We start from the raw sequence: 98,840 nt of genomic DNA on the forward strand, positions 1-98,840 counted from the left end.
ACCTAAGGATAAAGGTTACTAAAAATGATTTTAGAATTAAGGTAGTAAAGGTAATGGCCCTAGCACACGATGGATCTATTGCGGAGCAAGCAGAGATTGTAAAGGATTTTCAATGCTGGAATTACAGGTTTCTGGTGCAGAAGGATTCCATTAGCAAGATTGTTGTTGTGGTGCAGGATGAGGTGGGAAATGTGTTGATGCAGGAGGCGGGGTTGTGATAGGCATAGGGTAGAAATGGAACTTTGCCTTGCTTTTTTACACTGCAGGATGGTTTTAGGTGGATAAGTGTCACCCGGCGAAGCCGAGTGACTAAGAAGCGATTGAAGGAGGATTTTTATTGGTGCACATACGTGCGTGGATGGAACTGTTTCCAACTATGCCAAAATTCCTGGTAGCTTTTTATAAGCTTTACCTGAGAACCATCTTTACTTCTACCTGCAAAATCGATTCTTCTTGACATGCTAACAAGGGAATCGTTTCTTATTGTGAATTCTTCGTTGTGGTTACGTTCAAGGGCGATGAAAGTCTGGTTGTCGGAAGCAAGCGCTACTGAAATGGGTGTGTGATCAATATTGTCGTGGATAACGCGCTTTGCTTTCAGTTCATTCCAATCATATGCTTTAGAGAGATCGTTAAGCTGAATGCCAACTACCCATGATTTGTCATTCCAGGAGGATGTATCAGTACGCGTTAGGTTGCTTTTACTTTTTCCTTTCTCAAAGCGTCCCAACGTATCGTAATTTTCTTTTGATCTGGCTTCTGCCTGCATCACTTTTCCAAAAGGGTAAAGCAGGAAAAACTTGCCCAAGGTATATTGGGATGATTCTATTTCTGTTAGGAATTTTCCTTTACGTGGTCCGGCAATTGCTTCACCTGTTGCCTGACGCCACCAGCTCTTTGTTGTTTCATCTTCAAACATAGCGTTGAAGTGATCCATACCAACAAGCCTGAAATTTTCTATTCTTTCTTCAATTACCGGCTCGAAAACTCTGCCTGTGCGACACACGTTGCAGTAGGTTACCATTATGGCCTTTCCTGCAATGGTATCTCTAACCTGATGGTGGTATTGAATATAACGAATAGGATACGCCTTTGCTTCAAGGAGATTAGAAACAACAACGACAACACTACTGTCTGACAATGTGTTCTCACCTCTTGATTTAAACAACAACTGCTCCGGCGGAAGGAACATGCGATCGGCAGTCATTTTAAAGTTGAACATGTATACGATTATTGCTACTGGCATTGCAGCAATCAGCGGCAGCCATGGTCTTCGGCTTGTGAGAACGGGATATAGACCTAGCAGAATAAGGATGCCGAAGATGCCACGAAATATCCATCGATAAGAATAGAGGAAGTACGCGAGATCAATTGAGTTTATCTGTTGACTTCTTGGCATGGGCATAATGAAGTAGACATTCACTATTTCGAACAACGCTAGAAGCAAGATGCCTATATAAAATGCTTTTTTCATCGTAGGTGTTAATTGTAGGGGTTGTAATTAGCGTAGCCTTCTTCAGCTCTGGTTTTAGCACGATTTATATAAAAGGTACGATCCTGCGGTGCCCAAGTTCCTAAGCCATCTACATATCGATTGAACATACAAAACGCTGCGGCAATTAATACGGTATCATGTATTTCCAAATCAGTGGCGCCTAGCCTTTTTGCTTTTTCAACCTGCTCAGAAGTAACTTGTTTTCCACCTTTTTGTACACTAGCGGCAATGGAGAGGAGTGCTTTGAGCTTTCAGAAATGGGTGTAGCTTCAGGATTGATTTTCATTTTATCCATTTGTTCAATATCGCACCCTAAATAGTGTTGGGCTAGTGCGCCGTGAGCATTCTGGCAAAAGAAACAATCGTTAAGGTAAGATACATAGGTTGCAATTAACTCACGTTCACCGCGTGTTAGGGTGTTGTTACTACGCAACAATACTTCAGCGAGTTCATTAAGAGGTTTTGAAGTTTCAAGTCTCAGCGCCATAGGACCCCGAATTCCGGGTAGGCCTTCTGGTAAGTTGATGTGTGCCATATTAGAATTCTATTTTCATGTTTTTAGATGCATAATTTTCTGAGATACATAATGGATCATTGACAGACCAGACAAATGTTTTTAAGGGTACGTTTTGAATTAACTCGCTTCCTTCAGTGATTCTGATGAACTGGTTAATCGGGACATTCCTGAAGCGCTGCGTGATGCCACTTCCATGCCAATGGATTTCAAGATCATCGATAATATTTGCTCTTCCGACACCGATCTCCCTGCGTAATGGTGATGCACCAAAGCTCCCCCCTGAGTTTACGTCTCGGTAGACAGAGCGTTGTACTCCGTTTTCTGTAAAGGATATTTTTATCCTTGTGCCTATTGCATCTGTATTTGATTTCGTTCCCCTGAGGTCAATAGTTATCCAATTGTTATTTCCTTGTCCTGGGTTTACGAAAAAAGCATTTTGATAAGCATCCCCTGGGTAAGCACCGCCCATGTCTATGTAAATATCCTGGTCACCATCGTTGTCCATATCAGCAAATGCTACTCCGTGTCCTTTTTGGAGGTGGCCTACTTTTGCAGCGGAAGTAACATCTGCAAATTTTTCGCCCTTGATGTTTTTAAACATTTTATTAGGAACAATTGATTGATAAGGAGGATTGCCGGTACCCAGGTACATATCCAGGAAGCCATCATTATCTATGTCTCCAAAATTCGAGCCCATTGCAAAAATCACTTTGTTCAATCCTACTTCACTTGCAACATTGGTAAAGGTGCCGTTTTTGTTATTATGATATAGCATCGCTTTATCCGGATTACCTGCAGGGATACTCAGTTTTTCTGCAGCAGCGTAGTAGGCTAATGTGCGTTGGAAGGTATAATCACAAACGAAGATATCGAGCCAGCCATCATTGTTATAGTCCCAGAACCAGGTAGGGAAAGAGTTTCCTTTTTCTTTTGCTAATCCCGCTTTCGCTGTTACGTCCTGAAAAGCAATCTCTTGTTTAGAGATGCCGAGGTTTTTTAACAATAACCTTTGTCCGCTGGTAGTTGAAATAAAGATATCTTTCCATCCATCGTTGTCATAATCACCAGAAGTGACGCCTTTTACGTAGAGCGTATAGTCACAGTTAGCAGAAAATGCAATGTTTCTGAAGGTGCCATCAGTGTTGTTGATATATAGTTCGCAGGGATGGCGATTATCCGGAGTGGATTCATTGCCAATGAATACATCCAGCCAACCATCATTGTTAAAATCATTCCAGGTGGCAGTCTGAGTAGGGTGGTAGGAGAGCATGCCACTTATTAAAGTTACGTCACGAAAGGTACCGTTACCCTGGTTTTGCAATAGGGAGTTGGGCTCGTTGCCAAATTTTTCTTTCCATGCTCCGCGTAATACGAGGATGTCTTTGTCACCATCGTTGTCGTAGTCTGCCTGCACCATGTTTAATCCGCCGTGGAAGTTAGCAAGACCAGACTTCACGGACATGTCAGTAAATGTGCCATCAGCATTGTTTTTGAAGAAGTGCATAGGTTCTTCGAGGTCCATGCTGGAGTTTACAAGATCGAGGTAACCATCGTTGTCGAAGTCATCTACGATTGTGCCACCGGCCATGTTGTTGACCGCAATTCCGAGGCTGCCTGCAATATCCTGAAAGGCATTTATTCTGACAGTAGTATCTTCGTCAAAAGCTGGTAAAAAATATTTATCCGGAACTTCTGCAGGATATTTACCCAAGGTCATAAATGCGATATTCAAGAGCCATTTTGATTCAAGATCTGCTGGGTTTTTGTCGAGCATTTGCATATAATGTTCAATTGCTTTTACTGATCCTACTGTATCGCGGTGTAAACCTAACCCGCGAATGGGTATGAGACATGACTCAGCAGCGTGGTCGGAAATACAATTTGATCGTTCTCCTTTTCGCAGGTAGGCAATAGCAAGCTCTCTGTTGATTAAATCTTTTTGTAAAGGATTTGCCAGTTGCAGGACCTCTTCATATAACTCTATAGCGTCATCTTCTCTGCCCAACTCCATCAATATCTGCGCTTTCAGATACTTGCAGTAGGAGATCTGGCTGGAAGTATTGTGAGGCAAACTAAGCAGAGAGTCCATATATACCAGTTTGGAGGAAGGATTAAACATATTCCCCGGATCGGTGCCTGCTTTCTTTGCTTTAGCGAGCAATTCAAGCATTTGCTGATGATTGTCGTATCTTGAACAGGTGTTAAGAACCAGCACAATACCGGCGAGAGCAAGGAATGTTATAAACTTAGTTTTCAATTTTGGGCATTAAGTAACCTAATTGAGTCATTCGTTTTCCCATACTTAAATACTCGGCGGGATCTGTGGGTGTTGTGCTTGCAAGGCCGTCGACGTATCGATTAAACATTGAAAATGTGGCTGCGATAAGCACAGGGTCGTGAATATCCCGATCGATTGCGCCATGCTTTCGTGCTTCGGCCACGTCTTCTTCTGTTACTAGCTTACCGCTTATCTGAACTTTGCCAGCAATGTTTAACAATGCTTTCATTTTTTCTGACAACAACGGAGTGTGCGTGTTGTTAATCACGCAATCTACGACATCACGATTGACGCCAAATAGTTCACGCGCTGCAGCAGCGTGGCTGTTCATGCAAAACATGCAATTGTTTCTAGCAGAACATAGGTTGCAATAAGTTCCCTTTCCGCAGGACTGAGAGGAGAGGGAGCCCTCAGTAATACCTGCGCAAGGTCATATAGATGTTTACCGGTTTCGGGGCGAAACATGACAAGGCTTCTTATACCTGGAATACCTTCTGGTACGTTGATATGTGCCATTTCTAAATTCTTTTATCTTTTGAAAACAATATTGTAATAAATCCGATAATGAAAATCGCGGCGAAGGCGAGTAGCGTATTACTATAACCATTGAAAAAACTTACCATTACACCAACAAAAAAGATTGCAACGGACGTAACGATTCTACCGATGTTAAAGCAAATGCCCGTAAACGTTCCTCTGATATGAACAGGAAATAGTTGAGGGATATAGATTGAAAGCAGGCCCTGGCTTATTCCAAAGAAGAAAGAGAAAAAAGTAAGCTCTATGTAAATGATGTTTGCAAAAGACTTGTTGAGGCCGAAAAGCAAGATTGCAAGAGTTATACAGCCACCAAAACAAAGCATCATTGCTCTTCGTACTCCCAGCACATTGGACACCCATCCTGAAGCAAAGCCACCACAAAGACCGCCGGCACCAAGCAGCATCATTGCTACGCCTCGTTCGTTCTGTCCATCAGACGTACCGAGCAGGCTTTGCACCCATGTGGGGATCCATGAGAACATACCCCACAAGCCGATAAGCATTGATCCGAAAATAATGGAACCCTTTACTAAGTTACTTTTATCAACACTTGATGTTTTTTCAGCTCTTTCTATTCGTGTGCTATTCTTCCAGTACTCTGATTCTTTTAATGTTAGTATGGCAAGGATTGCCAGCATTAAGGGTAATAGTCCGATTGTAAACGCACTGCGCCAGTTACTTAGAAGAACTGTTACTAATCCTGAAGAGAAAATTCCAACAGGGAAGCCTATAGAATCAATGCCGATTATTACCGCTCGTGAAGCCGGCGGCCATATTTCAGATAGCAATGTAGGTGTGATAACCAAAATCCCACCTACAGCAAGACCGGACAATAATCGCAGGAGTACAACGTATTCCCATGAAGGAACAATAGAAATTACCCAAGTAAAAATCCCCAATAGGCATACCGATATGGAAAGCACTTTTACTCTTCCTATTTTATCACTTATGAAACCCCAGAAGAAACCTCCTGCTGCCCATCCTGCGATATAGAGTGATTGAATGTATGCGCTGATTGTGCTTAACTCTTCCTGGTTTGTTTTTCCCGTAAGGTCTTTTACAACAGGAGGCAGATACACTGACATTAACGTTGAGATGAGACCCGCGCTCATATTGCACAGGAAACAGATGAAGAAAGATATCCAAAGTAGCACTCCGACTTTGTTGGCATTCTCTTCTTCTGAAGCAAATACGTCGGTTGTTATCATCGTAGTAATTGATCAAAGGTTAGACTTATGTAGTAAATCGCGCCGATGGAAGGAGAACCGTATGCCTGGTAAACCTGTTTGTTGAATAAGTTATTTGCCCCTACCTTAAACATTGATTTAACAGGGAGCAGTTTGTAGTTTATTTGAGCATCTACTATGGAGAAGGCTTCAATACGACCAGGTCTCATCTGGTTAAATGTACCGTACCAGTCATAAGCGTCCTGCCATCGCCATGCAATATTGAAGCCCATTGTTTTCGTTACCTTACTATTGCCGAAGGTTAAAGCCGTCTTATACTTTGGTGTATTAAATCCGGGAACATTATTGGGATTGGCATCACGAATGTCAAATGTTGCCAAGGTAGCATTGGCGCTTAAAAGGAAATTTTTAGGTAGTGCATATGTTACACCCAATGTTGCACCTTGGGCAGTAACTTGATCTGCAGCATTTGTATAGAGCTGGTACAAATGACTATCACCATTTAATAGATCCATAGCGGCTCCTGCGTTGACCGCACCATCCGGTGTGAGCACGGGGTTTTGAGGTTCCATAACAACCTGGTTCAGGAGAAAGTCGGTATAGCTTGAAAAGTAGTAGTTAGCATCAATAAGGAGGTTACTGTTAAACAATCCCTTATACCCGATTTCAAATGCCTTAATGCGTTCAGGTTTTATGTAATCGACATTAGATTTTACTAAAAGGTCTTTAGCCTGCATCAAAGCATCTTGGGGAGTGGCACCTTGTTGCATCGCTTGTTGAAAGGCGCCAAAGAATGGCCCAAGCGAAGCTGAGGTAAATGAGTTTTGATAGACTGTCATTCCCTTGCTATTGTCAGGAACACCGCCGAGGATGGTGATTGGTCCGGCATTCAATTTAATATATTGGTCACCCGGAGTTGGGTTTCGAAAGCCCGTTTGGTATGATAATCTGATGTGGTGGTTTCCTGAAACGGTGTAGACCGCAGATGCTCTTGGTGTAAATCTTCCATCGAAGTTTTGATTTTTGTCGTACCGTAATGAGGCCCCCAGTTTTAATTTCTCATTCAAAAGTTTTTTTCCAAGTTGAACAAATGCTCCTCCTTCATCAATAACAATGCTACCATTTTTGTCGTCGAACAATGTTCCATTTGTAAACATGTCATACCGCCTGAAATTTCCACCAACCTGGAGATCGAGTAGTTTAATCTTTTTTGAAAAATCATATTGCCCTTCTACATGATACAACTTGCTTTGGCTAAGGATTCCGGCACCGCTTAAGCCTTGTGTAGCGACCAGCCTTTCTTTTTGAGCAATAAATTCAGCGCTACCAGGGAGGAACCGTCCCTGGTCAGCAAATGTTCTTGCAGCATCGTGGTTTCCAGGATTAATCCCTGCAATGTTTCCGAGAAAAGCCTCCTCATATCTTGTAAACCACATATCATCTGCCTGATTTTCGGGTACTATATTTCCATTAAGATCACGTACCCAGGTTTTATTAATGAGTTGTCCTAGTCCTTTTGCGTTGTAAGAATCGTGAGAGTCTTCAGCCGTTGAATATGCACGAACAAAATAATTAGCACCTTTTAACTCCAGCTTGTGTTGTTGCAGTGTAAAGTTGTTAATGGAAAATCTGTTACTACCTGTGTAGTTTGCGGTGCCTTGCCCGAAATTGTATTGATAACTCATTATCATGTTTTCGGAAATTCGATAATGAAGTGCTCCATTGAGCTTGAGGCTGTAAACGTCGTAGTCTGTAAGGTGCCGCTCTTCATAACCTGTTCTGGACACGCGCCCAATGCCTTCGATTGTACGAGCCTCGTCATCCCCATATATATTCAAAGCATTTCTTGCAGGATTGTTATCGCCTCGTTGCTCAGGTGGTGTTGACGAATCTACATCTGTATAATTAACAGCATAAAAATCGAGTCCGGAGAAATAAGAAGCATTTAACTTGAAAGCGAATTTGTTATTAAATGCTTTGGCATAACGTATTGCATAGTCATTTATGATATGAGGATCTGCGTAATCTTCGTTAATATGATTAACACCTACCTTTGTTTGAGCACTTAAGCCTTGGTATTGGAAAGGATCTTTTGTTTTCATCATGAGTACCCCATTGAATGCAATAGGCCCGTACAATGCAGAGGCAGCGCCGGGTATGAGCTCTGCGCTTTCCATGTCGAGGTCAGAGGAGCCGAACATATTACCGACAGAAAAGCCTAATCCGGGAGTCTGGTTGTCTGCACCGTCAACTAATTGTAAAAAACGAGAGTTACCAGTATGGTTAAATCCTCGTGTGTTAATCTGTTTAAATGTAAGACCACTTGTAACCATCTCAACACCTTTTAGATTTTCAAGTGCGTCATAGAAGGAGATTGACGGTGTCTGCATGATATCCCGTAGATCCATTTTTTCTATGCTTATGGGAGATTGTAAGATGTTTTCTTCTACACGGGAAGCGGAAACAACAACTTCGTCCATTACTTCATTTAACTCGACAAGTGTTACAGAGAGTGCTACAGGCACAGTTGCTATTACAAGCTCTTGTTTTTGAAATCCCACCATTGATACGATAATTGTAAACGGTGGTGTCTGCGTAGTATTAAATTCAAATTTACCTTTGACATCAGTGGCCGTTCCTGTTACTTTTCCTTTTAATAATATGTTGGCGCCTACTATGGGATTATTAAGTTCATCAGTAACGGTTCCTGTAATTTTTGTGGTCTGGCAGTAGGTATGGTTGAGAGAAAATAAGAATAAGATTAGTATAATTATTTTCATGAGGGATTGGTTTTTAGTTCGTTAGGGTTTCTTTAAATGATCATATCCTTGAGGTAAGCGGTTGTATCCATTTGTTACAAGTCTTTCAGCAAGGTTTTGATAGTATTCGTTTGAATCAGGTAGTCTTGTTGACATCCCATCTACATAACGATTGTATAGGCAGAATAAGGCAGCGATAAGGACAGTGTCATGTATTTCGATATCCGTTGCACCTGCATTTTTTGCGCGCTTAATAGATGACGATGTAACCATCTTGCCACTTTGTTGAACTTGCTTTGCGATAATGAGAAGTGCTTTTATTTTGTCATTTACAGGAGCAAGTTCGATATCATTTTTAATGGCTTGAGTAGTCTGGCCTTCTCCCAATAGTTTATCTGCCGCAGCTGTATGCGCAGTAGTACAGAATGTACATTCGTTACTATGTGAGACAATTGTAGCAATGAGTTCCCTTTCTGCTTCCGAAAGGGCTGATGGTCCTCTTAAAAGTATTTGTGTAAGCTCCCTTATAGGGTGAGCGCTATCTTGACGGTACTCTAGTAGCCCCGTAATTCCAGGTAAGTGATCTTCTAAAGGTATATAAGGCATGGGTATTTTTTTAGGACAGTACGCCAGTAACCCAAACCAATAGGAACTGACGTAACTGTCACATGAGTGTGTGCTAACCTATCAATTTCAAAAGTTTGCATTAGTGATGGGAGGCACAAGATTTCGCAAATAACCCAAACCAAAAGGAAATAGCGGAATGGTAGTAGCCACCCATGCACTTAATGATTGTACTAATAGTGATGCATCTCTGTAGAATATCCTGGAGGCTTCCCTGATAACCCAAACCAAAAGGAATCAGTGAAACTTCCATTTAATAAAAATGGATGCTGATAAAGTCAGTGCACACGTGAATAATAATCAAAGAGAAATTGATGCTTCGGTAGGTGTCCTAGTAATGTTCTTGCTGTAATATCAGCACTGAAATTATTGACTGACCATGCTACCAAGCATTCCATCTTAAGCTTGTTCGGGAGGATGAATGATTGATGCTGCAAAAGTTGGAATAAGATTTTGCTGACCTACGTTATGGATCACGCGACTAGCCCAACCATGAGTATCAGATTTTATTGAAAAGGAAATGGGAAGATAATCCTTTAAAAAGCTAATGGCGATTTTAGAAGACGACTTATTATCTGTGGTTTTATCGGTAAAAGTTTTAACGTAGTCAGCAAGAACGAGGTCTATTTTTTTACGTTCTGTGTCTTTAACGCAAACCACAGTTAAAGTATCTTTTGCATACTTCTGTTTAACCATCCAATACAATTCTCCATTGTGTTCGAATTGTCCACTTACTCTTTCGAAATCAGTTTGATCTGGCATGTATGGAATTGAAACAGCAACTTTTAAAGTAATACTGTTAGACTCATCATAAACATCCGCATTGAGGGCTGTTGACATTGCCAGGTTATTTTGATAATGCAGGCCTAAAAAAACGCCGTAGTAGCCCATTGTATTGAGCAAAAGGATAAGTACAAGCGCTATGGCAATGGTTCTTTTCACCTGTAAAGGCAATATGTATGACCAAAGTAATAAAAAAATTAAGGATTCAAAAAAATGTATTGAAAAGATGAAGTTTCTATTGGTTTAAAGAGGTATTATTTATTAATAGGTCGACAAGTAAAGGCAAGGCATGTTCTCGCTATCAGAAATAAGATAGTATTAATGCCTCGCTATAGAATTTATGATTTTCAAAGTTATAAAGAGCTCTTTAATCGCGGTAACTCCAGGTGAAATTTGATTGCCAGTATGCGTATCAGAATAATCAATCCGGAGGAAATAGGAATATTGATATTTCTGGGCACAGCAAAACTATATAATATGAGATACAGTACAGCGCCGGCAAGGCAAGCTGTTGCATAGATTTCTTTATCAAAGATTATAGGAGTTTTATTCGTTAAGGTATCTCGTATTACGCCACCCATTACTGCGGTGAAGACACCCATTATGGCGGCGATCTCAGGCTGAACACCGAGACGCAGCGCCTTTTCTACGCCAACAATTGTAAACAAGGCAATGCCTACCATATCAAATAACAGCATCGTTTTTTTAGCTGCGCCAAGCGGTGGAAGAAGGTAAACGCGAAGATTGCCCCAGCAATGGTTGCATAGAGGAAATTAATATCGCCGAACCAAACAAGTGGGTAGCTGCCCAATAGCATATCCCTCAAACTTCCGCCACCTATTGCCGTTACGAACCCCGTGAAAGCAACGCCAAACCAATTGCGGTCTTTATCTTCTGTTGCCAGAACCCCCGAAACAGCAAAGGAAAAGGTGCCAGCAATCTCTGAGGCATATTGAATAGTCATGATTTGCAGTTTGTTTGAAATCAAAAATAGCTAAAGCATTCGTGATAATCGATGGGATTTAATTCGAATTGAATCACCAGATATTGAAGAAGATCTTTTATAAATCAGGCATTCATTTTATTAAATATTCAATTGAAATATTAAAATATTTATATGAAACAAAAGGTGTGGTTTATCACGGGCACTTCACGTGGTTTTGGAAATGAATGGGCAAAGGCAGCTTTACAGCGCGGGGATAAAGTTGTAGCTACTGCCCGTAATATCGAAAGTATAGAGGCGTTGCGAACAGAATTCGGGGATGCTGTTTTATTAATCCAACTTGATGTTACTGATCGTAAGGCTTGCTTTGCGGCAATTGATAAAGCTTATCAGCAATATGGTAGAATAGATGTTGTAATCAACAATGCAGGTTATGGACTGTTTGGTATGGTAGAGGAAATAAGTGAAGCTGAGGCAAGGGCTCAGATGGAGACAAATTTTTTTGGCGCGTTATGGGTAACGCAAGCAGTTCTGCCGATCATGCGTAAACAGCAAAGCGGTCATATCATGCAGGTTTCAAGTATAGGCGGGATTATCGCTAATATTAGCCTGGGGATGTACCACGCATCTAAATGGGCATTGGAGGCTGTGTCTGAATCCTTAAGCAAAGAAGTTGCCCCTATGGGAATACATATTACACTTATTGAGCCAGGTGGATATAGTACTGATTGGAGCGGCAGTTCCGCGATTCGTGCTGCTCCTAATGCTGCATACGATAAGTTAAGGGAAGAACGGGCCAAGTTAAGAGGCACCTTTAAATCAGGAGATCCAAAGGCAACATCAGATGTTATCTTACAAGTTGTGGATATGGACGAACCGCCATTAAGAATTTTTCTGGGCGAACAACCTATTCAGTGGGCTAAGGGTGAGTATCAAAAAAGAATAGAGAACTGGGAAAAGTGGCAACCTTTGTCTATGAAAGCACAGGGTAGCTAAATCACTTGTTGTAAAGTTATTAGAGCTGGTTTTACCTTCTTCTAAAGTTAGTAGGGGTGATACCTAGATGTTTTCTGAATTGTTTACAGAAGTGGCTTTCGTCTGTGTAGCCAAACTCATCAGCAATCTGAGACAGGCTTGCCTGACTATAGAGGAGCCTTGATTCAATCAGCTTGAGCTTATACTTTGAAATGTATTGTTTGAGTGATTCACCTGTATGCCTCTTAAAATAAATGCTTAAGTAAGTTGGAGCATAATTGAATTGCTCAGCAAGTTGGTGAACCTTCAGATTCTCAGGTTTATAAATATTCTGACGAATGTAGAGTAGTATATCTTCTATTGACGATGTGTTTGTTTTTGCGCGTAAGGTTGACTGTCTTGAGATGTTACGTGCCATGATTGTCATCATCGTTCTCATCAGGCTATCACGAATAACTTCAAAATAAGCATCTGTCCGGTTTTCATATTCTGCCTGGAGTACGGCAAGCAAACTTCGAAGTTTAAGTTTCTCGCTCTCGGATTGAACCATTGATCCTTTACTTTGATAGGAGGTGTGAAGCAACAACTTTACTACATGTTGCCAGTTCTTATCCCTATCCAGGGCGTTGTATTTGCTAAACGATTCATTGAAACGTATGTAGCAGAACTCTGTCAGCGATGCAATTTTAAATTCGTGGTAGTCTTCAGGCCCAAGAAGAAAAACGTCTCCTGCAGTGTATTTAAATTTATTTCCATTGATGTTATGAATGCCCTTTCCTTTGATAATAAAAATTACTTCGAAGTATGTATGATTATGAAGAGGATGTTGCCATTGCTCCGCTTCGAAGTGATAGATATTAAAGGGCTCGTGAAGGACATATCTTTTCATTGAGAGATAAATCTACCAATAATTAATGGATTTTTACAATGTATTGATGGTGTAGCGCATTTACTTTTAGATCGAAGAAATTTTATAAAAGTAAATTATATGAGACCTATTGTACTGGCCTTCATTGCAATTCTCACCCTGGATTCATTTAAAGAACGGGAAGAATGGACAAACTTATTGGATAAGGATTTGACACATTGGGAAAATTACCTGAGCTATAAGCACAAGGTGGGTTATAATGGAAATGTACCGGTAGATGAATCTGGTATGGCTCTTGAACCGATAGGATACAATAAGGATAAAGGGCAGGTGTTTTCTGTCATTGAAGATAAAGGGGAGCTTGTTCTTAAAATCAGCGGCGAAATTTACGGCTGTGTTTTCACCAAGAAAGAATACGAGAACTACCACGTGAAGCTAAAAGTAAGATGGGGTAATCAGAAGTACGACCCGCGCAAAAACAAACTCAAGGATTCAGGAATACTTTATCATTCCATTGGTGAGGCGGGAGCTGAGTATTGGAGAACCTGGATGCTTTCACAGGAGTTTCAAATCATGGAAGGACACATGGGCGATTACTGGCAGCAGTCAACATCTGCAGCTGATATTCGGGCCTACTTACCTGAAGGAAAGATGAATAGTATTGCGAGTACAAAGCAACCTTTTCTTTCTTTTGGATCAGGAACAACGGAGGGATACTGTATGAGAAGTGAGAATCATGAAAGCCCCGACAACAGTTGGACAACTTTGGAGCTCATATGCTTTGAAGACAAGAGTTTGCATATTGTAAACGGGCATGTAGTAATGGTATTAAAGAATTCTCACTATAAGAAAGATGCTAAAGAGATTCCATTAACAAAAGGAAGGATTCAACTACAGAGTGAGGCGGCAGAAGTATTCTTTAAAGACATACGAATAAGGTCGATTGAGGCGCTTCCGGAGGCTTACGTTTCCTTATTTAAGTGACAGGTTGTGTAGAGGTGATATTATAATACCCCAGTTTTGGCAAGTTGATGGGATATAACAGATGTTCCTCAAAAGAGATGAGGAACATCCTAAAAATTCTAATAGATCAGATCTATAGAATTGCCTGATTGTTTAGTGCGTAGACTATGAGGAAGTGTAATCCTCGATGTAAATTTGTCAAGGTCACCGAAGCTCGCAACGGTGATGCTTTCTACTTTTTTAGTCTCGATGTTCTTATATATTTCAATCAATAAAGTGTCAAAAGCATATAAGAATATCCGGTGATCGTAAAACTCTATTGAACAAAGTTCAATACCGATATCTTCAATCAATAAAACTTTATCTTGAATACTTAGATTATTAAAACTTGTTTGTCCCATAATAACTCCTTTACCTTTCAATCAAAACCATTTTTATTATAGTATAACGTTATACCAATTAACGAAAACCATTGCAAATTGATTCTGACATTGTTTTTGGTGGTTTCAGATAGATGGGGCTGATAACAAACCCATACTTTATAGGGCATATAGATTTTAATAACGCCGACCCTAATTCGGACCTTATTTTTGCTAAGAGACGGTCCTTAGGAATAATAAGGGGTGTAAATTGAAGCAAATTGCCTTTCTTAATTTTTTTTAAAAATTCTTTGCTCAAGAAATAAACTAATGGATGTTGCCAGGCATATATTTTTATAATAGGAGGATGATTTTCAGGAACTAATGGATTTACGACCGCGGCAAGCTTTAACTGAACAAGAAGTAAACAGAGGATTAAAATTGGTGATTGGAGACGGACTAGCCGCGGAGGCTATGACCACTTTTACCGGAGGAGCGTTTCTTGTTGCCATGGCACTGCTTATGGGCGCATCTAATTTTCAAATTGGATTGTTGGCGGCCATGCCTACGTTTACTAACTTATTTCAGCTTATTTCTATTTGGTTGGTAAGGCGTTTTAACAACAGGAGGATAGTAGCGGTGTTTTGTTCGTTGTTTGCTAGAGTACCTCTTATTGTTATTGGTGTGCTTGCGTTATTAACACCTTCTACTAATTCTATCAATCTTCTGATATTCTTTCTGTTCTTTTATTACCTGTTTGGTTCTATTGCAGGTCCGAGCTGGAATTCGTGGATGAAGGATCTGGTGCCGGAGAAAAACTTAGGAACATATTTTGCAAAGAGGAGCAGTTATACGCAGACATTAAATGTCGTTCTTAGTCTTCTTCTTGCTTTTACAGTAGACTTCGTTAAGTCAAACTATGCACATCTTGAATTAAGAACATACGCTACCATGTTTATAACCGGTGGTTCAATAGGAATCATTGGAGCCTTGGTGCTTGGAAATGTAAAAGAACCTCGCACGGAGATGACGAAAGAAAACATTTTTAAGCTGTTTATGAGACCACTCAGAGATGGTAACTTTCAACGTCTCCTCTTTTTTAATTCCGGATGGAACTTAGCCCTTAGTATCGCTACCCCTTTTTTTACCGTCTTTATGATGAAGAGCCTCGGCTTGTCTCTTTCATTTATAATTGCACTTAGTATTTTAAGCCAGTTGTCAAGCATATTTACCATAAGAATGTGGGGTAAGTTTGCTGATCGTTATAGTAACAAAACCATTATTGCAATAGGAGCGCCACTTTACATCCTTTGTATTATAGCATGGTGTTTCGTGGGTTTGTATAAAGCATTCTATGCCAATATGATTTTATTGGCCTGCATTCATATTTTCACAGGAATTTCTACTGCAGGGATTAACTTGTCTATTACCAACCTTGGATTAAAATTAGCGCCTAAGGAAAACGCCATCGTTTACTTATCGGCGAGGAACATGATACTCTCATTATTTGGTTCTGTAGGGCCTTTAATAGGGGGTAGGCTGGCAGATTATTTTATGAACAGATCGTTAACCTTAAATGTTGAATGGGAGAGTCCATCAACGCAGAAGGTTTTTCATTTGATCTCACTTCACGAATGGAACTTCCTTTTTTTAATAGGGGCGTTGCTCGCATTAATTGCGCTTGAGTTGTTGGTGCATGTAAAAGAAGTAGGTGAAGTTGAAAAAGAACTGGTTGTCAGAATTATGAGAAGTAGCATTAAAAGCAACCTTAAAGACTTTTTTGTGATTGGAACCTTGATAAGCTGGCATGAACAGTTATGGGAAGTTATCAAAAGAAGGTTGTCTTTCAGATAAGGTGGTTAATTAGTAAACGGTAAAAAAAACAAGGCTTGTTAAAAATATTCACTTTAATTCACTTATTTCGGGCCGACAATTTTGAGTACTAGTAATACATGAAGAAACAGTTTTGATTACAAAGCATACTTCACCTAACCGCTTTATTCTTTCTAAGATTATATGACAATACTTTACGTTGAGGATGATCCGGATGATTGTGATTTGTTTATTGAAGCAATAAACAAAGTAGCAGAATCTAGAAATATTAATTGTCTGCTGGCTTCCGATGGAGAGGAAGCACTGGCGAAATTGATTGATTTTCCACAGAATCCGCAGATTATCTTTCTTGATATAAATATGCCACGGATGGATGGAAAAGAACTTGTTGCTGAAGTAAAGAAAAGGGAGAAGCTTAAAAATATTCCTATTGTTATTTATTCAACAACAGTAACTACATCTGATATGCAATTTTTTAACAGGCATGGAATATTTCATTTCTTTAACAAGCCCTCTGACTTTGATCAGCTATGTGACAGCCTGAGATACATCTTTAATTTAAATCTGGAGAAGATAGTGTCTTAAGTGAACTTAGTTTTGTTTCAATCACTCTTAAAAGTTTATAACGAATCAAGGCATTACTTTGCGATTGATTTAACAATAGCCATTACCAAGCTAGCAGAATTGTTTGCTGCAACCTGATAAAAACTCCGGATATCGTGTGATGCCTTGGTATTGGCATTATCGCTAATACTTCTAATTACAATAAAAGGCTGTTTCTGTTGATAACACACCTGGGCTACCGCAGCGCCTTCCATTTCAGTAGCCTCCGCATTCATCCTGGTTCTAAGATGCTCTGTAGTTTTTTCTGAGGAAACAAACACATCGCCTGTAACAATAATGCCTTTAATAACTTTAGGTATACGAGCATCGTGGTTTATGGTAATCTGTTCTAGTTTTATACTTTTACCAGCTTCTTCGGACAGAAGAATTAACATACTGTCGCACTTGAAGTATACAGGATTTTCAAGCATGGTGGATGGGTTCCGTGTAGGCCTTACGATCATACTATCTGGTGTGACAGTACCATAATCATGGTGTGCTACTTTTGATCCTATGACCAGATCTCCGGGAGAGAGTTCCGGATTAATACCTCCTGCAATGCCTGTAAAAATAATCTGCTGTGGTGAGAAGTGTTCCACCATCAAGGTTGTTGTGATTGCTGCATTTACTTTTCCTATTCCTGTCTGTGCAATTACTACCCGTCTATTGTTAAGTATCCCTTCTATAAAAAGGATATTTTGAATTGAACGTTCTTTTTTTTGTTTTACCTGTGTAAGCAGAAGGTTAATTTCATCAGGAAATGCACCGAGAATTCCGGTGATGTCATTGTAATTTCTTTTTACAACACTTTTGTTGGAAGAGTTCAATGGAACCTGAGAAACAGAGACATTGCAATAGAAAGCAGTAAGGATGAAGAAAAAGAGAATTTTAATCATGATACCAAATATTGTTATTCAATAATTAAAGCGATAATAGAAAATGCATTTATAATCCACATTGCTGGAGATATTTCGTTACTCTTTCCTGATATCGATTTAAGCAATGTCCAGCTGAGAAAACCCCAGATAATACCCTGGGTAATAGAATAGGTGAAAGGGATTAGCACCATAGCAAGAAAAGCAGGGATTGCCTCGTCCCACTGCGTCCAATTTACTTTAACAATGGGAGCTATCATAAATGCGCCAACAAGTACTAAAGCAGGAGCGGTTGCTATAGCAGGGATGGCTGCAAGTAGCGGAGACAAGAATAAAAATGGAAGAAATAGTACGGCGCCGATAATTGCAGTAAGTCCTGTTTTACCTCCAGCTTCTATACCCACCGCCGACTCGATATAGGCAGTACCAGGACTTGTGCCTAATAAACCGGCGATTGTGGTAGAAACAGCATCAGTTACCAAGGCACGTTTGATGTTTTGAGGTTCACCGTTTTTATCAAGTAGGTTTGCCGCTTCTGACAGTCCCACTAAGGTTGAGAGACTGTCAAACATATCAGTAAAGACAAAAGAGAAGATTACTGGCACTAACGACCATTGGAGAGCGTCAATAAAATTCAATCTGAAAAGTAAACTGAAATCGGGGGACGCTGCTACGCCTTGCCAGTTTACTATAGTGGAATCTCCCCAAAGCCTTCCCAGCGGGTATGCGGCAATAGTCGTGCAAAGTATTCCTAACAACACGGCGCCCTTTACACGTTTTGTTATTAAAATAGCAGTAAGGGCTAGTCCCACCAGAAAAGTTATTAATACAGGATTTAGTTTACTCGCGCCTACAACTGTAGCAGGGTTTGATGTAATGAAGCCTGCGTTGATGAACCCAATGAGTGTGATGAAGAGTCCAATGCCTGCAGCAATTGCATGCCGCAGCGGTTTAGGAATAGCTCGCACTATCTGTGTTCTGATATTGAACACAGATAGTACCAGGAAGACGATACCAGACCAGAAGACAGCGCCTAAGGCAGTCTCCCAAGGTACTTTCATACCTATAACAACCGTGAAAGTAAAGAAGGCATTCAGCCCCATACCTGGAGCAACGAGAACGGGATTGCCCGCATAGAGTCCCATCATTAAGCTACTAAAGAAGGCCAAGAGCACCGTGGCAGTTAGTACAGCAGAAAAGGACATTCCTGCTTGACTAAGAATAGAAGGATTTACAACAATGATATAGGATGTGGCCAGGAAAGCTGAACATCCGGCAATAACTTCGGTCCATGAATTTTTATTCAGCATGACTGAGACTAAAAGAAAGTATTAAAGTGCATTTTATTTAAGAAAGAAAAAAGCCTGGATACATGAGATCATTCAGTTCGGCCTTTAACTATTATTGCATATTGCAGAACTTTAACAGAATGGTTATTTAATTGGAAACATGATGGAGCCTACAGAAGAAGACTACAAATATATTCAGTTGGCAGTTGAACTTGCACAACAAGGTGTTTTGAATAATGTGGGAGGTCCATTTGGAGCAGTGGTAGTAAAAGATGGAGAAGTAATTGGACAGGGAAGTAACAAAGTTACATCTACCAACGACCCTACGGCGCATGCAGAGGTTGTAGCTATCAGGGAAGCCTGCCACTTCCTTCAGAGTTATGAGCTTTCAGGATGTACGATTTATGCTTCCTGTGAGCCATGTCCTATGTGTCTCGGAGCCATTTATTGGTCAAGACCGGATCGCATTGTTTATGCCTGTAATCGCAGAGATGCCGCATCAATTGGTTTTGATGATGATTTCATTTATACAGAGATAGGAGTTTCTCCTGATCAAAGGAGCATACGTGCCACCGAATGCGGTCGTGCCCTTGGACTTAAAGTATTTGAGCTTTGGATGAACAAGCGCGATAAGATTGAATATTAGCCTACATAATCCTGGAATTATTCAAAGAGAACCAGTGACTTATTGTACTTCTGCTTAAGGAATTGATGTAGGTCCTTTACTGACTTACTTCCTTCTGATCCAAAAGCAAGAATACAAACTGTACCACCACTGCCTCCACCGGTGATCTTAGCTCCATAAATTCCCTGGCTGAATTTAGTTCGCGCAAGTTCAACGATCTCATCTGTTTTTTCAGAGCCTAGCCCGCATTGCGAATAGCTGTGATGTGCCTGATACATTAATGTGCCTAGTTTTCTTAAGATATCCTCAGTTACATTATCATCAGTGCGTATAGTGAGAAGAAGATCATGGAAATGGTTAACCCTTTCGTTTTCATAAACCGGGTGGCGCGTGCAGTTCAGCACGTGATATGTTTTATCGGGGTCTACCTGAGTAACATGATCAATTGTGCTTTTATATTTTTGAAGAAAGTCACCGCCATTTAGTTCTTTAGGCAACAAGCTCTCGAACTGTTGTTGAAAATCACTTTGTTTGATGTTGCACAAATATCCGTGAAAAGGAAGCCCGTGACGTTCTCCTGATTCTCTTGCATTTATCAGCGCTTCAGGTTTAGTACCCAATTGATGAGCAATTATGGAGTAACCCATAAATGCAGCACAACGTACGTCCGTATAAGATGATCCGCCCACGGCGTGGCGAACGCCACTATCAATGCCGAAGAAATTAATACCTTCAGGAATGCTGATGGGTGCTTCTGTTTTATCGGGTTGGCAGAGAATAGGCAAAAGCTTGTCTGCCGATCCAAAGTAAGAGGCAAGCTGGTCCATAAGACCGCATGGAGCTCCTACAATTAAGTTCTCTACTTTTTGTGCTAAGACCGGTAATTCAGTGCCATGAAAGGAAACAGAAAAAGCTTCAGCAAGTGCTTTCATGGTAGCAACTTCCAGTGAAGCTGATGAAGAAACTCCCTTCCCTAAGGGAACAGAAGAATGGATAAAAAAGTCGCCGCCTTTGAAAATGATATTTTTCTCCTTTTGAAGTATCAGCGCGCATCCGATGATATAGGCGATCCATGAATCAGCAGCAGAGGCATTTAATTTGATCCTTGCGTATTCGTAATCTACCTTTCCATCTTTTAGTAAAGATGCGTAGTCAAGAGAAGCTTTTAATACATCGCCCGAAGACGTTTGGCTGGTGAAGTTACATTGATAATCTGATCTAACAGAAAGAGACACTTCCGATTTCTCGCCAATACATTTTTGCAACACCAACGATCCTGAATAGTCAGCTATTCCACCCATAACATCCAATCGGCCGGGGGCAATACCTCGAAATACTTTTGATTGCATTAGAGTAAATTGTACTTCTTCATTAATGATTGAACAATGGGAAAGACTTCGTTGTAGATATGTCGGTTGGCAAAACCCATCCAATCTACTTCCGTAGACAAATTTAAGGGTACATCCAACGTTTTTCCTTCTCCGTCCGTAATTATGATGCCTGCTTCTGCACCGATAAGGTGGGCGCATACATCGTAAGGATGACAAACATGTCCGCCTTCTTTACCTTGGCTCTTCAGTAACTTATAAAGCAGTCCGCGGACATCGGCAATGAAACGGTCATGTCCATTTAACAATTCAAAGAGTTGTCCTCCACTTGAGATATATTGATCTTCGAAAACCAATGCCTTTCCTCCTGGATTATTTGGCTTAATTGTCTGGATCAGTTCATCTTCAATTTTAGATAAGATGTCTCTACCCGGGGGGAAGAACCTAGCAAACTGAGCAAAGCCACCAATAATTGTTTTTGCGGAAGAGGGCTTCAGCTTTTTTTCTTTAGATTCTCCATTGATCAAATTATGCGTTTGGGCAAAGGCACCCTTACCTTTGACGGCCCATAGTACATCTGCAAGGTACTGTTTTGTTGTGGGCAGTTCTACCATCGCTGCTACTTCAACATCTTGCAGCGAAGTGCTTTCTCCTTTATTAGGGGCAATGCCGGCAAGAAAAAAAGCAGATCTTTTGTTGTACATAATCCCCCGAGTGCCATCAATGGGGTCAATAATAACTTTGTATTTTGCTTTTTCGCGATCTGAACCTAAAGGAAGGACAATGCCATTACTATCTTCACCAATGCCTTCTGCCAAAACGATAAATCCTTCTGCTGCTGATGCATACTTTTCCAGTATGGGAATCAGGATATCTTCTACCTCACGATCGATATGGTAAATGGTATCTTCCTCTTTCTCGGCATGAACAGCGCTAAGGACTTCAACATCTGTTGACTTTAATGACTCATAAACTTTGGAGCGCACGGCGCTGCCGGCTTCCAGTAACATTTCAGTTAGCTTTTGGTAAGTCATTGTTCTTCTGTATAATTAGCTAAATCTATTTTATTTAGTTCTGCAGCTTTTTCCTCGGGCATTGTATCGGCCATAAAATTGCCGCCGCCGATTTCCGGCCCAGCCAGATACTTTACTAAACCGGGCTGCCTGTAAGGAGGTTGAAGCCAAATATGCATCCTGAAATTATTGTATTCTTGTCCGTCAACCGGTGCCTGCATGAGAGACATAACGTACGGAAAGTTCATGTTATAATTCATATCGAGCTTACGCACCACCTCGTGAAAGACCTGAGCAAGATCACGCAACTCTTCATCTGTGAGGGAAATGAGTGAGGCATGTTGTGCTTTCGGGAAGATCATAACTTCGTATGCATATCTGGCAAAGAAAGGGATGAAGGCAATCGCGTTCTTATTTTCTGCAATAATCCGAACTTTATCTTTTTGTTCGCAGGTGATGATATCCTCAAATATATTCCTCCCTGTTTTTCCCTTATGCTTCGTGGCAATGGCAATCTGTTGTTCCACATACTTAAAAACAAAGTCAGTGGCATAAATCTGGCAATGGGGGTGGGGGTTACTTACGCCCACAGCTTCCCCCTTGTTTTCAAAGATGAGTACGAATTTTATTGCTTGGTCACTTAAAAAGTCTTGCATCTGACTTCTGAAAGCTTTGAACACAGTAAAGACACCTTCCAATTTCATCTGCGAAAGCGTAACATTATGCCTTGGATCATAGCAAACAACACGGGCTTTGCCCTTGGCCGATTCCTTTTTGTATAAATCATTTTCGATGCCGTCTACGGAAGGCGCAGTCATTCCAACAACAGGATGATCATTATCAAAAATAAAGACGTCTTTATAAGGTGGATTGTTCTTACCACTAACGCGGGCGTTACCAGGGCAGAGATAGCATTTTGGATCATACTCAGGTGCCGGTTTTGGTTTGATCAGATCAGCACCCTGCCATGGGCGAGCGTTTCTATGAGCTGAATATACGACCCATTCTTCTCTTAAGGGATGCCATCGCTTTTCCCATTTTCCTGCAAAAGGACCTTCCATTTTATAATGATTAGTAATTATTGATGCTACAAAGTATAAATTTTAAATAATAAAAATAGGTGTATGCTAAAGTGTGCATTTTTTTGTCCTCCGTCAAACCTAAATTTCTTGGTTCGCTTTTCCGCATATCTTTATTCCTGCAATTAGATGTCAGTTACAGATAATATCCTAAATATTCTTATTAATAGGGTACCAGCGTTTAAAAGAAATATCAACATTAAAGTAAAGTTATCCTCCTGGTATTCGTTTAACAAGCCCGGTTACTATCCGTGAAATATAGCAGTATTGTTTGACGTAAAGTGAGTAAGGGATGATGGCGAATATCGCAGTTAAATGCAAGAATGAATGTTCTAATTTCTGAACCATAGGTACTGATGAACAATAGGCTAAAATGCACAAATAGTATGAAGCAAGCTAAACTAGAATAGCAATTATTCGACGAGAGTATTTGTAATATATCTCTACGGTGCAAATATTTTCAATAATCTTCTTTATGGTATTTATAACTTCAAATCTACTTTTTTTCCCAGTCTAACGGCTTGATATATTGCATCAATAATTTTAAGGTCCTTTAAACCTTCTTCTCCATCTACTGGTACCACTGGTTTTTTATTCTGAAGAATGATGGCTGCCATTTCATCCATCTGAACCGTTTGATGTGTAATATGAGGTTGATTTAATTCACCCACATGTGTGCGGCCTTTAATTGGTCCATAACCTGTAGCAGGCTGCAGTTCTGCAAATCCCTTTTCTCCGTTGAGGAAAAAGCGGTCAAGGTTACTCATGGCGTATGTAGAGAGACAAGAAGCCACTGCCCCGGAAGGGAAGCCAAGCTGAAACTGTATAGTTTCATCAACACCTTCTTTAAATTTCTTAGGGTCGGTTTTTGTTTCCTGTGCAGTAACCCAAACAGGTTCTTCCCCAACCATATACCTTGCACCATTGACTGCATATATACCAATATCCATCATTGCGCCACCACCTGCAAGTTTCTTGTCCAAGCGCCATTGGTTTGGATCACCTATTCTAAAACCTGCAAGTCCCTGGAAAAATAACACCTTTCCAAGCTCACCATCGCTGCGCATGCGGATGATCTCTAACGTCTTTGGCTCAAAATGCATTCTGTATCCTATCAGTAATTTTACGTTGGCCTTTTTACAGGCATCTACCATTTCCTGACCTTGTATCGCATTAATTGCCATCGGTTTTTCGCAGATCACATGTTTGCCAGCTTTAGCAACCCGTATTACCTGATCGTGATGAAGTGCATTCGGAGTTATAACATAAACTGCATCAATGTCGGGGTTATTTTTGATGTTATCGAAATTCTCATAGTTATAGCAGTTCTTTTCCGGGATGCCGAACTTGCTTTGCCAGTCTTTTATTTTGGCAGGGGTGCCGCTGATAATCCCTGTTAATTTTGCCATCTTACTTTCCCTCATAGCTTCGGCAACACGTGTACCGTAACTTCCGAGGCCCATGATAGCCACACGAAGGACTGGTCCCTGATAGTCAGTTATATTTATTGCTTCAGTAGGTTGGACAGTTGACATCAGGGGAAGTGTGATCCCTGACATCGCTATTTTATTAAGAAAATCTCTGCGTGTGCTCATGGTATGTGGTGTAATTATGCAGGGATAATATTGGAAAAATGTACGTTTTGAACAAGTGGTTATCGTAGGTCTTAATAATTCTTTTGGTTATGCATATTCATTATTCCTGTACTGTCGGTTATATAGGATTAAAATACATATAATTTAAATGGTTAAAACCAATATATTATAGTGGGGTACGTATCTTTTTTGTGATGCCTCTGATGTCCAGGGCTATGGAATAAATAACAGAGGCAGTAGATACCGGAGGATATGTTTTTGCGGGACTTCGCGTTGCGGAAGAAGGAATAGCATTCAGGTTGTCGATGGCCTCTTTAGTTACCGTAATAATCTCATTCTTAAAATCATCTCGCTGAAGTACATTTATATCTTTCTCTGTTAATGCGGAGATGCTGCTTGTAAGTGTGTGTGTAGCAATAACAAACTGGTGGACAAGACTTGTTTCTTTTGCATTAAAAGGTTCAGTGAGCATCTGCTGAAACGAATCAGATAGGTTTGTAAGCGTAACAATGGCTTCCCTACGGGCTTCATCGTAAGTGATTGTATTTGCTTTCTTTTCACCAAGAAACATCCATGTTTCGTTGAGGTACGCAATATTGCTTTCGAGAACATCCTGCATTAGTGTTTTGATGTTTTTTCTTTGCCATACGGGGAATACAAAACGCGAGGCAAGGCCGGCGATGATAGAGCCAATTACTGTGTCTACTAACCTGACACCAATAAGTTCTCGGAAAACCTGGGGGTTAAGAAAGTGAAATGTTATGATCACGTACACTGTTAAACAGGTAACAAAAGCGAGGTAATAGATGCGAAGGAAGCTGTAGGCAAGAAGCATGCTCAGCACCATTAAAATAAATAAGACAGTATTGTTGGAGGTGATTAACAGCAGACCTGCAGCGATTAGAACACCGGCTAATGTCCCCACTACGCGTTTGATATTACGCTTTCTGGAAAGATTATAGCCTGGCTTAAGGATGGTGATTATTGTTAACAGCACCCAGTATGTATGACTTAAAGAGAGAAGAGAGGATACCAGGTACCCGACAAGCATCGCTATGGTTATTCTCAAGGCAAACTTGAACTGGTTTGACTTGAATGAAAGGTTCTCCTTTAGCAAAGACAAATTAAAATTAATAGAAGAGCCTGCTGATATTTCAGGTACTTCTTTTGCATCTACCTGTGTCTGAGTTCTAGTATAAAGTGCAATTTTAACAAGACGATTGAGAATTGTTTCAATATTGTTGGCCGTTTGTTCTATCGCGGAAAGTGCATTGTGTTGCTCTTCACCTATCAGCTTCTTTTTCTTTTCATTAATCTTCTGCCTGAGCAGGTCGAGATCTACTTTACTAACTGAAAGTTTTTTCACTTCGTTACCCGCCTGAACCATCAACCCCAGGTATTCTATCTCAGCTACGGTTTCAAGAATTACCTTATAAAACGCATGGAGGATATCCGTATCATCAAGATGTTGACGCAGTAGTTTATAATCCTGGTAAGCATACATTGTTTCTTCAAACATGTCGGTTGCCTCTACGTAAATCATCATCATGCTTCGGCTTTTCGGACTGGGATCACCAACAAATTGTCTTGTTTTGAAAAGAAGCTCCCTGATATGATTTTGAATGTTCAAAACATTCACCTGCTCGTGCATTACTCGATTAAAAGATTCTTCAAGATCAACGGAAGTTTTATAAAAGCCAGCACGTGCGCGCAGGTAATCTGCAATTGACAGAAGATATTCACCAAGCCCCTGTTCAACAAGTCGGTAGGGTTGAAGACGATAGAGAAGCATGCTGAAGGATGTATACCACAAGCCACCAGTTGCAGTAAGAAGCACACCTGATACCAAGCTGGTCTGATGCGTCTGAGGGGACATATTCAGAAGCATGATAACCAAAGCCAACGTGCCAACGGAGCCTGCACGAGCACCATAAATACCGATGAGTGTAAAAATAAATGAGAAGAGTACTACTTCTCCTAATAAGAGAACCGTATAGTCATGAGAAAGAATGGTTAAGGCAACTACAGCTGTGTTAAGGGTAGTAGCCACTAGCATACCATTCCTTCTGTGATGAATCGGTCCCGGAGTATCGGTAAGACTCACGAACAGCGATCCTAGCAGAAAGGGTATACCTACGGGAAGCCAATTGTTAAAGGCAATAACGAGCATAGGAATTAGCACACCTGTGGTAATGCGAACGCCCGAGTTCCAATACTGACTGGTAACAAATTTTTGTATTTCTTTTAAATAATCCTTCCCGCTTAACATGGCAGCGAAAATAACTGATTTGAACTATCATCAAAGGTCCGATTATCAAGAAGTATTTCCTTGAGTACTGCTGGTTCGACATTTTTTAATTTAAATGGCATCGATACGATGCAAGAGGGGCAAAATTTCAGTGACTGAAAGCAGGCAATAACTAGCACCATTCGTGCTAATCGTTAGTCGTTCCACTTTTTAAAAGATAATCTAATATATAATCCATTCACACCGTTAGCAACTTTTATATGGCAATATACGTGTAAGACATCCAGATGCTCTCGTTTTTAAATATAAACCCCAATAGATAGTACTTAACCCCCTATGTCTACTATTATTTCAAAATTGAGAATCTCACTTCTCTTGTTATTCTTACTTCATTTCGTCAATATCAGTTATGGACAGCATAAGTTGGATAGTCTTAAAGCTGCAGCTATTCACTACATTACCCAAGATACGTTACGCGTAAACACCCTTATAGAGTTGTCGGAGCAATACTATTGGGCTGGCAGTTACGAGCAAGCACTGGAGGCAAGCAAGTCAGCACAAACGTTGGCACACAGAATTAAATTTGAAAAAGGAGAAGGAGAAGCTTGGTTGACTTCAGGCCATGCTTATTTGAGAAAAGGTGAATACGATAGTGCGCTTAATGATCTTGATAAAGCAGAAGCAATTTTTCTTAAAGTAAAAGAGCATCTAAAATTAGCAAACACCTATTTATACAAAGGACAGGTGAATGACCTCCTTGCTTCCTATTCACAAGCACTGAACTATTATAAACTTGCCAAAGACGTTGTTGATCAGCATCCTAATGAACAGATGCTGGTAAAGATTTTAAACAGCTATGGAATAACTAATTATAACAAAGGAAGCTACGAGACAGCGCTTGACTATTATCTACAAACGCTTAAAAAAAGTGAGCATTTCTCCGATAAGATGTATTATGCTTCAACATTAAATAACATTGGTGTTGTACATGTCACCCTGAACCAATATGATGAAGCTTTAAAATATTTTTTGAAGTATCTTGAAACAATGCGAACGTTGGGCCGGAAGCAGAATATAGCGGTAGCGTTACTCAATGTAGGTGAGGCCTATATTAATCTTGATAACAATAGGCAGGGCATACATTATCTTGACAGTGCATTATTTATATACAAGGAAATAAATGATAAAAGAGGCATTTCATTAGCCAACAGTAACCTGGGCGATGGTTACAAAAATCTAAAGGAATATGCTATTGCAGAAAAGCATTACAAAGAGGCGATAGCAATAGCGACGTCTATTAAAAGCGAAGAGTCGCTTGTTAAAGCCCTCATAGGTGCCTCTGAACTTTACCTTAGTACTGGAGACAAGCAAAAAATGACAGGTGTGCTTGAACACGCTACCAATACTGCGAAACGTATTGGCTCTGTATTATGGCTTGAGAAAGCATATTTATTAAGGTCTAAATTGGATTCAGCAAACGGTGACTACAAAGACGCTTATTTGGCATATAAGCAATACGCTTCCCTTTCTGATAGTTTGTTTAATGAACGAAAGAGCCAGCAGGTAGCTCAAATGCGCGAGCTATTTGAAAGTGAGAAAAAGGACAAAGAGATACTTTTATTGCAGGAGGCAAAGAAACTTGAAGAAGTAAAAGCTTCCGGCAATCAAAGAATATTAGCTCTATCTGTTGCCTTCCTCGTGCTTATCATTGCATGCATTTTATACTGGGTTTATCATAAGTTTCGTCACACGCTTATCCTTGAACGGAAGAACCAAAAGATTTTGTATGCCTATAAAGAACTGAAGATACTGATGGATAGGGTTGAGTTGCAGAACAAGATGCTGGCGGCGAAAAATGAAACATTAGAAGATCTTCACCGTGAGAAAGACGGACTAATAGGAATTGTAGCTCATGATTTACGAAGTCCCCTTAATAAGATAGCTGGCCTTGCTGAGATATTAAAGGAAAACCAGCGATTAAACTCTGAAGATGGAGAAATAGTAAAGATCATACAGAAAGTATGCAAAGACGGAAATGGACTGATCAGAGACCTTCTCGACATCAATCAGTTTGAACATTGCGAAGAGCTTAATGTTTCCTCTGTAGACATTAAAGAGTACACTCAAAATCTTGTAAATCACTATTCTCATCAACTGAAGCGCAAAGCATTAAACCTTACGTTGAATTGTAAGACCGATCTAAACCTTGTAACCGATATTGGATACCTTACACGCATTCTCGACAACATTCTGACCAATGCTATTAAATTCTCACCATTACATCGCAATATCTACTTCACCATCTCTTCTGAACATGAAGGTATGGTAAAAATGATCATTCGCGACGAAGGCCAGGGATTTCATTCAAAAGACCTTCCGTATCTTTTTAGAAAATTTAAGAAGTTATCGGCTAAGCCAACAGCAGGTGAAAGTTCTACAGGATTAGGATTATCTATTGTAAAGTCCTTAACCGAAAAAATAAAAGGTACAATACGCGTAGAAAGTGAATGGGGGAAAGGTGCGACATTCATCCTTGAGTTTCCCCGAGAAATTTCGCTTGGTATGTCGTCTACCCATGAAACTGTAGCCCTAAGTGCCGAAAGGTAGCGGGGAAGGCAATTAGCTGGTCTAATGCGTTAATTTCATGCTCTTTTATGTGTTTTAATACACTCACAATACACTGTCCATACTTCAGGTATACTTAGAGCATACACTCAGCATACATCAAGAATACTTCATTCGGCAGAACAATTTCTGAAAATAAAAGATAATTGGGCTTAGAAGAGGCATTGCTGGCTGACTAGTACTAACTATAAGGGATACTCCCTAGAAGGATATAACTACCTATTTTTCATGGTCTCACCCTTCAAAGTAAGGATTTTGATAAGATAAAATACAATGAAAGGTAAAACATTGTTTGGGGGTTGAAATTAATCTCATACATTTATGGCAGTACGGTTTTTAGAGAGGGTCTTTATCCGTACCAAAGTTATATCATTAACTTTCAAGAGCAGTAGTACCAGATGGGTATTACTGCTTTTCTCTTATTAATAATAAGGCATTGGTTAAATTAAGCAGGGCGCATCCTGTCATCATCAGATATAGAAGGCATCATTCAAGGTTATTTCCGTCGCAGGATCAGTTCGAATATGGAAAAGGAGGGAGGGTACTTCAAATGATTCTGGATTCCGAATACAAATCATATACAGCAATTAATCGTTCACGACTGGATGACAATTTGTATTGTCCGATTTCATCGCGGCGCTCTGCGTATACCGGTTGATATGATGATTCAAATTCGTCCCAGACAATAAATAAGTAATTATATCCGATTTTGCTCAATCTGCCATTTTCTAACCAAAGGTTAAAAACTTCTTCATCAAGAGCTTTAGGAAAGTCAGGGCCATCAAACATGGATCAAAAGTAAAAAAATTGAGTAAGTTTTTTTGGTTCGCGGAGTTTAAGCCATTACTTTCTTAAGATTAACATTGTATTCTTTTTTATACCTTGCTACTGCCTTTTCCTTAGCTTTTGCTTCAAGTACTACGTCAACATCGACGTTATATCGCTGCATATACTGATAAATGTAGTCTGCATGGGCTACGTTTGCCGCGTTTTTATCTTCATATTTTCTTTTAGAACTTGAGTAATGGACAATCGGTGTAATGTATTTAGGCCAAGTATTTACAGCAGCTTTAAGTGCTTCCTCTTCTGCTAAGCCTCCAGTACAGAACTGATGGTGAAAGTAATCAAACACTATGGGTATGCCGATACGTTCATGGATAGCAAGCAAATCTTTTATAGAGTACATGTTCACTTTGTCATCATTCTCAACTGTGAGTCTTGTTTTTACGCTTTCTGGGAGTTTGAGATAATTGTTGCAAAACCGATCAATTGCATCTTGTTTGTTGCTTACGGCACTTCCAACATGGATGTTGATTTTTGCGAAGGGTGTACGCGGCAAATTCATCAAGTCCATGATTTCCCCATGTTGCCGCAGGTCTTTAATCGTATTGTTTAGAACACGATCACTATTTGTTGCTAAGACATCAAATTGGCCCGGATGGAAAGTCAGCCGAAGGCCATATTCACGAGCTTTTTCACCAGAACGTGCAAGAATCTTTGCTATTGCCTCGAAATCGGGTAGATCGCGCAGTTCGTATTCGCTCATCCAAGGAAACATATCACTACTTAGTCTATAAAGCAAAACGCCGTTTTCAATGTTCCAATCTATTATTTTAGCCAGATCAGAAACATTTTTTAAAGCTAAAGCGGAAGCATAACTAGGTCCCTTTGACTCAAAGGTTCGCTTAACCATACTTCGATTGACTTGAATACTCTTTTCCGAAAGACTAATATTGATACAGGCATAACCAATTCGCATATTCTTTTTAACTCTAAAACCTCCAAAGTCCTTAATTGGTTTAGCTGCTTAAAAGCTCAAAGGATAGTTGTATTCCCAGTTTAATTTCGTATCTTACTAGACTTTCTATAATGTCATTCTAGCTCAAAAGGTCCGCTAATCCCTTTAACCAAGGGCAGATCATGAATTTTATAAACCTTACGTATAATTTATATTATGTTAAATAGCTTTATTTGCTCCTTGCTTTACAACCCACCCATCTTTAAAATCTTCTTATATTCCTTTTCTTTAACGGTTCCTACCGATAATCTAGAGAGTCGAACAAGATCCATGTCTTTTAAGGTTGGATCAGCTTTAATTTCGGCCAGCGTTACGGGCTTGGGCATTGCTTTAACAGGTTTGAGATCAGCCACCACCCAATTGGTGTCTATGGTTGTCGGATCCTGATAAGCCTCTTTTATCACTTCTGCTATGCCTACGACGGCAAGGCCTTCGTTGCTATGGTAAAAAAGCACATGATCTCCTTTTTTCATTGCTCTCAAATTGTTACGGGCACCATAGTTTCGCACTCCGTCCCAAAAAGTTTTACCATCCTTAACAAATTGATCCCAGCTATACTTAAACGGTTCTGATTTTACGAGCCAGTAATTCATTGTGCATTTTCAATTAGCGCGGCGAAGATAAAAAATACCGGCATTTCACGCATCTGATACAGGCCTTCAGGTTTTATAAATTACGCATTTTTGATCCCTCTAACATTAATGAATGGCTATCTTGGCACTATGGTACACAGGCTAGAAACAAGCTGGCAAATATCACATTAAACGGAATTAAAGCCAGCATATACACAGTAGCATTTAAAAAGAAAGTTCTTTGGTTATTTAGTCTGCTGCTGGTATCTATTCTCTCACCATAGTTAATGCACAATGTCATTAATAGATTCTTTTTCTGAGTTTCTCTCGTAAACCCTTCTATCAGTTCACTTTTAAACAACACTTCGGGTGGTGAGTATCGCTTTTGCAGATGATCATAGGAATTAATGCCCTTAAAAAGTAGTATGGCTACTGTTAATATACACAATGGTATAGACATGCAAGCAGCAAGATAAAGGGCTGATATCTTCTCGGAGCACACCGTGGCGTATACCAATAACCCTAATAAAGCTGCTAGTGCTATTCCTAATGTTGTATATGCTCTTTTAGTAAGGTTTTCTCCCCTTTCTGCTATTTCACTCAGAAACTTGTCACTTTGCTCCATCGTCAACTGAAGAAAACTTGTATCCAGTTTTTCAATGTTCTGAGTAAAGTATTCTGGTAACAACCATGTCTTACTTGTCATAATTCAACTATTGTAGTTAACTACAGGCAAAATTTCCCGTACTCTCACGTGTTAATATATAACAAAATAAAAACGCTCCTTTATATGGAGCGTTTTTTAAATGTTGTATCAAATATCAAAAAAATTAGTAGTAAGATAAGGCTTCCTGACTTTCGGCCTCATAAGCACGATAGACCTTTTCATACTTTGAATGAAAGGCACAGGCACTTTTTATATCGCTTAATCTTAAGCTATTTGTATTAAGGTGCAAGCCGGTTACATCGTAAGGTTTTAATTGAACTGTTACCTCATAATTAAGAGAGATGTTTTCTACGGCAGTAATAAATATTCCTGCTCCCAACGCAGGACTACAAATTCCTACTACGTTCCCAAATTCTTTGCTGTGAATAAGAAGTCTTAAAATTTCTTCGGATGCACTGGTAAATGAAAGTTCAGGTTTGTTCTGTTCCATGGTAAGTAGTAATTAAATCAGGTAAATCTTGAAGTGCCAATCGCACTAACGCATTATTAGCAAAAAAATTATGCCTGCTAATATGATAACAGCCCTGCTAACCAAGACCCGGGAAATAATCGCTACTTATTAATCAGGTAGGGTAAAATAAAAGGTAGCACCTTTATTCACTTCCGCTTCTGCCCATATTTTTCCACCATGTCTGTCTATAATTCGTTTCACCAGAGCAAGCCCTACACCTGTCCCTTCAAATTCCTCCTTTTTATGAAGGCGCTGAAAGACACCGAATAGTTTTTCAACGTAATTCATATCAAAGCCTACACCATTATCTTTAACCTTGTACATCACTTCCTCCCCTCTTTGTTCGCTTGTTATTGAAATAAACGTTTCTGCTGTTTTACGGGAATACTTTAACGCATTTGAAACAAGATTAATCCAAATTTGACGTAGCATATTAATATCTCCTTTACAGGGAATGAGGGATTGAATGTCAATTTCTATTTTTCTGTTTTGTTCCTGCGACAGCAGTTCGGAACAGATTCTTCGTACTTCTTCATCTGTATTAAACCTTGTCTTTGTCACCGGCACTTTAGATGTCCTTGAAAACTCAAGAAGATCATCAATCAGTTGGCCCATGTATTTTGCATTCTTTGTTATCACCTGTATAAGGCGCTTGCCATTGGCGTCCAACCGCGGATTATAATCCTCCTCAAGTATTCTTGTATACCCGTCAATAGCACGTAACGGTGCTCGTAAGTCATGAGAAACTGAATAGGTAAACGCCTCCATCTCATGGTTACTGGCGTTTAATTGTTCTGTTCTCTCTTCTACTTTTCTTTCAAGTTCCAGATTAAGCTGTCTTACTTTTTCTTCGCTTTTCAAAAAATCTCTTTCACGAAGGATGAGCTCTTTATTCATTTCTTCTACACCTTTAGTCTTTTCTTCAAGTTCTGAATATAACTGCTTAAGCTTTTGTTCCGCACGCTTCTTCTGCCCTATTTCATCCTGTAGTCTCGCGTTAAGTGCTCTCAGTTCTGCTGTTCTTCCTTCTACCATTTTTTCAAACTCCCTTGCGCTTTTAAATTCCATTATCTGTGGTATAACTTTAAGTAACGCCACAGCCGCAATGAGTGATACAATGGCCGTTGCTATTGTAATGATTATCCAGGTTTGATGAGAGGGGTTAAGGGAGCTGGATGATTGCAACAGAAATATAAGACCAACCATCAGGAATAAGATCACAAAAAGCAGTAATGAAAACCTGAGAAACGCAGACTCAACTTTGTGCTTTAAAATAAAATAGAGGATGGTAACGGATATGATAAAGAATGACAACGCTATCGCCAGATATAAAGCACTACCCGATGAAACTGATGTAATGGACTTAGCGATGTCGTTTGTAAGTATAGTTGCTGTTACAACTTTAAAGGGACCTAATGCAACATCAGGTTGATGTTGCCACATCATTTCCGCTGTCAGTAAGTACCCTATATTATTTTTTAATCCACCTGTAAGAATATTGCCGTAAAGAATTGTAATTATTAATACTGGTAGTAAAGAAAAACCGGCTCTGATCATCGTCTTAGCATTTCAAAGGATTACAAGATCCTGAATTGAAATTAATAAAAACAATGACTATTCTGCAATGTATTTTCAGTAAGTCAACCTCCTTTGAGCTATTGTTGTATCTAAGCCGCAAGCTTCATTGACAAGTGTTTGAATAATTTTGAGAAGTATTTCACTGCGCGCCTGTGAAAGCAAGTTGTTTGTGTTTTCAATCTGCTCGAGCAACATCAGGTAGCGGTAAAGTTGCTCCCGAAGCGTACCTCTTACCTGGTCGTTGTTCAGGTTACTAAATACCCTGTTGGTACTGTTTAAACTATTTAAATTGATGTAAGCACAAAGATCTTCTTTAATGTGGGGAGATAAGAAAGCAACCTGGCTCTCCAGAGTACAGAAGTGCACATCCTTCCCTTCGTCCAATTGCTGTAATGCAGTCAGCATGAATTCATTTACATCGTTAATAAAAGCAAATGTTTCAATAAAACGTTGATTGGGGCACTGTTCATTAGTCAATTCATTAAATTCATCACACCAACTGTCCATGATAGCATAAAGACTAATTAGGCGAGACGTTATATCAGATATCGTTATATTTAAATTCATAGAGAAGGTTCAGTTAATAAAAAAGCCCGGGTTTTGCCCGGGCTTTTTATATGGTTAGGTTTATATCTTTCATAGTATTACCTCACACCAAATCCCGGACATAATAGTTGATGTCAAAGCGTTCGCTTTGTTTCATCAAAATATTCTTGGATTTAATTGTGATCATCATGTAACAAAGGTAGCGTAAAATTCAGAATAACATACGTTCTCTCATATGAAATTTTTGCTGCTAATGCATTACTTATTTAACTGTTTGTTAATCCACAACTTGGAAATGAGGTGAAGCATAACCTCCTCAAGCAACTACTACAGGTCAGATGGCATAATTGTTTGAACGAAGAAGATGCACTTAAAATGAAAATGTTTATGAAAGTAATTCCAACAAGAGTTCATGGGGTATTAGACTACCTCGTGGGCATTTTCCTGATAGCCGCTCCGTGGCTTTTAGGTTTTGCAGGGAATGGCGCTGAAACATGGGTACCAGTAATATTAGGTATAGGTGCTATCCTGTACAGCCTTATGACCAATTATGAATTAGGTGCATCGAAGATGCTTTCAATGCGTACGCATTTGAATATGGATCTTCTCTCTGGTGCTTTTCTTGCAATATCTCCTTGGTTGTTTGGTTTCAATGAGTATGTTTATCTACCTCATTTGTTGCTGGGTATTATGGAGATCGGCGTAGCTTTATTAACTGATCCTGTTCCGGCACATGCAACCAATAATAGTGTGCTTACAGACAGGCAACACAGGCACGCTCACTAAAGACAAGTTTATCAAAAACAACGAAGCCGGGATTTAGTCCCCGGCTTTTTTTGCTTTACGCCGCATTGAGGTATTTACAAATACGCTATTTTTGTAAAAAAAGTAAGCGTATGATCAATGCTGCTCATGTTGAAGAAGCACCAGTTAAGGTAAAACCGAAAATTGATATTGATACATTAACAGCAATAGCTCCCGAAACACTCGAAGATTCTTTTGTATACGTTCACTGCCATTTCCAAAATACCGCTCATGATATGTTAATCAGGATCTGGAGGTCTACCTATTTGGTAGATAAAGGAAGTGGGTCTCGTTCCAAGCTTATACATGCTGAAAACATCAGCTTCGCCCCTGTTTGGACAAAAATACCAGACGGCGTCAATTACTCCTTTCTCCTGATTTTTGAAGGCCTTCCCAAAAGCTGTAAACAATTTGACTTGGTTGAAGAAATTCCGCAGCCCGGAGGCTTTGAGGTGCGAAACATCTCCCGTAACGAAAAAGACGTTTACCATATCAACATTTAGTCACGTAGCTGTTTATCTTTTATAACCAAGCAGTAAGTACTCTAGTATTCCTGCCCTCTCCTAATCATTTTAGAACTGGCAGGAATACATCCAATACGTTTGTTTTATTCACTTCTTAAAGAAGTTACAGGATTGGCTATAGAAGCTTTAATTGCCTGGTACCCGATTGTTGCAGAAACTACTAAAAGCACAATAGCAAAGCTGACAATGTAAGAAATGGCATCTACTGTTGTGTGGTAAGTAAAGTTCTCCATCCACCTGTTTATAAGGTAATAAGATATTGGAATGGCTAGAACAAAACCAAGCAGAACCAACCATGCAAAATCTTTAAAAATAAGCCTTAAGATATTTATTATGGTGGCTCCTAACACTTTCCTAACGCCTATCTCTCTCACTTTCCGCTGTACAATAAAGAGCACCAATCCATAGACGCCCAAACAGGAGATAATTATAGCGATAAAGGTGAAAGCTTGTATTATCGAACCAAAATTCTGATAGTTCTCGTATTGTTGATTGATCTGTTCATCCAGGAACGTAAACTCAAAAGTTTTTTCAGGAAACATCTTACTCCATTCTTCTCTCAGCTTATCTATAGTTTGCTGAACATTACCATTGTCAAATTTTACAGATAACATGTTGAATTGATTGGGTTCTATATCAAGAACCATTGAAGAAACTGGCGTAGTGAGTGCTGTGAAGTTAAAATCTTTAATCACACCAATTACCTTCCCTTTTTTTCCTTCGAGATTTATTGTTTTGCCTAATGCCTTCTCAGGAGTTTCCCACTTAAACTCATTTACTGCGGTTTCATTTACAATAAAGGCTTCATCGATATCGGATTTGTTTTCACGGCTAAATCCTCTTCCTGCTACCAATTCCATCCCGTACGACTGAAGGAATCCGTGATCAACAGCCAGGTTTGCAATGAATAGTCTATCCTCTTGGGTAAATCCTTCCGGAACAGTACCGCGGAAAACTGCGCCCAAGCCTGGAGCGTTTGATGACAACGTGGTTTGTTTTATCCCCGCCTGGGCTTCAATAACATCACGATAGGACTGTAACCGTACCCAAAATGTTGAGTCATTCTGTCTGAAAATCCCGTTAAGGTTATTGCTAAAAAGCGGAACATTAATTACTTGCTCCTTCTGGAAACCAAGCGGCCTTGAAGAAAGGAAATTTAATTGTTTAACAATCAAGAGCGATCCTGATAACAACATACACGCAACACAAAGTTGGAATACAACAAGCGCTCGTCGTAAGGTTTGACTTCCCATGTTGTTGGCTCCTCCTTTGATAGAATTAACAGAGTTAAATTTCGTAACAAAATATGCCGGGTATCCACCAGCAAGCAATGTCATCACGAGTAACAGAATAAGTGATGCTACGATCATGGTTGCATCTACAGCTTCTCCATATACCAGGTTTTTATTAGTGAGTTCATTGAGCAGGGGAAGCGTTGCGTAAAGAATAAAATAACTGACTGCTATTGCTCCCGTACAGAATAGAAAACTTTCTGAGAGAAATTGCCCAATAAGCTGTGACTTTAAAGAACCTAATATTTTTCTGATGCCTATTTCTTTTATTCTTGAAAATGATTGCGCAGTGCTTAAATTGATATAATTGATACATGCAATGAGCAGGGTAAGTATACCTACACCAATAAAGATGTACAGGTTAGTCATAGAATTTGTTGCTGAAGGTTCAGCAAGCAATGTACTATGAAGGTGAATATCCGTGAGTGGCATAAGCGTAAATACCTGTCCTACCTGAAGCTGAGGCTTTGCATACTTCTTAACAAAATCACCCATCTTGTTGTCTATGTTCTTTGGGTCGGCGCCCGGTGTAAGTAATACGTAGGTATAAGAGTGGCTGATGACAAAGTTCACGGCAAGGTTATTTTTCAAAGCAGCTGCAGCCTCTGGAGACTCTAGGTCGTACATATTTTCATAAGGTACAAGCATATTGAAACGGATATGAGAGCTCTCCGGAAATGACTTAACTACACCGGCAATCTTAAAAGAAACCTTACCGCCGAATAACAGCGATTCTCCCATAGGATCTTTGTTGCCAAAGTATTTCTTCGCCATTTCTTCCGTTATAATTACTGTAAACTTTTCGCGTAATGCCTTTGATGCATTACCATCTACAAAGGAAAAACTGAACATGTTCATAATGGCGGAGTCTGCGAAAAAGATATTCTCTTCCTCAAATGACTCTTCTCCATTTTGTTTGGAGACTGAAACATTTCTGCCATACAAACGCGCAGCCTCTTCAACTCCCGGAAAGAATTCCTTCATTAAGGGTGCAATGGGTGGCGGTGTGCTCGCAAGTTCTAATCCATTTGGTGCTGTATACTTTATGCGATAGAGTTGTTCAGCTTTTTCATGGAATTGATCATAGCTTAATTCAGATCGAACATAACTCATGATGAGTAAGGCCAATGAGAGACCACATGTAAGACCAATAAAGTTGATAAATGCATAGGCTTTATTTTTCTGGATTGATCGGATGGCGGTTTTGAAGAAGTTTTTAAGCATAGGTTGGGCGTTAAAGCATTATACCAGTTTACTGAAAACTTAGTCCAAAAGTTATGCAATTCTAAATAACCGGAAAAAACAAGGGTGTGAGTGGCTGATAGTTTTTTAAACTACTGAAATCTGGGGGATTAGGACTTATTGAGTTGCAGCATAATTAGCCTGAACTGCTTCAAACTTTCCGGATTACGGAATGTCCTTCTTTCCGATGCAACATTTAAAGCAGAAAGCATACAATTTAATGTATGCTTTCTGCAAAAGTTAATTAGTTTCACTAACACTGAATTCTATCAGTGTAATCTCATTACTTTTTCTTAAAAGTATAAGTGCCGTGTATATCCATAACACTGGTACTTCCCTGCTGTGACAAGCTATGAGTAAAATCGTATTCCATTTTCAAGGTAGTACTAGTTAATTCAATAATCGTAGCTTTTTGAATACCACCAGGACCGTTAACTATTAGTGTCTTGCCATCTTGAAGCCAGGTACCATCTGCAAGAAACCCTTCGAAGTAAGTATCTAGTTCAAAACTTTGGCCTTGCAAGCTGTAGGTTAACTCGATTGTATAGTCTCCCTCACTTTTATATGTAGCCGGGCCTTCGTTAAATGTAACTAACAGATCCATGTCTTTTCCCCTTCCTGTAAAGTTCATTTCCATCTCAACACCCTGCGTTACAGTTGTACTGGTTCCTTCATAGTTAATCGCAGTTACTTCCCAAGATCCCACCAATTGTTGCCCCGTAATTTTAGGTTCGTCATCATCCTCTTTACAAGCAAAGAGAATAGTAACAAGAGCAATTAACAAAAGTTTAGAAATTTTCATAATATAAATTGTATTTAGTTAGTGTGGCTTAAAAAAAATAGTCTCATTTAGTGTTCAATTTCTAATACAAAATTCTCAAAAGAACACTCTTGGTCTAAGCAATTACTCCTGACTATTCGCGTAAAACTGGTACCCGATAAAGCTGTATAATAGAAGATTAAATATGTCCCACGCCAAATTAGGTAAAACAAACGCCATAAGAATTAGTACTCCACAGCCAATGCCGAAGATGGTACCAAGTGTTTTAAGCCTGCGCTTACTTTTTTCAAGGGTACGTGTAGCAATCGAGCTTACTACAACGGTTAATGCGATTCCTGAACATAAAACATAAAACCCTAAATTTTTCCATTGTACATCAGGATCAACATCGAAAGAATAAAATAGCACTGCCCCAAGAACTGCCATCAATAGCAAAGCTGCACAACGGTTAGCAACATCAATTTCCTCTTCTGTGAGCACATACTTCCCGAAAGCGTGAAATCGAAGGAAAATATTTGACACGGGGCCGATGATCCAGGTTGATATTGCAAAGGTAGTGTACACGATCACAACAGCTTGGGCTATCGGGGCAAAGGTGCCAAGAGCATTGGAAACACTATCAAGCCCCCTGATCATTACATAACCAAGAATTATTACAGCCCACCTTACTTGGGGTGTTAATCCTTGCATCCAGAAAGCATATTTTAGGAAGAGTCGATAATAAAGGTTCGTTGCCCTAATAGACTCTAACATTCCCTGTCTGGCGTATTCGTTTGTAGGGTCAATTCTTAATGCCTCGCGAAAATGATCTTTGGCTTTGTCATATTCACCTTTTTGTAATGCCCCAAATCCCACTGATGCGTGGGTAAGGGGATTCATCGGGTTGCTTTTCAAAGCCTGTTGGTCAGCCTGTACATGGTCTTCCTTCCTGTCAAGCCGAAGTAGTGCCATGCTTCTATGATTAAGACAAATCTCGTTTTGCGGATCAATACGTAAACCGTTATCTGCAGCCTCGAGCGCTTTCTCAAATTCCGCATCAAGAAAATAGATTGCGGCCTTTAACCCATGGGCCTCCGCCATCATAGGGTCAAATGCCAAAGCACTATCCAAAAATTTTAACGCGCTTTTCCTCTTACCTGTTTGAGTTTGTGTAAGCCCTTTGAGATAGAGAATATTTGCATCAGACGGATCTAATTTTATAAGTTGATCAGCAACTTCATCTGCTTTTTCATTTTTATCCAAACCCAGATAAATTTGAATAAGTATAATAAGAGCCGGAATGCTTTCAGGATCTGAGGCGAGGTATGTATTTACTTCTTTGTGTGCTTCAGCATAACGTTTTTGTTTGAGCAGGTAGTCTGCCTTATAGAGGGCTTTTTCCAGTTCCATTATTTGTAAAAGAGCGGTTTATTTCAATTTCAGATAAGTCAGTATTTCATCGTAAATACCAGAATCGTTGGCATACATCGCGTAGTTCTTAGCAGTTTGAAACCACTCCTTCGTACTCGGTTTTACTTTCTTTATAGCATTCGTCAAATCCTTCATTTGCAATGCAGTCGGTATTCCATTCTTAATTGCCTCTTGAAGTTTATCTTCAACGGCTACATCAATACAACCATTAATATCAGCTCCAGAAAAACCATCTGTTAATTTCCCCAGTGTCGGGTAATCTATTTTTTCAATAGGCTTACCTGATAAAGCCAGTTTAAAGATTTCAACCCTGCTTTCAAGCACAGGTGGTTGTACAAATATCAACCTGTCGAAACGGCCTGGTCTTCGAAAAGCCGAATCTAAATGCCATGGTGCATTTGTAGCACCAACAACAAGAATGCCTTCATTGTTACTACCCACCCCATCCAGTTCTGCAAGAAACTGGTTGATTAAATTTCGTCCGGCACTGCTGCGTAAATCATTCCGGTTAGCTCCCAACGCATCTATCTCGTCAAAGAAAAGTACGCAGGGCGACATAGCTCTGGCTTTTTCAAAGATCAGGTTGAGCTTCTTTTCGCTCTGTCCGATATACATATCCAGGATCTCATCAATGCCTACGGATATAAATTGAGAATCAATTTCTCCTGCTGTAGCTTTTGCCAGAAAAGTTTTTCCGCAACCAGGTGGGCCATAGAATAGAATTCCACCGCCAATTTTTTTGCCGTATGACTTATACAAGTCCGCATGCTTCAGAGGGTGAATAATCTTCAGGCTGATCTGCTCCTTTTCATAGTCCATTCCACCCACATCTTTAAACGTAACTTGTTCTTTCTTTCCAAACATTTCGGATTCGATTCTGTCAGAAAAAGAAGTATCATCCAACCGCTCTGGTTGTTTAGATTGCTGGGTTAAAAGCTTAACGTCAAGTGCTGGGTCAACATAATCTGGTTTTAACTGCTTAATCTTTTTATAAGTTTCTACTGCCTCGTGTGTGTTATTTTCTTCCATACTAACACGACACATTAAAATAAGCGCATTAATGTTGTTGAGATCCTGATTGAGCAGCTCCTCCAACACCACTGCTGCGGTACTAAAGTTCTTTTTCCCGAAGTAACTCTGCGCTAGTCCCAGCTTAGCTTTATTATTTTGTGGCTCCTTAGCTATTAGATTTAAACACTCTGCCTGCAGCTCATCCCATTGCGCACTTTTAATCAGGGCATCAATTATCAGTTGTTGTAAATATTGATTATCAGGAGAAACGCTGAGGGCTTCCTTTAGTTTTCTGATTTCTTCGTTCATCGCCAAAAGAGGATTTTATTATGCTATGCTTATTTGCAATTCTTTGTTTAATCAGTAAGAGTAACCAATTGATAATTCGAAAACTCCTCTCTGAAAACTTCGTCTAAAAATAGTGAAAGAAATAAACATGACCATTGCTTCAACAGCAAACGAAGCAAAGAATAGGCGTGCGATGTAAGGATATTTGTATTTAAGTTATTTTTCTTTATGCTCTTTCCATTAAAACATAAGGAGCAAGAGAGTTACTGGTCAACACAAAGTCGTTATTTGCTGAATCTACATCATCAAAACTTACGCAGTTTACTTCCTCTCTCACCCTTAATACATCGTATTACTCTGCCGAGAAATAATTTACTAGACCTTTAATAAATTGGATGCCTCCAAATAGAATGGCTCCCCAGAAAATAAAACCAATATTGGCAAGTGTGGCAATGGTACCTCCGGCACACCACAATGCACCGTAAAGAATATCTTTTTGTGCAGCGTCTTTCTTAGCCTTAATAATTTCATCTTCAAGCTTAGATACAATTGTATACGCTGCATCAGTACTTAGTCCTTTATCAATTAAGGCTTTTTGAACTTCGTCAACTGATTTGCTCTGATTAACCATTAGGTCTGCTGCATAAGAATAGAGTTCATTAAGCGCTTCTACGGCGGTGGTTTGATTTTCCATGGGGTTTACTTTTGTTTAATTATTTCTTTTAATGAAGTCTATTGAACATTGAATAGGCATCAGCGTTAATAGAAGACATTAAATAAAAATAAGGAAAGTATGCTGATTTAGGTAAGCACGATCGTCTATACATTATGATTCAAACCCCATTCCTTCTGCTAAAGACGATTAAATTTAAGAATTACGATGTGATTCATTGAAAATTCAGATACCAATCATACAGCCGAAGACGTACTCATAAAGTAGTAGATAAAACACATGTATGTTAAATTAACCCAAGCACTATTTTGTAGATACACAAATATTTTCACCTAGGCATTTATTCATTCATGTTAACATTTAATCCATTAACTAATCCAAAAAGATAGCTTTCCAACTTGTAAACATTCTGTTTCTGTCCCTCATCTGCTTTGTGGGCTTTAACTACAATGTCACGCATTTCTGCTGTGTCAAACAGCAACGACCAGTCAACCTGTGTCTCCTCGCCTTTTGATTCAAAAATAACAGTGGTAATAAAATGCGGATTGAAGTGTTCAAATACTATTTTCTTAAGTGAAGTAATTTCCTTGAATATACTCCGGTTTGGATAATTTGTTCCACCAGGACCCTGTAAGGTCATTCTCCATTCGCCGCCTTCCGTTAAGTCCATTTTTTCGATAGTACTTGTAAAGCCATTAGGTCCCCACCAATGTACAAGGTGCTCTGGTCTCGTCCATACCTCCCACATCAAGCTAATAGGAGCCTTAAATGTGTGAGTAATCCGCACTTTTCTGCTTTCTGCTTCCTCCATCATTTTTAGTTTTTGAATTCTATCTCCGGTAGTTATTGCTATTGCTAAATACCATTAAATCGCCTTTCATAACAAATTATGATGTTGGTATTTGACGATTAAAACAGTTGCAACCCTGTCTTCATCTTGTCTTGATCGCCCCTGAGCCTGTCTTAACAGATTTTAAGCCTATAAGCCTATCCGTACGTTTATAAGCTCTTTTAACCTGGCCATTTTCGGCCTTTACCTACTCGTTTTAGCCCTTTTAAAACGCTTTTCCCCTGCCCTTTAATCCTTCTTTTAATAATATCAAACCCCAGGTTCCACCGAGGATGCTTCGACTATGCTTCGACCATGCTTCGAGTATGCCTCGACTATGCTTCGACTTTACGGTATGTTTCAGCATCAAATAAGGAATTGATCCTAGCGTACTTTTTTTGCTTGGAGTTATTGCTTAAAATTCAGTGAAATAGCGGCCAAGGTGCCTTTGAAGAAGCGGAAACTCAGAAGGGGAAAAGGTAGCTTTTAAGGAAAGACAATACTTGTTCCATTAGGAACAGTCATCGCATGAAACCGCTACTAAAGGGTTCAGCTAAACTGGTTTCACTATTGATTATCAGGCCCTTAATTGTGATTATCGAGGCTGAGGAGTGCCTCAAGCAATGGTTTAAGTTTATCGTTAGGGACTTCGTCGTCAAAAGAATGCTGCCAGGTTTTGCCCTTGTCGTCAGTAATAATAAGGGTTGAATGACGGGCTCCATCATAAGCTCTTTTACTTGTTGGAGATAACAGGGCAGGGATTTCATCCAGCTCAACTCCTTCAAGCTTTTGCCTGAGTGTCTTCCATTCAGAGTCTGTAATACGATGTTCTATCCTGCCGTTCACGTCTCCACGACCTTCCGTAATAGAAACAACACTATCAGGTGTAATGCGTACCTGCTTTTGAAATCCGCGGGTAAGGGTGGTGTATTCGATCCTGGTAATGGAGTCTGTAGACTGGCATCGCACTGTAGTCCATATAAAAAGTAACAGGAGGCAATAGTTGAAAAGCTTCTTCATAAACATTCACCATTAGCAGGTAAATGCAAAAGTATGCCTTTCTACTATTAACTTCCTGTTCTTAAATTATTTAATTGTTTCTATGGCAGACTCCAGCTTATCCTTAATAAATTTCAAGTGATAGGTTGTCATCGGATCCTTCGTGCGCGATAATGCCTTCGAAATGTTGTTATCGATCTCTCTTAGCTTCACCTTCAGTATAGGCCCCACATCTCTGTAATCGGCTCCTGTTTTCGCCGCTAAGGCTACAAGCTTGTCAATATAAGAACGTTGCAGGTTTCTTCTGTAAATATCAACAGGCGACGAAGTCTTTAACTCGGTCCAGATTGCATTATCGATGTCAGTGAAATATGCATACAATGGATATGCCTTATCGCCATACATTGCTTCATTTACTACCATTTTAGACAATGTTGCCGGGCTTAATAAATGATTGAGCACCATGCCCTGCGTTTTACTAATTGTCTGTGTTGGCGACTCACCTATTCTACTAAGGATTGCTGTATCCAGTAACCAATGCGGTGTTGTAAAAACGTGTTTCTTCAGGAAGTCCATGGCTTCCATCTGCCGGGTAAGTGGAACCATGGCGAATACGGGCCCTTGCTGGTCAGTTGTCTTAGGTGTCTCATATATGCCACCAATGTTAGACAGCACATGGCCTACATAATAATCAAACTGGCCAGTAACGCCGTCATAAAGTTGCGATAGGTTTGTATAACCTTCATTAGGCTTGTAGGTCCAGTTCATAAGGTTAGCCATTACACGCTGCAGGTTCTTAATTCCATACATCCCTGACTTCATCGCATTATCGCCGAGATCTTCGGTTTGTGTTCTCGGATCATCGCTTGTAAATTCGGATCCAAACCACAGTGCCCTGTTTTCCATTTTCTCAACAATCCACTTATTAAGAATCGGTGCTTCCTCATCGGGAGTTTTAGCTTCAGGATACCAGCGGTAGCCCCATTCAATGGCCCAGACATCATACGCTCCTATTCGTGAGATCAGTCCGCTTTCAGTAACACTATCTTCCGGCTGCGCTACATAATTGAATCGTGCATAGTCCATAATAGATGGCGTCAGGCCATTTTGCTCAAGCCATACACGATCTCTTAATTTTTCTACAGGCACTGTAGAGCTGGCCCCATAATTATGAGTAAGTCCTAACGTATGCCCTACTTCATGCGATGCTACGGATCTGATCAGTTGCCCCATGAGCGCATCGTCAAATGTGAGCTTTCTGGCTCTTGGATCAGTTGGACCACATTGAATCATATACCAGTCTCTTAAAATAGACATCAGGTTGTGATACCAGTTGATATGACTTTCAAGAATCTCTCCGCTACGTGGATCTGTCACTACAGGACCAGCCGCATTTGCCTGCGTTGATGGTTTGTAAACAATAGCCGAATGGCGGGAGTCTTCAAGACTCCATTGCGGATTTTCAGCGGAGGTTGGTGCTTCCTGCGCGATAATGGCATTCTTAAACCCCGCCTTCTCAAAAGCTTTCTGCCAGTCTTCAACTCCCTGCTTTAAATAAGGAATCCATTTCTTTGGGGTGGCCGGATCAATGTAGTAGACAATAGGTTTTACGGGCTCAACAAGTTCTCCGTTCTTATACTTTTCTATGTCTTCAGGTTTAGGCTCAAGTCTCCATCTTTTGATATACGTAACTTCTTTAATGCCCTGTGGATTGGCATCATAATCCGTATATCGTTCAGAAAAATAACCTACGCGTTTGTCCGCATAGCGCTTCCGCATTGGCTCTTTAGGAAGTAATACAATGGAGGTATTTAATTCGAGTGTAAATGTTTTATCAGCGCGAGACTCGTTATACGTTTTGATAGTACGGATCTCAAGATTAACCGGGTAAGAGTTTACATCTTTAATGTAACACATGTTTCTGAGGATGCTGCCAACATTCATCTTGCTTCGCGCGCCATCATCAAAGAAAAGAATGTTATTATCTCCGTTAAGGTAATCTGTGACTTCTATAACACGACCTTTCCCGTTAGGGCTATACGCTCCAATACCAAAGGCTGCAACCAAAGGCTGAAGATTAGAACGAACAACTGCGTTGTACATAGAGTTTGTACTATCACCTGCTCTTTCTTCGTACGTAATACGTCTTAAAAATATCTTGTGTCCCGGACCTTTTTCAAAACGTATAATACGGCTTCCTATTTGGTCTCCTGCATAACCTGTAAAACCCGGACGCAATCCTGCCGCACCTTGTGCAATTCTGCTTACTACCAGAAGATCTCTTCCCATAATACTATCGGGAATCTCAAAGTAGTAATTGTCATTTACTTTGTGAACTGTAAATAAGCCTTTAAGAGTGATTGATTTATTCCTCAGTAAATTATAATAGTTGCGAGGTGCCGACAGCTGATCATTGCCCGCAGGTACTGACGCCGCCATTTCGCGCTTGGTTGTATCTCGCTTAGTAGTATCTGCCCGCAGTAAAGAGAGCGACTCTAGTGTTTGTGAATGTGAATAAAACGAAAAGAAAAGAAAGAGAAAAAATACAATTGAACTCCTGATCATCAATGGAAATTTAATTACTACTGTCAACCTTATAACTGTAGAATGATTCTACAAATTTCTTAACGCCATAACGAAAGTGATGCAGCGTTAGTGCGAAATTTTAGAACAATCATTCAGCAAAAAGTACATTTACTTTCATTCTCTTATGCTTATTCTGCTTCTAACAGTAGTTTATAACATTAAAGTTTCCGAATGCTTATTTCATCAATTTTCTAACCGACTTAAGCGGGCATACGTTTTGAATTGCCTTGTCAGAGAAGGTCTTTCGCGACGAAGCAGTTTAGATTCTTCTTTATGGAGTTAAAGTATTTATCAGAGAAAGAAATAAAATACAGCATATGAAGGAAGTATATTACAAAGGACAGCCGTATCAATACCAGGTCTTAGAGCTCACAGGAAAGCGTCTGTTTCAATTATTTCAGGATGGGAAGCCGGTTCACACAATCGAACAATCAGAGTTGGATATCAAATCAATAGTAAGTCTGATATTAGACTCATACTACAGAACAATACCAGCTACACCAAAGGTGAGTGTAATTAACTAAGCGGGCTGTAGAAAACACTCTACGGCTACATTGTTTCGCAGTAATTGATTCCGGACGACTAAATTGAAATAAGATTTCTGAGAAGCCGCTTTTCTAAACTTCCTTCCCGGTACAAATCTTTTCTAAGTTAACTCGCGAGCCTTTTGGTTCATTACATAAAAGACAGTAGTTATGGGTAAGGGAAAAGGAAAGAAAAAGAATAAGTCCTTTTACAAAAGGAATGTAGAGCCGGTTATTCCTGATAATAAAATACTTTTGGCAGCGCTTGGTGGTGTAGCCGCAGGTATTACTTTAGCTGGAATTTTTGGAACCGACAAGGCAAAACAGATTGTTCAAAGTGTTGAAGACTCTGTGAAGGAGATCAGTGACAGGATAAAAGGTGGATTGAATGGCAGTGATGCTGAAGCAGACTATAAGTTTAAAAGAAAAAATAGTCTTGAGAAAGTTTGATAATCCTAGTACAGCCGTTAGTATTTTAGCAGGATGAAACACATCCTGCTTTTTATTTTGTTGCTTCCCTTCTGCCTTCATGCGCAGCAAATAGCTTTAACATTTGACGACGCCCCTACTCCTGATGGACTGTTATACCAGGGAGAAGTTCGAACAGCTCGTATCATTGATCATTTAAGAAAACACAACGTTAAAGAGGTAGCGTTTTTCGTCATTACCAGTAACATAAACGCTTCAGGCCAGGAAAGACTGAGAAAATATACCGATGAAGGTTTTCTTCTCGCCAATCACACACACACGCATCAACCCATAAAAAGCCTCGGAACACCTAAGTATATAGAAGATATAATTAAGGCAGACAGTATCCTCAGACCTGTGAAAGGCTTTGCTCCCTGGTTTCGCTACCCGTTTCTGGATGAAGGAAGATCAAGACCTGCGCGAGATTCGATAAGAGATGCATTAAAGAAACTAGAGTTACAAAACGGATACGTGACTATTGATAATTACGATTGGTTTCTGAATGCACTTCTGCAGGAAGCAATCCAGAAGAAACAACGCATTGATACTGTTAAATTGAGAGAAGTTTATATAGACCATATCTGGCAGAGTATCGTGTTTTACGACAACATTGCAAAAAAGCAATTAACAAGATCACCCAAACATGTCCTCCTTCTCCATGAAAATGACCTTTCTGCCTTATTTCTCGGAGACCTGATAACTCACCTGAAAAAGAAGCGCTGGAAGATTATATCTCCAACAGATGCATATAAGGATCCCTTAGCCTCACATGTTCCTGATGTGTTGTTCAATGGCCAGGGAAGAGTTGGTGCCATTGCCTACGAAAAGAAAGTCCCAGCAAAAGACCTTGTTCAGGAGTCAGAAGACGAAGATTATCTAAGAAAACTGGTAGAGGAAAAAGGAGTTTTTAAGCAGCCTTAATAAAGTCTGTGTTACTTTCTGCGTCGAGTTCCATCATCACACCTTTGCGGGTAGCTTTGATAAAGGAAAGTTTCTGAATGAATTCCCACGCTGTTTTTATTCCGAAGTACTCAAGAACAAATAAAAATATTATGGCAAGGTCAAAAGTTACAGGTTGAGACATTGCATAGGTAAGCCAACAATTGATCAACTCTTCTGCAAGAGTTTTAAGATCGATCATATGTAACATACCTTTTATCATACTACTGTTAATATGATAAATCGTGCCAGTTTCTTTTTACCTTATTTTATTACAAAATTCCTTCAAACCTGTAGGATATTTACACAATGTGGATTTAAAATGTGTAGATGAGATGATCACGTTGGCATCGGATTTTTTCTTATAAAGCTAAAGCTTTTAACAAACCGAAATCAATTATATGAAAGTAACATCTACGCTGGGAGGACTTGCAGGTGCAGCCGCCCTTACACTAATGAACGAAGGGGTAAAAAAGGTAAGTAAAGATGCACCAAGACTGGATCTTTTGGGGCAGAATGCAGTTGCAAAATTCATGAAGGGCAACAACATGATTAGTAAAACTACGCAACAATTCTTTCCTCTTGCGGGAGATCTTATTACCAATTCCCTTTTCTACGGAATGGCTAGAGGCACAAACCCTAAAAACACCATGATCAGAGGTGCTTTATTAGGATTAGGTGCAGGCATTGGTGCCGTGGTACTTCCCGGACAAATGGGCCTCCCGGAAAAACCAACCAATAAAACAAACCAAACTAAGTTGATGACGGTAGCGTGGTACCTCCTGGGTGGTCTGGTGGCTGCGGCTGTGATTAATGCTATAGACAGTTATAAAGATGCTGACATTGATGAGTTAAAAACCACTGCAGTAAATACTGGCAAGAACCTGGCTAAAAATGTTGTGAAACAGGTTGCTCAGACAGTTTAACCGTTTGATATGATCAAAGGACTTGCATTTGTTTTAACCATATTCGGAATAGCAGGATTACTATTGGGCGTTACTGGAATCTTCGGTAAAAACTATACAGAATTTAGTCCTTGGGCTCTTGCTATTCTAGGGCTCATCTTCTTTTCGTCAGGTATAGGTCTTCTCAAAAGCAGCGGCAAACAATAGATCTCGATTTTATTCAAAGTCTTTGCGACCTATTGTAAAATAAATGGAAAGCTGTAAAGCTGTGTTCTGATACTTGATGGTTTCTCCTGTAGGATTGTTGTTGATATCTCTTGATTCACCTGCATCGATCACACTCGAGAAACCAGCATAGTATCGAATTCCTACCGTAATTTTGTCTGATACTTCAGTTTGTACTCCTGCATCCAGGCCAATATCGAGCTTATTATTCCAGACATTACTTACATTCCCATATTTCGAAGTTGCACTGACAAGATAACCCAGCTCAGGACCAAATTCTATCCAAAAACGATCTGCAAACCGGTACTGCGGTAATAATGAAAGACTTATATAGTGTAAGTTGATGTTTTCAATGGCATTAACACCGCGTTTGGAATATTGAAGTTCAGAAGAAAGCCTTACCTTTTCAGCAACATCAGCCGAAAGAAAGATGCCTCCATGTATTCCCGCCTTAAGGCTATAATCTTCTTCCACGTCCGGATTAATGTAGTTTGTTATGGCAATATCCGAGAGATGTACACCACCTTTCAACCCATACAATATCTGCGCAAAGCTGATGGAAGAACAAGTTAAAAGAAATAACAGTGTACAAGTGTGCTTCATACTATTAAATTACAAATAAAAAAGCCTGCTTTCGCAGGCACTTTAACTAATTGTTTTATCATCCGGAAGTTGCAGTTCTTCATTGGCACGTACCGGGTATTTCTTCATGATAGCCTTAATACCTTTCCTGATTTGCTTCTGTAAGTTGCCTGTGTTGTTTACATTGCCACTCACTGAGCCTCTCCATACTACCTCATCCGTTTTCCGATCTGTGATATCGATAATTAAAGTTCCCTCAGTGTAGGTGTAGTTCCTGTAGTTATTAGACCATCCATAAGGGAAACCCCACCCATATCCAAAAGGAATGTAGCGGAAACTGAAAGGCATGTAAGGACCATAGAAGTAGTTATTACTGTTGGTCTCTTCTCTCTTTTCTGTGTAAGTGTGATAACTTACAAGAAAATCTGGATTCTTGGAATTATAACTAATTCCACGTTTTGCAAATTCATTCTCAACCGTGGTCTTGATGTTCTTGCTGATTAAATCGCTTTTATGTAATGGGTTTTCTACTTTAATTTCAGATTCACCCCATGCAAAAGTTTTATAGCGATTAAAATCAACTTTCCGGTCGAAATCAGTCACAGCACAACTTGCTATTAAGAGCAAGAGCACCGGAAATAGTATTATGTTATTGATTGTTTTCTTCATATCTATTTTGATTTACAACGTTATAACGTTGTAAACTTCAACGATTGTTCAATAACACAGAAAATTTATTTTATTGTATCGCTCTTAAAAACGAAACTTTCTACATGGAGCTTCATGTTATATAGGTATTAAACGAAAGAGGCCAGTTATCATACTGGCCTCTTTACATTTCATTCTCGAAGTGTTATCTGCTTTCCTGATCCTTATTTTTCTTTTTGTTCTTTTTATCCTTACGGTTAGACTTCTTCTTCTCTTTCTCATCATCTTCCATAGCAGGTTTGCCTGTTCCTTTATCCATGGCATTGAAGTGTTCTTTATCTGTACCGCCTTGAGCACCCTGTGGCTTCTTGGCATTACGTGATGCAGGTTGCTTTGTCGCGGCATCTTGTGTACTTGCATTTTGTTTGCCACCAACGTTTGGATTCGCCTGCTTATTACCAGCTTCCGGATTTGCTACACCTGGTTGTTGCTGGGGTTCAGTGTTTTGAGGATTACCAGCAGGTCCCATATTTTTTTGGCTTCCGGATGAGCTCACTCCTCCTATTCCCTGTTCTGTAGGTTGCCCTGGTTGTTGCTTGGTTAAGCTTACTTCATTGGGTTGTGATTGCGTCTGCTGTTGCGACATTCCTTTGTTTCTTTCGTTGTCTTCATCGACACTTTGGAGCTTCATTCCGTTAACCTTCGCTCCCGCCATGTTGGGTTCTGCCCTTTGGACCGTATTGGTGCCATCGCGACCCTCTTCAGACTTCACAGCCGGAGAACCACTCGGACTGCTTGTTGTCTGATTAATCGCAGGGGTGTTACTGGTTTGAGGTGACGCATTTAAACTGCTTTCAGTGCCTCCTGTTGTTCCAGTACCAGAGTCATTACCAGGTACTGTACGCACATTAGATCCCTCATTTATATTCCTGTTATTAGGATTTCCGCTTACCTTATTATTATTGTAGTCACTTGCTGAATTCTGATCGCCACTGCTTCCCTTGGCTTTTTTGTTACCGTCTCCTAACAACGCCTCACTCTCCTTATCTGATCCTCCTTCCGAACTTCCTGAGTTATCCGCGCTTGTTGAAGATGTGTTACCTTGTGTTGTACTGTTCGCTGTTCCAGAGCTTTGTTTCCCCGGACTACTACCTGTATTGCTATTGCTTGGCTGCTGATTAACACCAGGCTGTTGCTGTTTACTCTTCGTGTTGCGGGCTGAATTAACTTCCTGTGCATTAACTGTAAGGAAACCCACCAGCATCACTATCATTATTGACATTATCCTTTTCATATATGCTATTTGTTTTCGTTCAGGACATATGTGTATAAACATGGTGCCAGTATCGCCTTCAGGCCGTACTTTAAGGGGGATGTCGTTACTTTATAAAAATATATTTTATTCTTCATAGCGTACTTGCTATCTCATGGCATACTTTTTACCTTAACGCCTGCATGGAAAAAATAAAAAATGGTGATCCTGTTATATACAAGGATCGTAAGGGCACAATCTACGGCAAGCCCAGAGAAAACAAATACAGAGGCGTGTTGTATACGGTGAAGATAGGCGATGAATATGTGAAGGCTACTCTTAGTGAGTTATCACTCGAAAAGGAAAGCGCTCAAATACCTCATCTGGCTTAATTCTTATAAGTATTTCAATTCAATTGTAGGCTTACTCACCTAATTGATGAGTCTGCCTCCTGATCACAAAAGTTCTTTGCATATTATTGATTACCCAGCATCTTAAACATTCGGCACTAAAAACTGCAAGGCATTATTTTCTATTGAAATAGTAAGTGGTGTAGGCTGATCTATCTTTACTTTTTCGTCGTCAATATGTAGCAGGTCTCCATGCCAATGTATTTTCATGCTGTTAGATTTTACTGTAGTAAATGAAGCCTGGATTTCCTTGCCTTCTATTTTCTGCCGGAGGTAGTGAAGAAGTTCGTCGCGCTGCGACTCTTCGATCATCACGACTTCTAATTTGCCATCGCCTGGGTCCGCATGTGGGGCAAGCAGAATGTTAGGTCCTATGGATTGAATGTTCATGGCTTCAACAAGTAAATATCTACCATGGTAGTGCTTGTCTCCTATGATCATATCACAATCCACTGCCTTATAACCTTGAACAACTTCATATAAAAGTTCAACAGCTGCCTTCAGCTTCAATTGAGGATCTTCAATAGATTCTTTATTCTGTTTTTTCATTTCCTTCATTAGCTGAGGAAAAACACCATAGCCAAAGCCCTCAAGAAAGAATTTATCTTCTGCAAAACCGTGGATTCTTCCTACGTCGAATGATTTAATGTTCTCGTTATCCCATGACTTAATGATCTCTTCGACCTCCTTATTTAACCCGAGGGTCTTTGCAATATTATTGGCAGTGCCCATAGGCAGTAAACCGATAGGCAGGTTTTCGTCGAGCAACTGCCTGGCTATTTTACGGACTGTTCCATCACCACCCGCAAGTACCACAAAATCAATTTCATCTGGTTTTATCGTAGGTTTAATTAAAGCTTTTGTGGACGAATAACTACATTCATAGCCGGCGTCTTTTATAAGCTTTGCCAGGTCTTTCATTGAATGCTCGCCATCTCCCGCACCGGGATTATGTAAAAGTTTAGCACATTTCATTGTTTCGAATTCTAAGTACTATTGGGTGGAACAAAAATGTTACCTGAAAACAGCATGAGAATTTTGGTAACAAATGATGATGGCATCTATAGCCCTGGTATAGCGGCTCTGGCCAGAATAGCAACTAAATTCGGAGAGGTTCGTGTTGTTGCTCCCGATGTTGAGCAATCGTCAATGGGTCATGCAATTACGGCAACTCGTCCTTTGTATTATAAGAAGTCGCCCATAAACTTTGAAGGCATTGAAGCCTACAAGGTAAATGGTACACCAGCAGATTGTGTCGCTCTTGGAAGCCATTTGTGGGACAAAACCGACGTTGTATTGTCGGGCATTAACCTGGGGCTGAATTTGGGCAATTCGATGTGGCACTCAGGTACATTAGCCGGTGCAAAGCAGGCTGTATTACTGGGAATGAAAGGCATAGCAGTCAGTACAGAAGTAGGTAAAAGAGATCCGGACTTTAATGCATTGGAGGCATCAGTTGAAAAGGCGCTGGACTTGGTTCTTCACGATCCTGAGCTTTCGCTGATTAATATTAACCTCCCTAAGAATCCAACTGAAATAAGATGGACAAGACAATCTGTAAGACAGTATGACGGAAGAGTTGTGCCTGGAGTTGATCCGATGGGGAGAAAACATTATTGGTTTACCGTTGCACCGCTTGAGCCAGCGGAAGAAGGAACTGACCGATGGGCTGTTGAAAATGGTTTTGTATCAATTACGCCATTACGGCTTGACCTCACCAACGAGGCAGAGTTAAAAGCAATTTTAGAAAAACAACCTGCAGCTCATCAGGTACATGCCTGAGCGCATTGCGGTTAAATATGAAAGAGGGTCGTACTTTATAAAAGACGACCCTCTTTTTATTTATGCTTTCTTAGGGGGCAGATCAAATGCAGTTGCTACATGGTCAAGAATACCTTTATGAGCGCCATCGCAAAATGGTTTTGTTTTAGAAAGACCACAACGGCATAGCGATACTGCGGTTCTACCGCCTAGTCCATAACTATTTCCCTGCATATCAACTATCTCAAAATCCCCTTCCACTTTTAACGATCCATTGTTGTTAACTGTAATCTTCGTTTTACTCATGTTTTAATTTTTGCTCGAATCTAATCAAATTATAAAACACCGGACCTAGAGTCTAATGCGGATCTAATACAATTCTTAATACTGGATTTCATATTAAGGCGCCACAATTGTATTATTGTGGCGCTATGTACATAACCTATATCATTATAGGGGTAACTGTGGTGATTAGTTTTGCTGCCTGGAAACAGCCACGGCTGATGAGTAACTTCATTTTAAATCCCTATGCTGCCCATCATAAAAATGAGTATTACCGATTTATAACTTCGGGTTTTATTCATAAAGATCATATGCATCTCCTTTTTAATATGTTCTCGCTGTACTTTTTCGGTATTGCAGTAGAAACAGTGTTTGGTTATATCTTCGGAGATAAGGGCTGGCTATATTTTATTCTTCTATACATACTCGCTATCGTTGTATCCGACATTCCAACTTTTGCAAAGCATAAAAATAACCCGCGCTACAATTCACTCGGTGCCTCTGGTGGAGTTAGTGCTATCATTTTTGGTTTTATTATATTTCAACCCTTATCTGATATTTGTCTTTATTTTGCCCTGTGCCTTCCCGGATTCATTCTCGGAACTTTATATATCATTTTTTCATGGTATCAAGGAAGAAAAGCTAACGACAACATCAACCACGATGCTCACCTTTACGGAGCACTCTTTGGATTATTATTCTGCATTGTCATGTATCCCTCTTCCATACCAAGATTTATTGAACAAATAAAAAATTGGGAAGTACTTAACTGATTTTTATGCTATCAACAACTATCGGCCGACTACGTATAATTGGATTTATTGAAGGGCTATCGTATATCTTACTTTTGGGCATTGCCATGCCTCTGAAATACATCTATGATTTACCTCAGGCTGTTCGTGTTATAGGAATGGCACACGGCGTACTCTTTGTTTTGTTTATAGCCTTAACCGTTCAGGCTAAATTTGTGTACAAATGGTCATTTATGAAGATGTTTCTCCTGTGGATTGCCAGTATTCTCCCTTTTGGAACATTCTATGCCGACTACAAGATGCTGCGCGACGATTCCGCTGCTGCGTAGGAAACTTTTCTTTACCATTAAAAATACCAAAGGGCTATAGTTTCTTCACCTATAACCCTTACCTTTTCCTTTTCTTATTGCAATAATTACGTAAGGAGTCATTAAAAATTAATGCCAACAGCGATCTTTGTTCTCTCCTATTGTGTGCTCTGATAAGGTATGATTTTATAATTACAGGAACACTTATCTAAATGAATCGAACGCTTATCTAAATGAATTGATCAGTTGCGAGTTAAAAATAAGTTAAAGAAGAATAGTGAATTTTTAATTAGCGAGAACCCACAAGTTGATGTTGCCAGCAATAATGGGTTAACGAAGAGAACGAGTTTATTTCCTGCCCTTCAAAGCAGAAATTACAGACTTTACATTTTTGGTCAATTTATCTCCGTAATAGGAACATGGCTTCAAATTGTTTCACAGGGATGGCTTGTACTGCATCTTTCTGATTCTCCGATTGTAGTAGGTGTAATTGCTGCGTTGTCTACCATTCCAACACTACTTTTCTCCTTGTTCGGTGGCGTAATTGTAGATCGATTTGAGAAAAAGAAAGTACTCTTTTTTACACAAATAGCGAACATGGTGCTTGCGCTCACCTTAAGTGTGTTAACGTTAACAAACGTAGTTACTGTACCTGCCATTGGTATCATTGCACTTTTAATGGGAACGGTAAATGCAGTGGATGCACCTGCAAGACAATCGATTATATCTACGCTTGTAAATAAAGATCAGCTTGCTTCAGGTATTGCCTTAAACTCTTCCATTTTTAATGCTGCCCGTGCAATTGGTCCGGGCATTGCCGGAATACTCATCGCGTCTTTAGGCACAGGTGTTTCCTTTCTTTTAAATGGAATCAGCTACCTTGCTATTATTATTGCACTTCGTTTTATCACCATCAATGAAAAACGTACGGTTAACAACACACCTCCTTTAGAAGCCATAAAAGATGGCATCAACTACTCCTTCACCCATCCTGTCATTCGCATACTAATCATTTTTACTGGTGTGCTTTCTGTTTTTGGCTGGTCTTATAGTACCATGATGCCAGTTATTGCGAAGAACGTATTTCATCTTGATGCTCAAGGCCTAGGTTATTTGTATTCTGCCACTGGCCTCGGTGCTCTTACAGCAACTTTTATTGTTGGTCGTTACTCAATTAAAACTTCTCCGGTCGTGCTCATTGCTGCAGGTAACGTTATGTTCTCCGTATCAATCATCTTGTTTGCCGTAACTTCATCCTTCATACTGGCTCTGCCCCTTCTCTTTTTTATCGGCATGGGATTGCTTTCACAAGCAGCTACCATCAATACATTTATTCAACGGATTTTGAAAAATGAATATCGTGGAAGAGTAATGAGCCTCTATGTGTTAATGTTCCTGGGCCTTGCTCCTTTTGGCAATTTTGAAGTAGGATGGATTACTGAAAGGATTGGAATATCTTTCGCGCTCATATTAAATGGCTCCATTGTTTTATTGTTCGGTCTGATTGTTTTCAGTTATAAGAATAAAATACGGCAGGCTTATCAGCATTACAAAAGAGTTAATGGTGAGGCAAATACTTTAAATAATTAGAAAGATTCAGCGTTTAATATGCTGGCATAATGTTTTCAGGTTAAGCGTCAATATGTACTTGTTATTTCCCGACTATATGAAGCTAATGTTCAGAAAGCTTTTCATTACGTTCATTATCTTAAGTTTTTCAAATTCAGTTTTCTCAATCAACAGAATAGCTTCTGCAATAGATAAACAGATTTATGGAAATTATATTACTGAAGGAGACCTCATCATCGATTCTCCCACAAAAATATATGGGGAGAACAGAGAAGTGATTTATTACTTCATGCAGAAACAATGGCCCCTTATAAGAGAGGGCGCCACAATATGGTTTGACGGAGATAAGCTCGGATATCTTTCGATGATCAAATTCTGCAACACGGCAGATGAACAAAAACCTTGGCACATCTCCTCAGCAACATTTAGAAATATTCCCGGAACGAGAGTGATGACAAAACAGTTTGTTTGTCAGGGATTAAAAAACATTGAAGTAAATGGAGAATCTCCTTCCTTTCCTGGCCTCTCAAAGTGGCCTGAGACAAGGAAGTTTCTTACAGGCTCATTTGGATTTCATGTTATAGCAAAGATTTTCCAGGGACACAACTATGGTATTTCTGTTCTGGATGGAGGTACTATCAAATTGAGGGGTATAGAGTCACAACACGGCTTTACTGCCATTCGTATAAATGGAGGAAATCGTGATTTAACAGTAGAGTCTATCGAGATCACTAATTTTTACATCCATGATACCGGAGATGGAGAAGGTATGTACCTTGGTGCCACGCATGCACCTCCTCTTGCCAAAATAAAGAACCTTAAGATTTACAATGGGATTATAACACGGACGGCAGCAGAAGCACTTCAGCTTCAGCACCTCATCGGCGGTGCTGATATTCACCATGTAACGATTCGCGCGGCCGATGTGCGGTGGAGAAATGAATTCCGCGCTGGTCAGGATACTGGTATTCAATGGAGTGTTGATGCGGGCGACAACAAACTTCATCACATAATCCTAGATGGTTATGGCAGCGTAGGTCTGGTTCCTTTTGGTTCCAATGTAATGCCAATAGGTGGTACCAGCAGAGTATCCAATGTCCTTTTCAGTAACGGATTGGACATTGGTGTTTACCTTCATAATTCAGGAAAGTTTGGTATTGAATGGCAGTTTGATAGTCTTTATTTCAGAAGGTTCAGCACGGAGCGTTCTTATTACCAGAATACTGGAAGACCTGAACGGAAGTATATGATTTCCAGGAGACACGGAAAGGATAAGTATAGTTTTAAGAATATTGTTCATGATGGCACAAGACCTTCTGTATTCGAAAAAAACGATAGTATTGAGGTACGGAATGTAAAACAAAAGGAACTTCCGGCTCCATCTTACGTCAACAGTGGATTCCACGAATCTCCTTCCCGGATTAAACAGTGGTATCCGCATTATGCTGGCTTCTTTCCGGCCAGCAGGTCTGGTAAAGTAAAAATAGCCTCGGACTGGGAGGAGGGAGATATAGCTATCGAAACCGAAAAAGAATATGCTTTTTATAAGTGTATCGCTACTCATTTTGCCACCGAGGAGCGTCCATCACAAAGTAAAAACTTTGTGAAGCTCACATGGGATGAAAACGGTGTACGAAGTGATCAGCCAACTTGGGTGTCAGAATTAAAGCAATCTAATTTTCCCCCTGATGATTTGAGGTTAGAGGATAATTGTTACTGGAATAAGCTAAAGTTGGGATTTAATCCGGATCTGTTTAATCAGGTTAACTAAGGTTTTTGATATCCGGAAAGAATAGAATCAATTTCTTCTTTTGTAAATCCTAGTTTTTCCGCCACCATGGTAATCAGTTCAAACTCCGCCTTTGAGAACTCGCCATCCAGTAATGCTACCTCGATCATTTGCTCAAGCTGTTTCTCCCTTTCGTGCTGATTTTGAGGAATAAGGTACTTGTATTCGTGTGCCCTGTCGATCATTAAATTGAAACGATCAAGTGGCACCCCTAATTCATAAGCTATTTTGTACAGCGCAGCACGTTCTACTTCATCTATTTTTCCGTCTGCCACAGTTAAGGATACCAGGTTTCTGAAATGCTGTAATTTTATCGGGTCAGGCATCTTCTCTCTATAAAATAATTTTGTGAATATAGAGATATAATTATTTAATCAACCAAAAAATCCTTCAGATCAACAATTAAGCGGCTGCGCTTAAATATTTGCGGTTGATGTGACGCGACCTTTTGCAACGACTTTGTTTAATAAGAAAGGTAATGCCTAAAATATTTATATTTAATCCTTACCCTAAACTATTTGCCGATAAATGAAACACCTTCTGCTTTTTACATGTATCGTATTATTATGGCTGAGTATATTTCGTTGTAATAGTTCTTCAAACAATGAATGGAGGGAATATCTCGGAGGACCAGACCGAAACCACTATTCGGCGCTTGATCAGATTAATACAGAAAATGTAAACAAGTTGCAGGTTGCCTGGGAGTATCATACGCAGGACAGTGGTCAGATTCAATGCAACCCTATTATTGTTGATGGCATCCTTTATGGGATGACCGCTACCGTTCAGCCCTTTGCATTAAATGCACGCACAGGAGAAGAAATTTGGAGAATGAAAGATACTACAGGCACCACCTGGTATGGAACCAGCCGCGGTGTTTCCTATTGGGAAGACAAGGATGATCAACGTATCCTTTTTACAAAGGAATCATGGTTGTATGCACTGAACGCAAAAACAGGGAAGGTAATTAATTCATTCGGCGATGGAGGAAGAGTAAGTTTGAGGACAGGACTTGGTGAAATGGCTGAAGATAAGTTTGTTATATCCAATACGCCAGGAACGGTTTACCAGGATTTGATCATTATGCCTATTCGTGTTTCTGAAGATTCAGATGCTGCCCTTGGTCATATACAAGCCTTTAATGTAAGAACAGGAAAACTTGAATGGATTTTTAAAACAATACCAGAGCCAGGAACTCATGGCTACAACACGTGGCCAAAGGAAGCGTATAAAAATATTGATATTGGAGGTGCTAATAACTGGGCCGGCATGGCTATAGATCGTGAGCGCGGAATTGTTTATGTACCTACTGGGTCCGCCGCTTTTGATTACTACGGAGGCAAACGTTTAGGTGCCAACCTCTTTGCCAATTGTTTGCTTGCACTTGATGTGAAGACAGGTGAGAGAAAATGGCATTATCAATTTGTTCATCATGATATTCTTGATCGAGATCCTCCAGCTCCTCCTAACCTGCTTACTGTAACTCATAACGGAAAAAAAATAGATGCAGTAGCACAGGTGACAAAACAAGGCTATGTCTTTGTGTTCAACAGAGAAACAGGCGAGGCATTGTTTCCGATCGAAGAAGTGCCAGTTCCCCAATCAGATATACCAGGCGAACAAGCATGGCCAACACAGCCAAAGCCGGTAAAACCACTTTCCTTCTCTCGCCAAAATTTGACTGAAGAAGAAATAAATCCTTACGCTGACAACAAACAGGAGTTGCTTGAAAAGTTCAGAAACAGCAGAAATGAAGGTCCCTTTACACCCCTGTCAAGAGCAGGGACCATCATTTTTCCAGGTCTTGATGGTGGTGCTGAATGGGGAGGCGCTGCTGTTGATCCGAACGGAATTATGTATATCAATAGCAGCGAAATGCCGTGGCTCATTTCACTAAATGAGAAAACAGTATCTAAGGAAGTGATTAATCCTGGTGAGCAAATTTATGCTGCAAACTGTTCCTCTTGCCATGGGTCAGAAAGGAAAGGCAATGCGGCTAGTGGCTTTCCTTCATTAGTGGATTTGAATAATCGGCATCAGCGAGAACATGTACTTGATGTGATTACAAAAGGAAAAGGCATGATGCCTGCCTTTAAAAAATTATCTGTAACGGAAAAGAAGTTTTTGATTGCATTTTTATATGGTGATCCGATCGGCGAAGAAGGCGATAAAATGGAAGCAATAGACAGGAGCTCCACAAGTGCTGAAGTATCCTATAAAATTTCCGGTTTTACAAAGTTTCTTGATAACAAAGGATATCCGGCAATAAGTCCTCCATGGGGAACATTAAATGCTATTGATTTAAATACCGGAGAGTATCTATGGAAAAAGATCTTTGGTGAAAGTCCTGAGTTACAAAAGCAGGGAGCACCACAGACAGGATCAGAAAGTTATGGCGGGCCTGTTATAACTGCGGGGGGCGTATTATTTATTGCTGGTACGAAGGACAAAAAATTCAGAGCGTATAACATGAAGACAGGTGACCTAATTTGGGAGACAGTATTGCCAGCTGCTGGATTTGCGACGCCAAGTACGTACGCGGTTAACGGAAAGCAATATATAGTAATAGCTTGCGGCGGAACAAAGTTGGGAGCAACTAAAGGAGAAAGTTATGTGGCCTTTTCCCTACCTGATTAAGTTATTTTTCCACCAGCTATATGTTATTTTTTATACCTTTAATATCGGTTTCGGGAGCCAGGATTTCGAGGCTGCAATAGCTAAAAGGTAGACCTCACCTTCCCAGGGTGAGGTTTTTTGTTGTTTGAGGCTGTTTATAAACAATAAAGGGTGCCCTTATCTGTTGTATTGTAATTGTATCGCTTAACACGCCATTAAACCGAGTAGGAATGTTCTGGCTTAATCCAAACAAAGTAATTTTCGCCAATGAATAAAATAGCTCAAACAGGTCAGATCGTATACATTAAAGATGAATTTTATGCTGACAACAATTTGTCGGTAATGGAAGTACCACGCTATTCATGGAAAATTATGAAAGTACAGGACAATGGAATTGCTACTTGTGAATTTCAACGCAGAGGAAAAAATTCTGTATTAACCCTGACCATAGAATTGAAATATTTGAAGGTGGAGCATTTCTGATCCATTGGTCTTTTCAGAACCAAAAGGGAATTAATAGTTATCATTATAAATACCATAGATCGGGTGAATGTAGACTAAGATGTACTTGGTCGCCCGAACTATGCGTACACATTGAAGATCTCACAATAACAGTAGAGCCTTGAACATCGATATTGATGTCATAATAACTTCCATGGAAGATGACCTCATCCACAACGCCAATCACTGTTTTACGTGTTTTGCTAACAACCTTTAGATCTTCAGGTCGAACAAACAACTGCTTCCCAGAAACGTTATTTTCTGAAACAAAGGATTTGTAAATATCAGGAGGGATTAAATTATAGGTACCGAAGAGTCCACCGACGTATTCATTGACGGGTTGCCTGTAGATCTTCTCGGGTTTTCCTTTTTGAACGATCTCTCCATTTTTTATCACGAGTATTTTGTTTGCCCACGGTAGCGTATCATTAGGATCATGTGAAACCAGGATACAGGTTATCTTAAGTCTTTTTCCGATATCGTTGATCACTGCTTTTAATACCGCCTTATGAACCATATCAAGGTGAGAAAAGGGTTCATCAAGTAACAGGAGCTTAGGTGAAGCAATGAGTAATTTACACAAAGCAACTCTTTGCTTTTCGCCACCTGAAAGTTGGTTGGTACCTCTGGTAAGTAGATGATCTATCTTGCATACCTCGAATATCTCCGCTGCCTGAAAATCACTCAATGTGTTTGCATACGTTAGGACCTGCTCTACCCTGAGAAATTTTGGAAGTTCGAAATGCTGAGATAGATAAGCGATATCAGCATGACCAGGAACGAGCTTATCGAAAGGGCCAACCACCTTTTTGTCCTCAAACAGAACTTCGCCGTCATCAGGTTGTTCTAGTCCTGCAATTATTTTCAAGAGTGTGCTTTTTCCTGATCCGGTCTCCCCTGCTATGGCTATTTTTTCGTATTTTTTTTGGGAGAAATTGATATCATGAAGAACCGCATTTGTTTCATTTTTTTTACTGATACCTGTAACCTGTAGTAACGTCATCCGGATATTATTTTTTCTTGTTCTCCCAAGTATCCATCTTGATCTTCTCTATGAGTAACGAATTTTTAAACTCATGAATAAGTTTCTCCATTTCAACGTCACGGTTTTGTAATGCCTCATATTCGGCATTGTGTGCATCAATAACAGGCTTAAGCTTGTCAAGGTTTGCTTGCATATTTTCAATATTGGCCAAAGCATATTCTCTTTCTGTTTCGCTCAATGTCTCGTCTTTGTATTTAGAGCGAAGCATCTCAAGTACTTCCTGAATATACTTGATCATATCCCAGGGATTATTCGGCCTGTTCCAAGTAAATTCGATATTACATTTTCTGCATTTGTACCTATTGCTCTTCCATCCCTTCTCGTTTGTTTCCGTTCCGACCAACTTTAACATGTCTTTGGAGTGACATTTTGGACACTCTGCATCGTCTTTAACAAGCTTCTTCAGGTATTCCCGCTGTTCAAGAATAAAAGCCCGCGAATTGGCATGGTTCTCCATCTGCTCTACAAATTTATCAACCGCTTCTTCAACCTTTTTATGTTCTTCTCCCAGCTTTCCCTCTTCAATAAGTTTCTTGCTTTGCTTTTTAAAAAAGGTTGCTACTTTGACCAATTCCCTTTCGTTATTTTTAAAGTGCTTGTTCATCTCAATATTTTATCCAAAAATATGAAATCAAACATATATAAGAGATCCTATTAAAAGTTGGGGAAACGTTATTCCTACTGAACGCCGAATTTAAAAGAACGAGTCGTACCCAAGTACGAAGTACGTGACAGATAAATCCTATATTCTCCATTTGAAGTTACTTAGTCCTGGTACGTAGGTGTTTTTACTGTTGCAGGTCATTCTGTTAGTAATGACAGACTTAAATATTCATGTTGTAACGTTAATATTATCTCTTTTATTACATACGAAATACTAATGGTCAGCTGTATTTGTTACTTGGTCTGCCACCACCAATATTTGTCGAGTAATCCTTACTAGAAAGAATCATGAAGTTAAGGCAGCAAATAACGTTATTAACAAGTCTTGCCTTGCTGGTGCCGGCAATTCTTATCAGTACAATTTCAATTTATAAAATCAGAAATAAAGCCGAGGCAGACATAGAAGAATACCAAACTGAAGAGTTCAATAAGCTTAAATTGTATTTAAAGCATATAACAGACATTGCTTACGGAATAGTTGAAACAAGGTATAATAGCATTGAAAAAACAGTATTACCTAATACTCAATTCAGAGATTCTTTAATGGAGGCTAGTCTTAAAGATTTATCTAAAATACGTTTCGATCAAGGAGAAGGATATTTTTGGGTAACAGATAATAGAATGCCCTACCCTACAATGTTAATGCATGCAGAGAATCCACAATTAAAAGGTGTTGTACTCGACGATCCTAAGTTTAATGTTGAAAAGGCAAAGCGCAGAAATATTTACCAGGTACGGGCAGAAGTATGTAATGCAATGGGCGATGGCTTTGTAGAGTATTTTATGAAAAAGCCTGGTACTGATGAAATCGAAAATAAAATTTCTTATTCACGTTTATTCTCACCACTGGGTTGGATCGTCTCTGCAGGTTTTTATACTGACCAGATCCAAGAATCTGTATTGGCAAAGCGTGAAGCGTTAAATAAACAAATTAATGAAATTGTAGTTTCTATTATCTCAATTGCTGTTATTATCCTTGGCATTGGTCTCGCTGTTTCTTTATACTTCAGTGGCAAATTAACTAAGGCCATTATAACAATTAAAGACACTCTAAAATCTTTAGGTCTTGGTCAACAGGTAGAGCAAATTATAACGAAGCGTAAAGATGAAGTCGGCGAAATGATACAATCGCTTAATACGCTTGTTACAGGGTTACGCTCTTATACGGCATTTGCTAAAGAAATAGGACAAGGAAACTTGTTGCAGGAGTTTCAGCCCTTAAGTAACAACGACGTACTTGGTAATGAGCTCTTAGAAATGCGTGAGAACCTGAAAAAAGCTTCTGATGAGAAAAATGAGAGAGACTGGTTTAATGAAGGCCTCGCGAAACTAGGTGAAGTACTAAGAAGAAACAGTTCTGATACAAAGATATTGGCTGATGAGATCTTACGAGAGTTAATAACCTACCTGAAAGTGAACCAAGGTGGTTTGTTCATAGCATCTGAAGCTAAATCGAATGAAACACGATATCTTGAACAGCTCTCTACCTATGCCTATGATCGCAAGCGATTTATTCAGACTAAGATCGGTTTTGGTGAAGGACTAATAGGCCAGTGTGTGGTAGAGCGTGCAACATTTCATCTTATTGAGATCCCAAAAGATTATATAAGCATTACATCAGGTTTGGGACACGCCTTACCACAAACCATTCTTATCATACCACTTATTCATAACAATGAAGTGTATGGAGCCATTGAAATGGCCTCGTTCCAGAAATTACAGGATTATGAAGTGAAGTTTGTTGAGAAAGTTGCTGAAAGTATCGCCAGCACATTAGCATCAGTGCAAGTTAACGAACGTACCCGCCGACTATTAGAGCATTCCCAACAAATGTCCGAAGAGCTTAAGGCACAGGAGGAAGAATTGCGTCAAAATCAAGAAGAGCTTCAAGCTACCCAGGAACAAATGCAACGCAGGCAACTTGAGCTTGAACGTGAGAATGAAGATCTAAGAGCAACAATAGAACAACTTGCACCTAAGAATGCCGCATAAGCAGAAAGCAAAATGAAAAAATTACTGCTCTCGTTTCTTCTCGGCACACCATTTTTTTCAATAGCGCAGGAATCCTATTGGATAAAACAGGATAGCTTGTTCAAATATGTTCAACCAGTTGCCAGTCTTCAATTATGGAGTGCATACACCATAGGTGAAAAAGAACAATTGTCTGAAAACGGACCCCTCGAAAGGGTTCAAGATCGGGTTAATTTCTTAACGCGAAGAGCCCGAATCGGGTTTAAGGGGAAGCCCTACAAAAAGCTTAGTTATGCGCTAACAATTCAATACGACAATCTAGGTAAAGACCGTTTCGGGGCAATACGTGGTGGAACCAATACAGGGCAACTTGGAATACTTGACGCCTATGCTACCTGGAAGATAACCAAAAACGACATTGCTTCTGTTACAGTAGGCTATTTTCACCCTCAGTATAGTCGTGAATGTATAACAGGAGATTTGCTTGTAAACTCCTTCGATAAGTCACCTTCGCAAACCTATATTCGCCAACATATAAATGGCAAAAGTTACGGACGCACAACAGGGATAAACATCGGAGGTATGACGAGAAAGAATCTCATAACTATAGGATACAATGTAGGTATTTTTAACAACAATAGCACAGCAGCAAATGACACCAAGTATGCCGAAACATCAGGGAAGTATTGGAGTCCTTTGTTGGTTGACAGAGTAACTTTTTCCATTGGTGATCATGATATGAATACATATTCAATTAATTATGACGCTAATAATTATTTTAACAAACGCAAAGGAGTAACCGTTGGATTCAATACAACGAGCCAAGGCAAAACAGATATATTCAGTTCTAACGGCTCACTTGGAGCTGACATTTTGTTAAACTATAAGAACGTTAACTTTGATGCTGAATGGAATTCAATGTATCGCAGAGTTGAAGGCAACACTCGCGAAATGAAAACGTATCAGATTAGAATAGGATATAACATCATTATTGCGCGTAAAGCTTTTTTTGAACCATCCTTTATGGTGATGAAATTTAGAGGCAATGAAAATGCAGAAGCATCAGGTGAAGATATCATGTACGATGCAGGGATTAACTGGTATCTTAATAAGAAGAACTGCAAATTAAGCCTTCATTATATAAAACAAAAAGGTAATGGAGATAATGGCTACACCGACGAAAAAACCTTTAAAAAAGGTGACTTTATAGGATTAGGATTTGTATTGATCATTTAAGATAACGTAAATATTGCTTCGGCTCCATTTATTGGTTGGCCAATAGTTTTAATATATTCTATCGGGACATCTTACTTTCTGATCTTTAGATGTTCGTAAACCAAAGCAAGTTTACCTGCTTCTTTTTCTATTGTAGTTTTTATATTATCAATTGACAGCTCAGGACTTCCTGCTGTATAATTTTTACCAATAATGAAGCTATAGTATTTCCAGTCATCGTACTTGGTGAATGTCCAAAGTGCGTCTTCTGTTGAGAAAGAATCAAGCGGTTTTCGTTCTCCAAAAATTTCTATCCAATATCCACTCCCTAATCCTTGTATTGTCTTTAATAAGCTACCACGATACCCTTCTTCTTCCATTTTTCTTCGGAATAATTCCCGTTCTTCTTCACTTCCTTTTTCTTTACCGATCACTAACCAGACTCCTACATCTTTCTGGCGAATAACAACCTGCAAATTCATGAAATCTTCAGTACGACTGCGATTGTATGTGCCTGTTAATTCAGAATCCTTTCTTCCATAGATAAGCTTCATGGAGCGTACACTTCTGTCAGTATAGTAAAATGGATCTACGCTACTTATTAAATTATCTGCGTTGTTGCTTGAATAAAAACCAAGGCCTTCTAGATGATCTTTAATCTGCTCATGAAGCTGAAGAAGCTTTTCTTTTACGGTATTTCTTTCTGCTTCTACCGATGGTGAGTTTAGTGTGATTTTATTAGTCGCAAAGGTCTGGTAATCTTCCTTTTTAAAATACTGAGTTCTGAAGTTGATAGAATCAAACCGAAAACCACGTGCTGTAAGTGCAATCACCTGTTCCTTTTCTTCACGAGAAATAATTTCACGTTGCTTTAAAGCAGGATAAATCAATTCATACTCCTCAATTAAATTCTCTGACAACGGTTCAGAAAACTCATAATAGCTTGTATACCAGGACAGCAAAGCTTCTATTTCCTTGGGATCTGTTATCTTATAGAACATCTCCTCGTAATCTTTTAATCCGCCCATAGTAAGTGCGCCAGATCCTAAAAAGCCTATTGACTTCCTATAAGGCAAGTCAAAAACATATACGTTGGCATGAAAAACGTTCTTTGTAAAAATCTTTACAGTAATTCTTTCCTGATAATGCTTCCAGATCTTTCTTAACACAGCAGGAGAAGTAAGTTCATCCAAGCCTGTAACGATATCTATTTTGCATTTAGGAGATAATCTGCTTCTGACAAATTCAAATGCGGATTCTGAAATAGCTGTAGTTGCTACATAACAATGCACAGCTTGCCCAAGTATTTTATCATTGACAAGTGGTACAGCAAGCTTCTTCGTAATCATTTATTCCTTTTTTATAAGGAGCAAAGATTAAAGGTTTACGGAATTAAATGAATTTCTAGCAAAGAATTTTGAAATAGTTTCTGTTAAGTAAACGAAACAACAGCTATATGCTACTTGTTAACTTTTAAGGTAGCAAATAAAACACTGAAAAGAAGTGAGATATACTTCCGGCAAGGACAAAGAGATGCCAGATACTGTGATAGAAAGGCTTAATGGTATCTTTTAAGAAGAAGTAAGTTCCAGCGGTATAAAAAACACCTCCTATCATCAGAAAGATAAAGGTTTGTGCATTGACAGCAGTATAAAGAGGTTTTATAGCAGGAAGGATCAGCCATCCCATAACTACATATAAAAATGTTGAAAGACGTTCGTATTTCCCTGTATGAAATGCTTTTAATACAATACCGGAAACAGCGCACGCCCATGTGATTCCGAAAATTGTCCAACCTATCCATCCAGGTAAAGCGGTTAAACAAAAAGGAGTGTAAGTTCCAGCTATCAACAGAAAGATAGACATGTGGTCAAACTTTCTAAACAGGGACTTTGCATTTAAATGAGTAAGGCTATGGTAAAGTGTTGACGCGAAATATAAAATGACCATTGCAGCCCCGTAAATTGAAAAGCCTACAATGTGCCATACGGTCCCACATAGTGACGCCGCGACAATGAGAACAACAAGTGCTGCTATTGCTAATGCTGCACCAATACCATGTGTTATCGCATTGGCAATCTCTTCCTTAATTGAAAACAATCCCTCTTTCATTATTTTTATTATAAACGCAGTTTTGGTTAAAAAATTCTATTAAGCCGCCTTTAATTTGAATATGTAAGTGCTTTATCTATTGGAAATTCAGCACCTGAGAAAGCTTTTTTACTGGTCCAATCTATGGCTGGACCAGACCAGAATACATCTTCCGTAGGTAGACCCAATGGCAGAAAAGCAACGGTACAAAGGTATAAACTTCCTGTTGAGATATACCCTTCACCTACACCAGGCTGATGTCCACATAATCCGATAGTCAACCATCCATTCTTATCAAAAGTATTGGATGCTTCCATCGTTCTCCTGATCACCGCTGTTAATGCACTTCGAACCTGAGAAGGTAACAACACTTCAGGTAATTGCTTTTGTAGTGCCATCTGGGCCAACAATTGGAAGGCCCCGCATCTGTATGCAATTGACCTACCAACAGGAGGAAATGTACCTTCTGGTGAAATTAACCTTTCCTGGATTGCCGCATATCGTTTTGCTCGTACTGTAAAACGATCAACAAGATCCCTCATCCCCCCTGTTTCCTGATTAATGGTTTTTACAATGTCCAGCAGCATTGGTTGGATCACGTAACTATTATAGTAGTCGTAGTGAAAGTCGGGGCCGTCTCCATACACGCCATCACCTTTGTACCACTGCTCATGTTGTTGAATGGCATAATCGATTCTTACTGCATCATAATCTTTATGGAATTTTAAAAGAGCTGCTTCTATTATAGCTGTGAATAACAACCAGTTACTGAAGTAAGGCTTTATAATCCTTGTTGACTTTAAAGCAGCAATAAGATGAGTTTGTGTCTCCTTATCAAGATTAGACCAGAGTTGCTTCGGTGCCCTGAGAAGTGCATGAGCCAAAAAAGCGGCATCGACCAGGGGCTGTGCGCCTTCTGTAAAATTCATAAAACTAGAAGTACCGGGCGAAACGGAATTATGTATAGAGGAGATTGATAATTTAATAAACTTCTCCCGCAGCTTCCCTTCAGTAGTACCATCTGGCCCTAGTTCGAGCCATGGTGCAAGTCCTGCAAGTGTACGTCCGATTGCCTCAAGATAAGTTACTTTTTTTCTTTCTTCTGTTGTTCCTTGAACAGCCTCTACTGGCATCTGTTGTTTTATTACATCATCGCTCAACGTGGTCAATACAGGTTCAGCAATTTTTAATAGCATACTAATCCAATATTCTCTGTCAGACCGTATCGAGGTGTTAAGAGAGGTTGCTGAAGTATGTGGCCAAATTGAGCCAGCACCTAAAAATGAGATGCCCTTTATAAATTTTCTTCTAATCATAAATGATTCTTTCTGTTCTCTATAACCAGACGATTTGGTTTTCGAAGACCCTGAAAATATGGTCTTACCAATTTCATTATTTCCAAAATTTTATTTGGTGAAGCACAAAGTTAGTATCATTACTATAACTTAAATAAATCATTGTGTTAAAAATCAATGCGATAGATAGTTGAATTTAAATTATAAAATTAAGTCTGTAACCAAATAATTTATTGCCGGCACTAACTTGCCTTTCTGCTGGTTCCTTATTGATTTTAGGTGTGTCGAATCATTCATACACCTCCTGCATAAAAAGCGATATGGATAAGTTTGCAACTTTGTAATTTGTATTCTTTCTGTTTCCCGGTTTTCCACCTTATAAACTTCGTACGCTCATGTCTCCCGTTACCCTCGATACGTTAAAAGCTGACATTGAAAAAGTCAGTCGTATTGTCGTTGTGCCTACCATTCTGAATATTATTTGTGAAGTGACGGGAATGGGTTTTGCAGCAGTAGCACGTGTAACAGAAGATAGATGGATTGCTTGTAGTGTGCGGGATCAGATACAATTTGGACTCGAGCCAGGAGGTGAGTTAAAAATAGAAACAACCATCTGTAATGAGATTCGTCATACCGGCCAAGCCGTAATTATAAACAACGTTGCAGAAGACAATGAATTCTGTAACCATCATACTCCACGTATGTATGGTTTTAAGAGTTATATTTCTATACCTATCTATAAAAAGAATGGGGACTTCTTCGGTACCCTTTGTGCTATAGATCCTAATCCTAATGATCTAAAAAATGAAAAGATCATTGGTATGTTTAACCTCTTTGCCGATTTGATATCCTTTCATTTGTTAAGTGTAGACATGATGGAGTTTAGCAATACGGCTATTGAAACCCTTAGCCGTCAACTTTCAAATTCTTTGGAAGAGAACCGTCAGTACCAATTTATTTCTGATCATAACTTGCAGGAACCGCTACGCAAAATGAGGTTTCTTACAAGTGCTTTGATGAATGCAATAGACCTTGGAGTTACTGAAAGAACCAAAGACCTTGCGGTAAAGATCAATTCCAATGCGCAACAATTCTCGATGATGATTAAAGATATCTCTCAGTTTTCAAGGCTAACATCTGAAAATATGATATTTGAAGAGGTAGACCTTAATCAAATACTGACTGATGTGTGTTTGCAACTTAAGTCGCAGATAGAAGCAGGAAGGGCAATTATTGACCGGGGCGTTTTACCCGTTATTAATGCAGCTCAAATACATATGGAGCAACTATTTTTCCACCTTATCAGCAGTGCCTTGCGACGTGCCCATACTGATACCCCCGCAGTAATAAAGATATCATCACGGTATGTAGATAAGGCCGAGAATGAGCTACCGAATGAATACGAGGTTGAGTATGTTGAAGTGTCTATACAAGATAATTGCAAAGTAATAGAACATTCTCAGTTGGCTAAAATCTTTGACTTGTTCTCTTCCGTTAATCATGAGCATACGGTTGACGGAACAGGCGTAGGACTTGCATACTGTCGAAAGTTAGTCAACGCTCATAAGGGTGTGATTAACGCACGATCAAGTCCTGAGGAAGGGACTTTGTTTTCAATTATCCTTCCCACAGGAAGACAACTGCAGTAGCATTTGTTTTGAAATAAGTACTACTATCTCTTTTAATACTTAACGGTGTCCTTATATAACTGATCAAAGGTGAGCATTTCATTTTCCTCTGTCAGATTCATCATGAATAAGCGAACACCCATAGAAACGGCGAGTAGCGTGTATAAAATAACGAAACTGAAATTGTAAACGAGTATGTTGATTTCGATCACGCCAAGATAAGATAGGACAACATATCCAAAAGTAAGTGCGCCGAGTAAAATTGTAGCTAACATTAGGGTAGCCCCAGCCCTTTCGTATACAAATGCCTTAGCGATGACTATGATAACGTAGATAATCAGGCAGATAGCTGCCAACATGTATACGAAGAGGTAAGCAGTAAATGTAACTGGTTCTGTAAGCAATGCGAACATTGAAAACAAAGCCGATAAGACTGTAAAAACGATCTTTAACACTTTACTGTTAAAATCCTTAGGAAACAAACTTGAAACGAACATCAAAGCAGTAACAATTGTAAAATAAATGCTTAGATGTTCAAGCTTTACAAGCCAAAGCCATGGAACCGTTATCCAATCCTGAATCCTGTACATGTTGCTACAGCACGAATGCAAGGCCCATGCTAATACGAAAAAGGACAGAAATAAGAACGGACTCCGATAGTCGCGGATAATGTAATAAAAGCCGAGTGATATCAAACTTATGGTAACAAGCATTACAATGAGCATGTAATCCGTTACCATAATCAAATTCATTTTATCCTTTAGTAAAGAGGCTTCAGCAATTCTAATTGATTTTCTTGTACCGCCTGTAGCATGATAAAAATTTGACACCTGTAGTATAAGCTCGAGTGTGTCATCCTTTGCCTCGAAGTAAAAAACAGAAGGCTTCCATTCCGGAATCGTTGTTTCCCTTGTTGTTCCAGGTGTTCCATTGGTGCCTAAAAGACTGTCTTTTAACCAAAGAGAGTAGCTGGAAAAGAAATGTGGAACTTCAACACCCAGTCTGGTATTCCTGGCACTTTCAGGTATAATCACCCTTACTCGGTAGGTTCCAAAGTCTATAGTGCTATCGGCTTTCCATACATCCGGAAAAGCAAATGAAGTTCTAAATTTGTCGTCAAATGAATTGTAGGTAAACAAGTGATTGGGGTAAAAATCCCAATATCCATCAAGAGCCTCAGCATTATCTGAGAGCGATGCTTCCCTTAGGTCTATCAGCCCATGATGCTGACTTAAAACCGAGTGAATGCCTCCTCCCCAAAGCATAATGAAAATAAAGACTCTTACTTTACTAAGGATCATGTGGGGATTTTGAATAACAATAATACAAAATTAGTCATATATCAGCCACAACTCGATTAATAGATATCAACTAGGTAATGTTGGTAACACGCCATTTTTGAAACATTTATTACATCTGTTTTTTTACAGTTTTAAGCGGCCGTTTTTGCAGTAATACAACTGGTACTTTAGAATAAGTAAAACTTAAACAAAAAGACCTATGATTATTTATGGATGGAATTCCTTTAAACTGGATGAGTGTAAGCCCTCTCAACTTGGCTTATCTCCGGAACTGGACGGACAATTTAGGATTGAAAGAAGGCAGAAGTATTTTCATCTATTCTGGATTCCTTTCTTTGGTATCGGGAAGATCTGGGCTTTAAGAAAATCTGATGGCAATTTGTACGAGCCTACAGCACAATTAAAATCACTCCTTGACGCACTCCCACTAGCTCATAAAACTCCGTGGTATACGTATTCGCTCTTTTTTGTACTTGTAGTAGGTGGCTTATTATTTTACGTTTCGGATTCTATTAGTAGCTATAATCGCAGGATTAGCTATCAAAAATACAGAGCAGAATTCAACAATAAACTAACGTCTGCTGTAAATCAAACTGTTCCAGGTACTCACTTTCGTCTGCGTTTAGCCGATAATTATGAGAAGTATGCTTACCTGAAGTATTTGCGCAGCGATGCAGAATACATGACTTGTCTTTATACAGGCTTAAAAAACAGAGATTATTCAGACAACGAAATGCTCGAGGCGTTTGTGGTTGCGTCAGAAAAAGAGGCGTTTGACACTGTAAAGATCAAAAAAAGTGACCTGCTGCATACTCTAAATACTAAAGACGAATATTCTTTTAAAGGCCATACTGTTATTCAAGGTCTGGGTAATATGATTTTCGATGAAATGGAAGTATACACGTTTCCGGTATTCAAAAACGTAGCCGTTCAATATCAGGAAGGGAGGTTTTTTGCGATTATACAGAATATTGGTGCTGGTGGAAAAGTAAAGGAGTTTACACCTGAACCTGCAAATCTTGAGTTGGATAAATCCATTTATTCAGAACAATTTAAGCAAGGAGGCGTAGTGGTGCTTGAAGGAAAATATAATGATGCTGAGCCTGTATTAAGGGCAAAGATGCAGGTTAATTCAGAATCCGACAGTACGACACAATACGACCTTACAATCAGAGGTACTTATTTAGCACTTAAACAATCTACACGATGAATACCAGAAGAATTGTTTGGTTGGCCCTGTTGATTCTAGACCTTTTCGTTTTCTTCTTTCTAATACCAATTGATGTTTATGACAGCGCTGATATATTATTGAGTTTTATTGGTGCAATTGGCTTTGGAATCTGCCTATTTATGTTCCTTGGTAATTTCGGCTCCTTGTATGAAATATTTGGAGACACCAGTCAAGATGAGCAAGAAAGTATTTGGAAAAAGATGGCCGCGCTCTCTCTAATACCCTCCCTTGTTCTTGTAATTGTGCTGGTCATGTACCGGTCAGACGAAAAATCTGATGAATTGAGTACCTACGGTAAACTTACTAAAGGCCAGGTTGTTAACGGGAAATCAACTACATCCAGAAGGCGGTTTCAATCAAACACTTCATATTCCATCAATGTTTCTTATGTTGATTCGCTTCAAAAGATACATACCTTTGAAGCAAGTGTCAGCGGAAGTGATTTTAATAATCTTTACCAGGGAGCAATAGTAGATGTTATATATTCAAAGCGCTATCCTTCCCTTGCGGAAGTTGTATTTGACTTAGAGCAGCTTTCGAAGTACATAAAGATAAATAATGAGCCAGTTAACATTACTCACTTGCTTACAATGTTAGAGGGTAAAGTGAGAAGGGATTCGATTGTTGATTACCTTAATTCAATTAATTACGAATGGTATCAGGACGAAGAGAGAGAATACTATAGAAATGATCGGCGCAACTTAGCCATTAATCTGGAGCACGATATACTTACTTTTGTAAAACCTAGCAACCTGCTTGTATCTAATAATGAACGAAATTCATTTGAAAACACAATTCTTGATAAAGGTTTTGAGAAAAAAGCAAGTGAAATTAACGGCGAAACACAAGTGATGTATTACAACAATGCCTACATCATCTACCATCAGAGAAAATCCAGTAATCACGAAACTTCAATGGCAGTATCATTTTATGATATCTATCAAATCATGAAGGTTTCAGGTAAATAGAAACTTTTACTATCAACAGCACAATTGATGTGACAATCAATTGTGCTGTTCTAAAACTATTAAAGCACTACTTCTTTAATGCATTAAATTTTATGCTATAGGACTTGATGACAGAGAGAGTCGTTCAGTCCCTATCATGCACCGAATACCAACCTTGTGGCTCATGTGGCGGATCTCCTATAAAATCATCGTTCAGTTTCCAAAGACCTTCTGGTCTTCGAGGTCTTCCCTCTCCTGCCCAAGCCCAGAAATTGACGCCTGCAAGTGAACTCTTATCTTTTGAAGCCCGTTCATACACGTTCTTAAAAATAGCATCATAATAAGCATCCCGTGCTTTCGTATCCGACCCTGGATCATGACTATTTCCATCTCTCGAAATCCCAAACTCTTCTAACACCAAACTTGACTAGTTTATTCGCAATCTTCTCATGATCTTCAATATAATTAACAGCGTACTGAATGGACTTTGACAAAGTAGAGTCAGGCTTGGCAGGATCGTAAATATTCCAATTCTGGCCCCAGATATGAATCGTCACAACACAATGATCTGTAGGTATCTTAGGTTAAAGATGCCATGCTTAAACGTGCTAATCACTAAATTATTAGGCAGCAGTTCTTTTAACTTTGTAGCCCTTAAATCCATAATAGAAGATATAGAGATAAGGTATCGTAACAAACATCATCGCTTTCTGATATCCCACATACCCTACAATAAGTCCAGTTACAGGGGTTAAGATTGCTCCTCCTACTATTGCCATCACAAGCAAAGAGGAACCCTGACTTGTATATTTTCCAAGATCTTTAATAGCAAGAGCGAAAATCGTCGGGAACATAATAGAGTTAAAAAGACCTATTGCAAGAACAGACCATAATGCAATGCCTCCATCAGTTAAAACAGTAGTCAGTAGTAGTCCTACAACAAATAGAGCAAAGACTGTAAGCGTTCTCGCAGGCATTGATCTGCCGATTAAAAATGCAATTATGTTTCCTGCAATTAATGCAAGAACAATAAATGCAACCTGGGTCTCTCTCGTGATCAGATAGACAGCAGAAACTGCAATAAGTGTAATGACAGCAACGAATAAATACTTCTCGCTGCTCTTCTTATTGGTAAGGAATATAGATGCAATAAAACGTCCCACCATTGCGCCACCCCAATAGTAGGCGACGTAATTTGCAGCTGTAGCTTCGTTGAAGCCCAATAGCTCCTCAAAATATCTGATTAGGTAACTTCCAATTGCAACTTCACCTCCAACGTACATGAATATTGCTACGACTCCTAACGTAAGATGTGAGAACTTAAGTACCTCTAACCCCTTTTCGATTTTCTCACCTGTAAATTTGGGTAATTTAGAGAAGTAAATGACTACAGCTATTAACAGTAACGTTCCTGCTAGGAATAAATAAGGAGATTTCACTGCGTCCGCGGTCATATGCTCACGGCCACCCACGCTTTCAAAAATAAGTTTTGCTCCTATAATTGGCGCTATGGTTGTACCCAGTGAATTGAATGCCTGTGTCATATTCAACCTGCTGGATGACGTCTCCGGATTTCCCAGCAATGCAACATAAGGGTTTGCAGCCATTTGTAGTATTGTGATTCCCCCTGCCAGAATGAAAAGAGCCAAAAGGAAAGTAAAATAGCTGATTGTTTCAGCTGCAGGATAGAATAAAGCGCATCCAATAGCAGCGGTAATAAGTCCGACAATAATTCCGTTCTTATAGCCAATGCGTGCAAGCGGATCACCAAGATTTGCTGAGATTATAAAGTATAATAGAGAAACTATAAAGTAAGCACCAAAAAAAGCAGACTGAATAAGTCCCGCCTGTGCTGGACTTAATTTGAAAATGCCTTGCAGGAAAGGAATAAGAATATCATTCATGCAGGTGATAAATCCCCACATAAAGAACAATGTAGTAAGAATGATTAGTGGAGCAGTATAATTCTTATTATCGGTTACTCCGGTTATGGTAGTTGAATTGGTGACGATAGATGCCATCTGGTTAAAATTTGGCCTCAATAAACTAATATTTAATACCGGAAGCAAATTGACTAGAGTTGAAATGCTTTTTATAGCCTAACCCTGCTATTTGTTCTATTTTTATTATTTTAAAGGCCGAAGCATAGATCATTTTGGAACTTGACTTAATTACTTTTATTCAGAGTACTTTCCTGGGAATTTTATTTATTACGTATAAGAAAGGTATTCGCCAGGCCAACATCTTCTTAGCGCTTTTCCTGCTTACCGAAAACTTCAATTCTTTACTCAGCTACTTCTACTCTTCAGGGCTGGCCTTAACGCACCACCTTCTGCTACAATTTCCAACTTTCTTTCTGTTTCTTTCAGGCCCGCTGCTCTTCTTATATGTAAAAGCACTTCTTGCTGAAGAACAAATTCAATGGAGAAAGTATCAAATAATATTCTTACCTGCTGTTATTGAATTAGTTATTAACCTATTTCTTGCATTTCTGTCTTTTGATGCGAAAATGAAGCTCGCCAATAACGAGAATTTTGCTTTAGCACATCATATCTTCAGCTTGACTGCCAGCATCTACAACTTACTGTTCATAGGATATTCGATACGGCAAGTAAAATCCGTGAGAGTGAAAGAATTACATTTTAAAGTAGAATATCTTTATTGGCTTCTGGGATACTGGCTGGTACGAGTGAGTTTCTGGTTTTTATATTTCTTCTGCGTGCTAACCTTAGATGGAATAATTGACCCTGTTCTTTATACATCAGAAATTATCTCATTCTTAAGTTTCGTGGATTTTATGTAGGTGTTTGCCATCAGTTTTTTCAGTTATCATCACATGGCAGATATTCATAGAAGGAGGTCTTCGAGCTACTCAATTTCCCCTGACTCATCACACGCACTGTATGACAAACTGCAGGATTTAATAGCGAAAGAGAAAATCCATTTAAATCCTGAACTTAAGATCAGTGCTATTGCTCACAAACTTGATACTAACGTTAAGTATCTTTCACAAATCATTCAGAATGAAACTGGCAGAACGTTCATCGAATTTATTAACGAAAAGCGGATTGAAGAAGTCAAGCAGCGATTAAGCAATCCTGCATACAGCCATTATACCATCATTGGAATTGCAGAAGAATGTGGCTTTCAATCAAAGTCTACCTTTACCCGTGTTTTTAAAAAGACAACCGGCTTTTTGCCCAAAGACTACAGAAACTGATTTATTTCAATAAAATGGGTTTCATCTGCGGAAAACGAAACCTGCCGAGTAGAAATAACCTGTTTTTACGGCGTTGCATCTTTACGTTTGTGATAAATAATTGCATTGCATGAAAACAACATTGGTTCTCCCATTACTTATCCTTCTTACAACAAGCGTTATCGCTCAAGTGTATGTGCTACCCTTCCAATACACTGAATCAGGACATATTTTCATGGAAGCTGAAATAGTAAACACAGGAAAGAAAGGAATATTCGTTTTTGACACGGGTGGCAAAAACGTGCTTAATGAAAGAGTTTTTACCGGAAAAGAAAACACATTTGATATTAAGTTGGGCAATTTGGTTATATCAAATCAGTCTTTTGTAAAGCATGACTACACTAAAGTTTTCACAACTCCTGATCTCCAAAAACTGTATGGGATGCTTGGTCCTGACATAGCTAAAGAATACATATGGCAGGTTGACTATCGCAAGCAGTTGATTGTGGTCACAAAAAAGTTAGCAGAACTGAGCCCTTCAACGCTTGTCGCAAAATCTCCTTTAATCATTAAAAGAAAGTTCGGATTAACATCAATTCAGCTGCAATTGAAAACCGAAACATTGCCTGGATGGTGGTTTACTATTGATACCGGTTCACCTGAAAAATAAGCGGTCATGTAAATACGTTAAAAAAAGTTTTCCTAAAAGAAGACCCTTCCATAAAAGTGGATACTATAGCTTATGCTACTTCCAGTCCCTATCTGTTAAAGAAACAAAATGATGGCAAAGGATATCGGGTTCACCTTCAGGATACCTATCTTAGTAATTTTAAATTCAGTACTTTAGATGTTGTTTTTAATAACTCCGGAGGAAGTACAATTGGAAATGGTTTCCTTCAACATTACATAGTTACATTTGATTTTATTGATAAGACAATTTATTTATTTCCTAACGACCATGGAGCTACGTTAGATGCATCCATCGAATGATGATTAGCTACTACTGCTGCCAGATTCTATTGTTGATATATTGCCTCTCTTTTCTGAGCAAAAGCACCTTAATTGAAAGGAACATGTTTTGAACATGATCATCCGCTTTTAATCCCGTTAAGGGTTAGAGCTGAGTATTTGTAAAGACATCATTCATTTTAAGGAAGCTATGGAATTATCGTTTTATGGTGCAGCTCAATCCGTTACCGGAAGCAAACACTTGATTACATTAGGCAACGGCAGGAGAATACTTCTCGATTGTGGGATGGTTCAAGGGAAGAATGGAAATAATGAAGACCTCAATGCAAGTTTTTTATTTAAGCCTGAAACTGTTGATTATCTTATTCTATCGCATGCGCATATTGACCATTGCGGATTGATTCCCCGTTTGGTAAAGAAAGGATTTAAAGGAAAAATATTTTCTACTCCTCCTACCCTTGAATTGTGCAAGATTTTACTGAATGACAGTGCCAACATCCAGGAGGCGGAAGTGCGAAGGTCAGATACAAAAACAGAACCATTATATGGTAAGGATGATGTAGATACAGCTTTTAGCTTATTCACTACTGTCGAGTATGATAAACCTTATACAATAGATGATTCTATAGAATTGTTATTTACCGATGCTGGTCATATCCTGGGAAGTGCTGTCGTGAATTTAACGATTAAGGAAAACGGAAAGGAAAGACATATTGCATTTACAGGTGATATTGGAAGATACTGCAACCGTATATTGAAGTCGCCGCAGGCCTTTCCCCAGGCAGATGTTATTATTTGCGAATCTACTTATGGCGACAAGCTTCACGAAACAATTGATAACTCAGAAGAGAAACTACTGCGAATGGTTAATTATACGTGTGTAGAAAAAAAAGGTAATCTTCTGATTCCGGCCTTTAGCATAGGAAGAACACAAGAATTAATATTTTCATTAAATAAGCTCGCAGAAGATAATAGACTGCCAGACGTAGATGTTTTTATTGATAGCCCAATGTCCGTTTACGCGACCGACGTGATGCGCGACAACAAGCAATATTTCAGTGACTCCATGCAGGAATACCTGAAGTTTGATTCTGATCCATTTGGCTTTGATAGACTTCACTACATTGTCGATCACAATGATTCAGCAGAATTACAAAAGTTAGATAAACCTTGTGTTATTATTGCTGCATCTGGAATGATGGAAGGTGGACGTATCGTACACCATTTAAAGAATAACATTAGCGATCCTAAGAATACAATTCTTGTTACAGGTTATTGTGAGCCTGCAACTTTAGGAGGAAAGATAAGCCATGGCGCAGAAGAAGTAGTAATCATGGACGAAACCCTCCCGGTAAAAGCTGAAGTCATTTTTATGAATGAATACAGCGCTCATGCCGACTACGGCGACCTCCTGAAGTTATTAATGCGCCAGGATAAAGAGCAAATCAAAAAAATTTTTCTGGTACATGGAGAAAAGAGAACAATGGTGAGTTTTAAAGATATTCTTGAAGAATACGGCTTCAAGAATGTGGAGATGGCTGAGTATAGGATGTCTTATGAAGTTTAGCTTTACAAGTCACCTGTTACTCGGCGATATGTAGACAAGCTGTACTCCAACGTCAGCATTATGCTCTCAATAGCCATTTATTAATTTGGTTAATCGACCCTTATACCAAATCCTCTGCTATTATAACTTTTTGTACGTTATCACGTTCCTGATGCTTCTTCTGTTTCGACAGACATGAATACATTGCAGGTATAACAAACAGCGTCAGAACAAGAGAGAATATTACTCCGCCTACAATTACTAATCCTAAAGGAACACGACTGGATGAAGCAGCGCCTAACGATAAAGCAAGAGGCAAAGATCCTAATGCCATGGCCAGGCTTGTCATGAGAATGGGGCGAAGGCGAAGTTTCGATGCTTCAATAACTGCCATATTTTTGGATAATCCTTCTTCCTCTTGTTTCTGATTGGCGAATTCAACGATAAGAATACCGTTCTTTGTAACCAGGCCTATAAGCATAATAATGCCTATCTGGGAGAAGATGTTCAGCGTCTGTCCGCAGATAAACAACGCAAGCAGTGCTCCCGTAATAGCAAGAGGAACAGTAATCATAATTACCAGTGGATCTATAAAGCTTTCAAATTGAGCTGCAAGTACAAGATAAATTAGTCCGAGGGCAAGCAGGAACGCGAATGTGGTATTACCTGAGCTTTCAGCAAAATCTCTGGAAGAACCACTGAGAGAAGTGGTAAATGTATCATCCAGAAGTTTAGAGGCAATTTCTTCCATTGCTTTAACACCATCACCTATGGTTCTTCCCTGTTCAAGGCCCGCCGAAATAGTAGCAGATTTATAACGGTTAAAGTGATACAACGACGGAGGTGTTGACGACTCCTCAAGTGATACGAAATTATCGAGAGAAACAAGCTGCCCGCTTGCCGTACGAACATACAGGCTTTTCAAATCGTTAGGGTCATCGCGGTTACCTCTGTCTACCTGGCCAATAACCTGGTATTGTTTCCCTTCTTTAGTGAAGTATCCGAATCTAAGGTTACTGTACGCCAATTGTAAAGTTTGAGAAATATCTTCCGGGCTGACTCCTAATTCCGTTGCCTTTAATCGGTTAATGATTACCTGTAACTCGGGCTTGTTAAATTTAAGATCAGCATCTGCGTTTTGTAAAACCGGGTGATCATTAGCTTCGTTAATGAATTGCGGCAACACCTGTTTAAGCTTCTCGAAGTTATTATTCTGAATAACAAACTGAATCGGTTGACCCGGTCTCTTATTGGTTGAAATTGTCTGTTCCTGTGCTGCATAAGCCCTGCCAACCGAAAAACGTGACAGATTGCGATTAACCATGTTTACAACGTCCTGCTGCGAGCGCTCACGTTCAAATGGGTCGTTTAAGAAAACGCGCACCATACCATTGTTTGTTCCTCCTGTTCCTCCCCCTGCGGCACCTGTTAAAGAGTAAATGATGTTTGCTTCAGGAATAGAGTCCATGAGGAATGTAGTAATCTCATCAACATAGGGTTCCATGTAATCAAAGGAAGTTCCTTCAGGTGCTGATACCTGTAAACGGAGATTACGATCTTCTAAAGGAGCTAACTCTGATTGGAGGTTTTGCATAAGGATATAGGACGTAGCAATGCAAATGATGAGAATTACAAGTGCCAGCCACCGCCAATTCATAAAAGTTGTTAAACTTCTTTGGTAGATGTTTTCCATCCCTGTAAAGAATTGTTCAGTAACAGTATAAAATTTTGATTTTTTGCGATGATCTCTTGTGAGCTTTACGCTTAGCACGGGTGTAAGCGTAAGCGAAACGAAACAAGAAATTAATACTGCACCGGCAACCACAAATCCGAATTCCCGGAAAAGCCTTCCTACAAAACCCTGAAGGAATATAATAGGAAGAAAAACTACAGCTAACGTAATTGAAGTAGCAATTACCGCAAAGTAAATCTCTTTAGATCCCTCGCGGGCAGCATCCAGCTTGTTCATACCGCCCTCCAGCTTTTTATAAATGTTTTCCGTAACAACAATACCATCATCCACTACCAGACCGGTAGCCAATACAATTCCAAGCATCGTCAATACATTAATGGAAAATCCCATCAGGTACATGATGAAGAACGTTGCAATCAATGACACCGGGATATCGATCAATGGACGAATGGCTATGATGAAATCTCTGAAGAACAGGTAAACAATTAATACTACCAGAACAAATGAAATAATAAGCGTCTCTTCTACTTCTGAAATGGCCCGTTTTATAAATACAGTTTGGTCAGTTGCTACAGTAAGTATTATGTCATCTGGGACCTCCTTCTTGATTTTCTCAAGACGCTTATAAAATTCATCCGCAATGGCAACGTAGTTTGCTCCTGGTAAAGGATTTAATGCAACTCCCACCATAGGAACAAGTCGTCCTTTAAGAATTATCTCCTCATTCTCCGGACCAAGTACGGCTTCACCTACATCGCGAAGACGCACAGTGCCAGTAGCCGTTGTTCGAATCCTTACATTGTTAAAGTCATCTTCTGTATAAAGTCGTCCAAAAGTACGTACGGTAAGATCAGTAGAGCTGCCAGAGATTTTACCGGAAGGAAGTTCTACATTTTGTCTTCGCAGCGCATCCTGAACATCCAGCGGAGTAAGTCCATAAGCACTCAATTTCCCCGGATCAAGCCAAATGCGCATTGCATACTTCTTTTCCCCAAGAATGCGGGTACTGCTTACGCCTGGAATTGTTTGAAGGCGCTCAACCAGTACGTTGTTCGCATACTCTGTTAATTCAAGTTGATTTCTTGTATTGCTTTGTACGGTTAAAGAAATAATATAGTCAGTACTTGCATCGGCTTTTGAGACTTCCGGTGATGAGTCAAGGTCTTGCGGAAGTTGCCGTATCGCTTGAGAAACTTTGTCTCGCACATCGTTGGCTGCGGCTTCAAGATCAATACCTAATTCAAATTCAATGTTGATGCTACTGGAACCCTGGCTGGAGTTTGACGAAATATTCTTGATACCTGCAATTCCGTTTATTGACTTCTCTAAGGGTTCAGTAATCTGAGATTCAATGATATCTGCGTTTGCACCTGAATATGCTGTTCGCACGCTAATAACAGGTGGGTCGATAGCCGGGTAATCCCGAACGCCCAAAAAATTGTAACCAATTAAGCCAAAGATTACAATAATAATATTCATGACAATTGCCAAAACAGGACGTTTCAGGCTTAACTCCGAAAGATTCATAAAACGAAAACGTGCAAGGTAAAATTAGAACCGAAGATATTGGTTTTTTAGAAAAACCGTTATGATTACATATAACCGGCTAAATATGAGTTTTGGTGGAATGCCCTGCACTCAAACAAAAAGGCAATGAACCAAAGCTCACTGCCTTTCAAAAATATGTCTAGTTATTATTGATCTCCCCTGCTAAAAGTTTGGAGCAGCTTGTTTTCAACGCTATCAATCGCTTGCGCGTGTGTTCTAAGCGTACCAAGCTTTCTTGCTGAAAATGCACGGATATCTGCATCAGAAGCTGCTGTTGCCATGTTTTCAAACTGGTAGGTATTTTCTTCATTTACCTGTTCAAGCATTCTTACATAGTTCTTATCAAAATCTTCTCTGTCTGTTGCTGTAAGCTGCCCTAATGATTTAACATGAGAGTCACTCATTTCACTTGGTAATTTAATCTTCTTCTTCCTTGCGAGTTTGTTAAGTTCTTCACCCAATTCCTTATGATCTTCAACACTTTTTTTAGCCATGTTTACAACTGCGGCGCTATAGCCTGATTGAACAGCCTTTTCGGAAAGTCTTGATTCAAAAAGATTAAAGCTTTTAGCGTCAACAAGAAATTGTGCATCTGCTAATGCTTTAGGATCGTCAAACTGTTTCTTATTCTTATTCAACGCTTGCTGATAAGAAAGATTTTGTGAACATGACATAGCAAGCGTCAGGATCAAAAGTGCGCATAGATAATTACGCACTGTAGAATTGTATATAATTTTCATAAGTTAAAATGTTAAAGAGTATTAGTTTGGTTGTAATAGCTTTAAAAAATTCTATACCAGTTCGTATATGTATTACAAAAAAGTCCCGCGGTGCGGGACTTTTTTGCTCAACACATCTATTGTTTAAGACTATCTTTCAAGTCCCCTGTCAATATCCGCAACGCCTGCTATATCCTCAGAATTGCTACCGGTTACGCGTGATCCAACACCTCCACGAACATCGTTGGCAAGGTCTTCTATATTGGAAGTGTCTTTCTTCTTTCTTCCGGAATTTGCATCCTCTGTGTTAGCATCAGCACCGGGCTGGTCTATTGTTCTGTTCTGTGACTGATCAGGCCTCATGCTGGTATGTATCGTTGTCCTTTCCTGATTTTCTATGTTATCAGCAGGTGTTCTGTCCATCTCATTATCATAATTTCTATTGTCGCTCATAACTTTAAAATTTAAGTTTTAAATAACTATCAAGCTGTAGATAGCTCTCCTTAGGATATCAAAAAATCGTTCCTTTGTGAATTTATTAAACTAGTTAAGCCAGCAGTAATTTGCATTAGTATAAATTTGCTGCTTACTTTATGGCTGCATTTAAATATATGCTGTGTTAAGAACTGTTAATGTTACCCGTTATGTAACACCATTGCGCGAGGGTGGCTCCCTACCCGCCATCGTTGAAGCTGATGACGACTTTCTGTATGTGCTTAAATTCAAAGGCGCTGGCCAGGGAAGTAAAGCATTAATTGCAGAACTTATAGGAGGAGAAATAGCGCGATTACTTGGTTTTCATGTGCCCGAAATTGTCTTTGCTAATCTTGATAGTGCTTTTGGGCGTATTGAAGGAGATGAGGAAATTCAGGATTTGCTAAAGGCAAGTACAGGACTAAATCTTGGACTTCATTACCTCTCCGGCTCTATTACGTTCGATCCATTGGCTACGAATATTGATGCAGATCTTGCTTCAAGAGTTGTTTGGCTTGATAGTCTTCTTATGAATGTTGACCGCACATTCAGAAATACCAACATGCTTGTCTGGCATAAGGAGCTTTGGTTAATTGATCACGGTGCTTCGCTTTATTTTCACCACTCCTGGAGTGACTGGGAAAACCCTCAACGTCCTTTTCCAAAAATCAAAGATCATGTACTTCTTTCAAAAGCTAGCAGACTTGAAGATATAAGCAAACTGTTTTCATCGTTACTTACACAGGAGAAGATTGGTAAAATCGTTTCACTGATACCTGATGAATGGCTTGTTAATGAAAATAAGTTCGATGCTCCCGAGGAATATAGAAGTGCTTATGCTCAATTTCTAAATACACGAATTGCTAACTCAGATTTTTTTGTAAAAGAAGCAGAATATGCAAGAGAAGCACTTGTTTGAATACGCTGTTATTCGTGTAGTACCGCATGTTGAGCGAGAGGAGTTCCTCAATGTAGGAGTAATACTTTATTGTTCAAAATTCAAGTACTTAGATACCAGGTTTGAAATTGACGAACTACGTCTTCGGGCTTTTTGCAAGAAGCTGGATTGCCAGGATTTTCTGCATCATATACAGTCTTTCGAGAAAATATGTAAAGGTGGTGCCGATGCAGGACCTATTGGTAAACTTCCAATTGCTGAACGCTTCCGTTGGCTTACCGCTACACGCAGCACCATACTTCAAACATCGAAAGTGCATCCTGGTCTGTGCGATGATCCTGCTGAAATGCTTTCTAAACTATTCGCTCGACTTGTGCTGATCAATCAGGATCAGGATTGATTCAGCTCAATACGCTCTTCTATAGATCAAATCTCATTCTAGGTATCTGACGGAGAAGCGATAAAGTGGCAACAAGCAACATGGCTTGGTCCCGCAGGCTGGGCAAGACGAGCGTGATGTTGTTTATCCGCTCGTCTTGCTTTGCCATCTTCTGCATTTTACTGTTTGCGAGACAATGGTGCTTGCGTTTCAGGATTTTCCTTAATTATTTTTATAAGCATTGTCAAGGAAAATATAACGCGCATCGTCTTTTGCGTCAATAGCTTTCGATTGTACATCAATGATCATAACAGGTGGTGTCGTATCGGTGGCTTCTGCGGCAGGCCACTCGGGTAAGCTAGTGCCATTGGGATTACCTTTGATAACGAAATTAGCAAAGTAGTTGAGCATGGTCTCCGATACCTTATAGTCATCACTTGTCCATGCATATTCTTTTATCAGATGAAGGTTGCCCATACAGTATTCAATTTCACAAGCATGTGGCGCTCCTACAGGCTCAGGCGGTTTAGGCGCGGCGTCATTTTTCTCTACCGTTCCTCCTGCCAGACCTGACGTCTTCGATTGATCTACCAACGGCGGACGAAGTTTGCTATACAAATATCTATACACGGGTTGTTTTGTATTTTTGCGGTGCAGGTCAAACCACTTCCAGGTGCTGTAAGCGATGAAACGATCGGACGCTAATGCGGTGGCAGATATTTCAATTTCTTTAACAGATCCATGCGGATAAAGCTTCAATACTTCCTGGAAGCTATCAGGGTATACTTCTTTAACTTTTTTCACATAGTTCTCTTCGGTATAAGGCAACCCTTGCATAAAGGCCATCCCGGGAATTTCAGCTGAATTCCAGCCGAGTAGTAACGGTACTTGTGCATGTTCTTTTGCCTTATAGATTTCAGGAATAGTTTTCGGATAGAAGTATCCATCAATAACGGTAGGAAACCCAAAGCGTTTTGATTCATTGTAGATCTCGTATACCTCGCGCGTGCTTAAGGCCCGAAGCTGTGCCAATGTTGGATAGCCCGCATTCTTTGCAAACTCTGCACCTATCTTTTCAGCCTCAGCTAACGGCACAGGTGCAAGTGTTGGGTTTATTCCTGCACCGCTCTCTCCTATTGCTCCGGCAATTAAATCCTTGGACAAAGGGGATGTCATTTGTGCGCTCACGGAAATAGAACCTGCTGACTCGCCGGCAATGGTCACTCTTTTAGGATCACCACCAAAAGCAGTGATGTTCTTATTTACCCATTTTAGTGCAGCATGCTGATCGAGCAAGCCGTAATTTCCGGAAGCTTTATAAGGCGACTCTTTGCTTAGTTCAGGATGTGCGAAGAAACCAAAAATGTTCAACCTGTAATTTACAGTAACCACTACTATGCCCTTCTTTGCCATGCTTGCACCATCATAGCGCGGTTCTGATCCATCACCAGCTACGAAGCCACCACCAAAGAAATAAACAAGCACCGGAAGCCCGGTGGTATTTCGTTTGGCTGGAGTCCATACGTTAAGGTACAGGCAATCTTCGCTTAAGCCGTCTGATCTTGAATTCATATCGCCAAATACAACGGCTTGCACAGGACGTGGGCCAAAAGCTTTTGTTTGCAGCACGCCTTTCCAGCTATCGGGTGGCTGAGGTGCTTTCCACCGAAGATCGCCCACAGGCGGTTTGGCAAAAGGTATTCCGAAATACATCTGTAGTCCTGACCGGGTATCATAGAGGCCTTCGATTGTGCCTTGCTCTACTTTTGTCTGAACAGCAAAACCATAGTTATTATCCTGTGCTATTGACATACCATAAATTATGGCAAGCAGTGAAATCAGTAAAATATTTTTTCTCATCATAGTTCTCACATTGTGTACTTGTTACACTACAACATAAACATAGATTATCTTTTTTAAACTTATGAGAAAATTGACATAAATTTTAATCCTCTCTGGAAAGAAAATTATTTGCTATTATTATAACGAATTAATATCAATATTCTTGAAGCCTGGTTCACTAGCGCGTTTTATTTGGGCTAATAACATTATGGATCTTGCTCCAGATGATAGTCTGCTGGAGATAGGATGCGGTGTTGGCATTCATGCTGAGTTAATTGCGTCAAAGCTTAATTCAGGAAGTATAATGGCTATTGATCGTTCCGACGGTATGATCAGCAAAGCGGTGTTAAGAAATGAAGCTTATATAAAAACAAAAAGAGTAAGGTTCAAGGAAACCGCGTTGAGTCGGTTTTCAAGCACGCGGGTGTTTAATAAGATCTTCTGTTTTAACATCAACATCTTCTGGACAAATAAAGAAGTGGATCGTGAAATGGAAATCATAAGAAAACACCTCACCCCTGCGGGAACATTCTATATTTTCTATGGTCCGATGGTTAATGACAGTCGAAAGATTGTTACAGCGGTGCAAAAGAATCTAGAGCAGTCACATTTCAAGCTGTGTGAATTGGTTAAAGATGCGAACCTGAATTGTTGCGGTTTTATCACAAAGCCATTGTGATCATAGCGCTTTAAAAAGTTCCAGGGATGCAGTGGTCATAGCGTTGATCCCTGTTTTTATTGTAGGCTCCATTTGAGGAGCAAAAGTCGGAGAATGTAAAGACGGCAATGCAACACCTTCTTTTCTTGATTTCTCCATCAGCCCCTTATCAACCGTGCCCAGCCAAAACATGCTGATAGGAATTTTCTTTTCCTGCATGCCAAACCTGCTGAAGTCCTCTCCTACCATGGATGGGGGCATCTCAATTACTTTGTCATCTCCAAGTGCTCCCTTAAATACCTTCACAAGCCTGTCAGTAAGTTCTTTGTCGTTAAGGGTTGCCGGAGTTCTCGGTTCATTTATAGTTATTTCTGGTAACTTCTCTTGTGGCAACCCGGCCATCTGTCCCAAATGTTTACTCTTATTCTCGATAGATGATATGATGTGTGCTCTTACTTCCGGTGAGTAAGAACGAAGCGTTAACTGTAGTTTAACCTGGTCGGGGATAATGTTATGAACAGTACCACCATGAATTGAACCTACCGTGATTACTGCAGACTCTAATGGATTAACTTCACGACTTACGATGGTTTGAAAAGCCAGAATCATCTGGGCGCTGAGTACAACTGGGTCTACTGTTTGATGCGGTGCTGCCCCATGCCCGCCCTTACCCTGTACTGTAATATTCATCATATCAACGCTAGCCATAAACGGACCTGCGCTATAACCAATAGTGCCTGCTTCCATGCCTGCATGATTATGAAGGGCTATAGCATAGTCAGGATACGGAATCCTTTTGTAGAGGCCATCTTTAAACATGCGCTCTGCACCAAAACCATTTTCTTCTGAAGGCTGTGCCACCATTACCAAAGTACCCTTCCAATTCTTCTTATGTTCAGCAAGAATGCGCGCGGTGCCAACAAACACTGTCATGTGAACATCATGACCACAAGCATGCATTACCGATACTTCATTCCCTACAGCATTGATACCTTTTACTTTACTGGCATAAGGTAAGCCAGTTTTTTCTTCCAAAGGAAGCGCATCCATGTCTGTTCTAATGAGTACGGTAGGTCCTGTTCCGTTTTTTAATATGCCGGCAACACCATGCCCTCCTATGTTCTCAACAACTTCAAAGCCTGACTTTTTTAATTCTTCAGCCATGGTCTTCGACGTCTTCTCCTCCTGCAACGACAGTTCGGGGTACTCATGAAGGTTCTTGTATAAACCCTCCAGTGACGGATATTGCTTTAGGATGGATGCCTGTATTTGCTTCTGTAGTGCCGATTGCTTTTGAGCAAACGTGCAGCTGAGGAATATGACGTATAAAAAGATGGTAAGACGCAATTTCATAGGACACTAAGTAATGTTCAAATTCACTCAATTACAAAAGTGAGTGCTTTTAATTTTTTTATTATCCTTATGGGTTTGATTTTACTCGTTTTCAAACCAGTGCGCTTGTTTTGGTGTCTCAGTATTTAAGATGAAAAATCTTAGTCTAAGCAAGGTCCCTGAGTTCGGACCATGCGTAAGTTCCCGCCTGACTTATCAATTTCTCCGAAATGGGGTAAATCGGCGCAGCTGCAAGGGTTCTGAAACGGAGCCCCCGCTTAGAACTCAAGTGCAAACCTCTATAAGCCCTAAATGAGTAAGTACTGTGTTAGTATGATGCGTACTTTGTTAACCCTGTTTAACCTTTAGCCATGTTTCATTTGTTCCTGAATCCTTTCAATTTGCTTTAAGTGTCGGATGATGTGGTTTATGAAAAACTGAAAAGTGTCGCCTAGCCTAAGCTTTATTAGGGAAGAGATTGATGTACTTATTTTTACCTTGTTTAAGCTAATGTTTCTTGATTGATTGAGCAGGTCCAGCAACTTAATTTGTTGATTGATAAACGTGTCAATTACACTTCTATCAAGTTTATCATACAGTGGATTTTTATCTTTAAACGTTTTCATTTTGTTTAACTTTTCTTTCGGTAGCATGCTTTTCGCGAAATAAGCGCCCAGCGGACCACTCTTAAATTCAGGTTCTGCTGTTGTTCCGGAGTTTCTGATCTTATTTTCAATCTGAGGCAGATAGAATTCTCCGTAACGATTTAAGTGTTCAAGACATTCCAGTACAGACCAGGAGATTGCATTTTCGCGCCAGCTCAAAGAAGGCAGACTGTTACTTTTAAGCTTTTCAACCTGATTTATGTTTTGTCTTGTCTGCTCAATAAGTGATTGTATTAACTTCTCTGACTGCATATTGGTTTAATTTTATGCAAGACTATTAAAACAGGCTTTAATAATTCTTGACTGAGATCAAGACTTTTTTAGGCGCGACAGTGTTTCCGGACTCATTCTCAAATAGTTCGCAATGTACCTGTGCGGAATTTCCTGAAAGAGCTGTGGACTTCTCTTTAAAACCCTTTGATACCTCTCCTTTGGTGAGTTAGTTAATATGTCAATTTCGCGTTCAAGTTGTTGCAGTATTAAGTTCTCAAGTATGCCCGTCCAGAGGACTCTATTGGTATCAGTCTTTAAAAAATTATCGATCTGATGCTTCGTGATGACTCTCAAAACCGTCTTCTTAATGGCTTGAATAAAGAAGTCGGAAGGCTTACCTGTTAAGAAAGAATCGAGAGAGACAATTAAATTCCCTTTATACCCAAACCTGATGATCTGTTCTTCATAATCATCTAAAACAAATATGCGCAAACTGCCACTTTCAATGTAATACACGTTGGTATCAACACTTCCTTTTACTTTTAGTAGTTCATTTCTCTCTATCGTTATGGTCTTCTCAGATAGTTCAACAATTTCTCTCATGGTAACTTTTCAATATTCCTAATGATTAGCCGTTAGCAGAAGCAGCTCGTTTTTAAAACTGATTGTACGGAAATGAGGTTCGTAATGTTGTTTCTTCATAAAGCCTGTCACAAAAGAAATAGACGCAGTCATTCTGATACTGCAGCTTTTGTACTATGGGATGAACTCTGTTCGAAGAATCCCCTTCCCTAAAATCTTCATAGAAGAGAAATCCATGTACTCACGGATGAAGAAGTCCATCCAAGGGATGCCTCGCAGTACTCACAGCAAAACGATTTAAGTTAGCAGGCTCGGCATGACGCGCTCGATCTATGTTTATCTCCTGGTATAGTTTTCCCTCCCGCTCAGTGTCACTCTTCAAAGGACTCTGAGCTTTTGAAACACTGCTCCTCTTCGAGTGACACCGAGGGGGGTGGAAGCTCTTGAAAATATCTTGTATGCACCTACTATACTGCTTGGTTGTTCTGCCCTTTAGGGACAATTATTGTAAGGTGTTTCATCTCTTTTTTTTATTAAAGATAAGGAAATGAGGATGTCTAAATCAACCCGTCACAAAGTCTATTTTACACCCTTCCTGAGAGATACCAGTCCCGTAGTTTTGCTTGAACAAGTTTACGATCAGCAAGTATTTACTTCAAAAACTTAAAAACCAATTATCAGCTTATGAATAACTACGACTTTACGATTTCCTTTTTGGTTGACCAGTCGCCAAGCGATGTATTTAAAGCCATCACCAATGTTCGCGGTTGGTGGTCAGAAGAGATTGAAGGCAACACCGAAAAGCTCAATGATGAGTTTACCTATCGCTATAAAGATGTTCACCAAAGCCGAATGAAGCTGGCAGATGTTATTCCTGACAGAAAGGTTGTGTGGCTTGTACTCGACAACTACTTTAATTTCACTAAGGATAGCAGCGAATGGAAGGGAACGAAAGTTTGCTTTGACATTACCCAACAGGATAACAAAACGAAACTTCACTTTACGCATGTTGGCCTTGTTCCCGAATACGAATGTTACAATGCTTGTTCAAATGGATGGACACAATACATAAGGCATAGTTTGTACGATCTGATAACGAAAGGAATGGGACAGCCGAATTCAAGTAAGAAGGCATTCACTATCCATGAAGTAGCAGGCCAGTTTAATACATTAGCACAGCAGGAAAAGTGGTTTGAAATTCAGGATATGTTTTTTACGGAAGATGTAAAGAGCATCGAACCGCCAAACTCGCCCTGGTTTAAGAATGTAGAAGGAAAGGCTTCTGTTCGCAAGAAAGGTGAAGATTGGGTAAAACGCATACAAGCAGTCCATAGGTCATACACAAGTGAGCCTGTTGTAGGCGGAAACCATTTTGCTGTAGGCAGAGCGCTTGATATTACGGTAGAGGGATTGGGAAGAATTCAGATGGAAGAGATTATGTTATACCAGGTAAAGGATGGCAAAATTACGTCGGAACAGTTCTTCTATTAACAACTGATTTCCTCCCGCTCAGCGTCACTCGTTTAGCCGACGCTGAGCTTCTAGTCGAAGCAGGTAGGCAATCATCGTCTAAGCAGGGTCTCCGTTTCAGGACCTAGCCGAGTTTCCACTCATCTGTCAATTTCCCCTGAATGGGTGAGTCATCCCGTTTGGATTGAGGCGATGGTATTTCTATCAGTTAAACGATTGCCTATACTCCAAAGGCGACATTTCAGTTTTCTTTTTGAAAAGGCGGTTAAACGATTGTGGATATTCAAAACCTAATTCGTAGGCGACTTCACTTACGGATAAATTTGTCGTTGAAAGTTTTTCTTTTGCTTTTTCAATGAGTTTTTCGTGAATGTGTTGTTGCGCGTTTTGTCCTGTTAGCAAACGCAACATATCGCTTAAATAATTTGCTGATATATTGAGTTGATTGGCTAAATATTCAACTGTTGGCAATCCACGTTTTAGTGTTTCTGCATTATTGAAATAATCATTCAAAAGATTTTCCATTTTAGAAAGCAAATCACTGTTTACGGCTTTTCGGGTAATAAATTGGCGTTCGTAAAAGCGATTGCAATAGCTCAAAAGCAAATCAATTTGCGACAAAATAATGCTTTGTGTGTGCTTGTCAATATGTTGATATTCCTTTTCTATTTTCTGGAAAATATCAATAATATTTTGCTCTTCCTGTTCAGAAAGGTGTAACGCTTCATTTATGGAATATGAAAAGAATCCATAAGTTTTGATTGTGCTTTGCAATGGGTGTTTTCTCAAAAAATCAGGATGAAAAATCAATACGTATCCTGTGCCCATTGTTGCGTTAAAAGCATTGGTCTTATCCACTTCGACAGATTGAACTTGTTTGGGTGCAATAAAGGTCATTGTTCCTTTATCAAAATCATAGTATTGCTGCCCATATTTTACTTTTGATTGGATATTGTTTTTTAGAGAGACAGTATAAAAATCGGTGGAAAAATGTTGCCACAAATCAGAGTTTACAGCGTGTATTTCAGAAACTAAAACCACGCTCACCAATGGATGTAAAGGAGGTGGAATGGATAATAAACGATGAAATTCAGATAAAGAATTAATTGTCTGCATATTTATATAGAACACCAAAAATTATTAAAACAACAATTTCTATAGTCAGCCAAAGTAATTGTTTTGAAAAAAAACCGTCTAAAACAAATCCGAATAATCGGGCTATAACAATTCCTAAAGTCATAAAAAACAATAATGCACACACCGTTAATTTCCAAGCATGCCATTGATTGTAAAATATGAACAACATTCCCAAACCAATGAGAAATCCCCATTTCACCCGTGTTTCAATTCGTTGATATGGCTTATCGGTCAATGAGATTTTACTCATTAAGTTTGGTTTGTATGTTAGCATGCAACCTGCGATAAGCAAAACTATTCCTATTAGTTTTAGAAATATATTCATTATTTCTAAAAAAGATTTTCCTGAAAAAACGGGACTAGTTTCTCTAGTGCTTCTGCTGTCGCTTTTCGTTTGTCATATAAATCATAATGACTTGCACCTTTTACAATATGGATTTTTTTACTTGAGGAAGCCGCTTTGTTGTATAAATCGAAACCGTCTCTGTAGGAACCGAAAGCACCTACTTTATCGCCAACGATGACCAATAAAGGCTGCGTTAGCAAAAATTCGGCAAGATGAAAAGCATCAAACGTTATTAGGTTCGCCATACTTGTAAAAAGCAATTTATTGTTTGAGGTCGGAAATTCACCTCTCGGCGTTCTGTAATAATTGATGGCTTCCAGCATATCAAATTCGTTTATTCCTGCCTGCATTGCTTCTTCGGCAGAATTGGGTGTCCAATTAGTAATCATTGGTTCCGCTCCGTTAGCTTCCGCGGTTCGTTGTGCTGATACAGCTTCTAATGTATCTAAAAAATTAAGTTCTCTGAATGCTCTGCTTGCATTAGTTCCTACGACTGTTGCCACCGCTTTTATTCGTCTTTCTGTCATTGCTGCGTTTGCTGCGTAACCACCACCAGCACAAATGCCCAATAAACCGATACGATTTTTATCTACAAAATCTAATGTAGTGAGATAATCTACAGCACAGCGTATGTCTTCTACACGCGTGGCCGGGTCTTCCAAATATCTTGGCTCTCCACCGCTTCCGCCTTGAAAAGAAGCGTCATGAGCCAATGCTAAAAAACCTCTTTGAGCAAGTTTTTCGGCATACAGTCCTGCAGTTTGTTCTTTAACACTACTTCCTGGATGGACACAAACAATAGCAGGATATAGTTGTGTTTTATCAAAATTGTCGGGCAGATGCAGATTCCCTGAAATGTTCCATGACCGGTTCTTAAAATTTACTTTTCGCATGTTTAATTCTTTTAGAAATTACAATGCAAAATTCGTCTTGCTGTAAAAAGTAAATGTTTCCAAATCAAGGTTAATTGTAACCAGATCGGGGTTAGGATGTGGCAGTAATATTATCGCTATCCGTTTTGTTATAATGCCTGTTCAGTCTAAGCGGGTTCTCCGTTCGGGCCCCTGCGTGACCTCCCTCCTCGTCTGCCAATTTCTACTGAATTGGTAAGTCGTCATAGCTGCGGTGTCGGAAACTGAAACTGTAACTATTAGGAATACTATAACTTGATTAGCTTATATTCAATCTCGCCGATCTTATGTTCCATTTCATCCCAATCAGAGTGAATATTATATAACTCTAGGGTATCCGCTTTTATTTGAAAATGAAAAAGCTTGCCCCTCATCCAAATTCCCGCAGAATCTTTTGAAGGATAAAATGCCATAGCATCATAATTAATCCCTTCAGTAAAGTCATATATCGGTTCGAAATATCGATAACCATCTATTCCTTTTATAGTTCCATCACTTTTAAATTCAATTATGCTATCATTGGGCAAACTTTTAAACTGACCCTCGAATAAAACTTTTCTCAATTCCGTTCGTTCGTCAAGTATTTTTCTATAAACCTCCTTCTTGTTATCAAAATCTAAAGCTAAATGATTCGTGTCTACCTGAACCAATCTAAAGGGTTCACGGATATATGAGAAGTCGTTAGCAATAAAGAAATTACTTATAGGATCAAATCTTATTGGGATGTCGTAACCTCCCTCGTGCTCCGTAAAGCCTATCAGCATAGGTGAGTTAGATAATAGATTTGCTTTTTCTAGTCGAAACCCCCAAAGCCTTGTCGTATAATTTCTACTTAAATAAATAGAACGAGAATTAGCTACTTCAACTAAATAGCTATCAGAAAGCCAATAGCCATCGAGTTCATTGGTGATTGATTGTTTAAGGCTGTCATCAACAACCTTAGTAGAATTAATGTTTTCTTTAGGTTTGGTACAACTAATACTTAAAATAAAGAGAATTAAAAGTGTGTTCTTCAAACAGTGTTTACAAGACATCTTGTTTATATAATACTGGCTATGCATTTAAGTTAATAATTACTTTTCTTTTATTATAGTTCGTTAATTCGCGCCGTGCTGAATTCAAAGTTCACATCCGCGGTGTGCGATATTGAAGGGAAGAGATGAGATTATACTTTTTTCCAAAACTCCTCTCTGATCACAACACTACCCGCAAGGAAATCGTGAATAGCTCTTCTTCTTTTATTTGTTAACATTGTCGCTATTTCCAGCAGAAACCACAAAGTTGCTAGCCAATCCAAATAGTTTTCTATTGCAGATTCTCCAAGTGGATATCGTCCCAATTCTAAAATTCTTGATATCAGAATTATCAGCCCAATTAACTCTAAAATAATGTAAATACTATCTCTCATGATTGACTGTCGAAAAGTCAGCAATCGTGTTTCTGATTTATCAACAACTCTAACATCCATCCAATTCTTTCCTAAAGTCTGCCCTGATGACCAATGAAAGTAGATAGTATATACGTAAAAAGATGAATAACTAAAAGCTACACCTAGTATCAGTATGGAAACGTTTTCACTATCAATTATTAAATAGTCAAGAAGTCCTATAGGCACGAATATTATTCCATCAATTAATCCAGAGAAAAAACGTCTCCAAAAAGTGTTGTACCTATTCATGCCACTGCTCAAAATTGATTGATTTTGCTAAGATTACAATTAATAATGTATTACCATAATCGGCATTTTCTCCCTCCCGCTCAGAGTCACTCTTCAGAGGACTCTGAGCTTTCTGAAACACTGCTCCTAATTTTACCTAAATCTTTGT

The 98,840-nt window shown here is 39.5% G+C and carries 97 protein-coding genes and 1 pseudogene; 36 read left to right on the top strand and 62 right to left on the bottom strand.

The window, feature by feature from the left end; all coding sequences use genetic code 11:
- On the top strand, positions 1–218 hold a 218-nt coding region (locus tag KK060_RS08450; protein ID WP_254153276.1), incomplete at its 5' end, for a hypothetical protein.
- A 116-nt stretch (positions 219–334) separates the two neighbouring features.
- Here KK060_RS08450 and KK060_RS08455 read toward each other — a convergent pair.
- The 10 genes and pseudogenes from KK060_RS08455 to KK060_RS08500 all read right to left on the bottom strand — a co-directional run bounded on the left by KK060_RS08455 (position 335) and on the right by KK060_RS08500 (position 11,147).
- Complete coding sequence (locus tag KK060_RS08455; protein ID WP_254153277.1) at positions 335–1,474, bottom strand: DUF3179 domain-containing (seleno)protein; 1,140 nt, start codon at positions 1,472–1,474, stop codon at positions 335–337.
- A 181-nt stretch (positions 1,475–1,655) separates the two neighbouring features.
- Positions 1,656–2,030: a carboxymuconolactone decarboxylase family protein gene (locus KK060_RS08460; protein WP_254153278.1), complete on the bottom strand. Its 375-nt coding sequence runs from the start codon at positions 2,028–2,030 to the stop codon at positions 1,656–1,658.
- Between the two features lies 1 nt (position 2,031).
- Positions 2,032–4,269, bottom strand: a complete 2,238-nt coding sequence (locus KK060_RS08465) for an FG-GAP-like repeat-containing protein (RefSeq protein ID WP_254153279.1) — start codon at positions 4,267–4,269, stop codon at positions 2,032–2,034.
- Positions 4,259–4,621 (bottom strand): carboxymuconolactone decarboxylase family protein, encoded by a 363-nt coding sequence (locus tag KK060_RS08470; RefSeq protein WP_254153280.1) that lies wholly within the window; start codon positions 4,619–4,621, stop codon positions 4,259–4,261. Before KK060_RS08470 ends, KK060_RS08465 begins: the two co-directional genes overlap by 11 nt.
- A complete protein-coding gene (locus tag KK060_RS08475) occupies positions 4,618–4,806 on the bottom strand; it encodes a carboxymuconolactone decarboxylase family protein (protein ID WP_254153281.1) in 189 nt (62 codons plus the stop codon). Before KK060_RS08475 ends, KK060_RS08470 begins: the two co-directional genes overlap by 4 nt.
- A gap of 2 nt (positions 4,807–4,808) precedes the next feature.
- Complete coding sequence (locus tag KK060_RS08480; protein WP_254153282.1) at positions 4,809–6,038, bottom strand: MFS transporter; 1,230 nt, start codon at positions 6,036–6,038, stop codon at positions 4,809–4,811.
- A complete protein-coding gene (locus tag KK060_RS08485) occupies positions 6,035–8,797 on the bottom strand; it encodes a TonB-dependent receptor (protein ID WP_254153283.1) in 2,763 nt (920 codons plus the stop codon). Before KK060_RS08485 ends, KK060_RS08480 begins: the two co-directional genes overlap by 4 nt.
- Before the next feature lie 21 nt (positions 8,798–8,818).
- Complete coding sequence (locus tag KK060_RS08490) at positions 8,819–9,382, bottom strand: carboxymuconolactone decarboxylase family protein (RefSeq protein WP_254153284.1); 564 nt, start codon at positions 9,380–9,382, stop codon at positions 8,819–8,821.
- A gap of 417 nt (positions 9,383–9,799) precedes the next feature.
- Positions 9,800–10,342, bottom strand: coding sequence for a hypothetical protein (locus KK060_RS08495; RefSeq protein WP_254153285.1), 543 nt, complete (start codon positions 10,340–10,342; stop codon positions 9,800–9,802).
- Positions 10,343–10,536: 194 nt separating this feature from the next.
- Positions 10,537–11,147: pseudogene (locus KK060_RS08500) on the bottom strand (trimeric intracellular cation channel family protein).
- Between the two features lie 153 nt (positions 11,148–11,300).
- Here KK060_RS08500 and KK060_RS08505 point away from each other — a divergent pair.
- Positions 11,301–12,122 (top strand): SDR family oxidoreductase, encoded by an 822-nt coding sequence (locus KK060_RS08505; RefSeq protein ID WP_254153286.1) that lies wholly within the window; start codon positions 11,301–11,303, stop codon positions 12,120–12,122.
- A 31-nt stretch (positions 12,123–12,153) separates the two neighbouring features.
- Here KK060_RS08505 and KK060_RS08510 read toward each other — a convergent pair whose 3' ends face one another.
- Positions 12,154–12,990, bottom strand: coding sequence for an AraC family transcriptional regulator (locus KK060_RS08510; protein ID WP_254153287.1), 837 nt, complete (start codon positions 12,988–12,990; stop codon positions 12,154–12,156).
- A 99-nt stretch (positions 12,991–13,089) separates the two neighbouring features.
- On the opposite strand from KK060_RS08510, the gene KK060_RS08515 reads away from it, so the two are divergent.
- Positions 13,090–13,953, top strand: a complete 864-nt coding sequence (locus tag KK060_RS08515) for a 3-keto-disaccharide hydrolase (protein ID WP_254153288.1) — start codon at positions 13,090–13,092, stop codon at positions 13,951–13,953.
- A 98-nt stretch (positions 13,954–14,051) separates the two neighbouring features.
- On the opposite strand, the gene KK060_RS08520 is transcribed toward KK060_RS08515, so the two are convergent.
- The gene (locus KK060_RS08520; protein ID WP_254153289.1) at positions 14,052–14,333 is read right to left on the bottom strand and encodes a hypothetical protein; all 282 of its coding nucleotides are present in this window, start codon (positions 14,331–14,333) and stop codon (positions 14,052–14,054) included.
- Positions 14,334–14,675: 342 nt separating this feature from the next.
- Here KK060_RS08520 and KK060_RS08525 point away from each other — a divergent pair, with 342 nt between their 5' ends.
- The gene (locus KK060_RS08525) at positions 14,676–16,145 is read left to right on the top strand and encodes an MFS transporter (RefSeq protein WP_254153290.1); all 1,470 of its coding nucleotides are present in this window, start codon (positions 14,676–14,678) and stop codon (positions 16,143–16,145) included.
- A 162-nt stretch (positions 16,146–16,307) separates the two neighbouring features.
- Positions 16,308–16,709, top strand: coding sequence for a response regulator (locus tag KK060_RS08530; protein ID WP_254153291.1), 402 nt, complete (start codon positions 16,308–16,310; stop codon positions 16,707–16,709).
- Positions 16,710–16,762: 53 nt separating this feature from the next.
- On the opposite strand, the gene KK060_RS08535 is transcribed toward KK060_RS08530, so the two are convergent.
- Positions 16,763–17,623: a 5'-methylthioadenosine/adenosylhomocysteine nucleosidase gene (locus tag KK060_RS08535; RefSeq protein WP_254153292.1), complete on the bottom strand. Its 861-nt coding sequence runs from the start codon at positions 17,621–17,623 to the stop codon at positions 16,763–16,765.
- 14 nt (positions 17,624–17,637) lie between these two features.
- Positions 17,638–18,912, bottom strand: coding sequence for an NCS2 family permease (locus KK060_RS08540; protein ID WP_254153293.1), 1,275 nt, complete (start codon positions 18,910–18,912; stop codon positions 17,638–17,640).
- A 139-nt stretch (positions 18,913–19,051) separates the two neighbouring features.
- Between KK060_RS08540 and KK060_RS08545 the strand changes: the two genes are divergently transcribed.
- Positions 19,052–19,537: a nucleoside deaminase gene (locus tag KK060_RS08545; protein ID WP_437124572.1), complete on the top strand. Its 486-nt coding sequence runs from the start codon at positions 19,052–19,054 to the stop codon at positions 19,535–19,537.
- A 17-nt stretch (positions 19,538–19,554) separates the two neighbouring features.
- On the opposite strand, the gene KK060_RS08550 is transcribed toward KK060_RS08545, so the two are convergent.
- The 5 genes from KK060_RS08550 to KK060_RS08570 form a co-directional block, all read right to left on the bottom strand.
- Entirely contained in the window at positions 19,555–20,865 is a 1,311-nt protein-coding gene (locus KK060_RS08550; RefSeq protein ID WP_254153294.1) for a galactokinase, read from the bottom strand.
- Positions 20,865–21,878, bottom strand: a complete 1,014-nt coding sequence (locus KK060_RS08555) for an inositol monophosphatase family protein (RefSeq protein WP_254153295.1) — start codon at positions 21,876–21,878, stop codon at positions 20,865–20,867. The genes KK060_RS08550 and KK060_RS08555 overlap by 1 nt, the downstream gene beginning before the upstream one ends.
- Positions 21,875–22,918, bottom strand: a complete 1,044-nt coding sequence (gene galT, locus KK060_RS08560) for a galactose-1-phosphate uridylyltransferase (protein ID WP_254153296.1) — start codon at positions 22,916–22,918, stop codon at positions 21,875–21,877. Before galT ends, KK060_RS08555 begins: the two co-directional genes overlap by 4 nt.
- A 500-nt stretch (positions 22,919–23,418) precedes the next feature.
- Positions 23,419–24,531, bottom strand: a complete 1,113-nt coding sequence (locus tag KK060_RS08565) for a Gfo/Idh/MocA family protein (RefSeq protein ID WP_254153297.1) — start codon at positions 24,529–24,531, stop codon at positions 23,419–23,421.
- 166 nt (positions 24,532–24,697) lie between these two features.
- Complete coding sequence (locus tag KK060_RS08570) at positions 24,698–26,800, bottom strand: FUSC family protein (RefSeq protein WP_254153298.1); 2,103 nt, start codon at positions 26,798–26,800, stop codon at positions 24,698–24,700.
- 315 nt (positions 26,801–27,115) lie between these two features.
- On the opposite strand from KK060_RS08570, the gene KK060_RS08575 reads away from it, so the two are divergent.
- Positions 27,116–29,386, top strand: coding sequence for a tetratricopeptide repeat-containing sensor histidine kinase (locus KK060_RS08575; protein WP_254153299.1), 2,271 nt, complete (start codon positions 27,116–27,118; stop codon positions 29,384–29,386).
- 564 nt (positions 29,387–29,950) lie between these two features.
- Here KK060_RS08575 and KK060_RS08580 read toward each other — a convergent pair.
- The 7 genes from KK060_RS08580 to KK060_RS08610 form a co-directional block, all read right to left on the bottom strand.
- Positions 29,951–30,193 carry a hypothetical protein gene (locus KK060_RS08580; RefSeq protein WP_254153300.1) on the bottom strand — a complete coding sequence of 81 codons (243 nt, stop codon included), beginning with the start codon at positions 30,191–30,193 and terminating at the stop codon, positions 29,951–29,953.
- A 46-nt stretch (positions 30,194–30,239) separates the two neighbouring features.
- On the bottom strand, positions 30,240–31,163 hold the full coding sequence (uvsE, locus tag KK060_RS08585; protein WP_254153301.1) for a UV DNA damage repair endonuclease UvsE: 924 nt from the start codon (positions 31,161–31,163) through the stop codon (positions 30,240–30,242).
- Between the two features lie 224 nt (positions 31,164–31,387).
- On the bottom strand, positions 31,388–31,795 hold the full coding sequence (locus KK060_RS08590; RefSeq protein WP_254153302.1) for an EVE domain-containing protein: 408 nt from the start codon (positions 31,793–31,795) through the stop codon (positions 31,388–31,390).
- A gap of 127 nt (positions 31,796–31,922) precedes the next feature.
- Positions 31,923–32,480, bottom strand: a complete 558-nt coding sequence (locus tag KK060_RS08595) for a hypothetical protein (RefSeq protein WP_254153303.1) — start codon at positions 32,478–32,480, stop codon at positions 31,923–31,925.
- A 124-nt stretch (positions 32,481–32,604) separates the two neighbouring features.
- Positions 32,605–32,931, bottom strand: coding sequence for a hypothetical protein (locus tag KK060_RS08600; RefSeq protein ID WP_254153304.1), 327 nt, complete (start codon positions 32,929–32,931; stop codon positions 32,605–32,607).
- A gap of 129 nt (positions 32,932–33,060) precedes the next feature.
- Positions 33,061–34,509, bottom strand: a complete 1,449-nt coding sequence (locus KK060_RS08605; RefSeq protein ID WP_254153305.1) for a sensor histidine kinase — start codon at positions 34,507–34,509, stop codon at positions 33,061–33,063.
- Positions 34,510–34,584: 75 nt separating this feature from the next.
- Complete coding sequence (locus KK060_RS08610) at positions 34,585–35,097, bottom strand: hypothetical protein (RefSeq protein WP_254153306.1); 513 nt, start codon at positions 35,095–35,097, stop codon at positions 34,585–34,587.
- Between the two features lie 366 nt (positions 35,098–35,463).
- On the opposite strand from KK060_RS08610, the gene KK060_RS08615 reads away from it, so the two are divergent.
- Both KK060_RS08615 and KK060_RS08620 read left to right on the top strand, forming a co-directional pair.
- On the top strand, positions 35,464–35,862 hold the full coding sequence (locus KK060_RS08615; protein ID WP_254153307.1) for an SPW repeat protein: 399 nt from the start codon (positions 35,464–35,466) through the stop codon (positions 35,860–35,862).
- Positions 35,863–35,972: 110 nt separating this feature from the next.
- Positions 35,973–36,383, top strand: coding sequence for a hypothetical protein (locus tag KK060_RS08620; protein WP_254153308.1), 411 nt, complete (start codon positions 35,973–35,975; stop codon positions 36,381–36,383).
- 104 nt (positions 36,384–36,487) lie between these two features.
- Here the strand turns inward: KK060_RS08620 and KK060_RS08625 are convergent, their stop codons facing one another.
- The 8 genes from KK060_RS08625 to KK060_RS08660 form a co-directional block, all read right to left on the bottom strand.
- On the bottom strand, positions 36,488–38,920 hold the full coding sequence (locus tag KK060_RS08625; protein ID WP_254153309.1) for an ABC transporter permease: 2,433 nt from the start codon (positions 38,918–38,920) through the stop codon (positions 36,488–36,490).
- A gap of 301 nt (positions 38,921–39,221) precedes the next feature.
- Positions 39,222–39,740: a lipocalin family protein gene (locus tag KK060_RS08630; protein ID WP_254153310.1), complete on the bottom strand. Its 519-nt coding sequence runs from the start codon at positions 39,738–39,740 to the stop codon at positions 39,222–39,224.
- A gap of 102 nt (positions 39,741–39,842) precedes the next feature.
- Positions 39,843–41,108 (bottom strand): tetratricopeptide repeat protein, encoded by a 1,266-nt coding sequence (locus KK060_RS08635; RefSeq protein WP_254153311.1) that lies wholly within the window; start codon positions 41,106–41,108, stop codon positions 39,843–39,845.
- Positions 41,109–41,126: 18 nt separating this feature from the next.
- Complete coding sequence (locus KK060_RS08640) at positions 41,127–42,449, bottom strand: AAA family ATPase (protein ID WP_254153312.1); 1,323 nt, start codon at positions 42,447–42,449, stop codon at positions 41,127–41,129.
- 331 nt (positions 42,450–42,780) lie between these two features.
- Complete coding sequence (locus KK060_RS08645; protein WP_254153313.1) at positions 42,781–43,122, bottom strand: hypothetical protein; 342 nt, start codon at positions 43,120–43,122, stop codon at positions 42,781–42,783.
- Positions 43,123–43,441: 319 nt separating this feature from the next.
- On the bottom strand, positions 43,442–43,915 hold the full coding sequence (locus tag KK060_RS08650) for an SRPBCC domain-containing protein (protein WP_254153314.1): 474 nt from the start codon (positions 43,913–43,915) through the stop codon (positions 43,442–43,444).
- A 600-nt stretch (positions 43,916–44,515) separates the two neighbouring features.
- Positions 44,516–44,950 (bottom strand): hypothetical protein, encoded by a 435-nt coding sequence (locus tag KK060_RS08655; RefSeq protein ID WP_254153315.1) that lies wholly within the window; start codon positions 44,948–44,950, stop codon positions 44,516–44,518.
- Between the two features lie 66 nt (positions 44,951–45,016).
- Complete coding sequence (locus KK060_RS08660) at positions 45,017–47,494, bottom strand: zinc-dependent metalloprotease (RefSeq protein ID WP_254153316.1); 2,478 nt, start codon at positions 47,492–47,494, stop codon at positions 45,017–45,019.
- A 338-nt stretch (positions 47,495–47,832) separates the two neighbouring features.
- On the opposite strand from KK060_RS08660, the gene KK060_RS08665 reads away from it, so the two are divergent.
- The 3 genes from KK060_RS08665 to KK060_RS08675 all read left to right on the top strand — a co-directional run bounded on the left by KK060_RS08665 (position 47,833) and on the right by KK060_RS08675 (position 49,428).
- Complete coding sequence (locus tag KK060_RS08665; protein WP_254153317.1) at positions 47,833–48,039, top strand: myotubularin family protein; 207 nt, start codon at positions 47,833–47,835, stop codon at positions 48,037–48,039.
- Positions 48,040–48,210: 171 nt separating this feature from the next.
- Entirely contained in the window at positions 48,211–48,489 is a 279-nt protein-coding gene (locus tag KK060_RS08670; RefSeq protein WP_254153318.1) for a hypothetical protein, read from the top strand.
- 33 nt (positions 48,490–48,522) lie between these two features.
- Positions 48,523–49,428 carry a polysaccharide deacetylase family protein gene (locus tag KK060_RS08675; protein WP_254153319.1) on the top strand — a complete coding sequence of 302 codons (906 nt, stop codon included), beginning with the start codon at positions 48,523–48,525 and terminating at the stop codon, positions 49,426–49,428.
- Here the strand turns inward: KK060_RS08675 and KK060_RS08680 are convergent.
- Positions 49,415–49,648, bottom strand: a complete 234-nt coding sequence (locus KK060_RS08680) for a hypothetical protein (protein ID WP_254153320.1) — start codon at positions 49,646–49,648, stop codon at positions 49,415–49,417. The genes KK060_RS08675 and KK060_RS08680 overlap by 14 nt on opposite strands.
- Before the next feature lie 199 nt (positions 49,649–49,847).
- Between KK060_RS08680 and KK060_RS08685 the strand changes: the two genes are divergently transcribed.
- Positions 49,848–50,372, top strand: a complete 525-nt coding sequence (locus KK060_RS08685) for a hypothetical protein (protein ID WP_254153321.1) — start codon at positions 49,848–49,850, stop codon at positions 50,370–50,372.
- Positions 50,373–50,381: 9 nt separating this feature from the next.
- Entirely contained in the window at positions 50,382–50,558 is a 177-nt protein-coding gene (locus KK060_RS08690; RefSeq protein ID WP_254153322.1) for a hypothetical protein, read from the top strand.
- Between the two features lie 9 nt (positions 50,559–50,567).
- Here KK060_RS08690 and KK060_RS08695 read toward each other — a convergent pair whose 3' ends face one another.
- The 3 genes from KK060_RS08695 to KK060_RS08705 all read right to left on the bottom strand — a co-directional run bounded on the left by KK060_RS08695 (position 50,568) and on the right by KK060_RS08705 (position 53,100).
- Positions 50,568–51,179 carry a porin family protein gene (locus tag KK060_RS08695; protein WP_254153323.1) on the bottom strand — a complete coding sequence of 204 codons (612 nt, stop codon included), beginning with the start codon at positions 51,177–51,179 and terminating at the stop codon, positions 50,568–50,570.
- Between the two features lie 42 nt (positions 51,180–51,221).
- Positions 51,222–51,827 (bottom strand): DUF4136 domain-containing protein, encoded by a 606-nt coding sequence (locus KK060_RS08700; protein ID WP_254153324.1) that lies wholly within the window; start codon positions 51,825–51,827, stop codon positions 51,222–51,224.
- A gap of 184 nt (positions 51,828–52,011) precedes the next feature.
- The gene (locus tag KK060_RS08705; protein WP_254153325.1) at positions 52,012–53,100 is read right to left on the bottom strand and encodes a hypothetical protein; all 1,089 of its coding nucleotides are present in this window, start codon (positions 53,098–53,100) and stop codon (positions 52,012–52,014) included.
- Positions 53,101–53,261: 161 nt separating this feature from the next.
- Here KK060_RS08705 and KK060_RS08710 point away from each other — a divergent pair, with 161 nt between their 5' ends.
- Complete coding sequence (locus KK060_RS08710; protein WP_254153326.1) at positions 53,262–53,450, top strand: hypothetical protein; 189 nt, start codon at positions 53,262–53,264, stop codon at positions 53,448–53,450.
- A gap of 102 nt (positions 53,451–53,552) precedes the next feature.
- On the opposite strand, the gene KK060_RS08715 is transcribed toward KK060_RS08710, so the two are convergent.
- A complete protein-coding gene (locus KK060_RS08715) occupies positions 53,553–54,443 on the bottom strand; it encodes a diacylglycerol/lipid kinase family protein (RefSeq protein ID WP_254153327.1) in 891 nt (296 codons plus the stop codon).
- A gap of 54 nt (positions 54,444–54,497) precedes the next feature.
- Between KK060_RS08715 and surE the strand changes: the two genes are divergently transcribed.
- Positions 54,498–55,250 (top strand): 5'/3'-nucleotidase SurE, encoded by a 753-nt coding sequence (surE, locus tag KK060_RS08720; RefSeq protein ID WP_254153328.1) that lies wholly within the window; start codon positions 54,498–54,500, stop codon positions 55,248–55,250.
- Between the two features lie 60 nt (positions 55,251–55,310).
- On the opposite strand, the gene KK060_RS08725 is transcribed toward surE, so the two are convergent.
- Positions 55,311–55,535 carry a CDGSH iron-sulfur domain-containing protein gene (locus KK060_RS08725; protein WP_254153329.1) on the bottom strand — a complete coding sequence of 75 codons (225 nt, stop codon included), beginning with the start codon at positions 55,533–55,535 and terminating at the stop codon, positions 55,311–55,313.
- A 197-nt stretch (positions 55,536–55,732) separates the two neighbouring features.
- Between KK060_RS08725 and KK060_RS08730 the strand changes: the two genes are divergently transcribed.
- From KK060_RS08730 to KK060_RS08745, 4 genes are all read left to right on the top strand, one after another.
- A complete protein-coding gene (locus tag KK060_RS08730) occupies positions 55,733–56,284 on the top strand; it encodes a rhomboid family intramembrane serine protease (RefSeq protein ID WP_367397474.1) in 552 nt (183 codons plus the stop codon).
- 5 nt (positions 56,285–56,289) lie between these two features.
- Entirely contained in the window at positions 56,290–56,592 is a 303-nt protein-coding gene (locus KK060_RS08735) for a DUF3817 domain-containing protein (RefSeq protein ID WP_254153331.1), read from the top strand.
- Between the two features lie 225 nt (positions 56,593–56,817).
- Positions 56,818–58,161, top strand: a complete 1,344-nt coding sequence (locus KK060_RS08740) for an MFS transporter (protein WP_254153332.1) — start codon at positions 56,818–56,820, stop codon at positions 58,159–58,161.
- A 52-nt stretch (positions 58,162–58,213) separates the two neighbouring features.
- Positions 58,214–59,911 carry a hypothetical protein gene (locus KK060_RS08745; protein ID WP_254153333.1) on the top strand — a complete coding sequence of 566 codons (1,698 nt, stop codon included), beginning with the start codon at positions 58,214–58,216 and terminating at the stop codon, positions 59,909–59,911.
- On the opposite strand, the gene KK060_RS08750 is transcribed toward KK060_RS08745, so the two are convergent.
- Positions 59,908–60,255 carry a TerB family tellurite resistance protein gene (locus KK060_RS08750; protein WP_254153334.1) on the bottom strand — a complete coding sequence of 116 codons (348 nt, stop codon included), beginning with the start codon at positions 60,253–60,255 and terminating at the stop codon, positions 59,908–59,910. The genes KK060_RS08745 and KK060_RS08750 overlap by 4 nt on opposite strands.
- 202 nt (positions 60,256–60,457) lie before the next feature.
- Between KK060_RS08750 and KK060_RS08755 the strand changes: the two genes are divergently transcribed.
- Positions 60,458–62,566: an outer membrane protein assembly factor BamB family protein gene (locus KK060_RS08755; RefSeq protein ID WP_254153335.1), complete on the top strand. Its 2,109-nt coding sequence runs from the start codon at positions 60,458–60,460 to the stop codon at positions 62,564–62,566.
- Between the two features lie 246 nt (positions 62,567–62,812).
- Complete coding sequence (locus tag KK060_RS08760) at positions 62,813–63,028, top strand: hypothetical protein (RefSeq protein WP_254153336.1); 216 nt, start codon at positions 62,813–62,815, stop codon at positions 63,026–63,028.
- Positions 63,029–63,071: 43 nt separating this feature from the next.
- Here KK060_RS08760 and KK060_RS08765 read toward each other — a convergent pair whose 3' ends face one another.
- Entirely contained in the window at positions 63,072–64,049 is a 978-nt protein-coding gene (locus tag KK060_RS08765; protein WP_254153337.1) for an ABC transporter ATP-binding protein, read from the bottom strand.
- A 7-nt stretch (positions 64,050–64,056) separates the two neighbouring features.
- The gene (locus KK060_RS08770) at positions 64,057–64,695 is read right to left on the bottom strand and encodes a hypothetical protein (RefSeq protein ID WP_254153338.1); all 639 of its coding nucleotides are present in this window, start codon (positions 64,693–64,695) and stop codon (positions 64,057–64,059) included.
- A gap of 347 nt (positions 64,696–65,042) precedes the next feature.
- Here KK060_RS08770 and KK060_RS08775 point away from each other — a divergent pair, with 347 nt between their 5' ends.
- Both KK060_RS08775 and KK060_RS08780 read left to right on the top strand, forming a co-directional pair.
- Positions 65,043–66,746 (top strand): cache domain-containing protein, encoded by a 1,704-nt coding sequence (locus tag KK060_RS08775; RefSeq protein ID WP_254153339.1) that lies wholly within the window; start codon positions 65,043–65,045, stop codon positions 66,744–66,746.
- A gap of 12 nt (positions 66,747–66,758) precedes the next feature.
- Positions 66,759–67,961: a porin gene (locus KK060_RS08780; protein ID WP_254153340.1), complete on the top strand. Its 1,203-nt coding sequence runs from the start codon at positions 66,759–66,761 to the stop codon at positions 67,959–67,961.
- Between the two features lie 71 nt (positions 67,962–68,032).
- On the opposite strand, the gene KK060_RS08785 is transcribed toward KK060_RS08780, so the two are convergent.
- The 3 genes from KK060_RS08785 to KK060_RS08795 form a co-directional block, all read right to left on the bottom strand.
- Positions 68,033–69,289 (bottom strand): phospholipase D-like domain-containing protein, encoded by a 1,257-nt coding sequence (locus KK060_RS08785; RefSeq protein ID WP_254153341.1) that lies wholly within the window; start codon positions 69,287–69,289, stop codon positions 68,033–68,035.
- A gap of 124 nt (positions 69,290–69,413) precedes the next feature.
- A complete protein-coding gene (gene trhA, locus KK060_RS08790) occupies positions 69,414–70,052 on the bottom strand; it encodes a PAQR family membrane homeostasis protein TrhA (RefSeq protein ID WP_254153342.1) in 639 nt (212 codons plus the stop codon).
- Positions 70,053–70,102: 50 nt separating this feature from the next.
- Entirely contained in the window at positions 70,103–71,347 is a 1,245-nt protein-coding gene (locus KK060_RS08795; RefSeq protein ID WP_254153343.1) for a DUF2264 domain-containing protein, read from the bottom strand.
- Positions 71,348–71,721: 374 nt separating this feature from the next.
- Here KK060_RS08795 and KK060_RS08800 point away from each other — a divergent pair, with 374 nt between their 5' ends.
- Entirely contained in the window at positions 71,722–72,975 is a 1,254-nt protein-coding gene (locus KK060_RS08800) for a GAF domain-containing sensor histidine kinase (RefSeq protein WP_254153344.1), read from the top strand.
- Positions 72,976–73,007: 32 nt separating this feature from the next.
- On the opposite strand, the gene KK060_RS08805 is transcribed toward KK060_RS08800, so the two are convergent.
- Positions 73,008–74,255 (bottom strand): 7TM-DISM domain-containing protein, encoded by a 1,248-nt coding sequence (locus KK060_RS08805; RefSeq protein ID WP_254153345.1) that lies wholly within the window; start codon positions 74,253–74,255, stop codon positions 73,008–73,010.
- 199 nt (positions 74,256–74,454) lie between these two features.
- On the opposite strand from KK060_RS08805, the gene KK060_RS08810 reads away from it, so the two are divergent.
- Together KK060_RS08810 and KK060_RS08815 are read left to right on the top strand one after the other, a co-directional pair.
- On the top strand, positions 74,455–75,465 hold the full coding sequence (locus tag KK060_RS08810) for a hypothetical protein (RefSeq protein WP_254153346.1): 1,011 nt from the start codon (positions 74,455–74,457) through the stop codon (positions 75,463–75,465).
- Positions 75,462–76,454, top strand: a complete 993-nt coding sequence (locus KK060_RS08815; RefSeq protein WP_254153347.1) for a hypothetical protein — start codon at positions 75,462–75,464, stop codon at positions 76,452–76,454. The genes KK060_RS08810 and KK060_RS08815 overlap by 4 nt, the downstream gene beginning before the upstream one ends.
- A 124-nt stretch (positions 76,455–76,578) precedes the next feature.
- Here KK060_RS08815 and KK060_RS08820 read toward each other — a convergent pair whose 3' ends face one another.
- The 3 genes from KK060_RS08820 to KK060_RS08825 all read right to left on the bottom strand — a co-directional run bounded on the left by KK060_RS08820 (position 76,579) and on the right by KK060_RS08825 (position 78,454).
- A complete protein-coding gene (locus KK060_RS08820) occupies positions 76,579–76,851 on the bottom strand; it encodes a hypothetical protein (protein ID WP_496196140.1) in 273 nt (90 codons plus the stop codon).
- The gene (locus KK060_RS25350) at positions 76,814–76,990 is read right to left on the bottom strand and encodes a hypothetical protein (RefSeq protein WP_496196139.1); all 177 of its coding nucleotides are present in this window, start codon (positions 76,988–76,990) and stop codon (positions 76,814–76,816) included. The genes KK060_RS08820 and KK060_RS25350 overlap by 38 nt, the downstream gene beginning before the upstream one ends.
- Before the next feature lie 66 nt (positions 76,991–77,056).
- Entirely contained in the window at positions 77,057–78,454 is a 1,398-nt protein-coding gene (locus tag KK060_RS08825; protein ID WP_254153349.1) for a sugar MFS transporter, read from the bottom strand.
- Positions 78,455–78,588: 134 nt separating this feature from the next.
- Here KK060_RS08825 and KK060_RS08830 point away from each other — a divergent pair, with 134 nt between their 5' ends.
- From KK060_RS08830 to KK060_RS08850, 5 genes are all read left to right on the top strand, one after another.
- Positions 78,589–79,236 carry a hypothetical protein gene (locus KK060_RS08830; protein ID WP_254153350.1) on the top strand — a complete coding sequence of 216 codons (648 nt, stop codon included), beginning with the start codon at positions 78,589–78,591 and terminating at the stop codon, positions 79,234–79,236.
- Positions 79,237–79,269: 33 nt separating this feature from the next.
- Complete coding sequence (locus KK060_RS08835; RefSeq protein ID WP_254153351.1) at positions 79,270–79,653, top strand: helix-turn-helix domain-containing protein; 384 nt, start codon at positions 79,270–79,272, stop codon at positions 79,651–79,653.
- A gap of 109 nt (positions 79,654–79,762) precedes the next feature.
- Positions 79,763–80,302, top strand: a complete 540-nt coding sequence (locus KK060_RS08840; protein WP_254153352.1) for a hypothetical protein — start codon at positions 79,763–79,765, stop codon at positions 80,300–80,302.
- A gap of 56 nt (positions 80,303–80,358) precedes the next feature.
- Complete coding sequence (locus KK060_RS08845) at positions 80,359–80,622, top strand: hypothetical protein (protein ID WP_254153353.1); 264 nt, start codon at positions 80,359–80,361, stop codon at positions 80,620–80,622.
- A gap of 169 nt (positions 80,623–80,791) precedes the next feature.
- Entirely contained in the window at positions 80,792–82,168 is a 1,377-nt protein-coding gene (locus KK060_RS08850) for an MBL fold metallo-hydrolase RNA specificity domain-containing protein (protein WP_254153354.1), read from the top strand.
- A 100-nt stretch (positions 82,169–82,268) separates the two neighbouring features.
- Here the strand turns inward: KK060_RS08850 and KK060_RS08855 are convergent, their stop codons facing one another.
- The 3 genes from KK060_RS08855 to KK060_RS08865 all read right to left on the bottom strand — a co-directional run bounded on the left by KK060_RS08855 (position 82,269) and on the right by KK060_RS08865 (position 86,560).
- The gene (locus KK060_RS08855; protein WP_254153355.1) at positions 82,269–85,367 is read right to left on the bottom strand and encodes an efflux RND transporter permease subunit; all 3,099 of its coding nucleotides are present in this window, start codon (positions 85,365–85,367) and stop codon (positions 82,269–82,271) included.
- A gap of 167 nt (positions 85,368–85,534) precedes the next feature.
- On the bottom strand, positions 85,535–86,128 hold the full coding sequence (locus KK060_RS08860; RefSeq protein ID WP_254153356.1) for a DUF4142 domain-containing protein: 594 nt from the start codon (positions 86,126–86,128) through the stop codon (positions 85,535–85,537).
- A 129-nt stretch (positions 86,129–86,257) separates the two neighbouring features.
- Positions 86,258–86,560, bottom strand: a complete 303-nt coding sequence (locus KK060_RS08865; RefSeq protein ID WP_254153357.1) for a hypothetical protein — start codon at positions 86,558–86,560, stop codon at positions 86,258–86,260.
- Positions 86,561–86,723: 163 nt separating this feature from the next.
- Here KK060_RS08865 and KK060_RS08870 point away from each other — a divergent pair, with 163 nt between their 5' ends.
- On the top strand, positions 86,724–87,500 hold the full coding sequence (locus KK060_RS08870; RefSeq protein ID WP_254153358.1) for a HipA family kinase: 777 nt from the start codon (positions 86,724–86,726) through the stop codon (positions 87,498–87,500).
- Positions 87,478–87,879, top strand: coding sequence for a DUF3037 domain-containing protein (locus tag KK060_RS08875; protein WP_254153359.1), 402 nt, complete (start codon positions 87,478–87,480; stop codon positions 87,877–87,879). The genes KK060_RS08870 and KK060_RS08875 overlap by 23 nt, the downstream gene beginning before the upstream one ends.
- A gap of 201 nt (positions 87,880–88,080) precedes the next feature.
- Here KK060_RS08875 and KK060_RS08880 read toward each other — a convergent pair whose 3' ends face one another.
- Positions 88,081–89,718, bottom strand: a complete 1,638-nt coding sequence (locus KK060_RS08880; RefSeq protein WP_254153370.1) for a carboxylesterase/lipase family protein — start codon at positions 89,716–89,718, stop codon at positions 88,081–88,083.
- Between the two features lie 190 nt (positions 89,719–89,908).
- Between KK060_RS08880 and KK060_RS08885 the strand changes: the two genes are divergently transcribed.
- Complete coding sequence (locus KK060_RS08885; RefSeq protein ID WP_254153360.1) at positions 89,909–90,379, top strand: SAM-dependent methyltransferase; 471 nt, start codon at positions 89,909–89,911, stop codon at positions 90,377–90,379.
- Here KK060_RS08885 and KK060_RS08890 read toward each other — a convergent pair whose 3' ends face one another.
- The 3 genes from KK060_RS08890 to KK060_RS08900 form a co-directional block, all read right to left on the bottom strand.
- On the bottom strand, positions 90,380–91,711 hold the full coding sequence (locus KK060_RS08890) for an amidohydrolase (RefSeq protein WP_254153361.1): 1,332 nt from the start codon (positions 91,709–91,711) through the stop codon (positions 90,380–90,382).
- Between the two features lie 344 nt (positions 91,712–92,055).
- The gene (locus KK060_RS08895; RefSeq protein WP_254153362.1) at positions 92,056–92,607 is read right to left on the bottom strand and encodes a DinB family protein; all 552 of its coding nucleotides are present in this window, start codon (positions 92,605–92,607) and stop codon (positions 92,056–92,058) included.
- A 57-nt stretch (positions 92,608–92,664) separates the two neighbouring features.
- Entirely contained in the window at positions 92,665–93,171 is a 507-nt protein-coding gene (locus KK060_RS08900) for a Crp/Fnr family transcriptional regulator (RefSeq protein WP_254153363.1), read from the bottom strand.
- A gap of 663 nt (positions 93,172–93,834) precedes the next feature.
- Here KK060_RS08900 and KK060_RS08905 point away from each other — a divergent pair.
- Complete coding sequence (locus KK060_RS08905) at positions 93,835–94,641, top strand: SRPBCC family protein (protein WP_254153364.1); 807 nt, start codon at positions 93,835–93,837, stop codon at positions 94,639–94,641.
- A gap of 183 nt (positions 94,642–94,824) precedes the next feature.
- Here KK060_RS08905 and KK060_RS08910 read toward each other — a convergent pair whose 3' ends face one another.
- From KK060_RS08910 to KK060_RS08930, 5 genes are all read right to left on the bottom strand, one after another.
- Positions 94,825–95,736 carry a helix-turn-helix domain-containing protein gene (locus KK060_RS08910; protein ID WP_254153365.1) on the bottom strand — a complete coding sequence of 304 codons (912 nt, stop codon included), beginning with the start codon at positions 95,734–95,736 and terminating at the stop codon, positions 94,825–94,827.
- Complete coding sequence (locus KK060_RS08915; RefSeq protein WP_302180039.1) at positions 95,723–96,082, bottom strand: DUF4345 family protein; 360 nt, start codon at positions 96,080–96,082, stop codon at positions 95,723–95,725. The genes KK060_RS08910 and KK060_RS08915 overlap by 14 nt, the downstream gene beginning before the upstream one ends.
- Before the next feature lie 5 nt (positions 96,083–96,087).
- On the bottom strand, positions 96,088–96,996 hold the full coding sequence (locus tag KK060_RS08920) for an alpha/beta hydrolase (protein WP_254153366.1): 909 nt from the start codon (positions 96,994–96,996) through the stop codon (positions 96,088–96,090).
- A gap of 266 nt (positions 96,997–97,262) precedes the next feature.
- Positions 97,263–98,030 (bottom strand): hypothetical protein, encoded by a 768-nt coding sequence (locus KK060_RS08925; protein WP_254153367.1) that lies wholly within the window; start codon positions 98,028–98,030, stop codon positions 97,263–97,265.
- A 149-nt stretch (positions 98,031–98,179) separates the two neighbouring features.
- Positions 98,180–98,692 carry an RDD family protein gene (locus KK060_RS08930; protein WP_254153368.1) on the bottom strand — a complete coding sequence of 171 codons (513 nt, stop codon included), beginning with the start codon at positions 98,690–98,692 and terminating at the stop codon, positions 98,180–98,182.
- Between the last annotated feature and the right edge of the window lie 148 nt (positions 98,693–98,840).

The sequence above is a fragment of the Chryseosolibacter indicum genome, assembly GCF_018598585.1.
Classification (GTDB): domain Bacteria; phylum Bacteroidota; class Bacteroidia; order Cytophagales; family Cyclobacteriaceae; genus Chryseosolibacter; species Chryseosolibacter indicus.

Excerpts from the sequence above, each read along its gene's own strand:
- KK060_RS08735 (WP_254153331.1), top strand. The coding sequence starts at position 56,290 with ATGCTATCAACAACTATCGGCCGACTACGTATAATTGGATTTATTGAA.
- KK060_RS08665 (WP_254153317.1), top strand. The coding sequence starts at position 47,833 with ATGAAGGAAGTATATTACAAAGGACAGCCGTATCAATACCAGGTCTTA.
- KK060_RS08850 (WP_254153354.1), top strand. The coding sequence starts at position 80,792 with ATGGAATTATCGTTTTATGGTGCAGCTCAATCCGTTACCGGAAGCAAA.
- KK060_RS08725 (WP_254153329.1), bottom strand. The coding sequence starts at position 55,535 with ATGAGTAAAACGAAGATTACAGTTAACAACAATGGATCGTTAAAAGTG.
- KK060_RS08545 (WP_437124572.1), top strand. The coding sequence starts at position 19,052 with ATGATGGAGCCTACAGAAGAAGACTACAAATATATTCAGTTGGCAGTT.
- KK060_RS08625 (WP_254153309.1), bottom strand. The coding sequence starts at position 38,920 with ATGCTTAAAAACTTCTTCAAAACCGCCATCCGATCAATCCAGAAAAAT.
- KK060_RS08895 (WP_254153362.1), bottom strand. The coding sequence starts at position 92,607 with ATGCAGTCAGAGAAGTTAATACAATCACTTATTGAGCAGACAAGACAA.
- KK060_RS08750 (WP_254153334.1), bottom strand. The coding sequence starts at position 60,255 with ATGCCTGACCCGATAAAATTACAGCATTTCAGAAACCTGGTATCCTTA.
- KK060_RS08760 (WP_254153336.1), top strand. The coding sequence starts at position 62,813 with ATGAATAAAATAGCTCAAACAGGTCAGATCGTATACATTAAAGATGAA.
- KK060_RS08660 (WP_254153316.1), bottom strand. The coding sequence starts at position 47,494 with ATGATCAGGAGTTCAATTGTATTTTTTCTCTTTCTTTTCTTTTCGTTT.
- KK060_RS08795 (WP_254153343.1), bottom strand. The coding sequence starts at position 71,347 with ATGATTAGAAGAAAATTTATAAAGGGCATCTCATTTTTAGGTGCTGGC.
- KK060_RS08800 (WP_254153344.1), top strand. The coding sequence starts at position 71,722 with ATGTCTCCCGTTACCCTCGATACGTTAAAAGCTGACATTGAAAAAGTC.
- KK060_RS08535 (WP_254153292.1), bottom strand. The coding sequence starts at position 17,623 with ATGATTAAAATTCTCTTTTTCTTCATCCTTACTGCTTTCTATTGCAAT.
- surE (WP_254153328.1), top strand. The coding sequence starts at position 54,498 with ATGAGAATTTTGGTAACAAATGATGATGGCATCTATAGCCCTGGTATA.
- KK060_RS08805 (WP_254153345.1), bottom strand. The coding sequence starts at position 74,255 with ATGATCCTTAGTAAAGTAAGAGTCTTTATTTTCATTATGCTTTGGGGA.
- KK060_RS08880 (WP_254153370.1), bottom strand. The coding sequence starts at position 89,718 with ATGAGAAAAAATATTTTACTGATTTCACTGCTTGCCATAATTTATGGT.
- KK060_RS08650 (WP_254153314.1), bottom strand. The coding sequence starts at position 43,915 with ATGATGGAGGAAGCAGAAAGCAGAAAAGTGCGGATTACTCACACATTT.
- KK060_RS08615 (WP_254153307.1), top strand. The coding sequence starts at position 35,464 with ATGAAAGTAATTCCAACAAGAGTTCATGGGGTATTAGACTACCTCGTG.
- KK060_RS08565 (WP_254153297.1), bottom strand. The coding sequence starts at position 24,531 with ATGAGCACACGCAGAGATTTTCTTAATAAAATAGCGATGTCAGGGATC.
- uvsE (WP_254153301.1), bottom strand. The coding sequence starts at position 31,163 with ATGCGAATTGGTTATGCCTGTATCAATATTAGTCTTTCGGAAAAGAGT.
- KK060_RS08745 (WP_254153333.1), top strand. The coding sequence starts at position 58,214 with ATGTACTTGTTATTTCCCGACTATATGAAGCTAATGTTCAGAAAGCTT.
- KK060_RS08825 (WP_254153349.1), bottom strand. The coding sequence starts at position 78,454 with ATGGCATCTATCGTCACCAATTCAACTACCATAACCGGAGTAACCGAT.
- KK060_RS08640 (WP_254153312.1), bottom strand. The coding sequence starts at position 42,449 with ATGAACGAAGAAATCAGAAAACTAAAGGAAGCCCTCAGCGTTTCTCCT.
- KK060_RS08780 (WP_254153340.1), top strand. The coding sequence starts at position 66,759 with ATGAAAAAATTACTGCTCTCGTTTCTTCTCGGCACACCATTTTTTTCA.
- KK060_RS08770 (WP_254153338.1), bottom strand. The coding sequence starts at position 64,695 with ATGAACAAGCACTTTAAAAATAACGAAAGGGAATTGGTCAAAGTAGCA.
- KK060_RS08655 (WP_254153315.1), bottom strand. The coding sequence starts at position 44,950 with ATGAAGAAGCTTTTCAACTATTGCCTCCTGTTACTTTTTATATGGACT.
- KK060_RS08690 (WP_254153322.1), top strand. The coding sequence starts at position 50,382 with ATGATCAAAGGACTTGCATTTGTTTTAACCATATTCGGAATAGCAGGA.
- KK060_RS08635 (WP_254153311.1), bottom strand. The coding sequence starts at position 41,108 with ATGGAACTGGAAAAAGCCCTCTATAAGGCAGACTACCTGCTCAAACAA.
- KK060_RS08930 (WP_254153368.1), bottom strand. The coding sequence starts at position 98,692 with ATGAATAGGTACAACACTTTTTGGAGACGTTTTTTCTCTGGATTAATT.
- KK060_RS08670 (WP_254153318.1), top strand. The coding sequence starts at position 48,211 with ATGGGTAAGGGAAAAGGAAAGAAAAAGAATAAGTCCTTTTACAAAAGG.
- KK060_RS08575 (WP_254153299.1), top strand. The coding sequence starts at position 27,116 with ATGTCTACTATTATTTCAAAATTGAGAATCTCACTTCTCTTGTTATTC.
- KK060_RS08510 (WP_254153287.1), bottom strand. The coding sequence starts at position 12,990 with ATGAAAAGATATGTCCTTCACGAGCCCTTTAATATCTATCACTTCGAA.
- KK060_RS08775 (WP_254153339.1), top strand. The coding sequence starts at position 65,043 with ATGAAGTTAAGGCAGCAAATAACGTTATTAACAAGTCTTGCCTTGCTG.
- KK060_RS08685 (WP_254153321.1), top strand. The coding sequence starts at position 49,848 with ATGAAAGTAACATCTACGCTGGGAGGACTTGCAGGTGCAGCCGCCCTT.
- KK060_RS08755 (WP_254153335.1), top strand. The coding sequence starts at position 60,458 with ATGAAACACCTTCTGCTTTTTACATGTATCGTATTATTATGGCTGAGT.
- KK060_RS08485 (WP_254153283.1), bottom strand. The coding sequence starts at position 8,797 with ATGAAAATAATTATACTAATCTTATTCTTATTTTCTCTCAACCATACC.
- KK060_RS08455 (WP_254153277.1), bottom strand. The coding sequence starts at position 1,474 with ATGAAAAAAGCATTTTATATAGGCATCTTGCTTCTAGCGTTGTTCGAA.
- KK060_RS08810 (WP_254153346.1), top strand. The coding sequence starts at position 74,455 with ATGATTATTTATGGATGGAATTCCTTTAAACTGGATGAGTGTAAGCCC.
- KK060_RS08700 (WP_254153324.1), bottom strand. The coding sequence starts at position 51,827 with ATGAAGAAAACAATCAATAACATAATACTATTTCCGGTGCTCTTGCTC.
- KK060_RS08890 (WP_254153361.1), bottom strand. The coding sequence starts at position 91,711 with ATGAAATTGCGTCTTACCATCTTTTTATACGTCATATTCCTCAGCTGC.
- KK060_RS08530 (WP_254153291.1), top strand. The coding sequence starts at position 16,308 with ATGACAATACTTTACGTTGAGGATGATCCGGATGATTGTGATTTGTTT.
- KK060_RS08900 (WP_254153363.1), bottom strand. The coding sequence starts at position 93,171 with ATGAGAGAAATTGTTGAACTATCTGAGAAGACCATAACGATAGAGAGA.
- KK060_RS08645 (WP_254153313.1), bottom strand. The coding sequence starts at position 43,122 with ATGGAAAATCAAACCACCGCCGTAGAAGCGCTTAATGAACTCTATTCT.
- KK060_RS08695 (WP_254153323.1), bottom strand. The coding sequence starts at position 51,179 with ATGAAGCACACTTGTACACTGTTATTTCTTTTAACTTGTTCTTCCATC.
- KK060_RS08490 (WP_254153284.1), bottom strand. The coding sequence starts at position 9,382 with ATGCCTTATATACCTTTAGAAGATCACTTACCTGGAATTACGGGGCTA.
- galT (WP_254153296.1), bottom strand. The coding sequence starts at position 22,918 with ATGGAAGGTCCTTTTGCAGGAAAATGGGAAAAGCGATGGCATCCCTTA.
- KK060_RS08915 (WP_302180039.1), bottom strand. The coding sequence starts at position 96,082 with ATGAATATATTTCTAAAACTAATAGGAATAGTTTTGCTTATCGCAGGT.
- KK060_RS08815 (WP_254153347.1), top strand. The coding sequence starts at position 75,462 with ATGAATACCAGAAGAATTGTTTGGTTGGCCCTGTTGATTCTAGACCTT.
- KK060_RS08605 (WP_254153305.1), bottom strand. The coding sequence starts at position 34,509 with ATGATCAGAGCCGGTTTTTCTTTACTACCAGTATTAATAATTACAATT.
- KK060_RS08860 (WP_254153356.1), bottom strand. The coding sequence starts at position 86,128 with ATGAAAATTATATACAATTCTACAGTGCGTAATTATCTATGCGCACTT.
- KK060_RS08520 (WP_254153289.1), bottom strand. The coding sequence starts at position 14,333 with ATGGGACAAACAAGTTTTAATAATCTAAGTATTCAAGATAAAGTTTTA.
- KK060_RS08515 (WP_254153288.1), top strand. The coding sequence starts at position 13,090 with ATGAGACCTATTGTACTGGCCTTCATTGCAATTCTCACCCTGGATTCA.
- KK060_RS08715 (WP_254153327.1), bottom strand. The coding sequence starts at position 54,443 with ATGAAATGTGCTAAACTTTTACATAATCCCGGTGCGGGAGATGGCGAG.
- trhA (WP_254153342.1), bottom strand. The coding sequence starts at position 70,052 with ATGAAAGAGGGATTGTTTTCAATTAAGGAAGAGATTGCCAATGCGATA.
- KK060_RS08835 (WP_254153351.1), top strand. The coding sequence starts at position 79,270 with ATGGCAGATATTCATAGAAGGAGGTCTTCGAGCTACTCAATTTCCCCT.
- KK060_RS08885 (WP_254153360.1), top strand. The coding sequence starts at position 89,909 with ATGGATCTTGCTCCAGATGATAGTCTGCTGGAGATAGGATGCGGTGTT.
- KK060_RS08875 (WP_254153359.1), top strand. The coding sequence starts at position 87,478 with ATGCAAGAGAAGCACTTGTTTGAATACGCTGTTATTCGTGTAGTACCG.
- KK060_RS08505 (WP_254153286.1), top strand. The coding sequence starts at position 11,301 with ATGAAACAAAAGGTGTGGTTTATCACGGGCACTTCACGTGGTTTTGGA.
- KK060_RS08705 (WP_254153325.1), bottom strand. The coding sequence starts at position 53,100 with ATGAAAAGGATAATGTCAATAATGATAGTGATGCTGGTGGGTTTCCTT.
- KK060_RS08840 (WP_254153352.1), top strand. The coding sequence starts at position 79,763 with ATGAAAACAACATTGGTTCTCCCATTACTTATCCTTCTTACAACAAGC.
- KK060_RS08620 (WP_254153308.1), top strand. The coding sequence starts at position 35,973 with ATGATCAATGCTGCTCATGTTGAAGAAGCACCAGTTAAGGTAAAACCG.
- KK060_RS08785 (WP_254153341.1), bottom strand. The coding sequence starts at position 69,289 with ATGATTACGAAGAAGCTTGCTGTACCACTTGTCAATGATAAAATACTT.
- KK060_RS08610 (WP_254153306.1), bottom strand. The coding sequence starts at position 35,097 with ATGAATTTAAATATAACGATATCTGATATAACGTCTCGCCTAATTAGT.
- KK060_RS08525 (WP_254153290.1), top strand. The coding sequence starts at position 14,676 with ATGGATTTACGACCGCGGCAAGCTTTAACTGAACAAGAAGTAAACAGA.
- KK060_RS08550 (WP_254153294.1), bottom strand. The coding sequence starts at position 20,865 with ATGCAATCAAAAGTATTTCGAGGTATTGCCCCCGGCCGATTGGATGTT.
- KK060_RS08910 (WP_254153365.1), bottom strand. The coding sequence starts at position 95,736 with ATGCAGACAATTAATTCTTTATCTGAATTTCATCGTTTATTATCCATT.
- KK060_RS08590 (WP_254153302.1), bottom strand. The coding sequence starts at position 31,795 with ATGAATTACTGGCTCGTAAAATCAGAACCGTTTAAGTATAGCTGGGAT.
- KK060_RS08865 (WP_254153357.1), bottom strand. The coding sequence starts at position 86,560 with ATGAGCGACAATAGAAATTATGATAATGAGATGGACAGAACACCTGCT.
- KK060_RS08730 (WP_367397474.1), top strand. The coding sequence starts at position 55,733 with ATGAGTAACTTCATTTTAAATCCCTATGCTGCCCATCATAAAAATGAG.
- KK060_RS08630 (WP_254153310.1), bottom strand. The coding sequence starts at position 39,740 with ATGAAAATTTCTAAACTTTTGTTAATTGCTCTTGTTACTATTCTCTTT.
- KK060_RS08920 (WP_254153366.1), bottom strand. The coding sequence starts at position 96,996 with ATGCGAAAAGTAAATTTTAAGAACCGGTCATGGAACATTTCAGGGAAT.
- KK060_RS08470 (WP_254153280.1), bottom strand. The coding sequence starts at position 4,621 with ATGAACAGCCACGCTGCTGCAGCGCGTGAACTATTTGGCGTCAATCGT.
- KK060_RS08595 (WP_254153303.1), bottom strand. The coding sequence starts at position 32,480 with ATGACAAGTAAGACATGGTTGTTACCAGAATACTTTACTCAGAACATT.
- KK060_RS08480 (WP_254153282.1), bottom strand. The coding sequence starts at position 6,038 with ATGATAACAACCGACGTATTTGCTTCAGAAGAAGAGAATGCCAACAAA.
- KK060_RS08475 (WP_254153281.1), bottom strand. The coding sequence starts at position 4,806 with ATGGCACATATCAACGTACCAGAAGGTATTCCAGGTATAAGAAGCCTT.
- KK060_RS08460 (WP_254153278.1), bottom strand. The coding sequence starts at position 2,030 with ATGGCACACATCAACTTACCAGAAGGCCTACCCGGAATTCGGGGTCCT.
- KK060_RS08710 (WP_254153326.1), top strand. The coding sequence starts at position 53,262 with ATGGAAAAAATAAAAAATGGTGATCCTGTTATATACAAGGATCGTAAG.
- KK060_RS08675 (WP_254153319.1), top strand. The coding sequence starts at position 48,523 with ATGAAACACATCCTGCTTTTTATTTTGTTGCTTCCCTTCTGCCTTCAT.
- KK060_RS08905 (WP_254153364.1), top strand. The coding sequence starts at position 93,835 with ATGAATAACTACGACTTTACGATTTCCTTTTTGGTTGACCAGTCGCCA.
- KK060_RS08855 (WP_254153355.1), bottom strand. The coding sequence starts at position 85,367 with ATGAATCTTTCGGAGTTAAGCCTGAAACGTCCTGTTTTGGCAATTGTC.
- KK060_RS08540 (WP_254153293.1), bottom strand. The coding sequence starts at position 18,912 with ATGCTGAATAAAAATTCATGGACCGAAGTTATTGCCGGATGTTCAGCT.
- KK060_RS08765 (WP_254153337.1), bottom strand. The coding sequence starts at position 64,049 with ATGACGTTACTACAGGTTACAGGTATCAGTAAAAAAAATGAAACAAAT.
- KK060_RS08570 (WP_254153298.1), bottom strand. The coding sequence starts at position 26,800 with ATGTTAAGCGGGAAGGATTATTTAAAAGAAATACAAAAATTTGTTACC.
- KK060_RS08580 (WP_254153300.1), bottom strand. The coding sequence starts at position 30,193 with ATGTTTGATGGCCCTGACTTTCCTAAAGCTCTTGATGAAGAAGTTTTT.
- KK060_RS08680 (WP_254153320.1), bottom strand. The coding sequence starts at position 49,648 with ATGATCGATCTTAAAACTCTTGCAGAAGAGTTGATCAATTGTTGGCTT.
- KK060_RS08600 (WP_254153304.1), bottom strand. The coding sequence starts at position 32,931 with ATGGAACAGAACAAACCTGAACTTTCATTTACCAGTGCATCCGAAGAA.
- KK060_RS08555 (WP_254153295.1), bottom strand. The coding sequence starts at position 21,878 with ATGACTTACCAAAAGCTAACTGAAATGTTACTGGAAGCCGGCAGCGCC.